The 115,343-nt window shown below is 55.8% G+C and carries 93 protein-coding genes and 1 pseudogene; 16 read left to right on the top strand and 78 right to left on the bottom strand.

The annotated features are described in order from the left end of the window. Nucleotides 1-3: 3 nt before the first annotated feature. Complete coding sequence (locus HRQ60_RS00470) at nt 4-780, bottom strand: hypothetical protein (protein ID WP_172193680.1); 777 nt, start codon at nt 778-780, stop codon at nt 4-6. 224 nt (nt 781-1,004) lie between these two features. Here HRQ60_RS00470 and hcp point away from each other — a divergent pair, with 224 nt between their 5' ends. After that, nucleotides 1,005-2,681 (top strand): hydroxylamine reductase, encoded by a 1,677-nt coding sequence (hcp, locus tag HRQ60_RS00465; protein ID WP_172193679.1) that lies wholly within the window; start codon nt 1,005-1,007, stop codon nt 2,679-2,681. Between the two features lie 234 nt (nt 2,682-2,915). Here hcp and HRQ60_RS00460 read toward each other — a convergent pair whose 3' ends face one another. From HRQ60_RS00460 to HRQ60_RS00435, 6 genes are all read right to left on the bottom strand, one after another. Further along, nucleotides 2,916-3,554 carry a hypothetical protein gene (locus tag HRQ60_RS00460; RefSeq protein ID WP_172193678.1) on the bottom strand — a complete coding sequence of 213 codons (639 nt, stop codon included), beginning with the start codon at nt 3,552-3,554 and terminating at the stop codon, nt 2,916-2,918. A 38-nt stretch (nt 3,555-3,592) separates the two neighbouring features. Beyond that, on the bottom strand, nt 3,593-4,441 hold the full coding sequence (locus tag HRQ60_RS00455; RefSeq protein ID WP_343044574.1) for an aldo/keto reductase: 849 nt from the start codon (nt 4,439-4,441) through the stop codon (nt 3,593-3,595). Between the two features lie 82 nt (nt 4,442-4,523). Further along, nucleotides 4,524-4,850 (bottom strand): ArsR/SmtB family transcription factor, encoded by a 327-nt coding sequence (locus HRQ60_RS00450; protein ID WP_172193677.1) that lies wholly within the window; start codon nt 4,848-4,850, stop codon nt 4,524-4,526. A gap of 178 nt (nt 4,851-5,028) precedes the next feature. Next, on the bottom strand, nt 5,029-6,081 hold the full coding sequence (locus HRQ60_RS00445) for a hypothetical protein (protein WP_172193676.1): 1,053 nt from the start codon (nt 6,079-6,081) through the stop codon (nt 5,029-5,031). Between the two features lie 105 nt (nt 6,082-6,186). Beyond that, on the bottom strand, nt 6,187-7,218 hold the full coding sequence (locus HRQ60_RS00440; RefSeq protein ID WP_172193675.1) for a hypothetical protein: 1,032 nt from the start codon (nt 7,216-7,218) through the stop codon (nt 6,187-6,189). A gap of 191 nt (nt 7,219-7,409) precedes the next feature. After that, entirely contained in the window at nt 7,410-8,021 is a 612-nt protein-coding gene (locus HRQ60_RS00435) for a TetR/AcrR family transcriptional regulator (protein WP_172193674.1), read from the bottom strand. 213 nt (nt 8,022-8,234) lie between these two features. On the opposite strand from HRQ60_RS00435, the gene HRQ60_RS00430 reads away from it, so the two are divergent. The 3 genes from HRQ60_RS00430 (at nt 8,235) to HRQ60_RS00420 (ending at nt 11,526) form a co-directional block, all read left to right on the top strand. Further along, nucleotides 8,235-9,572, top strand: coding sequence for an aldehyde dehydrogenase (locus tag HRQ60_RS00430; protein WP_172193673.1), 1,338 nt, complete (start codon nt 8,235-8,237; stop codon nt 9,570-9,572). A gap of 252 nt (nt 9,573-9,824) precedes the next feature. After that, nucleotides 9,825-10,358 (top strand): RNA polymerase sigma factor, encoded by a 534-nt coding sequence (locus HRQ60_RS00425; protein ID WP_246280972.1) that lies wholly within the window; start codon nt 9,825-9,827, stop codon nt 10,356-10,358. Continuing rightward, entirely contained in the window at nt 10,345-11,526 is a 1,182-nt protein-coding gene (locus HRQ60_RS00420; RefSeq protein WP_172193672.1) for a DUF4179 domain-containing protein, read from the top strand. The genes HRQ60_RS00425 and HRQ60_RS00420 overlap by 14 nt, the downstream gene beginning before the upstream one ends. A gap of 116 nt (nt 11,527-11,642) precedes the next feature. Here the strand turns inward: HRQ60_RS00420 and ric are convergent, their stop codons facing one another. From ric to HRQ60_RS00405, 3 genes are all read right to left on the bottom strand, one after another. Beyond that, complete coding sequence (gene ric / locus HRQ60_RS00415; RefSeq protein ID WP_425501613.1) at nt 11,643-12,353, bottom strand: iron-sulfur cluster repair di-iron protein; 711 nt, start codon at nt 12,351-12,353, stop codon at nt 11,643-11,645. 114 nt (nt 12,354-12,467) lie between these two features. Next, complete coding sequence (locus tag HRQ60_RS00410; protein WP_172193671.1) at nt 12,468-13,250, bottom strand: RNA ligase family protein; 783 nt, start codon at nt 13,248-13,250, stop codon at nt 12,468-12,470. An 18-nt stretch (nt 13,251-13,268) separates the two neighbouring features. After that, nucleotides 13,269-13,841 (bottom strand): TetR/AcrR family transcriptional regulator, encoded by a 573-nt coding sequence (locus HRQ60_RS00405; RefSeq protein ID WP_172193670.1) that lies wholly within the window; start codon nt 13,839-13,841, stop codon nt 13,269-13,271. Between the two features lie 277 nt (nt 13,842-14,118). Between HRQ60_RS00405 and HRQ60_RS00400 the strand changes: the two genes are divergently transcribed. After that, entirely contained in the window at nt 14,119-15,552 is a 1,434-nt protein-coding gene (locus HRQ60_RS00400) for a DHA2 family efflux MFS transporter permease subunit (RefSeq protein ID WP_172193938.1), read from the top strand. 390 nt (nt 15,553-15,942) lie between these two features. Here HRQ60_RS00400 and HRQ60_RS00395 read toward each other — a convergent pair whose 3' ends face one another. The 6 genes from HRQ60_RS00395 to HRQ60_RS00370 form a co-directional block, all read right to left on the bottom strand. Beyond that, the gene (locus HRQ60_RS00395; protein ID WP_172193669.1) at nt 15,943-16,524 is read right to left on the bottom strand and encodes a GNAT family N-acetyltransferase; all 582 of its coding nucleotides are present in this window, start codon (nt 16,522-16,524) and stop codon (nt 15,943-15,945) included. 288 nt (nt 16,525-16,812) lie between these two features. Further along, nucleotides 16,813-17,169, bottom strand: coding sequence for an MmcQ/YjbR family DNA-binding protein (locus HRQ60_RS00390; protein WP_172193668.1), 357 nt, complete (start codon nt 17,167-17,169; stop codon nt 16,813-16,815). A 12-nt stretch (nt 17,170-17,181) separates the two neighbouring features. Continuing rightward, nucleotides 17,182-17,334 (bottom strand): hypothetical protein, encoded by a 153-nt coding sequence (locus tag HRQ60_RS00385; protein WP_172193667.1) that lies wholly within the window; start codon nt 17,332-17,334, stop codon nt 17,182-17,184. 117 nt (nt 17,335-17,451) lie between these two features. Beyond that, nucleotides 17,452-18,039 carry a sugar O-acetyltransferase gene (locus tag HRQ60_RS00380; protein WP_172193937.1) on the bottom strand — a complete coding sequence of 196 codons (588 nt, stop codon included), beginning with the start codon at nt 18,037-18,039 and terminating at the stop codon, nt 17,452-17,454. Between the two features lie 30 nt (nt 18,040-18,069). After that, the gene (gene ilvD, locus HRQ60_RS00375) at nt 18,070-19,776 is read right to left on the bottom strand and encodes a dihydroxy-acid dehydratase (protein ID WP_172193666.1); all 1,707 of its coding nucleotides are present in this window, start codon (nt 19,774-19,776) and stop codon (nt 18,070-18,072) included. A gap of 28 nt (nt 19,777-19,804) precedes the next feature. Continuing rightward, nucleotides 19,805-20,470: a GntR family transcriptional regulator gene (locus HRQ60_RS00370; RefSeq protein ID WP_172193665.1), complete on the bottom strand. Its 666-nt coding sequence runs from the start codon at nt 20,468-20,470 to the stop codon at nt 19,805-19,807. Nucleotides 20,471-20,670: 200 nt separating this feature from the next. Between HRQ60_RS00370 and HRQ60_RS00365 the strand changes: the two genes are divergently transcribed. Continuing rightward, on the top strand, nt 20,671-21,099 hold the full coding sequence (locus HRQ60_RS00365; RefSeq protein ID WP_172193664.1) for a hypothetical protein: 429 nt from the start codon (nt 20,671-20,673) through the stop codon (nt 21,097-21,099). After that, nucleotides 21,096-23,555: a molybdopterin-dependent oxidoreductase gene (locus tag HRQ60_RS00360; protein ID WP_172193663.1), complete on the top strand. Its 2,460-nt coding sequence runs from the start codon at nt 21,096-21,098 to the stop codon at nt 23,553-23,555. Before HRQ60_RS00365 ends, HRQ60_RS00360 begins: the two co-directional genes overlap by 4 nt. Nucleotides 23,556-24,120: 565 nt before the next feature. Here the strand turns inward: HRQ60_RS00360 and HRQ60_RS00355 are convergent. The 11 genes from HRQ60_RS00355 to HRQ60_RS00300 all read right to left on the bottom strand — a co-directional run bounded on the left by HRQ60_RS00355 (nt 24,121) and on the right by HRQ60_RS00300 (nt 37,161). Further along, the gene (locus HRQ60_RS00355) at nt 24,121-26,931 is read right to left on the bottom strand and encodes a glycoside hydrolase family 2 TIM barrel-domain containing protein (protein ID WP_172193662.1); all 2,811 of its coding nucleotides are present in this window, start codon (nt 26,929-26,931) and stop codon (nt 24,121-24,123) included. Nucleotides 26,932-27,208: 277 nt separating this feature from the next. Then, nucleotides 27,209-28,504 (bottom strand): arsenite/antimonite efflux transporter, encoded by a 1,296-nt coding sequence (locus HRQ60_RS00350; protein WP_172193661.1) that lies wholly within the window; start codon nt 28,502-28,504, stop codon nt 27,209-27,211. Between the two features lie 445 nt (nt 28,505-28,949). Then, nucleotides 28,950-30,164 (bottom strand): MFS transporter, encoded by a 1,215-nt coding sequence (locus tag HRQ60_RS00345; RefSeq protein ID WP_172193660.1) that lies wholly within the window; start codon nt 30,162-30,164, stop codon nt 28,950-28,952. Nucleotides 30,165-30,233: 69 nt separating this feature from the next. Continuing rightward, complete coding sequence (locus HRQ60_RS00340) at nt 30,234-31,265, bottom strand: ROK family protein (RefSeq protein WP_172193659.1); 1,032 nt, start codon at nt 31,263-31,265, stop codon at nt 30,234-30,236. Between the two features lie 266 nt (nt 31,266-31,531). Next, nucleotides 31,532-33,265: an aminotransferase class I/II-fold pyridoxal phosphate-dependent enzyme gene (locus tag HRQ60_RS00335; RefSeq protein ID WP_216671435.1), complete on the bottom strand. Its 1,734-nt coding sequence runs from the start codon at nt 33,263-33,265 to the stop codon at nt 31,532-31,534. A 39-nt stretch (nt 33,266-33,304) separates the two neighbouring features. Next, nucleotides 33,305-33,688: an NUDIX hydrolase gene (locus HRQ60_RS00325; protein WP_343044584.1), complete on the bottom strand. Its 384-nt coding sequence runs from the start codon at nt 33,686-33,688 to the stop codon at nt 33,305-33,307. A gap of 62 nt (nt 33,689-33,750) precedes the next feature. Beyond that, nucleotides 33,751-34,236 (bottom strand): DMT family transporter, encoded by a 486-nt coding sequence (locus tag HRQ60_RS00320; protein ID WP_172193658.1) that lies wholly within the window; start codon nt 34,234-34,236, stop codon nt 33,751-33,753. A 52-nt stretch (nt 34,237-34,288) separates the two neighbouring features. Beyond that, nucleotides 34,289-34,990 (bottom strand): Crp/Fnr family transcriptional regulator, encoded by a 702-nt coding sequence (locus tag HRQ60_RS00315; RefSeq protein ID WP_172193657.1) that lies wholly within the window; start codon nt 34,988-34,990, stop codon nt 34,289-34,291. A gap of 44 nt (nt 34,991-35,034) precedes the next feature. Then, nucleotides 35,035-35,460: a DMT family transporter gene (locus HRQ60_RS00310; RefSeq protein ID WP_172193935.1), complete on the bottom strand. Its 426-nt coding sequence runs from the start codon at nt 35,458-35,460 to the stop codon at nt 35,035-35,037. Nucleotides 35,461-35,666: 206 nt separating this feature from the next. After that, complete coding sequence (locus tag HRQ60_RS00305; RefSeq protein WP_172193656.1) at nt 35,667-36,635, bottom strand: alpha/beta fold hydrolase; 969 nt, start codon at nt 36,633-36,635, stop codon at nt 35,667-35,669. Between the two features lie 61 nt (nt 36,636-36,696). Continuing rightward, entirely contained in the window at nt 36,697-37,161 is a 465-nt protein-coding gene (locus tag HRQ60_RS00300; protein WP_172193655.1) for a DinB family protein, read from the bottom strand. 196 nt (nt 37,162-37,357) lie between these two features. Between HRQ60_RS00300 and HRQ60_RS00295 the strand changes: the two genes are divergently transcribed. Beyond that, nucleotides 37,358-38,545, top strand: a complete 1,188-nt coding sequence (locus HRQ60_RS00295) for a cytochrome P450 family protein (RefSeq protein ID WP_172193654.1) — start codon at nt 37,358-37,360, stop codon at nt 38,543-38,545. An 89-nt stretch (nt 38,546-38,634) separates the two neighbouring features. On the opposite strand, the gene HRQ60_RS00290 is transcribed toward HRQ60_RS00295, so the two are convergent. The 9 genes from HRQ60_RS00290 to HRQ60_RS00250 form a co-directional block, all read right to left on the bottom strand. Further along, nucleotides 38,635-41,187, bottom strand: a complete 2,553-nt coding sequence (locus tag HRQ60_RS00290; RefSeq protein WP_172193653.1) for a diguanylate cyclase domain-containing protein — start codon at nt 41,185-41,187, stop codon at nt 38,635-38,637. 63 nt (nt 41,188-41,250) lie between these two features. Continuing rightward, nucleotides 41,251-41,838: a biliverdin-producing heme oxygenase gene (locus HRQ60_RS00285; protein WP_172193652.1), complete on the bottom strand. Its 588-nt coding sequence runs from the start codon at nt 41,836-41,838 to the stop codon at nt 41,251-41,253. A 246-nt stretch (nt 41,839-42,084) separates the two neighbouring features. Then, the gene (locus tag HRQ60_RS00280) at nt 42,085-42,654 is read right to left on the bottom strand and encodes a GNAT family N-acetyltransferase (protein ID WP_172193651.1); all 570 of its coding nucleotides are present in this window, start codon (nt 42,652-42,654) and stop codon (nt 42,085-42,087) included. A gap of 1,596 nt (nt 42,655-44,250) precedes the next feature. Next, nucleotides 44,251-44,703, bottom strand: a complete 453-nt coding sequence (locus tag HRQ60_RS00275; protein ID WP_172193650.1) for a chemotaxis protein CheW — start codon at nt 44,701-44,703, stop codon at nt 44,251-44,253. A gap of 126 nt (nt 44,704-44,829) precedes the next feature. Beyond that, nucleotides 44,830-45,663 (bottom strand): rhamnulose-1-phosphate aldolase, encoded by an 834-nt coding sequence (gene rhaD / locus HRQ60_RS00270; RefSeq protein WP_172193649.1) that lies wholly within the window; start codon nt 45,661-45,663, stop codon nt 44,830-44,832. Continuing rightward, complete coding sequence (gene rhaA, locus HRQ60_RS00265) at nt 45,660-46,949, bottom strand: L-rhamnose isomerase (protein WP_172193648.1); 1,290 nt, start codon at nt 46,947-46,949, stop codon at nt 45,660-45,662. Before rhaA ends, rhaD begins: the two co-directional genes overlap by 4 nt. 2 nt (nt 46,950-46,951) lie before the next feature. Then, nucleotides 46,952-48,424, bottom strand: a complete 1,473-nt coding sequence (gene rhaB, locus HRQ60_RS00260) for a rhamnulokinase (RefSeq protein WP_172193647.1) — start codon at nt 48,422-48,424, stop codon at nt 46,952-46,954. A 196-nt stretch (nt 48,425-48,620) separates the two neighbouring features. After that, nucleotides 48,621-49,343: a YebC/PmpR family DNA-binding transcriptional regulator gene (locus HRQ60_RS00255; protein ID WP_172193646.1), complete on the bottom strand. Its 723-nt coding sequence runs from the start codon at nt 49,341-49,343 to the stop codon at nt 48,621-48,623. A gap of 133 nt (nt 49,344-49,476) precedes the next feature. Continuing rightward, the gene (locus tag HRQ60_RS00250; protein ID WP_172193645.1) at nt 49,477-49,899 is read right to left on the bottom strand and encodes a hypothetical protein; all 423 of its coding nucleotides are present in this window, start codon (nt 49,897-49,899) and stop codon (nt 49,477-49,479) included. Nucleotides 49,900-50,107: 208 nt separating this feature from the next. On the opposite strand from HRQ60_RS00250, the gene HRQ60_RS00245 reads away from it, so the two are divergent. Continuing rightward, nucleotides 50,108-51,283, top strand: coding sequence for an MFS transporter (locus HRQ60_RS00245; RefSeq protein WP_246280962.1), 1,176 nt, complete (start codon nt 50,108-50,110; stop codon nt 51,281-51,283). A 108-nt stretch (nt 51,284-51,391) separates the two neighbouring features. Here the strand turns inward: HRQ60_RS00245 and HRQ60_RS00240 are convergent, their stop codons facing one another. After that, nucleotides 51,392-52,114, bottom strand: coding sequence for a general stress protein (locus tag HRQ60_RS00240; protein WP_172193643.1), 723 nt, complete (start codon nt 52,112-52,114; stop codon nt 51,392-51,394). A gap of 206 nt (nt 52,115-52,320) precedes the next feature. On the opposite strand from HRQ60_RS00240, the gene HRQ60_RS00235 reads away from it, so the two are divergent. Further along, nucleotides 52,321-53,973 (top strand): putative bifunctional diguanylate cyclase/phosphodiesterase, encoded by a 1,653-nt coding sequence (locus HRQ60_RS00235; protein ID WP_172193642.1) that lies wholly within the window; start codon nt 52,321-52,323, stop codon nt 53,971-53,973. Nucleotides 53,974-54,075: 102 nt separating this feature from the next. Here HRQ60_RS00235 and HRQ60_RS00230 read toward each other — a convergent pair whose 3' ends face one another. The 19 genes from HRQ60_RS00230 to HRQ60_RS00140 all read right to left on the bottom strand — a co-directional run bounded on the left by HRQ60_RS00230 (nt 54,076) and on the right by HRQ60_RS00140 (nt 76,633). Continuing rightward, nucleotides 54,076-54,231: a hypothetical protein gene (locus HRQ60_RS00230; RefSeq protein ID WP_172193641.1), complete on the bottom strand. Its 156-nt coding sequence runs from the start codon at nt 54,229-54,231 to the stop codon at nt 54,076-54,078. A 69-nt stretch (nt 54,232-54,300) separates the two neighbouring features. After that, complete coding sequence (locus HRQ60_RS00225) at nt 54,301-54,879, bottom strand: DNA-3-methyladenine glycosylase I (RefSeq protein ID WP_172193640.1); 579 nt, start codon at nt 54,877-54,879, stop codon at nt 54,301-54,303. 32 nt (nt 54,880-54,911) lie between these two features. Next, a complete protein-coding gene (locus HRQ60_RS00220) occupies nt 54,912-56,882 on the bottom strand; it encodes an LTA synthase family protein (RefSeq protein WP_172193639.1) in 1,971 nt (656 codons plus the stop codon). 193 nt (nt 56,883-57,075) lie between these two features. Beyond that, entirely contained in the window at nt 57,076-57,594 is a 519-nt protein-coding gene (locus tag HRQ60_RS00215; RefSeq protein WP_172193934.1) for a YfcE family phosphodiesterase, read from the bottom strand. A gap of 29 nt (nt 57,595-57,623) precedes the next feature. After that, nucleotides 57,624-58,439: a (2Fe-2S)-binding protein gene (locus tag HRQ60_RS00210; RefSeq protein WP_172193638.1), complete on the bottom strand. Its 816-nt coding sequence runs from the start codon at nt 58,437-58,439 to the stop codon at nt 57,624-57,626. 212 nt (nt 58,440-58,651) lie between these two features. Further along, nucleotides 58,652-59,419: a phosphate ABC transporter ATP-binding protein PstB gene (gene pstB / locus HRQ60_RS00205; protein WP_172193637.1), complete on the bottom strand. Its 768-nt coding sequence runs from the start codon at nt 59,417-59,419 to the stop codon at nt 58,652-58,654. A 13-nt stretch (nt 59,420-59,432) separates the two neighbouring features. Beyond that, nucleotides 59,433-60,329, bottom strand: coding sequence for a phosphate ABC transporter permease PstA (pstA, locus tag HRQ60_RS00200; protein ID WP_172193636.1), 897 nt, complete (start codon nt 60,327-60,329; stop codon nt 59,433-59,435). After that, complete coding sequence (pstC, locus tag HRQ60_RS00195) at nt 60,326-61,237, bottom strand: phosphate ABC transporter permease subunit PstC (RefSeq protein ID WP_172193635.1); 912 nt, start codon at nt 61,235-61,237, stop codon at nt 60,326-60,328. Before pstC ends, pstA begins: the two co-directional genes overlap by 4 nt. 83 nt (nt 61,238-61,320) lie before the next feature. Further along, nucleotides 61,321-62,265, bottom strand: a complete 945-nt coding sequence (locus tag HRQ60_RS00190) for a phosphate ABC transporter substrate-binding protein (RefSeq protein ID WP_172193634.1) — start codon at nt 62,263-62,265, stop codon at nt 61,321-61,323. Between the two features lie 259 nt (nt 62,266-62,524). Continuing rightward, the gene (locus HRQ60_RS00185) at nt 62,525-63,523 is read right to left on the bottom strand and encodes an endo-1,4-beta-xylanase (RefSeq protein ID WP_172193633.1); all 999 of its coding nucleotides are present in this window, start codon (nt 63,521-63,523) and stop codon (nt 62,525-62,527) included. A 45-nt stretch (nt 63,524-63,568) separates the two neighbouring features. After that, nucleotides 63,569-64,474, bottom strand: a complete 906-nt coding sequence (locus tag HRQ60_RS00180) for a carbohydrate ABC transporter permease (RefSeq protein WP_172193632.1) — start codon at nt 64,472-64,474, stop codon at nt 63,569-63,571. Between the two features lie 15 nt (nt 64,475-64,489). Next, on the bottom strand, nt 64,490-65,446 hold the full coding sequence (locus tag HRQ60_RS00175; protein WP_172193631.1) for an ABC transporter permease: 957 nt from the start codon (nt 65,444-65,446) through the stop codon (nt 64,490-64,492). A 91-nt stretch (nt 65,447-65,537) separates the two neighbouring features. Next, nucleotides 65,538-67,175, bottom strand: coding sequence for an ABC transporter substrate-binding protein (locus HRQ60_RS00170; protein ID WP_246280960.1), 1,638 nt, complete (start codon nt 67,173-67,175; stop codon nt 65,538-65,540). Between the two features lie 151 nt (nt 67,176-67,326). Further along, on the bottom strand, nt 67,327-68,886 hold the full coding sequence (locus HRQ60_RS00165) for a response regulator transcription factor (RefSeq protein WP_172193629.1): 1,560 nt from the start codon (nt 68,884-68,886) through the stop codon (nt 67,327-67,329). A 2-nt stretch (nt 68,887-68,888) separates the two neighbouring features. Then, complete coding sequence (locus tag HRQ60_RS00160; protein WP_172193628.1) at nt 68,889-70,709, bottom strand: sensor histidine kinase; 1,821 nt, start codon at nt 70,707-70,709, stop codon at nt 68,889-68,891. Next, nucleotides 70,706-72,226 carry a response regulator gene (locus tag HRQ60_RS00155; RefSeq protein WP_172193627.1) on the bottom strand — a complete coding sequence of 507 codons (1,521 nt, stop codon included), beginning with the start codon at nt 72,224-72,226 and terminating at the stop codon, nt 70,706-70,708. The genes HRQ60_RS00160 and HRQ60_RS00155 overlap by 4 nt, the downstream gene beginning before the upstream one ends. 115 nt (nt 72,227-72,341) lie before the next feature. Then, nucleotides 72,342-73,712 (bottom strand): AraC family transcriptional regulator, encoded by a 1,371-nt coding sequence (locus HRQ60_RS00150; RefSeq protein WP_172193626.1) that lies wholly within the window; start codon nt 73,710-73,712, stop codon nt 72,342-72,344. A gap of 104 nt (nt 73,713-73,816) precedes the next feature. Next, nucleotides 73,817-75,631, bottom strand: coding sequence for a glycoside hydrolase family 35 protein (locus tag HRQ60_RS00145; protein ID WP_172193625.1), 1,815 nt, complete (start codon nt 75,629-75,631; stop codon nt 73,817-73,819). A gap of 84 nt (nt 75,632-75,715) precedes the next feature. Continuing rightward, nucleotides 75,716-76,633: a LysR family transcriptional regulator gene (locus tag HRQ60_RS00140; RefSeq protein WP_172193624.1), complete on the bottom strand. Its 918-nt coding sequence runs from the start codon at nt 76,631-76,633 to the stop codon at nt 75,716-75,718. Nucleotides 76,634-76,793: 160 nt separating this feature from the next. Here HRQ60_RS00140 and HRQ60_RS00135 point away from each other — a divergent pair, with 160 nt between their 5' ends. Then, the gene (locus HRQ60_RS00135; protein WP_172193623.1) at nt 76,794-77,747 is read left to right on the top strand and encodes a DMT family transporter; all 954 of its coding nucleotides are present in this window, start codon (nt 76,794-76,796) and stop codon (nt 77,745-77,747) included. 325 nt (nt 77,748-78,072) lie between these two features. Here the strand turns inward: HRQ60_RS00135 and HRQ60_RS24065 are convergent. Together HRQ60_RS24065 and HRQ60_RS00125 are read right to left on the bottom strand one after the other, a co-directional pair. Further along, nucleotides 78,073-78,204, bottom strand: a pseudogene (locus HRQ60_RS24065) (hypothetical protein); the annotation flags it as partial. Beyond that, a complete protein-coding gene (locus HRQ60_RS00125) occupies nt 78,201-78,797 on the bottom strand; it encodes a GNAT family N-acetyltransferase (protein ID WP_172193622.1) in 597 nt (198 codons plus the stop codon). The pseudogene HRQ60_RS24065 and the gene HRQ60_RS00125, both read right to left, overlap by 4 nt. Nucleotides 78,798-78,896: 99 nt before the next feature. Between HRQ60_RS00125 and HRQ60_RS00120 the strand changes: the two genes are divergently transcribed. After that, nucleotides 78,897-80,096, top strand: coding sequence for an acyltransferase (locus tag HRQ60_RS00120; protein WP_172193621.1), 1,200 nt, complete (start codon nt 78,897-78,899; stop codon nt 80,094-80,096). Nucleotides 80,097-80,122: 26 nt separating this feature from the next. Here HRQ60_RS00120 and HRQ60_RS00115 read toward each other — a convergent pair whose 3' ends face one another. The 9 genes from HRQ60_RS00115 to dapA form a co-directional block, all read right to left on the bottom strand. Beyond that, nucleotides 80,123-82,372 (bottom strand): glycoside hydrolase family 95 protein, encoded by a 2,250-nt coding sequence (locus HRQ60_RS00115; protein ID WP_172193620.1) that lies wholly within the window; start codon nt 82,370-82,372, stop codon nt 80,123-80,125. Then, on the bottom strand, nt 82,369-84,816 hold the full coding sequence (locus tag HRQ60_RS00110) for a glycoside hydrolase family 31 protein (protein ID WP_172193619.1): 2,448 nt from the start codon (nt 84,814-84,816) through the stop codon (nt 82,369-82,371). Before HRQ60_RS00110 ends, HRQ60_RS00115 begins: the two co-directional genes overlap by 4 nt. Before the next feature lie 78 nt (nt 84,817-84,894). Then, nucleotides 84,895-85,629, bottom strand: coding sequence for a response regulator transcription factor (locus HRQ60_RS00105; RefSeq protein ID WP_172193618.1), 735 nt, complete (start codon nt 85,627-85,629; stop codon nt 84,895-84,897). Then, nucleotides 85,626-87,359 carry a sensor histidine kinase gene (locus HRQ60_RS00100; protein WP_172193617.1) on the bottom strand — a complete coding sequence of 578 codons (1,734 nt, stop codon included), beginning with the start codon at nt 87,357-87,359 and terminating at the stop codon, nt 85,626-85,628. Before HRQ60_RS00100 ends, HRQ60_RS00105 begins: the two co-directional genes overlap by 4 nt. A 75-nt stretch (nt 87,360-87,434) precedes the next feature. Next, nucleotides 87,435-88,991, bottom strand: coding sequence for an extracellular solute-binding protein (locus HRQ60_RS00095; protein WP_172193616.1), 1,557 nt, complete (start codon nt 88,989-88,991; stop codon nt 87,435-87,437). A gap of 66 nt (nt 88,992-89,057) precedes the next feature. Next, a complete protein-coding gene (locus tag HRQ60_RS00090; protein ID WP_172193615.1) occupies nt 89,058-89,939 on the bottom strand; it encodes a carbohydrate ABC transporter permease in 882 nt (293 codons plus the stop codon). A gap of 15 nt (nt 89,940-89,954) precedes the next feature. Then, entirely contained in the window at nt 89,955-90,932 is a 978-nt protein-coding gene (locus tag HRQ60_RS00085) for an ABC transporter permease (protein WP_172193614.1), read from the bottom strand. A gap of 154 nt (nt 90,933-91,086) precedes the next feature. Next, the gene (locus tag HRQ60_RS00080; protein WP_172193613.1) at nt 91,087-92,514 is read right to left on the bottom strand and encodes a family 43 glycosylhydrolase; all 1,428 of its coding nucleotides are present in this window, start codon (nt 92,512-92,514) and stop codon (nt 91,087-91,089) included. 204 nt (nt 92,515-92,718) lie between these two features. Continuing rightward, a complete protein-coding gene (gene dapA, locus HRQ60_RS00075; RefSeq protein WP_172193612.1) occupies nt 92,719-93,618 on the bottom strand; it encodes a 4-hydroxy-tetrahydrodipicolinate synthase in 900 nt (299 codons plus the stop codon). Between the two features lie 147 nt (nt 93,619-93,765). On the opposite strand from dapA, the gene HRQ60_RS00070 reads away from it, so the two are divergent. Then, complete coding sequence (locus HRQ60_RS00070) at nt 93,766-94,698, top strand: LysR family transcriptional regulator (protein WP_172193611.1); 933 nt, start codon at nt 93,766-93,768, stop codon at nt 94,696-94,698. Between the two features lie 856 nt (nt 94,699-95,554). On the opposite strand, the gene HRQ60_RS00065 is transcribed toward HRQ60_RS00070, so the two are convergent. The 7 genes from HRQ60_RS00065 to HRQ60_RS00040 all read right to left on the bottom strand — a co-directional run bounded on the left by HRQ60_RS00065 (nt 95,555) and on the right by HRQ60_RS00040 (nt 103,277). After that, nucleotides 95,555-97,900 (bottom strand): sensor histidine kinase, encoded by a 2,346-nt coding sequence (locus HRQ60_RS00065; RefSeq protein ID WP_172193610.1) that lies wholly within the window; start codon nt 97,898-97,900, stop codon nt 95,555-95,557. Further along, a complete protein-coding gene (locus tag HRQ60_RS00060; protein WP_343044583.1) occupies nt 97,887-98,594 on the bottom strand; it encodes a response regulator transcription factor in 708 nt (235 codons plus the stop codon). Before HRQ60_RS00060 ends, HRQ60_RS00065 begins: the two co-directional genes overlap by 14 nt. A 190-nt stretch (nt 98,595-98,784) precedes the next feature. Next, nucleotides 98,785-99,756: a GGDEF domain-containing protein gene (locus tag HRQ60_RS00055; RefSeq protein ID WP_246280958.1), complete on the bottom strand. Its 972-nt coding sequence runs from the start codon at nt 99,754-99,756 to the stop codon at nt 98,785-98,787. A gap of 39 nt (nt 99,757-99,795) precedes the next feature. Beyond that, a complete protein-coding gene (locus HRQ60_RS23555; RefSeq protein WP_343044571.1) occupies nt 99,796-100,461 on the bottom strand; it encodes an EAL domain-containing protein in 666 nt (221 codons plus the stop codon). 33 nt (nt 100,462-100,494) lie between these two features. Then, on the bottom strand, nt 100,495-100,725 hold the full coding sequence (locus HRQ60_RS23550; RefSeq protein WP_246280956.1) for a hypothetical protein: 231 nt from the start codon (nt 100,723-100,725) through the stop codon (nt 100,495-100,497). 306 nt (nt 100,726-101,031) lie between these two features. Beyond that, nucleotides 101,032-101,511, bottom strand: coding sequence for a CBS domain-containing protein (locus HRQ60_RS00045; RefSeq protein ID WP_172193607.1), 480 nt, complete (start codon nt 101,509-101,511; stop codon nt 101,032-101,034). 485 nt (nt 101,512-101,996) lie between these two features. Continuing rightward, nucleotides 101,997-103,277 (bottom strand): S1C family serine protease, encoded by a 1,281-nt coding sequence (locus tag HRQ60_RS00040; RefSeq protein ID WP_172193606.1) that lies wholly within the window; start codon nt 103,275-103,277, stop codon nt 101,997-101,999. Between the two features lie 186 nt (nt 103,278-103,463). Here HRQ60_RS00040 and HRQ60_RS00035 point away from each other — a divergent pair, with 186 nt between their 5' ends. Together HRQ60_RS00035 and HRQ60_RS00030 are read left to right on the top strand one after the other, a co-directional pair. Continuing rightward, nucleotides 103,464-106,661, top strand: a complete 3,198-nt coding sequence (locus HRQ60_RS00035) for a GNAT family N-acetyltransferase (RefSeq protein WP_172193605.1) — start codon at nt 103,464-103,466, stop codon at nt 106,659-106,661. Continuing rightward, the gene (locus tag HRQ60_RS00030) at nt 106,658-107,536 is read left to right on the top strand and encodes an amidohydrolase family protein (RefSeq protein ID WP_172193604.1); all 879 of its coding nucleotides are present in this window, start codon (nt 106,658-106,660) and stop codon (nt 107,534-107,536) included. The genes HRQ60_RS00035 and HRQ60_RS00030 overlap by 4 nt, the downstream gene beginning before the upstream one ends. Before the next feature lie 133 nt (nt 107,537-107,669). Here HRQ60_RS00030 and HRQ60_RS00025 read toward each other — a convergent pair whose 3' ends face one another. The 4 genes from HRQ60_RS00025 to HRQ60_RS00010 form a co-directional block, all read right to left on the bottom strand. Continuing rightward, nucleotides 107,670-110,045 (bottom strand): M56 family metallopeptidase, encoded by a 2,376-nt coding sequence (locus HRQ60_RS00025; protein WP_172193603.1) that lies wholly within the window; start codon nt 110,043-110,045, stop codon nt 107,670-107,672. A gap of 4 nt (nt 110,046-110,049) precedes the next feature. Further along, nucleotides 110,050-110,427, bottom strand: coding sequence for a BlaI/MecI/CopY family transcriptional regulator (locus HRQ60_RS00020; RefSeq protein WP_172193602.1), 378 nt, complete (start codon nt 110,425-110,427; stop codon nt 110,050-110,052). A 459-nt stretch (nt 110,428-110,886) separates the two neighbouring features. After that, nucleotides 110,887-112,641: an assimilatory sulfite reductase (NADPH) hemoprotein subunit gene (gene cysI, locus HRQ60_RS00015; RefSeq protein ID WP_172193601.1), complete on the bottom strand. Its 1,755-nt coding sequence runs from the start codon at nt 112,639-112,641 to the stop codon at nt 110,887-110,889. 65 nt (nt 112,642-112,706) lie between these two features. Then, the gene (locus HRQ60_RS00010) at nt 112,707-114,548 is read right to left on the bottom strand and encodes an assimilatory sulfite reductase (NADPH) flavoprotein subunit (protein ID WP_172193600.1); all 1,842 of its coding nucleotides are present in this window, start codon (nt 114,546-114,548) and stop codon (nt 112,707-112,709) included. A 267-nt stretch (nt 114,549-114,815) separates the two neighbouring features. On the opposite strand from HRQ60_RS00010, the gene HRQ60_RS00005 reads away from it, so the two are divergent. Beyond that, nucleotides 114,816-115,244, top strand: coding sequence for a VOC family protein (locus HRQ60_RS00005; protein ID WP_172193599.1), 429 nt, complete (start codon nt 114,816-114,818; stop codon nt 115,242-115,244). Nucleotides 115,245-115,343: the final 99 nt, after the last annotated feature.

The following is a 115,343-nucleotide window of genomic DNA, read 5'->3' as shown; positions in this document are numbered from 1 at the left end:
TGATCAAAAATTCAATACGGTGAGTCCTTCTTTATTTTCCGGAGCCGGCACTTCCCATGCTACATATTGTCCGTACCGCGCATTCAGCCAATTGACGAAATCGGAATCACCGTACTGCGCGCGGTAAGCGCGGTCCATCAATTCGCCTTCTTCCGAATACTCTTCGTACAGCTGGTGCAGCGGGCTGACGTGATCCAACTCTCCCAACCATCGGCCAAACTCCAACTGTAATTCTGGAAGCTGCCGTGCCAGATCCTGACGAAGCGCGTACGCCGAAGGAAAATCATCGAAGATCCCCAATAAAACAATCTCCGTCGGCATCGTGGGGTCCGGGTCCAACGATGCCGGTTCCGGCCATGTCCCGGAGATTTCCTCATCTTGACGCAGCTCTTCAAGCAGCCTAAGTCCCTCGGTCAGCTCGGTTACCACTCCACGATAGCGGGTCAAACGGACGATAAATTGGTTTTTCGTTTGATATTCGAGTAGTTTAGCATATCGGTCCAGCAGCTCGTCGACGCTCTCTTTGATCGGCATAGGAAAAGATTCCAACGTAAACCCTCCCGGCTCGTCGGTGTGGACAATCCGGCATCCGCGTCCGCTGAATCCGATTTCCCGAACCGTCTCGATCACCCATAGGGCCCGGCGATCCAACGAAGCAAGCCGATCTGCCGCATCATTTCTGCGCTCTCGTTCGTTCGGTCCTTCTTCCGGTTCGAGGATTTCGATGATATGCCGGATCACCGGTTCCAGTTCTTGTACCGCTTCATATCTGCCGCCCATACTCCACCGCCTATTTCTTCGAATATTGATCGATTTGTTCCTATGTGAACCTAAACGTTCCGTCTGCCGTCTTTGTTACGGAATTCGCGTTCGCAAAGTCGTCCGGTTTATTGTGCGCGGAATCACAAGCCTGCAATTTTAACCATTTACAATAAAACCATAGGCTCGTATCCAAGTAAATCGACCGAAATCCCACTTCATTCCAAACCGGAGGAGAACCATCCATGACTCTTAATTCCAGAGACAATTCCCAACCGTCCATGTTCTGCTTTCAATGCCAGGAAGCATCGAAAGGAACGGGCTGCACTATCGTAGGCGTATGCGGCAAACCGCACGACGTTGCCAATCTGATGGACCTGCTCATCTACACGCTCAAAGGCATTTCTTTTCTCAGTCTGGATCTTGATCTGACGACAGAGCTTGAACGCCGCATATCGCTGTTCATTATGGACTCGCTGTTTGCAACCATTACGAACGCGAACTTCGACCGGGACTATTTCATTGCGAAGAACCGGGAAGCCCTGGAGCTGCGCTCCGAAGTCCGGGCACTGCGCGATTCGCAGTTCCCCGATGCGTCCGGCAATCTGCCCGATGCTGCCGTATGGGAAGCCGATGAGAACGACTACGACGGCAAAGCCTGGACAGTCGGCGTTCTGCGTACGGAGAATGAAGACATCCGCTCGCTGCGCGAACTTCTCACCTACGGACTCAAAGGCATGGCGGCCTACAGTTATCATGCCGGCCAGCTGAATGAAATCGATCCGGCACTCGAAGCGTTCGTCCGGCGCGCGTTGGCCGCTACCCTCGACGATACGCTGGAAGCCGCCGATCTGGTTGCGCTCAATCTGGAAGCCGGCAAATACGGCGTCGACGCGATGGCGATGCTCGACAAAGCCAATACAGGAGCGTACGGACACCCGGAGATTACGAAAGTCAATATTGGAACCGGCAGCCGGCCTGGCATCCTGATCAGCGGCCACGATCTCAAAGACCTGGAAGAACTGCTGCAGCAGAGCGAAGGCAAAGGCATCGACATCTATACCCACAGCGAAATGCTTCCGGCGCACTATTACCCGGCGTTCAAGAAATACGAGCACTTCTACGGGAATTACGGCAATGCCTGGTGGAAGCAAAACAAAGAATTCGAATCGTTCAACGGCCCGATTCTGATGACGACCAACTGCATCGTACCGCCCAAAGACAGCTACATCGGACGTTTGTATACGACCGGCAATACGGGTTATCCGGGAGTTGCCCATATTCCGGACGGCGTGGACGGCGCAGCCAAAGACTATTCCGCGCTGATCGAACAGGCCCTGGCCTGCCCGCCGCCGACGGAGATCGAGACCGGCGAGATTACGGGAGGTTTCGCGCATCATACGGTACTCGGGGTCGCCGATCAGGTTGTCGATGCCGTCAAGACCGGCGCCATTCGCCATTTCTTCGTAATGGCCGGCTGCGACGGACGGATGAAATCGCGCAACTACTATACGGACTTCGCCCGTGAACTGCCGCAGGATACCGTCATCATGACGGCCGGCTGCGCCAAGTACAAATACAACAAGCTCGACCTCGGCGAGATTGCCGGCCTTCCGCGTGTACTTGATGCCGGACAGTGCAACGATTCCTATTCGCTCGTCGTGATTGCGATGAAGCTGCAGGAAGCCTTCGGCTTGGATGATATCAACGATCTGCCGATCTCTTACAACATCGCCTGGTACGAGCAAAAAGCCGTTATCGTTCTGCTGGCTCTGCTGCATCTGGGCGTCAAAAATATTCATCTCGGCCCGACCCTTCCGGCTTTCCTCTCTCCGAATGTCGTTCAGGTGCTGGTCGATAACTTCGGGATCGGCGGAATCACGAATGTCGAAGACGATATGAAGATGTTTCTGGAAGCTTAACGGTTAAGAGGCAGATTCGAAATCGCACGATGAAGATGAAGGAATGCTGCAAAGATATCAAGTCAAAAAGCGCATGATCGGTTTTAAACGATCAGCGCTTTTTTGCTTTTTTATGCGATAAAAAAAGGTTTAGATTGGGTTGGATTAGAGTTTGAGGGTTGGCTGTTTTTCTTTTTATTTTTTCCGGTTTTGAATTTGGTTTTATTGTTATGAATTTTTCATTATCTTAAATATTTATTTTAAAGGATACCAGACTTCCAGCTGTTCCATCTTCCTCAGCTCTTCGTTCAACACGTGATTATGATCGGCTCCGACGATGCACAGCATTTTCTTGCCCGGATGCCGCTTGATCGCATTCTTGATCCGCTGCATCATGATGATATGCCTTCCCGTCCAGCGAAACGCATGCGCTTCGGCATCCAGCCGCTCCAACCATTGATATTTAAGCCGCGTCGTTTCGTCAAAAGCTTCGCAGTTAAACGCAACGGTCCCTTTGCCTGCTGCCGCAAGCTGTTTCTCCCACCACTCGCCCGACTTCGCTTCAAGCTTGATACGGGCTTCCTCCGAGTAATGCCGCATCGGATCGAAGTCGTTCCATACATCGAGTTCCACCCAGTCGATCGGTTCGAAGGCATATCCCTTTTCTTCGCACAGCGGGAAGATCGATTCATAATACTCGCTTGCCGGTTCTCCCCAATATCCCCGATCGAGCGAATTCTGCCTGTATTTGTCCCAACTCGCCGGCAGCACTTCCCCGCAGATTACGTCCGGATCGAATTCGAGGATGAGAGCTTTGATCGTTTCAAGCGTGAGGCCATGCTGAATACGCAGTTCTTCGTTATGGACCACGCCCAGGATACCTATTTGGTTCATGTTTTTACCTCCGTCAGGTTTGTATTCGCTTATTTTCCTTACTGAAGATTTTGCACATTCAAAAAAAGTCGAGTCAGCTTCACATAAAGCGGATTTACCTGAATTCCATTGGGATTGACGGAAGACCGTCTGCCCGTATCCATTTGGGCGATTCGGTCTATCTCTTCTCCGCTCAACTCGAAATCGAAGACCTGCCGGTTTTCCTTGATCCGCTTCGGATTCGAAGATTTGGGAATAACGATGGAATTGCGATTCAAATGCCACCGCAGAATCACCTGTCCCACAGTCTTGTGGTGCCGATCTGCAATAGATCTCAGCTCTTCATGATCAAGCAGCGAAACATTTCCTTGTCCTAAAGGTCCCCACGCTTCATGCAAAATCCGATGATGCGACATATACTCGCGCAGCGGCTGCTGTTGAAATAACGGATGCGTCTCCACTTGATTGATCATAGGCGGGATCTTCGCGTGCTTCCGCAGTTGTTCGAGGTGTTCAATCTCAAAATTGGCTGCGCCGATCACTTTTACTCGCCCCTCCTCATACAACCGCTCCAAAGCTCTCCAAGCTTCGACATAACCGGGACCGGCAAAATGAATAAGATACATGTCCAGGTACGTGGTCTTCAATTTCTTGCAGCTTTGTTCAAACGCCCGCCGTGTCCGCTCCTCTCCCAAATCCGTCGTCCATACTTTGGAGGTCAGAAAAAATTCTTCCCGCGGAATGCCGCTGTTGGCGATTACCCTGCCCAGTTCCGCTTCATTGCCATAAATACGCGCCGTATCAAAATGACGATACCCCGCTTGAATGGCTTCGCGGATCGTCTGTTCAAAAAGCCCGTTTTTCCCTTTGATTTTGTAAACACCAAATCCCAGCTGCGGAATTTCCACTCCGTTCGCGGCTCTGACCGACAGACTCATCATAATCCCCCTTGTCACTCGTTCCGGCTTGCAGACAACCTCATGTTCGCTCTTATTCGCATAATGACAAGAATTCGCTCATTAAGCTTTGCAAGCCTTGTATCTTGCTTTTGGCATCCAGGCGATAATAGTTTTTGGTCCCTTCCCGATGCATATTGACGATTCCGGCCTCTTTCAGCACTTTGAGATGATGCGATATGGCGGGACGGGACAAATGCGTGTACTGACCGATTTCGCCTACCCGCATGCCAAGCGCATCCTGCGGCTGCTGTGCTAATCCCATCAGAATTCGCTGCCGCGTTTCATCGCCCAGCGCCACGAGCAGATCCTGATTCCGTTTAAACTCCTGCATGATCCAACGGTTGACATCCTGTTCCATGATAGTCTCCTTCGTTCAATGGTTTGGACCGATTAATGTAGACAGCTTATCACAAGAGGAGTTCTCCCCGGCTATTGGTAAAGAAAATAGAGACCATCCTTTTATGAGACATCCGCTTATATAAAAAAAGAAAACACCATTCGACATGGTGTTCCCAGCCTTTATGTATAGGGCTTATTTATATTTTGACGGTTTTTTCCGGCAGCTCCACGTAGTAAGACATCAGTTCTACAACAATAGTTCCTTCAAACGTTTGATCTACCGGACCGATCGAATCTACTCGACTTTTCAATCCATGAGGCCCCAATTCATGATCCGACGAAAATAACAAATAAGTTCTGCTTGTGCCCGACGATAGTAAAGGCTCAGCATCCAAGTAATCTTGGGCATAAAAATTCAATTGAAGATTGTCTTCCGATTCGTATTCGACAAGTGCCAGAACCTGATCTCTCGAACAAACCGACTCATTACTTTCCATACGCTGCTCCTTGAGCTGCTGCCATTCTTCTTCCGTAAAGCCTTCCGAGGCCGGATTGTCGAATGTCTTTTGGGTTTCTTCCCATATATCGTAGCGTGTCCAGGCCTGAACATAAAAGAAACGGTTTTTTTGATGAAAAGGATCGTAAAACGAATACTTGGTTTCGTTTTGCGAATCTCCGAATTCCAGCACGATCGGATCGGTATGTACAGGAATCGCGCAAAATGTACGATCAAACTTTAAGGCAATATCCAATTCTCGATCCAAATCGAGATCCGGAAACGGTTCAGAACTTTCCTGCTCATAACAAGTCAAACATAAACGCTCCAACTCCACTTCATCAAAGCCGGCGAGTTCCATTCCGTTTTCGATGAAATGCTGCAGCCGCATATAGAAGGTAGGGTTCTGTTCCATCCCGTAAATCGACTCCGACGAATGGAAAGTCATTGATTGGCCTTGGATAATCATCCGGGAGGTAAATTCTTGTTGATTGTTAAGAACCGTATCTTCTCTCAGATGTCGCTGCATGATTTCACGATTAGAAAAGGTTTCTTCGGATTCGTAAATGCTTTCTTCTTCGTCCGGATCCGGCGAACGTTCCGGCAGTTTGCGGAGCGTCCACAGTTTATGGGTCTGCTGCTCCGAAGTGAGCGAAATCAGCAGGACATCGTTATTGTTGATCTTGACCAGACGGTTGAGCAGGACTTCACGGTCGGGGATCAGCATCGTGTCTTTTAGTTCTTTTAATCGCATAAGGGCCTCCTTGGATAAACAAACATGACGCCGCCCCTCCTTCGCTGCTTCCTCAACAAGGCTGCTGCGATACCAGAGACGCGGCTTGTTTTCTACGTTTTCAGCTTAAAGCTTGATGGTTAATTCCGGCAGTTCCAGTGAATAAGATAGCAATTCGACAATAAAATTCCCGCTAAATGTTTTGTCTACCCAACCAATGGTGGCTGCTCGGCGTTTTAATCCGTTGTGTCCCAACCCCCGTTCGGTTTCATAAAAAACGGAAAATCCTAAGCCGCCGGTCCAAGCCCGAGGTTGTGCATCCAAATAATCTTTCGCCAAAAAATGCAGCTGCATATTGTCTTCCGCTTCGTATTCGATAACAGCCAGATCTTCTCCTTTGGAACAAGCCGATTCAAGGCCTTCAAGATATTGTTCTTTGAACTTCTGCCATTCTTCTTCCGTAGAGCTCTCAGGTTTAGGCTTTGCGAAGTTTTCTTCGACTTGCTTCCAAATATCATCCCGTGTCAATGCATGAATATAAAAGAAACGGTTTTTCTTGTTGAGAGGATCATAAAAGAAATGCTTGGTTTCTTTTTGCGAATCTCCGAATTCCAGCACGATTGGCTCGGCGTGTAGAGGAACGCTGCAAAACGTGCTATTGAATTTCAGCGTGATATCCAGCTCTTTGTCCAGATCCAAGTTCGGACAAGCCTCGGAAGGGTCCTGTTCATAAAAAGTTAGAAACAAACGGTTTAATTCAACGTCCGCAAAACTTCCCAGTTCCAGTCCTTTTTCGATAAAATGCTGCAGCTTCATATACGTTCCGTGATCCTGTTCCGTGCAGACAGTCGATTCCGAAGAATTGAAAGTCATCAGCTGTCCTTGGATAAGGATCTTCGAGATCGAATCTTCTTGACCGTTAAAAAATACCTTCTCTTGAAAACGGTCACGGATTGTAAGGGACTCTTCAGCCTTGTGAACTGTTTTTTCTTCAAACAATTGTTCGGGCAATCTCCGAAGCGTCCATAGTCTATGCTTCTGGTTCTGCGAAGTGATCGAAATCAGCAGGACATCGGTATGGTTGATCTTGACCAGACGGTTGAGCAGGACTTCGCGGTCGGGGATCAGCATCGTGTCCTTCAGTTCTTTTAGCTGCATAAGAACCTCCTTGGATCGGCGAGTGGGAAGCTTGTTTCCGAAAAAAGAACGGTATGTTCAGTGACTTGGTAGACCAAGCCGCTGTATCCTGTAATTATTGAATAAACATCCCACAAATTCAACTATTTAATTCCATTTGAAGGTTTTTTATCTGCTCGAATTCATTATTCTGATTTTCATCCTTTTACTTTCTATTGTGAATTTTTCACCGTTTGAATCGGGCCTTGAAGATTAAGCAGGATCATCTGCCGAGTCATTTCTTCCGGCGTCTGGCGCATGCCGTCGTTCAGCCAGCCGTGGATCACTCCGACGTAAGCCGAGCCGATATAGCTGGCGATGACGTCTTTTTGTACCGGCAGGCGGCTTTCGTCAAGATTCGCAAACTTATCCTCGTAAAACCGCGCGAAGTACCGCTTCATGTACTGCACGAAGTCCGTCATTGCTTTGCGTTCGAACATGACTTCGAAGAAGGCCCGGTGCTTTTTCACGTACGCGAATATGCGGCCGGCAATATAAGCCTGCTGTTCGTCGATCGACAGATCATTCGGCTGCGACTCTCTCGCCTCGCCGAACAAATCGTCCAGAATATGATCGGTTACGCTGCGCAGCAGATGATCCTTCGTCTCGTAGTGGAGATAGAACGTTTTGCGGTTGACCGTCGCCGCACCGGTGATATCCGCGATCGTGATCCGTTCGTACGGCTTTTCTTCCAGCAGTTTCAAAAAAGCGTTTTGCAGCAGCTCCCGCGTCCTTGTAACCCGCGGATCGGGACGTTTGGGCGTTTCTTGAGAAGAATCCGGCATTTTGCACACTCCTTTTCCAATTTGAATAAATTTGAATAATCATAATTGATCTATTTAAGCCGCATTTTAATCAAGAATGAGGCATAAGCCGCTGTAGTGCATAATGTGACCATTGTAGCACAGTTCAAATCGTTCTATACTGTTTATACATTGAATACAATTTAATTTATAGAAACCAAAAATATAGGCACACAGACAGGAGATTGAACGTTCATGACTACTCCATCGAATTCCGCTTCCGCAAACACTTCGATTTCCGCCCAGGATCTCGTATCGCGGCAGCGCCGCTTTTTCCGCACGGGTCAAACGAAAAACCTCGCTTACCGTATCGAGGCGCTCAAGCGCCTGCGTCAGGGTATCGAGGAGTATCAACCCCGCATTCTGGCCGCGCTGCGTGCCGATCTGAACAAATCGGAAGCCGAAGGCTTCAGCTCGGAGATCCGTCTGGTCCTCGGCGAACTGGATTATACGCTTGCCAATCTGGAAGAGTGGGCCGCTCCGCGCGTCGTTCCGACTTCGGAACAAATCGTTGGCGGCACCAGCACGATCCATCCCGAACCTTACGGCGTCACCCTTGTGATTGCCCCATGGAACTATCCGTTCCAGCTCGCTTTCTCCCCGCTTGTCGGAGCAATCTCCGCGGGCAACTGTGCGGTGCTCAAGCCGTCCGAGCTGACGCCGTCCGTCTCGAAAGTGAGCGCCGAGCTGATTCGCGACTGCTTCCCGGTCGAGTACGTTGCCGCAATGGAAGGCGAAGTACAGACAAGCACGGAGCTGCTGCGCGAGCCGTTCGACTATATCTTCTTCACCGGCAGTACGCCGGTCGGCAAAGTCGTTATGCGCGCCGCCGCCGAACATCTGACGCCGACCACGCTCGAACTGGGCGGCAAAAGTCCGGCGATCGTGCACAAAGACGCCAATTTGCAGCGCGCGGCCCAAAGCCTCGTTCGCGGCAAGTTCCTGAACGCGGGCCAGACATGCGTTGCACCGGATTATCTGCTGGTACACGAAGACGTCCGGGAAGAACTGCTGCGCGAAATCAAGCTTGAGATCGCGGACAAATACGGCGAAGACGTGACGCAGAATCCGGACTTCCCGCATATCGTCAATGAACGCAATTTCGACCGGCTGAGCCGCTTCCTCAGTGATGGCGAAGCGCTGATCGGTGGACGCACCGTGCGCGAGCAGCGCCTGATCGAACCTACGCTGCTGCACGGGATCGACTGGAACTCCCCGGTGATGCAGGAAGAAATCTTCGGTCCGATCCTGCCGGTGATGACCTATACCGACCTTGCTCCCGTGCTGGAGGAGATCGTCGACCGTCCGAAACCGCTCGCGCTGTACCTGTTCACCCGGGATCAAGAAGTACAGGATCTCGTGCTGAATACGGTCTCCTTCGGCGGCGGCTGCGTGAACGAGACGCTGCTGCATATGAGTTCGCATGAGCTGCCTTTCGGCGGCGTCGGCGCAAGCGGCATGGGTTCGTATCACGGCCGCCAGAGCTTCGAGACGTTCTCGCACCACAAATCGATGCTCGTGCGCAGCGTGTAATCCCCGCTTCTTTTTTATCCCCGCTCTATTCCTCTTTCACGAAACGCGGTTCTTCGCCAAGCAGCGAAGGAACCGCGTTTTTTTGTACTCTTCTTTTGCCTTTTCCGCTTATCTTCCGCTTGATTTGCCGGGACGCTCCTTTTCTGCCGCGTCTATTTGCTATCCGATGTAACCGAATGGCCGGCTCGTCCATCTAATGTCTATCTTCACAACCAAAAAGAACAAGAAAAGCACAGAAAGGAACGATGCCGTTTGGAAAACGAAGAGTTGATTCGGCGAGCGAGAGACGGGGACCGGGACGCTTTTGTCACCTTGATGCGGCAAAATGAAGACGCGCTGCATCATATGGCCTGGTCCATGCTGAGAAAAAACGAAGACGTGGCGGACGCCATGCAGGAAACGGTCTTGAAAGCGTACCGGTCGATCTCCTCTTTGAGGGAGCCGAATTATTTCAGGACGTGGATGTTCCGCATCCTGATCAACGAATGCAATACCCTGCTGAGAGGAAGAAAACGTACGGTTGCCGTCTCCGACTTCCCGATCGCCGCCTCCCCCGCCAACGATTATGACCGGGTGGATCTGCGCGACGCGGTCGACCGATTGGACGAGAAGCAGCGAACGGTCGTGATTCTGCATTATTTCGAAGACCTGAGCGTGGCGCAGACGGCGCAGACGCTGGAACTGACAGAGAGCGCAGTCAAGACGAGGCTGATGCGGGCACGTGCCGCTTTGATGCAAAAAATCAAATCGAATCCGAAAGGGAGTATACATTATGAATCCATCTAACACCGAGCAGCAGCTGGAGGCCGAATTGAACCGCACCGGCCGGAACCGTACCCCGATTTCCCCGCTTGTCCGTACCCGGTTGGATGAGACTTACGCGTCCCTCCCGGATTCGGCGGCGGCAAAAGAAACTTCCGCGGCCGCCGCGACGATGACCGGGCGTTCCGCCTCAAGCGGACGAATCGAAGCTGCGCATACCCGACGCCGCCTGGGCACCGGGCTGCGCCGCACGGCCGCTGTGGCCGCCTCCGCCTTCGTTCTCTCCGCCGGGCTGTTCGCTTCCGGTTTCGTCTCGCCGGCCATGGCCGATACGATCCGCGATATTCCCGTGATTGGCAGTCTCTTCAGCAAAATGGAAGGCGATGCGGGCCTGCGCACAGCCGGCGAACGCAGCCAGGGTATGCTTGTCGAGGCATCTGCGGCCGCCTCAGACGGCGTGCGCATGAACGTACGCGAGACGATCTTTGACGGGACGCGGCTCGCTTTTGCCGTCGATCTGACGGTACCGGGCATTCCGAATGCCGGCAAACTGGAAGAATACATGCAGAGCGTGAACGTAAACCTCGACGGAATCGGCGATCTGGACGGTGTGTTCTACAATACGCCGGAAGACAAAGGCGGCGATACGTACGGCGTACTGATGAATCTGCCGCTGAACGCCGATCAGATCCGGCAGCTGGGCGACCGTTTCGAAGGCAAAGTCTCGATCTCTCTGGTCGGTCAGCCGCAGCCGCTGAGTGTAACGGTTCCGTTCGAGCGAATCGACGCGGGCCGCGAACTGCATCTGAGTCCCGGACCGTCCGCAAGCGATGAGCGCTATGCGCTCATCATCGATACGCTGGATGTGACGGCTTCGACGGTGCAGCTCGGCACGTCGCTCTCGCTTAGGGACCCGGCTGCTTCGATCGCCGAACAGGAGAAATGGCTGCTTGGCAGCGCGTACGATATCGTCGACGACCAAGGCCAAGTCCTTGACGTCGTAGGCGGAGAAGGCTCGCTTGAAGACGGCGCGATGACTTATACGTCCAATTACGGCGCCGATCTGAGCCGGGCGAAGTTTATCGTCGTGAAGCCTTATATCCGGGCAGAAGGAACCGACAGCGGCGCGGAGAAAATATATTTGGAAAAACTTGCGCTCAAGATCGACCTGAAAGCTGCCGCCGGCAAGTAAACGCAGCGACTGATGCGGCTCCTGCCCAATCCCCGGTAAGACAAAAAGGCCCCGCGAGTTTGTACTCGCGGAGCCTTTTTCCGGTTTGCGGCAGCTGCCGTGCGCTTTCGCTTGGCTTAAATCGCTTTGCGCGCCTGGTCGAAGAGGATGTTGTTCTCCATATGGATATGCTCGAACGTGTCTTTTTCCAGCGCTTCGAGGCGGCTGAGTACCAGGCGATGGGTACCGCAGGCATCCATCGGCGGCACGAAATCGCCGGTGATCTCGCGCAGTTCCTTGAGCAGTTCGCCTGCTTGTTCATGCTCGCTTTCCAGCTCGCTGAGGTGAGGCGCAAGCGCCTCCGCCGTTTCCGCGGAAGGATTCTGGAAATAAGCGGCCAGCAGCGGGAATACATGCTGGTCTTCGTCCTGCGTATGTTCCAGCAGTTCTTTTTTGAGAAGGGAGAAGATCTCCTGCACCCGCAGCAGATAAGGGCGATGACCGCCGTGTACGCGGGCAAGCTTCGTCACATAAGGCGTAAGCGCCGGAAGTTCCTGACGCAGCGTCTCATGATACTTGCGCTGGATATGTGCGATCAATTCCTGCGGTTCCAGCGAATTCGGCTTCATTTCCTGATGTTGGGTCACCTGCTGACCGATCTCTTCGATCCGGCGCAGAACTTCCGCGGTGTCGAGTCCCCGTTCTTCGGCCGCCTGCTTGATCGGCATTTTGCCGCCGCAGCAGAAGTCGATCCGCAGCTCGCGGAACAGGTCGCCCGTACGCGGCTGTTGGCTGACAATGTCCGATACCCAGGTTTCTTCGTTAAATGTTTGATTCATGGTGGTCATGATTTGTGCCTCCCGTATATGAAGATGAATAAAGTGTCTGTCGTCGTTTTCTTCTTCAGTATAGGCGGGCGGAGCAGAGGACCTTGTGATTCCAAGCACTTTTTTTCACAAGACTTATTTTCTGAACGTTCGCTCGTAATCTTCAAAACGGATCTTGCGGATCCAGGTGCGGCCGACGCTCCGAACGATGAGGCCTTCCGCTCTCCCGGCGACTTCCATCCCTACCTGTGTCTGTTCGAATCCTTTCAAATAAGCAAACGTGTCGGCAAAAGAAACCGGGAATTCGCCGCGGTCGACCGTATCCAGCAGCGGAGCCGCCTGCAGATTCAGGGAGTCGACAATTCCTGCCTTGGCCTGCTCATCGTAAAAAGGCTGGTTCCCGTGGTCGCGCCACTGTGCTATTTTCTCCTGGGGCTGTGCAAGCAGAGCGTCCAGTTCTTCCCGATTCAGCGAAAAAACATCGAAGACCCGGTAGTTTTGCGTTTTGTTGTCGGAATAATTTTTGGAAGCTTTGGTCTTGCCGCCGTACGATTCCTGATAAAAAACAGTCAATGCCCAGTCAGGATGATCGGTTTGCGACAGCTCGGCGATGATGCGTTCGGCGACAGGACGCAGGAATTCAGCGATATTGCCATAGGGATTGCCGATTCGGTCTCCTTTTGCATACAACAACTCTTCCCTTGAGCCGATCAGGTAATCGATCTCTCCCGACGGGTGGGTCAGCAGGATGATTCTCGAGTTTTCTCCGTCGACTTTCTCATAGACGTACAGCTTCTCTGCGGCGCCGAATTCGGCAGGTTCGGTCAGTGCCTCGTTCAACCGCCCTCTCTCACCCAATTGATGATAGGTCAGAATACTCGGGTATTTGGTCAACGAGTTGATTTTGTTCAAGTCCATTTCGATTTCTCCTCTTCGTTAGGGGCTGACGCGGAATAACAGGGCGAACTGCTTGGCCATGAAGGACGGCGTATACGGCATATCGCTGCGCAGCCAGCCTGCGATGGTGCCGATCAGGGCGGCGGAACCGAACCAGATCGCGACATCGGGCTGAACCTGACTGTTCTTGACCGGCATTTCCTGGATACCTGTTCGGATCTTGCTGACAAATACGTTTAAGAGACGCTCATGAAAAACCGGCGTTTTCCCGGCTCCCAAGACGACTTTGTAGAAATCCGCATTGGCCGCAATATGTTCGAGCAGACCCAGCAGCATCGTCTCGTTTGTGCCGTTTCGATGCTGTTCGATCGTGCGCGTCATCACGCGCTCCACGTCCTGCGCCATCTCGTCCGCCATCGTCTCCAGCATATCGTGGATATCTTTGTAATGCAGATAAAAAGTCACCCGGTTGATCGTCGCCCGCTCCGCGATCCGGTTGACGGTAATCTTGTCCACATCCATCTCCTGCATGAGTTCAATCAAGGCGTCTTTGAGCAGTTGGCGGGTGCGCAGCACTCTGGGGTCGGTTCTTTTTTCTTTCGGTTCGCTCATGATTGCGCTTCCTTTTCATATGTTTTTATTTACACATTCGTTTGTTGTGTATATTATTCAAATTTTAAACAACACTCTGTCCCTTTTGTGCAAACTAATTTACGTTTTCGTGAAAAGTGTCGCTTGTAAGGAAGGTCTTCCCATGATTATAATCTGGTTTATGCAATGTCGATTATCCGACACGTTGTAAAAAAAGTCTAGCCCAAAATGAGAGGACGGAGAGAAATTGAGCAGTACCCCTACCATCGACACCGGATCGGCCCGAAAAGGACCGATCATGTTCATCATGATTCTGGGCGCCTTCCTGGCAACCCTCAACCAGACGCTGATGAGTGTCGCCACGCCGGAGCTGATGAAAGATTTCGATATTACCGCTGCGACGGCGCAGTGGCTGACCACCGGCTACCTGCTGGTCAACGGCGTGCTGATCCCGATCACCGCTTATCTGATGCAGAAGTTCTCGACGCGCCAGCTGTTCCAGGCTTCGATGATGATCTTCCTCGTCGGCACGGTCGTCTCGGCGCTCGCCGGCGACTTCCCGATGCTGCTGACCGGACGATTGATCCAGGCTGCCGGCGCCGGCATCATCATGCCGCTGCTGATGAATGTGATCTTGGCTCTGTTCCCGCCGGAGAAACGCGGATCGGCCATGGGCCTTGTGGGTCTGGCCATTATCGTCGCTCCGGCGATCGGACCGACGCTTGCCGGCTATACCCTGGAACATTATTCCTGGGAAACGATGTTCTACGCCATGATCCCGCTGGCCGTCATTGTCATCGTGCTCGGCTTCATCTATCTGCGTAATGTCGGCGAACGCGTAAACGTCAAGTTCGACGCTCTCAGCGTCATCTTGTCCACGATCGGTTTCGGCGCTCTGTTGTACGGCTTCAGCCGTGCGGGCAGCCTCGGTTGGTCCAGCGCCGAAGTCTTGATCATGATCGCAATCGGCGTGGTCGGACTTGTCGCTTTCTCGTGGAGACAGCTCAAGATGAAGACCCCGCTGCTCGACCTGCGCGCATTCAAGTTCAACATGTTCTCGCTGACGATCGTTATCAGCATCGCCGTAACGATGATTATGTATGCGGATATGATGCTGCTGCCGCTGTACCTGCAAAGCGCACGCGGCTATACGGCGATCGAGTCCGGCCTGCTGCTGCTGCCGGGCGCGCTGCTCATGGGCCTGCTGATGCCGATCACCGGACGCCTGTTCGACCGGTTCGGCGCCAAATGGCTGACGATTATCGGGATGGCGATCGTGATTGCCACGACGCTTGGGTTTATCAATCTGACCGATACGACCAGCTATACGTATCTGGTGCTTATGTCTACCGCCCGCCGGATCGGGATGGCCTTCATGATGATGCCGCTCCAGACGGCCGGCCTCAATCAGCTGCCTCCCCGCCTGAACGCCCACGGTACAGCAATCAGCAACACGACCCGGCAGGTAGCCGGCGCGATCGGTACCTCGCTGCTTGTCACCGTCATGTCCGATCGCGCGAAGAGCCATGCGGCCGACATGATGCAGAGCGGAGTCGATCCTGCGCAGATCGCTACGCAGGCGCAGATCTCCGGAATCAACGACGCGTATGTGGTGATCGTCGGCATCGGCGCGGTAGGTCTGCTGCTGTCGTTCTTTATCAAGAATGTGAAGCGCGGTTCGGACGAGACCGTGGTGGTGCATGCGGATAAAGGCAGAACGGCCGAGGTTTAAGATTTAAGTTAAAAGGAATTTCCCGGCGATAACCCGCCGCCTGCTTCCGTTTTGGACTTTCCCCCTCCTACAGCGAGGCAAAAAAAGAGCAGCCGTATAAATCGGCTGCTCAGATTGTCGAGAAAGTCCTATTCGTAGGAGAAGCTTGTCGGCTGCGGGAGAAATTCGTTCCGGTCGCGTGTTGAAATCGGGAAAAAGGATTAGATGTTAGCGGAATTTTCCCGATTAACGGTGCAAGTTCATATCCTGATTTTGGATGAACTTGCACCACAAAGGCGAACACTATCGTTCCTACACTGAATTTCTCCCTCCTCCTTTTCGCTTTGCTTAGAATCAAAGCTTTCTCGACACGTTGAGCAGCCGTATAAATCGGCTGCTCTTTTTTGGACTTTACCTCAGCTTACGCTCCAATTCTTTTTTTACCGTCCCCCATTCCCGATCAACGATACTGTAGAAAACGGTATCTCTCACATATCCGTCCGCCAGAATCTTATGATTCCGAAGCACGCCTTCTTTCACTGCGCCCAAACGTTCGATAGCCCGCTGGGAGCGCAGATTGCGGCTGTCCGTCTTGATCTGTACCCGAACCGCTCCGAGCGTCTCGAAACTGTATCGCAGCAGAAGATATTTGCATTCCGTATTGACCGCGGTGCGCCAGACCGATGCAGACAACCAGGTCCATCCGATCTCCAAATGCCGGTCGGGCAGCGAGATATTCAGAAAACGCGTACTGCCTACTATCCTGCCCGAACGGTGATCGAAGATGACAAACGGAAATTCGCTGCCGTTTATTTTGGCCTGCAGCGCTTTATGTACAAGCTGCTTCATCTCTTCCATCGACCGGATCTGAACAGGCATATAAGTCCAAACAGCCGGATCTTTGCCCGCCTCGAACAATTCCTCTGCATGATGCTCTTCCAAAGGCTGAATTCTGACATGCTGCCCCGTCCAACCCACAGGTGAAATTTCCATGTTCAACCTCCTTTTCGGTAAAGAGTATATAAATAAATATCGTAGGGTTGAAGAGCCAGTTTGATTCTTTTTCATAGGGACAGACTTTGGGGAAAAGCGTTCCGCTTAGCGGTCGGGTCGCTTTTTTCCAAGGTTGATTTTGATTTTTGGTTTTCTATTATGAATTTTTCATGTGATTAATTTTTATTTTATGTTCTTCTCATAAAAAAGACGCTCCTGCCGAAGCAGAAACGTCCTTGCGTCTATTCTTGGCTGCTATGCCCCTATCACTAACGCCAGCGACCTAGCTCAAAAATCCGCCGACTGCCGTTTTTTCGAAATCTTGGGCCGGGTCAGTTCGAAACTGCGGCGCACCAGGTCCAGGATATCTTCTTCGCCCAGCGCGCCGTCGAGAATCACCGTATTCCAGTGTTCTTTGTTCATATGATAGCCGGGCCGGATCTCTTCGTGCAGATCCCGCAGCATGGCGGCCCGCATCGGCTCGCACTTGAGATTGGCGCAGGCATGGCCTTCCCGCTCGTAAATAAACGCGAAGGATTTCTTGTTACCCCCGTGCCGCATCACTGTCCAAGTCTCGTCAAACGGATAATCTTCATAAGCGCCGGGAAACGCCAGACAGCGCTCAATCAGTTCCTGCTTGTTCATTGCCTTCCTCCGTCAATCGTCACCGTCGTTATCGTCGTTCGTATCGTTCATCTCTTGGTTTTCCGTATCGTTGTCCATATCGCCGTCGTCTCCGTTGTCCGCTCCGCAGCCCATCACAACCGACAGCACTCCAACCGCGAGCAGCATATTCAGCATTTTTTTCATGGCGGTTCCTCCTTTTCCGTAGGGGTAATCGTCTTCTCCCTATAAGATAACCCGCGGAGGAACCTTTTGAACGGTTTGGAAAAAGATGATTTCGGCGATTGTCCGATTGGCTTGCGGTCAGACCCGGTTGTACTTGCTGCGGTCTTCCTCGGTAATCTCGCGGATCACCCGGCACGGATTGCCCGCGGCGACCACGCCCGGCGGAATATTCCGATTGACCACGCTGCCCGCTCCGATCACGCTGCCGGCCCCGATCGTCACGCCGGGCAGCACCACGACATTCCCGCCGATCCAGACATTGTCTTCCACCGTAATCGGATACGCGTATTCCAGTCCCTGATTGCGCTGCCCGATATCGAGCGGATGCCCCGCCGTATAAAAACCGCAGTTAGGCGCGATAAAGACATTGTCTCCGAACGTGACTTTGGCCGCATCGAGAATAATCAGATTGTGGTTGGCATAAAAGTTCTGTCCGAACTCGATAAGATAGCCCAGATCGCAGTAAAAAGGCTGTTCGATCACAAATGAACTTCCCGCCCGGGCTACGATCTTGCGGATCATCGCTTCACGCTCGTCGAGCTTCAGCGGATTGAGTTGATTGTGCTCGAAGCAGAGCGATTTGCAGTAAATGCGCTCGCGGACGAGCTGCGGATCGTTGTTGTTGTCGTAGAGCAGCCCCGCGGCCGCTTTTTCTTTTTCGGTCATGTCCGGATGCCGGCTCATTCGTTAACCCCCTCAGTCTTCGAACAAATCGGTGACCGCGCCCTTGGACGCCGAAGATACCAGTCTCGCGTATTTGGCGAGCACGCCCGAAGATACTTTGTAAGGAGGCTGCACCCAGGCTTTCGCGCGGGCGGCCAGTTCCTCTTCGCCCACTTCCATCGTGACTTCCCGGCTTTCGCTGTCGAACGTCACCAGGTCGCCTGTTTGCAGCAGCGCGATCGGTCCGCCCACCTGCGCTTCCGGCGAAACGTGGCCGACGACGAAACCGTGCGAACCGCCCGAGAAACGGCCGTCTGTCATCAGTGCCACTTCGCCGCCAAGTCCCCGGCCGACGATCATCGCGGTTACGGACAGCATTTCCGGCATGCCCGGTCCGCCTTTCGGCCCGCAGTAGCGGATGACCAATACGTCGCCTTTTTGAATCTCGTCTCTTTCGATGGCTGCCGTGGCTTCGTCCTCGCTGTCGTAGACTTTGGCCGGACCCGTGAAGCGCGTTTTTTTCATGCCCGACATTTTGGCTACCGCGCCGTCCGGCGCCAGATTGCCTTTGAGTACGACCAGAGGACCGTTAGGTTTCAGCGGACGGTCGAACGGACGGATAACGTCCTGGCCTTCCTGCAGGGAAGGCATGTCGGCCAGATTCTCCGCCAGGGTCCGTCCGGTCACAGTGATGCAGTCCCCGTGCAGCAGCCCTTGTTCCAGCAGCATCTTCATGACGCCCGGCACGCCGCCGATATCGTTCAGATCCTGCATGACATGGGCGCCGCTCGGCTTCAAATCGGCCAGATGCGGCACCTGCAGACGAATGCGTTCGAAATCGTCCAGCGTCAGATCGACTTCGACCGAGTGGGCCATCGCCAGCAGATGCAGGAACGCGTTCGTTGATCCGCCGAGCGCCATCACGACCGTAATCGCGTTCTCGAACGCTTCTTTGGTCATGATGTCGCGCGGATAAATGCCTTTCTCCAGCAAGTTGATGACTGCGGCTCCGGCTTTCTCGCATTCTTCCGCTTTGCCCGGCGAAATCGCGGGCGTCGACGACGAACCCGGCAGGCTCATCCCCATCGCTTCCGCGGAAGCAGCCATCGTGTTGGCCGTGTACATGCCTCCGCACGCGCCGGGTCCCGGACAAGCGCTGCACTCGACTTTATGCAGTTCTTCGTCGCTCAGGCGTCCGTCCTGATACTGGCCGACCGCTTCAAACGCGGAGACGATATCGATTTTTTTGCCGTCCAAAATTCCCGGTTGAATCGTACCGCCGTAGACGTACACGGACGGCACATTCAAGCGTCCCATCGCCATCAGGCAGGCCGGCGTATTCTTGTCGCAGCCGCCGACGGCGACCAAGGCGTCGAAACGCTCCGCTCCGGCGACAATCTCGATCGAATCGGCGATTGCTTCGCGGCTAGGCAGCGAGAACAGCATACCTTCGTGTCCCATGGAGATGCCGTCCGACACGGTGATCGTATTGAAGACGAGCGGCGCGCCGCCGCTGTCTTTCACGCCTTTTTTGGCGCGGAAAGCCAGGTCGTTGATATGCATGTTGCACGGCGTCACTTCGCTCCACGTGCTGGCCACGCCGATCATCGGCTTTTTGAAATCCTCGTCCGTAAAACCTACCGCGCGCAGCATCGCCCGGTTCGGCATGCGGTTGGCTCCCTCGCTGATCGCTTTGCTGCGAATTCTCAAATCTTTCGAATTTCCTGTAGTTTGATCCATTATTATTCGCTCCTATCTGAATGAAGTATCAAAGCAGCCGCTGCAATTCGCGCATCGGGCGAATCAAATTGCTTCTCATCGCTTCGCGCGCCTGTTCGGCGTTCCCGCTCCGGAAAGCCTCGATAATCCGGAAATGTTCGTCGACAGAAGCCTGCGTCGAGTCGATCGGCTGCTTCAAAAAAACGTATTTGAAACGCCGGATATGCACTTGAAGCGAATCGTTGAAACTTGCGGTATACGGATTATCGGATAATTCGACGATCAGGTTGTGAAACTGCTCGTCCGCCTCCATCGCCCCATAAGGCTGGCCGCGGACGACCGCTTGTTCGAATTCGGCGTTCAGCGCGCTCAAACGTTCAATCTCTTCCGGGCGAACGAGTGGAGCCGCGACTTCCGCGGCCAGCGCATGCAGAGCCGCCAGGGTCGAATACAGCTTGAAAATGTCTTCTTTCTCGATCAGCGTCACTCGCGTCTCCCGTCCGGGGTAAGCGGCGACCAGCCCTCTCATCTCCAATAACTGAAAAGCTTCGCGAATCGGGGTCCGGCTGACGCCCAGCGATTCGCTGAGTTCGGCTTCAAGCAGTTTCTCGCCGGGCCGGATCGTGCCGTCGATAATCCAGCGTTGAATTTGATCGAATGCTCTTCCTTTCGCCGAAATTCTTGCGGGAGCCGCAAAGTCTTTGGGAATCGGCAACGGCTTACCTCCTTTTTTTCACCGCTAAACAAATTCGTTACATGCAATATATCGCATACGTATGCCGAAAGCAACGCTTAATGTGTAATCGGTCCGAACCCGCCGACTGGCCGCGCTTGTTAACGCAAAGCGGTCTGCGGGTATGTAATCTTGAGCATAGTCGCAGATTCGAACAGGCAAATCCCAAAAGGAGGAATGTTATGAATAGGCTGTATCCGCTTTTCGCGCAGGTCTATGAGGAAGTGAGATCGGTGCTGGACGAAACGGCAGACAGGTCCCATCCGCTCGTCGCCTTGTTCCGTACTTCCCTTGAAGAAGAGCGCCAAGCGCTCGAGAATCTTCTTCCGAAGCTGGAACGCGGCGACAGACTCGAAGATTTCAAAACAGATTGTTCGGTCGTCTATCTGAACGACGAGATCGTCGAATCGACGTTCCGGGCCTGGCGTCGCGCGGTGGATTGGATGGATCACGACGATTCCGAGGAAGCGGCGAAGCTTGAGAACCGTTTTCCCGGCATGAAAAGCACTTTAAAAGAAGCGGCGGCGGAAATGGAGCGGATCTACGGAGCCGAGAAGATCAAGTTCGTTATCCCCGCTCTCTATCAGCCGCAGACGGGAGGTCTTCGATGAGCTGGCAAAAAGAACGGATCGACATGAACGTCTACAGTCAGGGTGAAGTGGATCGTTGGGTGTACAGCACGTGCAATCTCTGCTCGGTCGGCTGCGGCTGCGAGATCGCGGTCAAAGACGAGCAGATCGTCGGGATCCGCGGCAACGGCAAGCATTCGATCAACCGCGGGCGCCTCGGTCCCAAAGGCGAGCACCAATGGCAGGCCAATGCAAGTCCGGACCGCCTGCTCTCCCCGCTGATTCGCAACGAACTCGGGGAACTGGTGCCGGCCTCGTGGGACGAAGCCATGAATCTGATCGTCGACAAAATGAAAAGCGCCATCTCGGAAAAAGGACCGAACAGCGTCGCGATCTATTCCACGGGACAGGCGTTTCTGGAAGACTATTATACGATTGCGAAGATCGGCCGGGCCGGCATCGGCACGCATCTGCTCGACGCCAATACGCGGCTGTGCACGGCCACGACGGAATTCTGCCTGCTGCAGTCGTTCGGCGCGGACGGCACGCCCGCTTCCTACGACGACGTGGACGAGACCGATACGCTGATGCTGTTCGGACACAACGTCGCCGAGACCGGGACCGTGCTGCATGAGCGGATCATGGACCGCAAAGCGCGTACCGGCAAGCCGTTCATCATCGCCGTCGACCCCCGCCGCACCCTGACCGTGCGCGGCGCGGACCTGCATCTGCAGCTTCGTCCGGGCACCAACGTACCGCTGCTGAACGGGCTGCTGCGGATCATGCTCGATAACGGCGCAGCCGACGAAGAATTTATCGCCGCGCATACGATCGGCTTCGAGGAGATGGCCGGCGCGCTTAGCGAATGGACGCCGGAGCGAACGTCCGAAGTGACGGGCATTCCGATCGATACGCTGCTCGAAGCGGGACGTATCCTGTCCGAGACGCCTTCGCTTGTCACGACAACGCTGCAGGGCGCTTTCCAGAGCGCGGACGCGACGACCGCCTGCGTGGCGATCAACAATCTGCATCTGGTACGCGGCTTGATCGGACGCCCCGGCTGCGGGCCGCTGCATATGGCCGGCCAGCCAAGTTCGTCGGCGAACCGTACGGCGGGCGGCGTCGGCACGTATCCGGCCAACCGCAATCCGATGAACCCGCAGCATCTGGGCGAGATGGGCCGGCTGTGGAACGTCGATCCCATGAATCTGCCCGCCGGTCCCGAGAAAGGGATCGAAGAACAGCTGGAGATGATCGAACAGGATCAGATCGACGTGTTCTGGAATATCGGCACCAATCCGCTCGTCTCCCTGCCCAACCGCAAACGCGCCAGGAAGGCTCTGGAAAAAGTGTTCGTCATCATGCAGGATCACTTCCTGACCGAGACGTCCAAAGTCGCGGACGTCGTGCTGCCGGCCGCCATGTGGGGCGAAAAAGAAGGTACGATGGAAAATGCCGACCGGCGCATCAATCTGCTGCGCAAAGCGGTCGATCCGCCCGAAGGCGTACGGACCGACCTCGATATCCTGATCGATTTTGCGTGGCGCATGGACTTCCGCGACCAAGACGGACAGCCGCTGATCGGCTATTCGACGCCCGAAGAAGCGTTCGAAGAATGGAAGACCGTCTCCGCGGGACGCCCGTGCGACATGACGGGCATGACGTACGACAAGCTGGAGCGGCATAACGGGCTGCGCTGGCCGACGACGGAGCAGAAGCCGGAAGGCACGGCGCGGCTGTACGAAGACTTGAAGTTTCCGACGCGGCCGGAATACGCGCAGAGCTATACGAAAGATCAGTTCACCGGGCGCGCGTTGACCCGGGTCGAATACGAAGCGAAGCAGCCGAACGGGCGCGCGATTCTGCATGCGACCCGCTACGACCCGCCGTCCGAACAGCCCGGCGGTGATTTCCCGATGTGGCTGACGACGGGCCGCCTCGTCTGGCATTGGCATACGCGCACCAAGACAGGGCGTTCGCCCTATCTGCAGGCCGCCGCTCCGCACGGCTACGTGGAGATCCATACCGACGATGCCCGCGAGCTGAACATCATCGAAGGCGAGGTCGTGCGCGTCGTCTCGCCGCGCGGCTGGATCGAAGTGCCGGCAAAGATCGGCGACGCCGTGCAGCGCGGTCTGCTGTTCGTACCGTTCCATTTCGGCAGCTGGGAAAGCAATCAGGCTGCGAACGATCTGACGGCGGACTTCGTCGATCCGCTGTCCAAGCAGCCGACGTTCAAGCAGTCCGCCTGCCGGATCGAGAAGCTGCGCAGGCCGCATCTCGTCGCAAGCGGCGAGACGCTCGGCTACATCGCCGAGCAGTACAACCTGAGCGTCGACGACCTGCTGAGAGTCAATCGCATGGATACGCCTTACGGCATCCAGACCGGCCAGCATCTCGAAGTGCCGATCTCGGTCATGAACGTACCGATCCAGCCTTACTCTCCGCAGCGGACGGATTTTAAGCGGACGGAGCTGGAGGAAAAGGGCAGCGATTGAGGCCCAGGCGCGGGGACACGGGCTGAGCCGCAGGATGTGCAGACAAGTGCAGCCTACGCAGGCACATGCAGCAAACGCGGGCACAAACAGCAAACAAGGCATAAAGGCATCCGGGAATTGTTGGATTCTCATTTTTCGTGTAAAGGCGGATGAAAGACGAATTTGCCCGCGGAAGCCGAACACGGTAGGATGGGCACAATAGGCCCGCCATAGTGGGTATACCAAAAAGGAGCGTCTGCCGATTGGGCAGATGCTCCTTTTTGATGATGAAACGCCGTTTTGCGCCGGAATTAAGTGCAGGTCGACACTTATTGCGCCGAAGAGTACTCTTTTTCCATCAAATAAGTGCGCTTCAACATTTAATTGGCGCTTTTGACGGCTCACAGAGCACTAAGGCTCGAAATAACTGCCGCAGCGCAGTTATTCGTACCACAGCTCCGATTCGGGCGAAAATAGCTGTCGTAGCGCAGCTATTCTCGAAGCCGTCATTTCCGTGACTGCCGCTGTGCGACTTCCGCCGCGGCAGCGGCTCGGCCGCAAATCCGGACCGGCGTATTGCGCCGATCTAGCGAATCATCGCCGCCAGCTCGTCAAGGCCGAGCTCGAACGTCGGAGCGAACGCGTCCGAACGCACGTAGTTCGCCAGGCTGTGCAGGAACTGACGACCGTCCGGCGACTGCCCGGCCGCGGCCGCGTCGACGGCGCAGACGATCAGGCTGCCGCCGCCGGTCTTGCATTCGAACAGCAGGCCAAGCTTGTGGTTGCGCTCGAAGTTGTCGATCGTCTGCACGATCGGTTCCCATTCGGACGAAGTGCCGTCGAGAATGACCGAACGCGAATTCATGACGACGTTCCACCACGCATACGTCGAATGGGTCGCCGACGGGAAGTCGCGCAGAGCCGGATGTTCGCTGCGGATCAGCAGACCGTGCGTGCCGACCGGCACTTTGCGCTCCATGCTTTCCGAGATCGAGCGGAACATCGGATAGCACCAGAAGTCCGACGCATACGTGCCTTCGATCGCGTTCTCCAGCGCAGCCGGATTCGGCATCAGCAGCACTTTGCCGCCGGCCGCAAGCACCGCTTCGGCTTCGTCCGTCAGCGTCTCGAAGACATGCCCCCCGCCGAAGTCCGCCTGAATGCCAGGCGGATAAATCCACAGTTCATACTGTTTGTACACGCTTGTGCCTTTGATGTGCAGCGACAGCTCGGCTCTCTGCATCGTCTGCACCGATGCAAGCGCAAGCTCTACGTTTCCAACTTCAAACACGTCGCCGCTTTGGGTCAATTCCGCCGACAGCGTCCCTTCGCCCAGCGTCTCTCCGCCTGCAGCCAGCTCCCAATCCACGTGGATGAGGCCCGGTGCCGCTTCGCGGTACCAGCTCAGCTCGACGGCCGCGCGGAATTCTTCGCCGCCGACCAGGTTGTACGACGGGAAGCGCGCCAGCAGCACCGCGTCGTCGCAGAACGAACGCCAGTCTTCCGGCGTAATCAGCCCTTTCGAATCCATAAAGGCGTCCAGAGCGCCGACGAGAGCCGTACCCTGCCCGCTGAAATCCTGCAGGTCAAGCAGTTGGAAGCCGGCCAGTTTGCGCGAACGCAGCGCCGCTTCCAGTTCTTCCTTGTAGCAGTCCATCGCCAGCTTGCCGGAATTTTCGAAATAGGCGCGGGCCAGATGGCCGAGACCTTTTTCCTCCAGCCGCTCGCGGAAGATCTTGAAGTTCTCCGCCTGCAGCGGTCCCGTGTATTTGTCGATTTCGTCGAAGTTCGGGAACGTGCCGTACTGCCCGATCTCGTGCGAGACGACCGGAATCGGCGAGATCCAGTCTCCGCCGTCGCCTTCGGCTTCGACCGTTTTCATCTCCATGCCGTATTGGATCTGGATCGTTTTCGCGCCGCCGTCTTCCCCGTCTGCACTCTGCAGGCGCGAAGGCGAGATCGGCTCGTCGTAATCCGTCATCGTGCCCGGAGGCGCGAGCTGCACATGGCCCTGCGGCGCGTCGCACATCGCGTACGAACCCCGGAATCTGCGTTCGCGCGAGAACCGCACGCCGCAGAAGAAATCGTCATGTTCGAGCAGTTCCGGCACCCACTGGTGATTGTTCGATCCCTGCGTATACAGCGGACGGCTGTCGAATTCTTTGTAGCCTTTGAGGATCGAATCGATCTTCGGGCGGCTGCCCCACAGCTCGTTGCCGAGCGAGAACATGACGAACGACGGATGGTTGCCGAACGCTTGGAGAATGGCATACCCTTCTTCGATCAGGTAATCCTGCTCCGCCTGGTTATGGTTCTCGTCGCCCGGCTCCGTCACCGTGCCCCAAAACGGCAGTTCCGGCTCCATGTAGATGCCCAGCAGGTCCGCCGCGACGAACGCCGCTTCCGGCGGGCAGGCCGTGTGGAAGCGATAATGGTTCATGCCGTACGATTTGGAAATGTTCAAGATCCGTACCCACTCGTCCACGTCGGTCGGCGCATAGCCGGTCAGCGGGAAAATCAGGCCGTCATGCTTGCCGCGCAGGAACGTGCGGTGTCCGTTGATCTCGAACTTGTCGCCGGCCGGGCGGAACTCGCGCAGGCCGAAGACGCTCTGCGTCACGTCGATCACGCTGCCGTCTTCGCCGAGCAGTTCCAGCTTGAGCCGGTACAGCTCCGGCGTCCATTCGCTCCACAACCGGGCGTCCGCACCCAGCGGATACTCCACGTCGAGTGTACGGCCATCCGTTTTCACGTCCAGCGTCTGCGGCGTATGTACCGTCTCGCCGTTGAAGCTGACCGCGGACAACCGCAGCCTTGACGCTTCCGCGCCTTCGATCTGCGCCGTGATGCGCACGCTGCGATCGTCGACATTCGGGTAAGTACGCAGCTGCTTCAGATAGGCCGGTCCGTAGAACTGAAGCTCGATCGCGCCCGTGATCCCGTTCCAGTTCGTCTGCGTATCCGGAGACGTCATATGGCCGCCCTTGGTCGGATAATCCGTATTGTCCACGCGGATCGTCAGCGTCGCTTTGCCGGCGCGCAGTTTGCCTGTCAAGTCGTACATATGCGGCGCGTTGAGGCTGCCTTGGCTTCCCAATTCTTCTCCGTTCAGCCACACCGTTGTAACGCGCGTACGTTCCAGGTGAAGCCAAGCAGTCTGCGGCGCCCATTCCTCCGGAATTTCGATTTCTTTTTGGAACCAGGCATACCCTTCGAACTTATAGGCATCCGTGAGCGAGCCGGTCAATTTCTCTTCGTTGCGCGGGCCTTTGCGGGCATGCGAAGTCGTGCCGGGCAGCTCGATGGTGTCGTCGAACGTCTGCGTTTGCGGCAGGCCCCGTTTCTCAGCGTCCAAAGCCAGCTTCCACGAGCCGGACAAGTCGATTCTATTCAACATGGTTCATCACTCCTATAGATGTATACGGTTTCGTTAAGATCCGGACCTCTGCTTGAGCCCGGGCAGAAGCGCCCCGTTCCGGTCTCCCCGTTTTACTATAACGTTTTCGTAAAAGTTCGGCAATTGCTTTGTGAATCGTTTTCGGTTTACCTATACGCCGGATCGATTCGAAGCGCCGCGGGTGCCGGAGTCCGGTTCGAACGGGTTCATCCTGCGACAAAAAGCTCCGAATCGCCAGGATTCGGAGCTTGCGCCGCCGCGGAAGCGGCTTTTCTTTTTATAACCAAGGCAGCCACAGATACAAGCCCAGCAGCGTAATGAACAGCGTTGGAATCGTGAGGATAACCCCGATCCGGAAATATTGTCCCCAGGTAATCCGGATGCCTTTGTTATTCAGGACATGCAGCCACAGCAGCGTCGCCAGCGAGCCGATCGGCGTCAGTTTCGGTCCAAGATCGGCTCCGATCACGTTCGCGTATACCAGCGCTTCGTGGATACGGCCGCCCATATCCGCCGAGTCGATCGCAAGCGCTCCGATCAGCAACGTCGGCAGATTGTTCATGACCGACGAGAGAACGGCGCTCAGGAAGCCCATGCCCATCGTGGCCGCAAACAATCCCAGGCTGGAGAACGCCCGAATGCCTTCCGCCAGCAGATCGGTCAGTCCCGCGTTGCGCAGACCGTACACGACCACATACATCCCGACGGAGAAAAAGACGATCGACCACGGCGATTCCTTGACCACGGCCGCCACGGAAATCGCCGGACTGCGCCGGGCCAGAACCAGGAACAAGATCGCGATCACTCCGGCAGTCAGCGACAGCGGAATACCGACCAGTTCGCCCGCGAAATATCCGCCCAGCAGCAGAACGATCACCGCCCAAGAAATACGAAACAGCTTGAGGTCGCGGATCGCCGTCGCCGGCGCTTTAAGCTGGTTATCGTCGAAGCGCCGGGGAATACTTTTGCGGAAAAAGAAGTACAGTACGCCGAGGCTCGCCCCCAAAGCGAACAGATTCGGCACCAGCATCACCTGCGCGTAGCGCATAAAGCCGATGCCGAAATAATCCGCCGATACGATATTGACCAGATTGCTGATCAGCAGCGGCAGAGAGGTCGTATCGGCGATAAAACCTCCCGCGATAATAAACGGAAACACCTGTTTCTCGTTCAGATTCAGCGCCCGCACCATGGCGAGCACGATCGGCGTCAGAATGAGCGCGGCTCCGTCATTGGCAAACAGCGCCGCGACGACCGCCCCGAGCAGAACCAGATACACGAACATGCGCGTTCCGCTGCCGCGCGAAGCTCGGGCGACATGCAGCGCCGCCCATTCGAACAGTCCGACGCGGTCCAGAACCAACGAGATCAAGATGATCGCTACAAAAGCGAGTGTCGCATTCCACACTACGTCCGTTACGTCGCGCACGTCCTGAAGATCCACCACGCCGGTCAGCAGCGCGAGCGCCGCACCTCCGCAGGCGGACCAGCCGATCGGCAGCCCCCGCGGACGCCGGATCACCAGGAACAGAGTCAAAACAAAAATCAAAGTCGGCCATAGCGCAGCGTACACACGTCATCCTCCAATAGTGTGAGATCCCTCGGAATCCCCACAAATCAATCATATAACCGTTTATATCTTAGACGCTTGGATGCGGCGAAGCAAGTTCTCCCTTCTCCGGACGGCCGAACCGACGAACAAAAGCAAAAAAGACGCCCTTGGGCGTCTTCAACGTGTCGAGAAAGGTCTGCTTCCGAGTGAAGCGAGGAGGCGGAGGGAGAAATTCAGTGGAGGAACGATAGTGTTCGCCTTTGAAATCGGGGAAATTCTACTAAATTTCAATCCTTTTCCCCGATTTCAACACGTGACCTAAAGCCCTTCGAAGAAAGGCACATCGTAAGCATCTGCTAACGAATTTCTCCCGCAGCCGACGAGCTTCTACAACGAATAGGACTTTCTCGACAGCCTGAAGACGCCCTTGGGCGTCTTCAGGCTGCCGACCGCTGCGAATCGGTCTTTAGAGCGCTTTTCTCAAAGAACGGATCACCTGCTCCGAACACAGCAGCATCATCAGCACGAAGACCAGCGTTACGATCGGGAACAGACCGATCCCCGCCTGCGAAGCCAGTACGCCGAACAGCGGCGGCAGGAAGGTCGTGCCGGTGTAGGCTACAGCCATTTGGTAGCCGATCAACTTGGCCGAATTGGCCCGCCCGAACCGCGCGGGCGTCTCATGGATAAAGCCCGGGTAGACCGGCGCGAAACCCAGTCCGATCAATACGAATCCGGTCAGCATGACGAAATCGGGCAGCGGAAGCAGCAGCATGACGGCTCCAAGCACCGAAATGAGCTGGCCGACGAGGATCAGCGTCCGGTTGCCGACTTTCAAAGTAATAAATCCGCTAATCAGGCGGCCGACGGTAATTCCCCCGTAATACAGCGAGATCCAGCCGGCTGCCGTTACGGGCGAGATCCCCCGCGAACCGACGAGGAAGCTCGCCCCCCACAGGCCGACCATCGTCTCGACGCCGCAGTAGAACAAGAAAGCGAGCAGCGTCATTTTCACGCCGGGAAGACGCAGCGGACGTTCGGCCGGCAGCGCTTCGGTTTTCTTGGACCGATCCGCGCCTGTGGCTGCCGCCTGCGCGGCTTCCTTCTCGTCCGCGAGCGTAAGCCGCTGCGCCGAGACCTTTTTCCAGAGCGGCAGCGTGACCAAGAGAACGATCACGAGTCCGAACTGGATCACGGCAACGGCCGTGTAACCGGCCCGCCACGAATCGTGTTCCTTGATGAAGTAGGACATCAGCAGCGGACTTGCCGTCGCTCCGACTCCCCAGAAACAGTGCAGCCAGCTCATATGATGCGCTTCATAATGCGTCGCCACATAATGATTCAACGCCGCATCGACCGCTCCCGCACCAAGCCCGAGCGGAATCGCCAGCAAGGCCAACCAGAACAGCGACGGGGCAAACGAGAAGCCCAGCAGCGCGGTAGCGGTCATGAGACAGCTGAGCAGGGTCAGCGGCCCCGTGCCAAGCTTGGCAATCAGCCTACCGCTGAGCAGGCTCGACACGATCGTGCCGGCCGCGACGATCATGGCCAGCAGACCCGCCGCTTCAAGCGGCGCCCCAAGATCCGGCCGCATCACCGGCCAAGCCGATCCCAGCAGCGCATCCGGCAGTCCCAAACTGATAAAAGCCAGGTAAATCACGATCAGAAACAAAGTTGCCATGCAAACCTTCCTTTCGCGCTTTGCGCGTAAATGATAACGCAGATTCCTGCCATCCGGGAAACCGGCCGGTCAGATCGGTTCGCCGGACGTTTGGCTGTAGGAAAGCTTCGGTTCCAGCGCTTGCAGGGCAAGCTTGCGCAGTCCTAGGGCAAAATGCTCCGCGAACTGCCCGGAGGCTTCGACTTCAGGCTCGGCGGGCAGTGGATAATGCCGGATAAAGTCCTGCCACGCGTCTCTCCAAGGCGAAGAGTTCAAGCGCTCTCCGTACAGCACGATCCGGTCCGGAGCCAGCACCGCACATACGGTATGCGCCAGGCGGCAGACGGTTTCTTCGAATACGTCACCTTCAAGCGGACTGTTCCAATCGATACCGAGCGGAAGATATTTGACTTCGCCCGCCATGCCTTTTCTTCCCGGGATCGTCCTGCCGCCTATCGAGATCGCCAGCCCCGGCGGATACTTGTCGGGAAAGTAGAGTCCGAGCACGATACGTTCCTCGCTGTGTCTTGGCGGCGTCTCATCGGCCAGATACCCCTGCAGCGCCGCGTTGACGTCGTTCTCCAGAAGCACGGGCAGGCCGAAGCGCTCTCCGATCAGCGCCGCGGGATTGAGACCGATCAGCCGCTTATGGCTGCTGACTTCGATTTCCCCGTCGACCGCCTGCCCGGGAATCCCCAATCCCACGATTCCGATGTTCGGATAAACCGTCAGCAGCCGCCCGATCCAATCGAGCCACGATGGACAATCCAGCTCGTCAAAAGGCAGGTCTTCGCGCGCGACCTCTTCCCCACGCAGATCGACGACCGAAGCGAACACCGTATCCAGGCTTTCGCGTTCGTACAGATGCATGACCAGCGCCAGGCTGTGCCGGTAATTGAAGCGGTACAGGGTCGCCGGTCTTCCGCCGGTAGACGGTCCCGCTTCTTCTTCCGTCAGTTCTCCGCGTTCCGCAAGTTCGCGTACCAGGGCGGCAACGGTCACCACGCTCAAGCCTGTTTCTTTGGACAGTTGGGGCTTGCTGACCGTTCCGATTCGTTTCAATGTTCGCCGCACCGTATTCAAATTGATTTCTTTCATCAAAGTCGTATCGGCCCGTTTCATGTCAACCTCCATCCACTTTATAAATATGGTTTATTAAGTCTCTGCGTTTATATTGCCTGCGAGAGTTCTTTTTGTCAACGGCCTGCGCAAAAATAGGTCAAAAGCAAAAAACGCGAAACCGGTTTTGCAGCGGGTCTCGCGCTTGGTCGAATCAAACCGGATGGACTGTAAACTGCTGCAAAGTACGGATAAGAGCTTACAGCAATTCGCCCGCCAGCTCGGAACGTTAAACGAATCCGGTACGGTCTTCCGGGTTCGGGCCTCGCTCAGCACAGGCTGCGAAGAAATCGTCCGATCCGCCGCGCCGCTTCGCGCAGCGCGTCTTCACCTTGAACAAGCGAGAAGCGTATGTAGCCTTCGCCTTCTGCGCCGAATGCGGAACCCGGAATAGAGCCGATGCCTTCGCGCAGCATCAGCTGCCGCGAGAACTCTTGGGACGTCCAGACAGAGTCTGCGCAACGCATCCGCTCGGGCAGCCGCGCCCACAGAAACATCGTGGCGCCCGGAGAACGCACCTGCCAGCCTTCCGCGGCCAGTGCTTCGACGAAGACATCGCGTCTTCGCTCGTAGAGAGGCGCAACGCCCCGGTCGCCGGGCGGCGCCTTCATGGCTTGTTCCAGAGCGAAGACGGCCGCTTCCTGAATCGGCTCGAATACGCCAAAATCGATATGCCCTTTCAGTTCGCCCAACGCTTCGACCACTTCGGCATTGCCCGCCATGTAACCGACCCGGCAGCCTGCCATATTGAAGCTTTTGGAAAACGAATGCAGTTCCACAGCGGTCTCTTTGGCACCGGGCACTTCGAAAATACTGAGCGGCCGATAACCGTCAAAGCCCATTTCGGAGTAAGCCAAATCATGAACGATCAGCACATTCCACCGTTTCGCTTTTTCCGTCAGCCGTTCAAAAAAGGCGAAATCCGCCAAAGCCGCCACCGGATTACCCGGAAAATTCAGCAGAATAAATACTGCTTGCTCCCAGATTCTATCGGGTATCGCGTCCAGGTCGGGAATAAAACCGTTCTCTTCGCGCAGCGGCATCAGCCAGGGCTCCACGCCGGCAACCGCCAGGGAACCGGCATAGATCGGATAACCGGGATCCGGCAGAATCGCCAGGTCCCCTGGGTTGCAGATCGCCTGCGCGAGATGCGCCAGCCCGTCCTGCGAGCCGAGCAGCGGCAGAATTTCCGTATCCGGATCCAGCTCGGCGCCGAAGCGGTGCTTCATCCATGCTGCGCACTGCCGCCGAAAATCGGACGTCCCTCTCGTTCCCGGATAGGTATAAGCGCTCTCGCGCAGTACGGCCAGACTAAGCGTCTGCCGAATTTCCGACGAAGGCGCTTCGTCCGGTGCCCCGATCCCGAGATTGATCACGGTTTGCCCCGCCTGTTCGGCTTGTTCTCTCCACCGTGCCGCCTCCGAAAATACGGACGAACCCATGGCATCGAGCTTCTGGGCTCTCCACGAGCGGCGCACGGGCGAAGCCGGATTCGTATCCGGGTCCGGACGAACCAGATCCAGGGTATACCAGGCATCGCACGCGAAATGTTCCGAACCTTCCAGAGGAGCAGCCAAGCTGCGGAACCCGTGCTTGCGATAAAAGCGGTTCGCCGCTTCCATATTGCTCAGCGTCTCCAGGTAACATTGTCCGTAATGCCGGCTTGCGAAATCCAGCGCCGTGCGCAGCAGCTGCCGCGCGATGCCCGTTCCCCGAGCTTCGGGGTACAGATACATTTTCTGGAGCTCGCACACTTCGCCCGATCCGGCATAAGGCGCAATACCGCAGCCGCCGATGACTCTTCCTTCGCTCAGGACTACCCAGTATGCCCGGTTCGCAGACGACTCCTGGGTACCGCCCGCGTTGTACTCCCGATACAAATCGCTCAGGCCGGGGTCCGCCCAGGCGAGTCCTTCGCGATTGCCGCCAAACTCGATGAGAGACTCCCGGATCACCGTTTCGATCGCTGCGTTGTCTTCTCTGCGTATCTGTCTAATCTCCACGTGCTGGCCCCTTTCGGCTTCTCCGGCTTTATTTTTAGGTTACTCCCGTGATTCTTCCGCAGTATTTGTTCCGTACAGCTTGTCAAAAACCAGCAGGCTTGCCGCCGAAACCCGGCCGCGGTCGCTGTTGTCCAGCCAAGCCAATTCTTCGATTTCCGCAGCCGGGGCAAGTTCCCCGTCGTAGTCGGCCGTATAGCCGATCATTCGCACCCGCACCTCTCCGCCTTTACCGTCTGCCGGCGCTTCGAACACGCCGAACCGTTTGGCGGTTTCCGGTCGGATCCGCACCGTAAGTTCTTCTTCGATTTCCCGTACCAGCGTCTCGACGTCGCTCTCGCCGCTCTCGCGCTTCCCGCCCGGGAAGTAATAGATTTCTTTGCCTTTGGAACGTGCGCTCAGTACTTTGCCGTCTTGGAACAGAATCTAGGCGACCTTATCGATCACGAGCGGCTGTTTATCCGTAGGGTTGTCCATCAGGGTTCCTCCTAGAGTGCCTTGAATGCCGAAGCCTGAAGCTCCGGCGGCTCCGTTTTCTTTTTCCCGCCAAACTTGAATACATAGATCCCCGCTACAATAATAACGACACCCGCCAGCTGTTTCCAGTCAAAAGACACCTTCTCAAGCCCCAGCCAGCCCATCGAGTCAAACAGCAGTGCAAAACCCAGCTGCGAAGTCAACGTCACCGAAACCGAGAACGTCGGCCCCAGTATTTTGACACCCAATACCAGACAGATCACGACGCCCACGCCGATCAGGCCGCTGAATGCGTACCAAAGTTTCATATTGTGCAGATCGAACGTTCTTCCGCCTTCGAAGATCAGACTGCACGCCAGCGAGGCGATAAAGCCCATACCGAGTACCCAGGTCGTGGTTGCCCACGAACCCATATGTACATCCGTGCGGTTGTTGAATATCGTTTGCAGCGCGACCATCGCTCCCGCGAACGCCGCAAGCACCAATCCGAATCCCATTCGAGTCCCTCCCCGTTTCTGCCGTTTCCCGGCCTCCGCTTTCTTGGTTGGCTTAATGCTCGTACAGATTCCGCCCCGCCAGCGCTTCCAGTCCCAGACGATCCCGTACATGCAAAAAGCCTCCGCTGCGCTCCACCAATCCGTCTTCCGACAGCTTGCGGATCACCCGGTTGAGATGCCGATAGCTGGTTCCGATCAGGTTGGCCGTATCGGTCAGCTCCGAAGTGGCCAGCCGTCCCTGGAAGCCGGCATCGCTCTCGTCGTAACAAACGGACAGCAGATAGCTCGCCAGCCGCACTTCCACCGGGTACATCAGATTGAAACTGAGAAAGTCCGACTTGATATAGAACTTTTTCGTAATGATGTCCAGCATAAAACGCAGCAGCGGCGCATGATCTTCTCCATACCGTTTGAGCATTTTCCCGGATATGCCGATCACCACCGCCGGAGAAACGGCTTCGACCGTATTGATAATGTCCAAATCGCGCAAATATTCGATATCTCCGATAACTTCCGGCGGATTTTTGAACGAAATGACCAAAGTTTTGCCTTCCGGCGACGTCGTGTAAATCTTGATCTTGCCTTTGACCAGCACGTAGAGCAGATCCGCACGTTCGCCCTGGCCGCACAGCTGCTCTCCCGGCTCGAATGCATACAAGCTCAAATACGGCCGCAGCGGTTCGTGGAACACCTTTTCGATCCCATGCTGCGCCAGATACGCTTCAAGCAGACCCGCGTCTTTGATTTCTTTCATGGACAAGAACTCCTTCGCTTCGAATCAAACAGGGCTTCCCCGCCCTACAGCTTCATGACCAGCACCCCGCCGATCATCAGTGCGAGACCGATAAACTGCGGAGCGCCCATCTTACTTTTCGGTCTTCCGAACCAGCCGAAGGTATCGATCAGGAACGTCACGCACAGCTGGGCAATCAGCAGCGCCGAGATGGTAAAGGTGACGCCGATCGTCTGAATAGCGGTGACCTCGCTGTAAATGATAACCGCGCCAAACGCGCCGCCTGCCAGATACAAAGGTTTTACTTTGCGGAACCCGCCGAGATCGCCGTCCTTCACAAAGAAATAAATAAGCAGCGCCATGACAAATCCCGTCAGTTGGGTCACCGTGGCCGCCTGCCACGTCCCGATATCTTCGCTGATTCGGGCATTGGCGACTCCCTGCAGCGTAATGCAGGCTCCGCCCAGAAAAGCGAATAGGATGCCTCTTATCAACGTATTGTCCTCCGTTTCCTTGGGGCGCGTCTTCTCCCAAAAAGGCGAGCGCGCCGATTTCCTTCCCCATTATACGGACAGGGCACCCTATCGAAGGAAGGACATATGTCCCAAATCTTGAAATCGGGACAAAAAAAGCTTTTCTCCGCCTGAAATCGGAGAAAAGCTGTTCCTGCCGGAAACTTGCCCGAAACTGTCCGCGCTCAGTCTGCCGCGGCGGGTTCGCTCAGGCGTCCCTGCAGAAATTCGGTTACTTTGCGTGTATAGGACGCTTTGTCGATCAGGAACGAATCGCCGTGTCCGGCGCCTTCGACGATCAGCAGGTCTTTCTCGGCCGGGCACGCTGCGTACAGTTCGTGCACCATCGACGTCGGAACAAACACATCGTCGGAGCCGTGGATAAACAGCATCGGTGTCCGGCTGCGCCGGACCTGATTCAGCGCGGAGGCTTCGGTGAACGAATAACCGGCTTTGATCCGGGTGAGCGCTTCGGTTGCCGGCAGCATCGGGAAAGCCGGCAGCTTGTACATGCGCTTCATCTGATGGGCCAGTTCATCGCGAACGGACGTATAACCGCAGTCTTCGACAATCGCTTTGACATGGGGAGGCAGATCTTCTCCGCTTGTCATCATGACGGTCGCACCGCCCATGGAAATCCCGTGCAGCACAATCTGCGCCTGCGGGCCGTCCTGCGCAATGATCTGGCGGATCCAGCCGAGATAATCGACCCGTTCATGCCAGCCGTAGCCGATATAAGTCCCTTCGCTGCGGCCGTGGCCGCGTGCATCCGGTACCAGAATATTCATGCCGAGATCTTCGTGGTAGAACTTGGCCACTCCGCTCATGATCGAAGCGTCGCCGGAATAACCGTGCGCCAGAATGGCGGTTCGCTTGGTCGGCTGCTTGGCGGACAGATAATACCCGTGCAGCTTCAGATTGTCGCCGGACAAAAGCGTCCGATGCTCGAACGGCTGCTCCGTCCACCAGGTGCGGCTGGACTCCGTCTCGGTCTGCACATCCGGATTGGGCTGCAGGCCGGGATCGGCGTCGAGAAACGATTTGGGTGCGCGGGCCACGGCCATACGGTAGAAATAGAAGCTGCCCGCCACAACGGCTGCAGCCGGAACTGCGGCAATTCCCAGAGCGGTCAACAAAGCTTTGGATGTTTTCACGATAATCTCTCCTTTGTCTGTGGAACTGCGGCGTATTCGAGTCCGGCGGAACGAATCCCGGTCAGGACCGGCTGATGCGAGCCAATGCGTTCATGACGCCCATATGTTGATTCATATGCGTGACGTTCAGCATCAGCAGATCCCCGAGCGTTTCCGCTTTGGCAAAATTGTCCAAGCTGGCAAGCGCCTCGCCTTGCTTGCCGGCAAAAGACTCCCGGAAACGCTGCGGAAGTCTGCGCATTTCTTCGATCAGTTCGTCCCAGGCCGGCGGTTCGCCCTGCCAGTCCGAAGGGCGGGTACCCGGCGCAAAAAAGGTCGCGTAAGCGGAAGGAAGAACCGGCTCGCGTCCGGAGAGTCCGTAGACGACGCGGTCGCTGACGGCGAGGATATGGCCCAGATTCCAATACAGATGATTATTGAACCCTTGCGGGATCACTGTTCGGGCTTCCTTGGATACACTCTCCGCATACTTCAAAATGCCTGTCTGAGCCCGGTCCATCAGTTTGAATACAAAATCGTCGGTCATTGCTGTACCTCCATGCCGTCTGGCGAAGCTCTTTGGCAAGCTTGCGCGGTGCGGCGATTTTTGAAATCCTTCACTTCCCCAGTATACAATGACGCCTTTCGGGCAGGCAACGAGGGGCGGCTTATCGGATAACGGCATAGTGGGTAATAAGTAAACGTTATCTTGTTTTTATCCGACTTTGAGAGGAGTTTTTGATTTGAATTCCAACCACTCGCCCAAAGATGTGCTGTTCACCCCGGAGTTCACCCAGGATCCTTATCCGGTCTATACCCGAATGAGAGAAGAAGAACCGATCGCAAAGCTGATGTTTCCCGACGGCCAATTCGGATGGATGATTACCCGTTACGAAGATGCCGTCGAGATTCTCAAAGACAACCGTTTTATCAAGGATATGACCAAAATTTACGGCAGCGGCAGTCAAAGTATTTTCACGAACAATATGCTTTTCGCCGATCCGCCGGATCATCGCAGACTGCGCGGGCTTGTCCAGCAGGCATTTACGCCCAAATTGATCGAAGGCATGCGCGGGCATATCCAACAGATCGCGGATCAACTGCTGGATGCCGTCGAAGGACGGGATACGATCGAATTGATCGACGATTACGCTTTCCCGCTGCCGATTATCGTCATCAGCGAAATTCTCGGGGTTCCGATCGAAGATCAGGACAAATTCCGGACCTGGTCGAATTCGATTATCGGCGCTTCGAACGCGGAAGAAGGTCCGACCGTTTATCAGCATATGCAGGAATTTACCGAGTATCTGGGCAGATGGTTCGAGAAAGTCCGGCGCGAGCCGGGCGACGATCTCATCAGCCAGCTGATCGTGGCGGAAGAAGCCGGCGAGCGCCTGTCGGAACAGGAAATCTACGGCGTGGTATCCCTGCTGATCATCGCCGGCCACGAGACGACCGTCAATCTGATCGGCAACGGTATCCTTTCGCTGCTGCAGCATCCCGAGCAGCTGCGCAAACTGCAGGAGAATCCGGAATTGATCAAAGGCGCTATCGAAGAAATGCTGCGCTACAACGGTCCCGTCGAGTTCAGCACGTCGCGCTGGGCCGGTGAAGATCTGGATTTCCGCGGACATGCGATGCAAAAAGGCGATCTGATCGTCGTGGCGCTCGATTCCGCAGACCGGGACGGCTCGCAGTTCGCCGATCCGGATCTGTTCGATATTACCCGGGAGCGGAGCCGGCATCTGGCGTTCGGACACGGCATTCATATGTGCCTGGGCGCACCGCTGGCCCGACTCGAAGGCGAGATTGCCGTAAACACGCTGATCCGGCGCTTCCCGAACCTTCGTCTGCGGCAGGATGCGGGCGAACTCGAATGGCGTCCGGGCATGATTGTACGCGGCGTCAAAGCCATCCCGCTGTCTCTGTAACACGCTTCAACCGAAAACAGGCCTCAACCGAAAGTCCCCAACGGCAAAAAGCCTTTTCCCTATCGAGGGAAAAGGCTTTTTGCTTAGGGCTATTCCATGAAGACGACGCGATTCTTGCCTTCGCGTTTGGCCTGCATCAAGGCCCGGTCCGCCTGAAGAATAAAATGGGTAAACCGGTGATCGGAAGTGGGACGCATCAAAGCGCCGCCGATGCTGACCGTTACATAATCCCAGGTACTCTCTTCATTCCGGCGAATCTGCAGATCAATGACTCCCTGGCGCAGCTGTTCCGCCAGTTCTTCCGCCTGTCCTACATAACGGCCATCCAGACGCATCATAAACGTGCCTCCGCCCGTACGGGATACGCGGGCTTCGCACTGGCGGCCGAACAGATCGAGCACCTGCGCGACATTCTGGATACACAGGTCTCCGCCCTGAAGGCCGTGGACGGCATTGTAGCTGCGGAAATCGTCGATATCGATCTCCAGCAGCGCAATCGGATGGCTATCGCTTCCGGAAGCTTCAATCCAATCTTTCTCGAGCAGCTGTTCGAACGTCCGCCGGTTTGGAAGATCCGTCAGCGGATCCGTCGTCATATAGCTGTTCAACTGATCGGTGATGCTGGTATATTCCGTCTGCTGTTCGGGCGTTTCGGCGATTTTGCGGGCAATCAGCATAACCGAAGGTCTTCCGCTGTGCGAAACGGCCGCCAGCGTGATATCGAGCAGCAGCGTTTCGCATTTGAGGTTCACGAATGCTTGACTGCCCGATACCAGCGAAGAGGCGTCCTGTTCCAACTGCTTGAGCAGAGCTCTCATCGGTTCACGGGATTCTTCCAATACGAAAGGCAGAAAATCCTGGCCGATCAACGCTTCCTTGTCGGTTTCGCCAAGCAGCGTGGTCGCCTGTTCGTTGCAGTAGACGATATGCCGGTCCGTCAGGGTAAAGAACGCTACCGGCGAGAATTCCATCAGCTGCAAATAACGCTGTTCGTTCTGCCGCAGGATCCGGGCATTCTGCAGCGCCTGTTCTTCCGCCTGCTGAAGATCGCTTTTCGTCTGATTGTCGACAACCGCACGCAGTTCGAACAAAGCGTTCAGCTCCTCGGTCTTCCAATGCAGAGCCGTCGATTGGACCACTTCCCGCCATTTCTCGAACGATTTGCGCGGCGACAAACGGAATCCGTCATTTTCCTGGATAACCGCTTTGGCCGGATCGCCCGCCCAATCGACGATCTGCAGCAGTTCCGGCCGGAACCAGATGATGTAATTTTGTTGACCCGGAGACAATGCGACATAGAGGGCCCCGGAAGCTTTTTCTTTGTAGGAAGCGGCCCTAGCAAACTCCTGACTCAATCTGGACGTGTGATACGTATAATTCTGCGATTTGCCGCCCATCCAGCCGGCCAATTCCCGGATTTCGCCCGGCGCGGGCGTATCTCCGAACGTCATCAGTTTGTCGTTATAGCTGACCGCCGCACCGGAGGCACCCATCAAATCGAGCAGTTTCCGCTCGGAGGCGTACAGATCTTCAACCACCCGGAACGGACTTGCGGTGCCGATAAAGATCTTCGCGATCCGCGAAGCTTCCGTCCGCAGACGCAGCTCCGCCTGATATTGATCCAACTGCTGGCGCTGGTACAATTCGTTGGAGAAAAAAGCGCCCAGGAAATTGCACAGATTCCGGATGCGGTGCGAAACATACTTCGGCGAATAATGATGGCACGTAATCATGCCCCAGAGTTCCCCGTCGTGGATCAGCGAAATGGTCACGGTCGCTCCGACGCCCATATTTTTCAAATATTCGATATGAAGCGGAGAAACGCTGCGCAGAACGGACAAACTCAAATTGAGCGGTTTGCCGGTCAGCGGCTGTACGGTCGGCACAATTTCGACCGGCGTATAGCTGACGTCCACAATCGTGCGCAGCCAATTGCGCAGATACAAAGCCCGGGCCTGCTTCGGAATATCCGATGCCGGATAATGATGGCCCAGGAAAGGTTCCAAATGGGATTCTCTGGCTTCCGCGACGACCTTTCCATTCCATTCCTTGTCGAATTCGTACACCATAACCCGGTCGTAGCCGAGGATTTCCTTAACCTGTTCCGCTGCTACCTGACTCGCCGTGTAACGGTCCGCACTTTGTTTGAGCTTCACAAAAAACGTGCGGATCCAGCGGAAATCTTCGATACCGTCTTCTTCCTGCTCGTCTTCAAGTTCAAGTTCCAAGATCAGCAGGCCTTCGCTTTCGTGAGCGACAGCCGTAAAGCGCACCGGCAGTCCACTGACTTCGATCAGCACTTTGAGATATTGAAGATCGGATGAAGCTTCGGCATTCAAATCGCGGTTGACCAGATCCGTCATTACATCCTGGCCGAGCAAGTCGGCCAGCGTCATGCCCAGCAGCTCTTCGGGCGAACGCCCGAGCAGTTGGGCCGAATTGCGGCTGCATTGGACAATCTTGCCCGAAGAGGTCCGCCGGGCGGCAAGCAGCACGCCGTTCGGCTGGATCATGCCCGGGATATGAATCGGTTCCTTGTCGCAGTTGGTCAGGTCGATCAGCTCGTCGGTGACGTATCCGCCGCCGGTCAGCAGCGAACGGTTAAGCGGCTCACTGTCGGGATTAGGGTTGATATTGGCCATTAAAGGAATAACCTCCTGCTGAGTTTAGGGTTGGGTCTTCTAAGATGCGTATGACAGGTAGGTTTACTCGGCGAGCCAACGCTCCAGCAGACGGAAGGTTTCGACAGCCGTCTCCGTAATTTCGCCGCAGCTCTCTTCGCGGTCTCCGGCCTGAAGCAGAAGCTCTCGGAATTCGCTCCAGCGAATACGGGTATCCGCTCCGTAAGCGTCAAAATAAGACAATCCCGCTTCAGGCGTAATCGCAAGCGTCTTCGAGAGTTTCTTCGTAATCATCTGTCCGCCCATGGTCGATCCTTCGATCACATAAAAGCAGCCCAGCAGTTTGCTTCTTGTTGACAAGTCGGGAAGCTCGCTGCAGAGCGGCAGAGCGGCGATCTGGGCAGGCGACAGCCCCAATCGTATCAAATCGCGCTCCAGCATCGGCGTCTTGCGCCGGTCCTGTAGGTTGTAGCCGGATTCGCGTAGCGCCTGCGAAGCCTCGGCCCGGCTTTCCAGCGGAGCGATAAAGCCGTAGAACAATTCCAGATATCTTCTATACTCTTCCAAACCGATCGTACCGTTCATAATGGCCGAAGCGTAAGGGTTAGCCTCTACACGATCGTGATAAGGCGCGCTTTCATTTTTCAGGCGTTCCAAAATCGTAGTGGTCATTGAGTTCATCTCTCCTTGCAGCCGCGCTGAAAAATGACGCGTCAGCCTTCCAGCCGCCGCGATCTGCACGAACTCTTGTGTAATGTCGGTACCGGTTCGCTTTCCTTTCGAAACGTTCTTTCTTTAAAACGCTTCTTATGTATAACAATACCTGATTATGCGGTCAAAAAAAAGAGCGAACGAATCGGCATTTTGCCGGATCGGTCCGCTCTTTCTCCAGAGGATCTTGCGCATCGGAAATCCGGCTTAATATTCGTGCCAGACGTCGCGATATTCCGGGTTGCGTTTGAACTGGGCGCGCACATACGAACAAACCGGGAAGATCCGTTTGTCTTCCAGCCGCGCTTCTTCCACCAATCGTTCCAGCAGCGTCTTGGCGATACTGCCTCCGCGATACTCGGGATCCACGTACGTATGATTGGCCATCCACGTATCGGGTTCGGGGCCTTCCGCATACGTGATTTCACCGATAACCTGACCGCCTTTTTTCAGCTTGAAGCCGTCGGCTTCGCGTACAAACTCCGTACCGGCAAGCAGCGAACCGGCCGGCTCGTGATCTTTGCCCGCATCTTTCACCGTCGTGACTCCCTGCTTGATCGCCGCGGCTTCCGCTTTCAAGTCGCCGATTCCCAGTTTCAAATAAGAAAGGGAAGATTTGAACTTTGCGGGTTTGTCTTTCATCTGCGTCTGCACCTGTTCCATATTTCCTTTGAGCGTGTCTACTTCCGTTTTGAGGCTGTCCATGGATGCCTTGATCCCGTCCAGCGCCTGCTTGGTATCGTTCATACTTGTTTTAATCGTTTTGAGCATGGCCATCTCCAACGCCTCCTTTGTCGCTTATTACCCACTTTCGCTCTTCATTGAGCTTGCTCACTCCCGAAAAGGCGTAAAACCTAAAAATAAAGCGTTATCTTGCGAGCTTTGCAGTCCGAATGAGCTGAGTGAACCAGATGAACTTTTACAAACATCTCGATGTTTTTACAGACGTTTTACTTTTCTGGCACCGGGGTTAATATAGAACCAACACCAGCGATACTTCAAAGCCTCACCGAAACGAAGCATCCGCCGGTGCCACTCAAGACTTTTCCATCATCCATAATAAGGAGGGACAAGTCCAATGGGCTAGGTAAGCGAAGCATATTTCAAACCTCCTGCACATGAAGAAAGACGCCCGTGAAAACGTCTTTCGGGAGAAGCGAATATGCGGGAACTCAGACACTGACCGCAGACCATTGAAGAGGACAACCGCTTTACCCAAGCACGAAGTTTGAAGCAGGACTCAAGTACGAATGAAGAACGAAGCTTTATTGTAGAAGACGGAAGAATGAAGACCGATTCGAAGCGAGATTTCCATTCTTGTTCGAAGGGAGCAGGATTCCGATGACGCAGGTTAGCGAAGCGTATCGATGACCGATTTTCACGCATGAAAAACGTACGTGAAAACGTTTTTCGTGAGATCGAGGATACGCGGGAACTCAGAAGCTTGAACTTGATACCCGGAAAAGGCCACAGCAGCGTTCTTATCTGCGAAGGGAGAAGATTCCGATGAAACAGGTCAGCGAAGCATACTGAGTGGTTTTACGCAAAGGAGGCGTACGTGACAGCACCTTCCTGTAAGATCAGGTATGTGGGAAACTCAGAGCCAACCGTCGTCAACTTTCAAACGTATCACAGCGACAATAAGCAATATGTAAGTTAAGCTTTTCAGGCACTTCCGATTGATAAAAACGAACAAGGTTAAGGTGAAAACTTGAATAAACCCTATATTTTTGTAGAAGGAAGCAGCGATTTCGAGCAGGCACAGAAGCCTTGCAACAAAGGAGCATGATTCCAATGCAATAGGTTAGGCAGGCAGTCCGTTGCCGTCGCATACTGGACACGTAAGTCCAGAAGACGCCTCATGCGAGCATTCAGGATGTCAAACCAAAGGGAAACTATTGTTCAGCGGAAGAAGCCGTTTCGAGCAGGATTAGGCCTCGCGTGGAGAGGAGCAGGATTCCGATGCAATAGCGCAAGCGAAGCATACTAGCACGATTCACACCGAGGAAAAGCGTACGTGAAAACGTTTTTCGTGGAATCGATGTATGTGGGAACTCACCCGCCAGATGCAAGAAGACATGGCACAGCCGCGAAGATGCGGCAAGCTCCGATATCACGGAGTACGGATGCAAGACCCGGGCAAAACAAAATTTAAGAATCAAACCGCTAAACGGTTGACGAAAGCTGTGAAGCATACGCCAATCGGCAAGACAGGAACACACGCAATATGTTCGCCATGTCAAGCATGTGGATTGGATCATCAGGAGGAACGAATAAAATTGAATACGGATCTTAACGAATAACCCCCCGCAGTCTTGTTAATTCAAGGATGCGGGGGTATTTGTATGCGGAGCTTTTTCGATGATGCCTCTTCTATTCCGCGTAAAGTCCTTCTTCTTCCAACATTTCCTGAAGATCGAACAGCATGACAATCCGGTCATTCGTTTTGTACATGCCATTGAAGAAACTTCCTTTTCTCTTCCCCCGGCTGCGTCCATCGCCGATCTGCGGGGCTTCCGCACCAACGGTTAGCACTTCGGTTACTTCTTCAACAATAAGGCCTACCGTCAAGCGTCCCAATTCCACCACAAGGATACGCTGCTTAGGATCGGAGAACGACTCGTCGAAACCGAAAGCGACCCGGACATCAAATATGGGCATGATCGTTCCCCGGATCTTCATCATTCCGCGTACGGCCGAATAATAGTCCGATACCGGGACATTTTCCGGCACCGTCACGATTTGTCTCACATATTCGATCGGCAGCCCGTACTCTTCTCCCTCGACTTTGAAAACCACATACTGCTCGGCGTTATCCTGGAACATCCGGCGCAGCCCCTTCCTTCGCGTGTTTGTCTTTATCTTACCTTATTCGCCCGGCCCCGCCTATAGGAACCGGACGAATAAAAGATCAAATCGGATAGGAATTCCGTATTTCCAGTCCTCTTCTTTTTATCGACTCAAAATTCCCGGACGGGGTGTCACGCCAAAAGCCGCGGCCAGATCGATTAGCTGCTGCTCCGTAATCCGCTGCTTGATCTCATGATGAGCCACGAGCATATAAATCTGGGCCGCTTTCTCGATAGTCTCGATCAAACCGAATGCTTCATCCATGGACGTACCCGTACCGAAGATCCCATGCTGGGGCCAGATCACGGCGTGATATTCTCTCATCTTCTCTGCGGTAGCCCGGCCGATCTCGCTGGAACCAGGCACCATCCAGGGAATAATCCCGATCCCGTCCGGAAAAACGACAATGCACTCGGTACACATCTCCCACAGGGTTCGGGTAAACTTCGCTTCATCCAGATCATGGATAAAGGTCATCGCAAGCACATGCGTCGCATGATTATGAATCACAACGCGATGATTCGGGTCGACTTTCAACCGCTCGATATGGCTCATAAAATGCGAAGCCAATTCACTTGTCGGTTTGGCCTCGTTCTCCAATCCCCAGAGCAGTTCGATCCGGGTTCCGTCTTGGGAAATGCGAACCAACCCCAAGTTGCCGGCAGGGTCGTCCAATACGTTTTTGAAATACTTGCCCGAACCGGTCACGATAAAGTAACGTCCTGCCAATTCGCTGACAGGAAAAGCCGGTTCTATCCAACGAAGTACGGCGTTCAGATCGAAATATTGGGCCACTTCTTGCTCATCCAACAAATAGCTGACATTCCCGCCGTTGCGCTCGTCCCATCCGTTTCGCCACATATGCTGGGTAATTTCGGACATTTCACGGATGAACGGTATTTCCAGGGCTTTTGCCGCTTTTTCGATTGTGCTCATGAATGGACTCTCCTTTGCGCAGAGGCGCCGCCGCGTTTTTGAAGAACTTCTTGCTCATGGTTCTTAACCTGGGCCAGCCATTCTTCGCGAACCGGAACACCCGCTTGTTCGCAGAAATAATCCCAGACCGCTCCGAACGGATAAGACTTGAATTCTTCGACCAGAGCCAAGCGAGACGTGTAATCACGCTCCACCTCGATCCGCTTCAGTTCTTCGATCGGTTCAAGCAGAGCGCGCAGCAGCGCTTTCTGGGTACTGCGGACTCCAATCACCCAGGCGGCGATATGATTGATACTTCCATCAAAAAAGTCCAGACCGATATGGGTGCGCGGAAGCAGGTCTCCCCTTACGAGTTCACGGGCAATTTCGAGCAGTTCATCGTCCAAAGTGACCACATGGTCGCTGTCCCAGCGTACCGGACGGCTCACATGCAGCAGCAGACGGTCCGTAAACATCAGAATGGAGGACAGCTTGTTGGAGATGACTTCCGTCGGATGAAAATGTCCCGCATCCAGACAGATCGCTTTGCCCCGGCTCATCGCGTAGCCCATATAGAATTCGTGCGAGCCGACGACATAACTTTCGGAACCCAGACCGAAAAGTTTGCTTTCGACGGCATCGATCGCATACGTCTCATCGATCTCGTCGGCAAAAATCTCGTCCAGGGAATCGCGCAGGCGGGCACGCGGCGACCAGCGGTCGACAGGCGTGTCTTTGTACCCGTCCGGCATCCAGTGATTGGTTACACAAGTCTGGCCCAGTTCGCGGCCGAATGTCTCGGCAATACGCCGGGATGCCCGGCAGTGTTCGATCCAGAAGCTGCGAATCTCCGGATCGGGATGACTGAGCGTAAAACCATCTTCCGCTTTGGGATGGGAGAACAGCGTAGGATTGAAATCGAGACCCAATCCTTTTGGCTTGGCCCAATCGATCCAGCCCTGGAAATGACGGGGTTCCAGCCGATCCAGATCCACTTCTTCGTCGGTATCGGCGTAAATGGCGTGCAAATTGACTTTGTGCTTGCCCGGGATCATGGACAGCGCCTCATCCAGGTCGGCTCTCAGCTCTTCCGGTGTCGAAGCGCGGCCCGGATAGCTGCCGGTAACCGCGATCCCTCCTTCAAGCTTCTTGTCCCGGAACAAAAACCCTTTGACATCGTCGCCCTGCCAGCAGTGCAGCGATATTTTGATCGCGGCAAGCTTGATTAGAACCTCATCCGTATCGACACCGTGTTTGGCGTATAACCGCTTGGCTTCCTGATAAGCCTGTTTCACCGTTTCGCTCATGGTCAGTTCTCCTTCACAGTCAATTGGGTTGCGGACTGCCAGCGTTCCAGCAGCTCGTCTCGATCGGGAATCGGTCTCGAACGGTACGTCTGCGGCGGGAACGAAGCGGCAATCATGCGCCTCGCTTCATTCAAATCATCCAGTTTGCCGCTTGCGATCAACTGGACCGCAATATTGCCGACAGCCGTCGCCTCGGTTGGTCCCGTGCGGACTTCGATGCCCAGCAGATCCGCCGTCAGCTGCGACAGCAGACTGTTATGGGCTCCGCCGCCTACAATATGCAGCACTTCATACCGGACATCCGTCAGCCGTTCCAGCTCCTGCATGGCGTCGAGATAGCTGAGTGCCAGACTGTCAAAAATACATCTGGCCAGCCTTCCCGGCGTATCGGGAACGGGTTGGCCGGTTTCCCGGCAGAACGCTTGAATCTCCTGCGTCATGCCGGCGGGATTCAAAAAACGTACGCTGCTGCAGGGGACAAGGCTGCGAAACCCTTCTTCGCGCCCGGCCCGTTCAACAAGTTCGGCGAAGCTGTGACGTCGGCCCTCTTCGCGGCGGACTTCCTGAAGCATCCACAACCCCATAATGTTCTTGAGAAAACGGAAGGTTTCGAATACGCCCCATTCGTTCGTATAATTGGCGGCCCGCTGCTCCGGTCCGTTCAGCGGGGCCTTAAGCTCGGTTCCGAGCAGGGACCATGTCCCGCTGCTGATATAAGCCCAGCGGCTCTCCTCGGAGGCAGGTACACCGGCCACCGCGGAAGCGGTATCATGAGTCGGCGCAGCAATGAAGGTGCATCGTGGATACAGACCGGATTCCGCAAGTTCCGGCTTCAAGGCACCCACATCCGTGCCGGGCGACGTCAATTCGGCGAACTGGCCGCGTTCCAAACCGAGCAGCCGAAGCAGATCGAGGTCGAATTCGCGGGTCTCCAGATTAAGCAGCTGGGTGGTCGAAGCGTTGGTGGCTTCGTTGATCATCCTGCCGGTCAGCCGATAATAGAGATAATCCGGAACCAGCAGAATCCGGGCGGCGCGTGCCAATTCGGTTGGATCGTGGACATACAGCTGATACAAAGTATTGAAGCTCAGTTCCTGAATGCCGGTCTTGGCGTAAATCTCTTCCCGGCCGAACGTTTCTCTGTGCAGGCGTTCCGGTACTCCGTTCGTCCGGGCATCCCGATAAGCGTAGACCTCCTGCAGCCGATCGCCGAATTCATCGAGCAGTACATAATCGACTCCCCAGGTATCGATACCTACCGTACAAGATTCGATGCCGTTTTCCCGTGCCCGCCGGAGCCCGATCAATATTTCTTCATACAGCTCGTCGATGTTCCAACAATCATGTCCGTTTCTATGCGTAAAAGCGTTATCAAAACGATGCAGCTCACGCAGCTTCAACTTGCCGCCGTCGAACGAAGCGGCGGCAAGGCGGCCGCTGGAAGCGCCGATATCGACGGCAATCGCGTATGTCATGTTTCTACCTCCGCAGAAGCATACTGGTTTTCTTCCTCATCGTACCTGTGCATTTCTTTTCAGTCAACATAAAAACCACATTTAATGTGGTTTTTATTGGTTTTAATCTGCGAAATAGACATAAATACGCAAAAAAAAGCGAGACGGCTTAAGCCGTCCCGCTTTCATTTGTCGTCCGAAGACGAGGTTCAATCGATTATTCTTCTTCCGAATCGACATTGTGGTAGACCTGCTGTACATCTTCAAGGTCTTCGAGCGCATCGATCATCTTGTCGAACAGCTTCTCGGAATCGCCGTCTAGCGATACGAAAGTCTGCGGCAGCATCGTGATTTCGGCTGCCGTGAATTCTTCGATTCCCGCACCGCGCAGCGCTTCTTGTACCGCATGGAATTGATCCGGAGCCGCGTAGATAATAACGGACTCGTCTTCGGTCACGATATCGCGCGCATCCACGTCCGCTTCCATCAGCAGCTCGAGCACCTCTTCTTCGTCTTTGCCTTCAATCCCGATTACGGCCGTCTCGTCGAACATGTAAGCGACCGATCCGCTGACGCCGAGGTTTCCGCCATTTTTACTGAAAGCGGAACGTACGTCGGAAGCAGTCCGGTTGACGTTGTTCGTCAGCGTATCCACGATCACCATCGCTCCGTTTGGACCAAAGCCTTCATACCGCAGTTCCGTGTAGGTCTCGTCGCCGCTGCCTTTGGCTTTGTCCATAGCACGGTCGATGATCGCTTTGGGAACGTTATAAGTCTTGGCGCGTTCGAGTACGACTTTCAGAGCCCGGTTCGATTCCGGATCCGGCTCGCCTTTTTTGGCCGCCACATAAATTTCAACGCCGAATTTGGCATAGACCCGGCTGGTGTTGGCATCTTTGGAAGCCTTCTTTTCCTTGATATTATTCCATTTACGACCCATATCTATCCCGCTCGCTTTCCATAAATAGGTTACGTTCTTGAATTCACACCCATATATTGTAGCCTGAAAAAGACGCCGTAACAAGTGCCGCCTGCACGTACACCCTGCCGGGCGGAAGCCCGGAGTCTATGACTCAAGCGTCCCCGCTCAATTTGTTAAAAGCCCGCCGGGCATTCTGCAAGAAAAATTCCCGCTGCTGCCGCTCTTGCGCGGACAGATCGCCTTGAAGGCGATGTTCGGCTTCGCCGATCGCCAGATGCAGACTCTCCTTGAGGGCGCTGCGTTCCGCATCGTTCAACAGCCCTTTGAGCTTATCCGTAATATTTGGCGTATACGGCATGCGGTTATACTCTTCGGCACTGATCGTTCGCACATCCAGGTAGGTGTTTTTCACTTCGATGATGGTGCTTGGCGCGCGCAGCGTTTTGTCCGTCTCCACAACGACACACTTATTGACATGATCCGGATATACATTGATTATTTTCTGCCTGATTCCCAAAATGCCGCAGATCCGACTGAATGGAATCCGGTGTTCCCGGCTGACTTCATCCGACATAGGTCTCTCCTCCGTTCCCGCATCGGTCCTCGCGAACCGGATAATTCAAGCATATCATAATCGGCCCAAAACGGCTTCATCCATTGACAAACCGTTCGATTTTTCGATATAGTTGTTTAGACAATTATTAAAAAGTTTCCTTTTCTTTTGGAAGAATAGGAAGAACGGAGTCGATATGAACCCACAATCATTATGGAGTCGTCCTTTTTTGACGATCAGTTTTAGCAGTTTTTTTATTTTTATCAATTTTTATATTTTGGCCGTGACTCTGCCGGAGTACGCTTTGGCACACCTTGGAGGAAGTCCGAACAGCATCGGTCTGGTAACGACGATCTTTGTTATTGCCGCCGTTTTGTTCCGGCCGCTGACCGGAAAATGGTTGGACGAGATCAATCGCAAAAAGCTGCTGGTAGGCTCGGTGATTATGTTTGCGACATGCAGTTTGTTCTATGTATGGATCGATAATTATGCCCTGCTGCTGGTTCTGCGGTTCGTGCACGGGATCTCTTTTGGTATTGCGGCTACGACCACTTCCACCGTTGTGTTGGATGTCATCCCGAAAGAACGCAAAGGCGAAGGAATCGGCTACTTTACTCTTTTCATGAGCCTTGCGATGGTATTCGGACCTTTCATCGGCCTATCGGTCTCCTCCGGCGCGGGTTATCCGGTCCTGTTCCTCTTGATTGTGATCTTCGGGATGCTCGCCTGTTTGTTTGGTGTCATCACTCCGATTCCCAAACGCGACATTCAACCGAGCGATCTGGGCGCCTGGCATTTCAAACGCTTCATTGAACCCCGCGCCGTTCCGATTGCAGCGGCCGGATTTCTGATCGCATTCGCTTATGGGGCGATTTCGACCTTTATTTCCGTTTATGCAAGTTCTTTGGGCCTCAAGAGCGCTGCGAGCTATTTCTTTGTCGTCTTCGCCGCGGCCGTGCTGCTGTCCCGTCCTTTTACCGGCCGGCTGTTCGACCGGCGCGGCGCCCATATGCTCGTGTATCCCGGAATTGCTTTGTTTGCAATAGGTCTGCTCGCACTCAGTCAAGCCCATTCCGCCTTATTCTTTCTGGTGACGGCCGCTGTGATCGGCCTCGGTTACGGGGCAATCATTCCAAGCTTCCAAACGCTTGCCGTACAATCCGCCCCGGCTCATCGGAGCGGACTGGCGACCGGCACCTACTTTGTCCTGTTCGATCTGGGATACGGCTTGGGCTCTTATCTGCTGGGACTGGCCGCGTCTTCGGCCGGTTACCGCGTGATGTACCTGATTGGAAGCGCTGCGGCTCTGGCTGCCCTGCTGCCCTACTACCTGCTGTACCATCGGCCGCTGCGGCGCAAACATCGGCAGAGTCCGGCTGGCACAGCCTATAAAGCTTCCTTGTAACGGACCTGTTCCTCTGGGGAAAACGGCCGTTCCGCACAGCAAAGACCGGAAGAGCGATCTTCCGGTCTTTTGGTATGTCCGATATGCGGATTTGCAGCGGCGGAAGACTTATTTGTCTTCCGTATAGGGACGATCGCTGCGGCCGATAATCAGGTTGGAAGCCTGCCTTGTCGGGTCGGTCGTATCGCACAGATCGATATCGTCTTCGCGGTCGTACACGGTATGCGCCGATGGTTCCTTCGCCGAGGCGATTCGCTGCGCATCTTGAACTCCGGCAGGCGGTACCCGTTCGTCTACCGGCATCATGCCGGAAGTAGTCGAGGTGCCGTCTTCGTCGAAATAAGACGTATTGGTCGCTCCGCTGCGCCGGAACACTTCGTAAATCCGGCTTCGCATCGCTTCGTCTTCATCGATCATAACCAGTACTTCGCCTGCCTGAACACGCTCGTCGTAATATTCGGCTTCTTTCTCGGGAATGCCCAGACCGATAAATCCGCCTGCCAATCCGCCGACTCCCGCTCCAAGCGTGGCTCCCGCCAGTGCCGCGGCGATCGGCCCGGCTGCAAGCAGCGGCCCGATTCCCGGAATCGCCAGCGCCCCCAAACTTGCAAGGATTCCGGCCGCTCCGCCAAGCGCTCCTCCTGCCAAGACGCCAGTGGTCATCCCTTCCGGTGCTTTGGTCCCGGTTTCTTGCCGGATTTCTTCCGATTCTCTGGTATGTTTGGCTACCACCGAAATATTTTCCCGGTCGAATCCGGCTTCCGTCAGTTCATGGATAGCCCGAACCGCTTCTTCTTCATGCTCGAATGTAGCCGAAATTTTCTTGTTCATGCCCATTCCTCCCCGTTTTATCGATATGCCCCTTTTTACCCGTTCCATTTTCCCGTCAAACGTTCTCCAAAATGGGAAGCCTCTTAGTCTCCTACGGAAAACCTATCCCCCTTTCTTCCCTTGGCGGTTTGGCCTACGCATAGTATGATAGGACTATACGCATCGACAGGTCGGATAAGCGCGGATTTAAGGAGGGCATTTACAAAATGAAAGAATCGGAACATCCAGATCAGATTGTCGCCCAGTTTCTTCATGCGCTTGAAGATTGTATTTACGTTATGGACTGGGACGGAGAACATTTCCGATATCGGTACGTCAATCGGGCAGCAGCGCTGCTCAGCCATCTCGGTCCGGAACATATGGGACAGACGTTCTCCGAGGTATACGGCCACGAACCCGAAATGGGCAGATATCTGCACCATAAATATATAAAAGTCGTCAATGAACGCCAAAGTATCCGTTTTGAAGACGGAACGCTTCTTCCGAGCGGCGCGCTCAGCGGCGAGAGTATCTTATCCCCGATCTTCGGCGACCGGGGCGAAGTCCAGTCCGTGGTTTGCGTAACGCGGGATATGATCCCCGTGTCCCAACGGGGAAACCAACTGCATCATTATGCGTATCACGACGAACTGACCCAGCTGTTCAACCGGCGTTTTTTGTATGAATTTATCCATGAGCCGTTCGGACTTTTTCTGATCGACCTCGATAATTTCAAAAATATCAACGATGCCCTCGGGCATGAGACCGGCGATACGCTGTTGATCGAAGTCGCCCAACGTTTCAGACAATCGTTCGGCTCGCCTTATGTGATCGCGCGTCAAGGCGCCGACGAATTCATTATTGTATGCGAGAAACCGATCCTGCGCCCGGAAGAACAGGCAAAGCGGATTCTGGAAATCCTCGACAATCCGTTTCTGCTCGGGGATCGGATGATCCGGGTCAGTGCGAGCGTCGGCATTTCTTCTTCTTCCGAGCGCAAGGATCTCTCGACCCTGCTTCGTCAGGCCGATATCGCGCTGTATTATGCCAAGAGCAAAGGGCGCAGCCGTTATCACGAATACAACGAGTCGCTGCGCTACGATCAGGTCATCAAGTTCGACTATGAGATCGCGCTCAATCAATGTATCGAACGCGAAGAACTGCTGCTGCATTACCAGCCGATCTTCGATGCTTCCCACAACAAAGTCGTGGAGGTCGAAGCGCTGCTGCGGTGGAATCTGGGTCATGCCGGCCTGGTCCCTCCTTCCGATTTCATTCCCGTCGCCGAAGAAACCGGCCTGATTGTCCCGATCGGCGAATGGGTCATTCGCCAAGCCTGCAAAGACCTGCCCAAGATCAGCCAGAAATTCGGACCCGATGTCCGGGTAGCCATCAATATTTCGCGTGCCCAGTTCGAAGCGGATCATTTTGTCGAACGGCTGAATGCCATTATCGCCGAAGAAGGCATGTCGCCGAACCGGTTTGATCTGGAAGTGACCGAGACCCTCGTGATGCGCAACCTGGAAGAGATCTGCATCCTGCTCGAACAGCTTCGCGGACAGGGCTTTATGATCTCGCTCGACGATTTCGGCACCGGCTATTCCTCTCTGGGAATCCTGGCTCAAATTCCGATCGACAAATTCAAACTGGATCGCTCTTTTATCGTTCAAATGAATCCGGCCGTGATCTCCGCTCTGCTGGCCATGGCACGCGCCATGAACCTGGACGTGGTGGCCGAAGGGGTCGAAGACGGCGAGCAGCTGATTCAGCTGATGAATATGGGCTGTCCGGGTATTCAGGGTTACCTGATCTGCCGTCCGATGAGCGTCGATGATCTGCCCCGTATTTGGTACCCCGATATCCAGTCTTCCCTGGTTTGACCGTACGGACATACACATATACAAAAAGCTGTTTCGACTGCCGCAGCAAGCGGGTCGAAACAGCTTTTTGTTGTGGCTTCTTCTGCTGCCGGCGATTATGGATTACTGGATCAACCCGACCTGCCGTGCCTGTTCTTCCGTCAGGATAAATTGTTCGGTCTCCCAATAATCTTTGTCGGGATCCAGGCCGAACATATCGATAATCTTGCTCCAGATCTTCCGCTGCATCGCTTCCTGCTGCGTAATCATGACCTTCATTGCGGTTGTCCCCTTTCGCTTATGGCCGGTTTTTGCTTTCTCTTTTATCTTTACCCGCTTCGCCGAAGCCTATACCGGTGTGCCGCCGCAATTTCGTTGGCATCCTACCAGATGGTCGTCGACCATCCCGGAAGCCTGCATCAGCGCATAACAGATGGTGCTGCCGACAAATTTGAACCCGCGTTTCTTAAGGTCTTTGCTCAAGCGATCCGACACTTCCGTTCGGACTGGTACTTCTTCGGGTAAATGGCGGTTTCCTTCAATCGTACGGCCCTCCACGAAAGACCAGATATACGTATCGAAACTTCCGAATTCGGCCTGCACACGCAGAAAAGCTTTCGCGTTGTGAACAGTCGATTCGAGCTTGAGGCGGTTGCGGATAATCCCGGCATCGCCCATCAGTTCGCCGATTTTGGCCGTATCGTACGCAGCGATGACTTCGGGATCGAAGCCGTCCATCACTTCCCGATAGCGCTCGCGCTTTTTCAGAACGGTGTACCAGCTTAGTCCCGCCTGTGCGCCTTCCAGAGTCAGCAGCTCGAACCAGGTTCGATCGTCATGCACGGGAACGCCCCATTCTTCGTCGTGATAACGGATATACAGCGGATCATCGTTAACCCAACTGCATCGGACCGGATTCTCCGGCATTTCGAATCGCTCCCCTGCTCACTTGTTTAATTTTATTTCGCACCCAAGCCCCGTTTGGGCAGTACCTTTACATAATCGTCGGACAATTTCATCAGCTGCAAAATATACTCGTAATCTTCGCGGTACGGCTCCAGATCGGTGATCGGTTCGTGCGTGTCCAGCGACACCGCTGTCCCGTCTTCGAATCCTTCTCCCGGAATATACAGAATGCCGTCCCCGACAAAAGACCCGGTAGGCAGATAATACCGGATTCCGACGACGTTGCGATCGGTGTTCAGCAGATCGCGGCCGAATACGGTATGGTTTTCTTTGGACAACGAAACGCCAAGCAGGTTCATCAGTGTCGGCACAAAGTCCATCTGCCCGCCTGCCAATTCGATCCGCTCGCCTTTTTCCAGACCCGGCACATGCACAATCAGCGGAATATTGAACCGGCTGGCATTGGCCTCATAAGAGATGCCGAGCATCGACGATACCCAGGCGGGATCGTTCTCGGCCGTAGCCAGTCCGCCGTGATCGCCGTACACGAGCAGCAGCGTATTGTCCCACAAGTCTTTGGCTTTGAGGTTCTCGATCAATTTCCCGAGTGCATAGTCCGTATAATGCTGGGCGTTCAGGTAGCTTCCGAGCTGCGTTCCCTGAAGGCGTTCCGGAATCTCAAGCTGCGGGAACTCTTTGGGCACATCAAACGGAGCATGGCTGGATGTGGTCACGAATTGGGCATAAAACGGCGAACCGTCCGCACGCATTTCGTCGATCTTCTCGAGTCCCACCCGGTACATCTCTTCGTCGGAAGCTCCAAAATTATTGAAATGATCGTTGACGTAGCTCGGCTTATCGTAAAAATTCTGGAATCCGAGCGCTGGGTACAGCTGATTCCGGTCCCAGAACGTGGCGTTGTTGATCTGGAATGTAGCGGTCTTGTAGCCTTTCTCTTCCAAGAGACGCGGCGAACTCGGAATCTCCCGGTCTCCGTAACCGGTCGACATCGCAATCGCCGCCGTCGGATAAATGGAGGTGTTCGAGATAAACTCCGCATCCGAAGTGTTGCCCGGGCCGATTTGCTGGAAAATGTTCGGGAAATAAAAACTTTGTCCAATCAATTCATTCAGATTCGGCGTCACTTCCTTGTTATCGAGCTTGTAGCCGATCGGGAAGTTCTGGAACGATTCCATCTGGACGACGATCACGTTCATGTCCTTCGCCGCTCCGAAATAAGCCGGTTTGGACGTTTTGCTGCCCGATGCTGCTCCAGCGTTCTTGTTCACATACGGAAAAGACTGCTGAAGAGCTTCCACCTGAGCCGCGACTTCTTCGGGCGAAGTGCTGGCCAGGAACTCGCGTTCTTTCTTTTTCTCGATGGCGGTACTGACCTGGTAATTCAGAAAACCGATATTTTCGGCGCGTACGATCTCATTGCTGATTGCGGAGCCCCGGCTGATCCTTACGCCGGACAGCAGCAGGCAGACAACCAACACCAACGATACCGCGATACGGCTCATACGTGTAGCCGTGCCGCTCCAGGAAGATTTCCCAGCGGAAGCGAACGAGAGCTGCCCGCGCGACCCGCGGCGCCGAATCGCACGTACGCCAAAGCGGACCAGTATGAACGCAAAGTCCGCAAAAAAGATGAAAAACGCGGGTTTGATCAATCCGCCTACCATGTTGCTCACTTCGGGCACCTGGCCGAGCGACCCCAGCACCGTGTAAGTCGGAACGGATCCGAAATAGGAATGATACACGGCAGCCGAGAAAAAGAGCAGCGACAGCAGGACATCGGCGGCCCAGGCTGTTCCCTTTTTCCAGCGTCTTGGAATGAGCAGCTCCAGCAGGCAGGTCAATCCGAGCGCCGTGGACAGATCGATAAAAACGCCGCTCAGTTCGAATTCGGAGAAGAAAAACCAGCGCAGCAGCAGCAGCTTGGCAAACAGGATACCGGAAGTGATCAAAAATGCTTTATCGGGTCCTCGGCTCGTCTGAAGCGGAGTCGGGATTAATTTCATTATTGGACACCTTCTTTGTTTACAGGATATGGATTCAACAACTCATTATAAAACACTATCTTTACACCGTCAAAACATTGCGTTAACACAAAGCCTTTTTTTCGGAAAAATCCAACAAAAAAAGACCCCGGTATCGAAATTCCCGGGGTCTGTCTGTGTATGCCGTCTGTGATCGTTCCTGTTCGCAACGGATCTAAATCTTCGAATCGTAATGGCGATGTTCGAACACGGACATCAACCCGTCCAACGTAATCAGACCGTACGAATACTGCTTCAACCGGCGTTTGTCCGTAGGCGAACCCGGATTGAACAAGGTAAGGCTCCCTTCCCGCTTGGGATTCGGGACCGTTCTGGATAACGGAATATGCGAATGTCCAAATACCACGATATCGACTTCTTCGTCTTCGAACGCGGCAAGCGCATTCGCTTCCGTACTCCCCCGGCCCAAATGTCCGTGCGTCAGTCCGATTCGCCATCCTCCGATTTCGACGATCCGGCGGTAGCCCCAGCGTTCGACGATAGCCGGTCCGTCGTTGTTGCCCGCTACGCCGTGAACGGGAGCGTATACGGCCAGCAGGTCGTACACCTCCGGAGACGTCCAGTCGCCCGCATGAAGAATCAGATCGGCCTCCGCCAGTTCTTCGACCAGCCGCGGCGGAAGAGCTTTCGCCATGCGGGGCATATGCGTATCGGAGACCACGACGATTCTGATCCTGCCGGTCGACAGCAGCGCTTCTTCGTTCATTGCGCTCGAACCCGTTCGCGGCGTTCGGCCCGATCCTGCTCGCTGATCTTCGGACAGTTGTAACAGTATTCGGCTCCCGGAAGCATATGGTACAGGCAGCAGCTTGGACGCAGTTGGATCTGCTCCGTGGGATGGGTCAGATGGGGCGTATACCGGAAACGCAGATCGAACGGATTTTTTTTGCGGCCAAAAAGATCGGGCTCCAGCGTCTTCATCTGTTCGTAAATCTTCTCCAGCCGGTCGCGGTGGGGCGCCAGCATCGGACCGAACTGCGGATGGCTCCGCCACATTTGCGCAAAATAATCCGCGCGGCCCGGCAGCTGCGCCCAGATCATGCCGATAGCAAGGCCTGACCTTGCAGCAAAGTTCTCGAACAGCGGACGGCAGGTCTGCCCGTAAAACTTAGCCAGACCTTCGCGCATCCACTCGTCGCGCTCGGCTTCGTCCGGCGGTGCCGTCTGCGCAAGGCGGCTGCCGATCACAAAGTTCAGGCTGTGCCCGTTCTCCAGGCGAAACAGCTGGACACTCAGATTGGCTGCCGAAAATTCCGGACGCAGTCCGGCGGCTGCCGGGAAGTACATCGAAGCGATGACGACCCCGCTGTACCAACTGCAAAAGTAAGTGACGGCCGCCTGAAGATCCGGAGCCTGCAGAACATCGGCGAATACACGCAGAAAAGACTCCGCGCCTTCCGGTGTGGACAGCTCGGCCAGCGAAGCCGACATCTCGGCCCCTTCAAGCGGTTCTGCGCTCATATAAAACTGCGGCAGCAGCAAATTCTTGTCGAATTCGATCATGGACGGTTCGGTCATCAAAAGATCATCCTTTCCGAATCGGGAATGTTTCTCATTTGTTTATCGTACTTGATTCCGTGCAGGGGTACAACACGAATCGTTAATGAGTTAAAAAAAAGACCGTTTCCTTCGCAAGAAGGAGACGGTCCGATACGTATCGTATGAGAGCTTGCAAAAATGGCGGCCGGATCAGACTTCCCGCATCTGCGGGGCTTGTCCGGATCGCTTCTTCAGCCAAACCGGCCCATGATATATTCCTGGGTCATTTGGTTCGAAGGGTTCGAGAACAGCTTGGTCGTATCATCGTGCTCGATCAGATTGCCCAGATAGAAATAGGCGGTCGAATCGGATACGCGTGCAGCCTGCTGCATGTTGTGCGTCACGATCACGATGCGAAGATCTTTTTTGAGTTCGATGATCAGCTCTTCGACTTTGCCGGTGGATACCGGGTCAAGTGCGGAAGCCGGTTCGTCGAGCAGCAGAATCTGCGGACTGACGGACAGGGCGCGCGCGATGCACAGACGCTGCTGCTGACCGCCGGACAGCGACAGTGCCGATTCTTTCAAACGGTCTTTGACTTCGTCCCACAAAGCGGCGCGGCGCAGACTCTGCTCGACAATCTCGTCCAGCTGCTTCTTGCCGCGTGTCCCGTGGTATCTCGGACCAAATGCGATATTTTCGTAAATCGACTTGTAGAACGGATTCGGACGCTGCCAGACCATGCCGATCTTCTGGCGCAGCGTGACCGCATCGGTGTTCTTGTCGTTCAGATCCTGCCCGTCCATCCAGATCCGTCCGGCAACGCGCGCGGACGCAATCTCGTCGTTCATCCGGTTCAGGGAGCGCAGGAAGGTCGACTTCCCGCAGCCCGACGGTCCGATCAGCGCGGTTACGCTTTTCTCGGGGAATTCCATATTGATCTTCTTGACGGCCTCGTTCGTGCCGTAAAATACACTCAGTTCTTCCGTGCCAAAGCGCGGCTGCGTACTGGTCTGCATAACGGAAGCCCTCCTATTCCATCCGCTTGGAAGCGGTAATCTTGCGGTACACGAAACGTCCGAACCAGCGTGCGACCAGATTGAACAGCAGAACCATGATCACGAGCACGGCGGAAGCGCCTGCGGCAACCTGCTTCGCATCCGGTACCACGCCTTCGCTGTTCAACTTCCAGATGTGTACGGCCAGCGTTTCCGCCGGACGCAGCGGGTTGATCGGGGAACGCGGATGCAGCGGATTCCAGTCGGTGAAATCAAGCGGCGGCGTCGTCATACCCGAGGTGAACAGCAGCGCGGCGGCTTCGCCGAATACGCGGCCGGCCGCGAGAATAGTACCGGTAATCAAACTCGGCAGCGCGACAGGCAGCAGGATCGAGGTGATGATCTTCCATTTGGACAAACCGAGTGCAAGCCCGGCTTCCTTCTGCTCTCTAGGTACGGCGCGGAACGATTGTTCCGTAATCCGAACCATCAGCGGCAGATTGAAGATCGCCAGCGCGATCGCGCCGGACAGCAGCGAATAGCCGAGATCGAAAGTGTTAACAAACAGCAGGAGACCGAACAAGCCGACAACGATCGACGGGAAAGACGACAGAACTTCGACGACCAGGCGAATGAAGGCGGTGATTTTGCCTTCGCGCGCATATTCCGCCATGTAAATGCCGCCGCCCAGACCGATCGGGATGGTGATGATCATCGTCAGGACGAGCAGGAACAGCGAGTTGAACAGCTGCGGCCCGATACCGCCGCCCGCCTTCATGTTCTGCGAAGGCGAGGTCAGGAAGTGCCAGTCGATTTGGGCGATCCCCCGGAAGAGGATAATGCCGAGCAGCCCGGCCAGAATCGCGACGATGAGAACCGCGAAAAAGACGATAATGCCGGTCGCAAGTTTGTCTGCGGTTTTTGCGTTCACAGTTTATTCCTCCTTTGGAGCAGCCGTACCGCAATGATGAACACAAAGGTCATAAAGAGCAGCATCAGCGCCATACTCCAGAGGACGTTGTTCTGTACCGTTCCGGTTACCGTGTTGCTCATGTTCAAGGTGATCACGCTGGTCAGGGTCGAAGCCGATTGAACCAGGGAAGTCGGCAGGAACGGAGCATTGCCGATAACCATCTGTACGGCAAGTGCTTCGCCGAAAGCGCGCGCGATGCCGAGGATAATACCCGTCCAGAGCGAAGGAGCCAAAGTCGGCAGCACGACGCGGTAGATCGTCTGCCAGCGCGTTGCGCCAAGCGCATACGACGCTTCACGCATGCCGCGCGGCAGCGAAGTCAGCGCGTCCGCAGCGATACTTGTAATCGTCGGCAGGATCATGATCGACAGGACAAGAGCACCCGCACCCACGCCGTAGCCTACCGAAGTCCCGCCTGTCAGCGAACTGATGAACGGAATAAGGACGGTCAGACCGATAAAGCCGTAAACGACCGACGGAATACCCGAAAGAAGTTCGATAGCCGGCTGCAGGATTCTTTTGCCTTTGCCCGGTACAATTTCGGTCATGAACAAGGCCGCGCAGATGCTGAGCGGGCCCGCGATCAGGGCAGCCAGCATCGAGACGACGAACGAACCCGCTATGAACGGAAGTGCGCCGAACGACGGCGTATCCCCGGTCGGATTCCAATTACGGCCGAACAGGAACTCGGCCAGGCTCACACCGTCTTTCGTAAAGGTGGCCAGTCCTTTGGAAGCGACGAAGTACACGATCGACACGATCACGACGATCAGCATGAGCACGCAGAGGTACGTATAAGTCTTACCGATCAGGTCTTCGCGGCGATGTCTGGCGAATCCGCGCGAAGCGGGTTTAGTATTTTCCATAAGTGGTTACCCTCTCCATTCGTTGTTAAACGCGCAAATAGAGGCGGAGAAACCGCCTCTTTTTTGCCGGTGCTGCCGAAAGATTACTGAATCGTTTTGCCTTCTGCGTCACGCTTGGTTTCCATGCTGGATACCGGGATGTAACCCAGTTCCACAACGTCCGCGTTTTGTACTTCTTCAGTCATCATGTAATCCAGGAAAGCCTTGGCTGCGCCTTCCGGCTCGCCTTTCGTGTACATGTGCTCGTAAGCCCAGATTGGGTATTTGCCACTTTGTACGTTTTCTTCTTTTGGTTCTACGCCTTCGTAGCTCAGAGCCGTAACGGTGTCGTCGAGGTACGAGAACGCCAGGTAACCTACAGCGCCTTTGGTATCGGCAACGATTTGCTTAACGGTACCCGAGGAATCCTGTTCGATAGCGCCCGGTACGTTTTCGACTTTTTCACCCAGTGCGTACTTCTCGAATGTGGCACGCGTACCCGAGCTGCTCGGGCGGTTAACGATGACGATCGCTTGATCGGAACCGCCAACGTCTTTCCAGTTTTTCACTTTGCCGCTGAATACGTCCAACAGCTGCTGTTTGCTCAGATCGGTTACGCCCGTATCTTTGTTCACGACAGTTGCCATAGCGACAACCGCGACTTGATGGTCAACCAGTTCGGCTGCCTTGTCGGCATCCAGTTTTTCTTCCGCGAATACGTCGGAGTTGCCGATGTCGGCTGCGCCTTCGGATACCTGAGTCAGGCCCGTGCCGCTGCCTCCGCCCTGTACTTGAACCGTAACTTCAGCATTCTCGGTCATGTATTTCTGACCCACTTGATCGACCAGCGGCTGCAGAGCCGTCGATCCGACTGCCAGGATGGATCCCGATACGGACTCTGCCGCCGGTGTTTCTGTAGCTGCCGGAGTTGTACCCGAACCTGCTGCCGATGTTTCCGTAGTCGCCGTTGTGCTGCCGTTACCGCAAGCGGTAAGTGCGAGCATAGCGGAAAGTGTTAAAGTGCCGAATAATGTTTTTTTCGATTTCATGTCTGGTTTGACCCTCCTAGTGGTGTTCATACGATTGCGGCCGTCTGCTCTCTATCCGAGTTGTCCGTGCCGCTTAACAGTTCCTATTGTAGAGAGCGAAAATTAACGCAAAACCATTGTTTTGTAAAAACAGTGTAAAATATTTCGTTTTGGCTTCAGAAATAAAAAAGATGCCCGCAGCGATCGCGGACATCGTATTCCATTTCTATTCGGACTCCTATTAAAATGGCTTCTTCTCTTCTACATCGCTCAGCATCTCTCAGCGCGCCGCTTCCACGATGCGCCAGAACGCCGGCTTCGCTTGAAGCTTGCGGTCAAAAGGCAGCGGCCAGTTGAGGCGGCCCCGCACCGGGAAACCGTCCAACCAGGTTCGCGTATCGGCCGCTCCCCAAAACGTAACCGAATCGATCGCCGAGCGGTACTCGCGGAACAGACGGAAGATCTCTTCGTAGCGGACCGTCAGCAGCTGCTCCATCTCCGGCGTCGGCGCGGCAAGGTCCGTTCTCCGATCTTCGAACCGGAACGCGGACAGATCCAGCTCCGTGATATGCAGCCTGACGCCAAGCGAAATGTAAAGCTCGATCGCTTCCTTAATCTCGTCGATCGGAGGACCGTACAGGTTCCAGTGTCCCTGCATCCCGATGCCATGCACCGGAGCTCCGGCCGCCTTGAGCGAACCGACAAGGCGATGGATCTTCTCCCGCTTGAGCGGATCTGTCTCGTTGTAATCGTTGTAAAACAGCAGGGCATCGGGATCGGCGCGATGCGCGATATGGAACGCCTGCTCCAGATAGTCTTCGCCGACGCAGTCCAGCCAAGGCGTTTGACGTAGATAGCCGGCCGCTCCGTCTTCGACGGCTTCATTGACGACGTCCCAGGCCCCGATCCTGCCCGCGTAGCGCCGCATAACGGTGTACGTATGCTCTTCCAAACGTTTCAGTACCTGGGTCCGAGAAGCTTGGCCCCCGTCTTCTTGGAATACCCAGGCCGGCGTCTGATTGTGCCAGACCAGCGTGTGACCCCGAACGGCCATCTTGTGCCGAACGGCGAAGTCGACGATCTCGTCGGCCGCTTCAAACGTATACCGGTCTTCTTCCGGATGGATCTCCTCGAACTTCATCTGATTCTCGGCAGTCAGGCTGTTATAGTGACGGGCTACAAATTCCTGCTCGCGCCGAAGCGTTTCCGTACTTACGGCGGCGCCTATTCGAAACAGGTCGGTATACGCCTTCTGCAGGGACGGCGTTTCTCTCTCCATCGGACTCTCTCCTTTTCATGTGCGTTTGCCGGCTTGTTCGCCGCTTTATTCCTTGACGCTGCCCAACTGCAGACCGTGTACGAAATACTTTTGCAAAAACGGATAGACAACGAGGATCGGCAGCGACGCTACGATCGTGATCGCGGCGCGGATCGATACCGGCGTCACCATATTTTGCGCGGCGGCGTTCGGATCCGCTCCACTGGACACGGCGGCGCTGCTGTTCAGGTTCATCGAAGAAGACAGCAGCTTCATCAGCTCGAACTGAAGGGTACTGAGTTCCTGCTTCGACGAAGCGTACAGGAAAGTATCGAACCAGGAGTTCCACTGCCCGACCGCCACGAACAGCGCCACGGTGGCGAGTACAGGCTGGCAGAGCGGCAGGATGATCGAGATGAAGGTCCGGAAATCGCCTGCGCCGTCGATCTTGGCCGATTCGATCAACCCTTCCGGGAGCGTCTGGATGTACGTCCGGATTACGATCATGTTAAAAGCACTGACCAGTCCGGGCACGATATAGACCAGGAAGTTGTTCAGCAGATGCAGGTCTTTCATCAGAAAATAAGTCGGAATCAGACCCGCGCTGAAGTACATCGTCAGCACGACCAGAATCGTGATCGGCTTGCGCAGGATATAATCTTTGCGGCTGAGCGTATACGCGAGCATCGAAGTCAGGAACAGACTGAGCACCGTAGCCAGCACGGTTCGGGCCACCGAGACCCAGAACGCGTTCAGAATGTTGCCGTTCGCGAACACGGCGCGGTAATTCTGATCGGTCCAGATTCTCGGCCACAGATAGATGCCTCCGCGGATCGTATCGTTGCCCGCATTCAGGGACACCGCGAACGTATTGAGAAACGGGTACAGCGTAACCACGGCCACGGCGATCATCAACAGGCCGTTCAGCGTGTGGAAAATAAACGGTTCGATCTGCGTTTTTTTGGCGTTCATCGCTTTCGTCCTCCCCTAGATCAGCCGGTCTTCGCCGAGCCGCTTCGCGATTGTATTGGCGGCAAAGATCAGCGTGATGCTGACGACCGTCTTGAATATGCCGGCCGCGGTCGCAAGCGAGTAGTTGCCGATCTGCAGGCCGTATTTCAATACGAAAATATCGATGGTCTGCGACCAGTCCACAACGACGCCGTTGCCGAGCAGGTACTGTACTTCAAAGCCCGCTTCAAGCATCCAGCCCATATTCATGATCAGCAGGATCACGACGATCGACTTGATGCCCGGCAGCGTGATATACAGCATTTTGTGATATCGGTTCGCTCCGTCGATCTCCGCGGCTTCATACTGCGAAGGATCGATCGAGGTGATGGCCGCAAGATAGATAATGGCGTTCCAGCCAAGTTCTTTCCATACATGGGAACCGCCGACGATGCCCCAGAAATACTCCGGTACGCTGAGCCACATAATCGGTTCGTTGATCAGCCCCAGGTTCATCAGCACCACGTTCACGATCCCGCCGTCGACCGACAGAGAGCTTGCCACGATGCCCGTTACGATGATCCAGGACAGAAAGTGCGGCAGATACGAGACGGTTTGAATGGTTCTTTTGAAAAAGCGTCCTTTGATTTCGTTCAGCAGCAGCGCGAACACAATTGCGGTGACAAAGCCCAGGATCATATTGATCAGACTCATCGCGACCGTGTTGCGAAGCACGCGCAGGAAAGCGTCGTCCGTAAACAGGAACGCAAAGTGTTTGAATCCGACCCATTTTTGTTCCGAGAACACTTTGGCGGGACTGTAATCCTGAAAAGCCATAACCCAACCCCAGATCGGGTAATACGAGAAGATAAGGATATAGACAACGATTGGCAGCGACATGAACATGAGCTGCTTTTGACTGCGCAGACGCTTCAATAGCGATGTTTTGGGCAAACCCGCGGATGCGGAACTGCTCGGAACGGCTTTGGCCATAATACTTTCCCCCTAACCGGCTATTCGGACTCGATTGGCGGCAAAGGACGGAAGAAGCGGCTGCCGCTCCTCCCGATCCTGCCTCCTTGGGTTACTTGTCCGTGGCCCAGTTTTTGATGCGCCATTGGATTTGTTCGTTAACGCGTTCTTCATAAGCTTTGACATTGATCTTGCCAAAAGCTTCGACATATTTGCTCCAGGCCGCCTCGAAGTTTGCGCTGTCGGCCATGACCGCCTGCGGCAGATACTTAAGCGAAGTGTCGGTCATCTGTTTGTTCGCGACGGAAGCGTCGGAACCTTCGATCAGATCGATCTGCCAAGCCGGGTAATAGACGGGATTCTCGGGAGCCGGCGAGAAGAAATCGCTCCAGGTCTTGAATCCGTAAGTATCAAGCAGTTTCTTGTCTTCGTCGCGCAGACTGGCGTAGAATTCTTCCGGTTGGTCGCCGGGGCCCGTCGCATTGCCGTCGCTGAACGTACCCTGCGTCTTCGGTACGGCTCCATAGAATCCGTCCGCGCGGTTGGCAAGTTTCCAGGCCGGATCTTCCTGCTGCTTGCGCTGTTCCGGCGTACGGTAGAACCGACCTTTGTCGTCGACCATGTAATCGACGCCTTCTTCGCCCCAGCTCAGCATCTTCTGGTAGTCCTCGCCCATCAGGGCATCTAGGAACTTGATGATGCGTACCGGATCTTCGGCGTTCTTGCTGATCCCGAAGCCGTTGTTCAAGTTAATGACCGGACGGTCGAGATAATGGTCCTTGATACTCGTATCGTAGACAAGCGGGAATCCGACATAGGTCTGATCGATTTTGTTCTGCGAGACCAGCGTATCTTCGGCCGGCTGGAAGTTCCAGTGCTGGTCGAACATGCCGAGTACGCGTCCCGACGATACTTTGGCCAGATATTGGTCGTAGTTCTGGACGAACGCTTCTTTGTCGAACAGCCCTTCGTTATACAGACCGTTCAGCGCTTGATAGTACTGTTTGGACATATCCTTGTCCGCAAAGACCGTCGCGACGTCGTTGTCGACGACGACGCCTCCGTCGTTGGGGTGCCCGGTGAGATGCTCCGGCGGATTCAGCAGCGGGAACGTTCGCCAATCCGAAGCGAGTGTCGTAAAACCGATGGTCGGCTGGCCGTCGATCGTCGGGTTCTTGGCTTCGTAGTCGCGAATCAACTTCATGTATTCGTCGAGCGTCTTGGGCGTCGGATAACCGGCGTCTTTCAAGATGGCTTTCTGAATCCAAAAAGCCGGACCCGAGTAGGAGCTGCTGTTGAACTCCCCGGAATAAGCGCCATAGTTCGGCAGCCAGTAGATATGGCCGTCACTGGAGTCTTTCATCCGGTTCCAATGTTTCTCGTAGTGCTTTTTCAGATTGGGCGCATGCTCTTCGATCAGATCTTCCAGCGGAATGACGGCTCCGGCCGCGACCAGCTTGGTATCGGCGGTAATCAGGTCCGGATAATCGCCGCCGGCGATCATGACTCCGAGTTTCTGCTGCAGATCCCCGACCAGGAATTCCATGTTCAGTTTGACCCCAAGGTCGTCCTGAATCTTTTTGTAAATCCGGTTATCGGCGGTCGGTGCCTGATTCGGTGTACTGATAAAAGCCGAGATGGTTACGACTTTCGAACCGTCCTTCGCATTTTCCGCTTCTTCGCCTCCGCACGCGCTGAGCGTCAATGCAGCCGCAAGAATCAAGGACGTCGCTCCCCACAGTTTTTTCATGTTCAACCCCCTCATATGTTGTCCTCTTTCGAGATTGGATCGTTTGTACTCTTTTATTATGATCTAATGTATACGCTTTCATAATAGGCAGACTTAAGCTTCTTCCCCCCTAAATTTAAGGCTATTTCCGTTCCTTACAAAAAAAGGACGCTCAGCATAAAGCCTGCGCCCTGTACTCCGCCGGCTTGAGGCCGGTCTTCTTCTCGAATTGTTTAAGAAAATGCGGATAGCCTTTGTATCCGACCCGCTCGGCAATCGCGCAGGAAGGCAGATCGCTCTCCAGCAGCAGCCTGCAGGCTTCCCCGATCCGCAGATCGTGTACGAACTGCGCGATCCCCATCCCGTAGCGGCGGGCAAAAGACTGTCCCAGGTAAACGGGATGCACATAGAATCGTTCCGCCAGTTCCCGGATCGTAAAACTCTCGGTGTAGCGGCTGCGCAGAAAATCCGCCACCTGCGCCTGCACCCCGCCCCCGCTCCGCTCGGCCAGCAGCGACGCTTCCGTATGGCAGTCCAGACAAAAGTCTTCCAACCGCCGCTGCGTCTCCGCAAGGTTCGGCAGCAGGGTCACCCCGCCGCAAAAAGGCGATCGGCGTATCGTTTCTTCGAAGTCGCCTCCGAGCTCCTGACAGACCGAAGCGCAGCGCAGGACAATTCGCGCCGCGAACATCTCGACCAGATCGGGAGAAGTCCTTCTGCGTTCAAATTGCAGGAACGTTTCCCGCAGAGCAAGCCGAATCTCTTCCTTGCTCCCGCTCTCGGTCAATGCCGCGATCCGGTCCGCTTCTCCAAGCTCCGCCGCATCAAAAGACAGCACGTTGGAGGCGGTGTCCGCATGAACGGCAAAATCCGATCCGCCGAAAAACAACAGCTGCGCGGCTTCCTCGGCGCTGTCGAGCGACGTACGCAGTTCTTCCAGTCGGTCCACGCTTCGTCCGGCAGCCAGGCGTACCCGTCCCCGTGCTTCACCGGGAAGCGAACGGAGCAGTTCGCCAGCAAAAAGGCGCGCTTCCTCGGTAGGGTCCCGATCCGCCGGAATACCGACCACGATCCCCGACAAGCCGCGTCCGGACTCGACCCACCGGCAGCAGCGCCTGCTCTCTTCGGCCGAACGGACAATCTCGCGCGCCGCCTGCATCCACTCGGCGTTGGCCGTCAGCCGCATATACACCCAGCTTGCGGCCGTATCGGACATCCGCTCAAGCGCCGGTTCGACCGGCCCGGAATCATCCCGGCGTTCGCCGAACAGGATCGACGAGAGTGCCCTGCGCTCTGTCAGCGCTTCGGCATGACGCGTCTGCGTAAGCAGCGCTCCTTGTTCCCCGAGCTGCCCGCTCAGACGCCTCAGCATCTCCTCGGTTTCTTCGTCCATCAGCGGCTTGGTGAGGTAATTGGATACACCCAGGCGCATAGCGCGGCGGGCATAATCGAAGTCGTCGTAACCGCTCGTAATCACAAACAAAGTAGAAAAGTCGCCCGCTTTGCGCGTTTCTTCGATCAGCTGCAGCCCGTCCATCACCGGCATGCGGATATCGGTGACGACCAGATCGGGTGCGGCGCTGCGGATATGTTGGAGAGCTTCCTCCCCGTTTTCGCAGATCCCATCGACGCGAAAACCGTATTTTTCCCAATCGATCATCCATCTCAGTCCTTCGATTGCCAGAGGCTCGTCATCGACAAGCAGCACTTTGTAGCTCTTCTCCATCTCCATCGTTACGCCTCCTTGTCCCACGGATAAGCGGCCTCTTCTTCCTCCTGGTTCAACCAGCAGGGCGGAATAACAAATCCCGCTTCGGTCCCCTGCCCGGCCCGGCTGCGAATAAGAAGTCTGACATCTCGTTGGTAAAACAGCTCCAGGCGCCTGTGCACATTGCGAAGTCCGACATTGTTCCCACCGCCCGACGGGCATTCCAGGTGCATCCGATCTTCTACCTGACGGAGCTTCTCTTCATTCATGCCGATACCGTTGTCCCGGACGAAAAGCGCAAGTCCGTCGGCACTCAAACGAACCGAAATACGGATCATACGCCCCGACTTCCGACCTTGAAGCCCGTGTTTGCAGGCATTTTCGACAAGGGGCTGGATGCTCATCCGCGGAATCCGAAGTTTCGCGGCCTCCGGCTCTACCTCGAACTCATAATCGAACCGGTCGCCGAAGCGGAATTTCTCGATTTCGAGATACATGCGGGTAAATTGAAGTTCTTCTTCCAGCGGCACCCGATCATCCGGGCGACTGAGCAGCTGCCGCATCAACAGCGACAGGTTTTTGACGATGGTCGTCACTTCGCGATAGCCGTTTCGGGTGCAGACGACCAGCACGGCGTTCAGCGTATTGAACAGGAAATGGGGATTCACCTGACTCTGCAGCATGGCCAATTCGGTTCTCACACGGTCCAGCTCCAGATTCTTTTGACGAATTTCCAGTTTGTAGACATCGTTGATCAACGAGCGGATCCGTCCGGTCATCAGATTGAAGGCATGAATCAGCCCGCCGATCTCATCCCGTCCTTCCGGAATATCGATCAGGTCGAACTTTTCGCTGCGTACCTTTTCCATATGGCGGGATAACCGTTTGATACGGGAATGATAAGAACGGAATATAAAAAAGATCAGCAGCGAAGGCACAATCGTACTGAAAATGCCCAGAACCAGAATGGAGCGCAGCGATTCGTGTCTCAGCCCGTTGATATAGCGGGTATCCGAGATTCCGACAAGCTTCCAGCCTTTGACGTAACTCAAGCTTCCAAGCGGCCTCTCCAGCGCAAAGCCCGATTCCGCTTCTTGGGAGGTCAATTTGGCATTGGCATAAAATTCGCCTTCGCCGTCCCTCCCGCCCTGTCCGTCAGCTACAACCCGGTTGCGTCCGTCTACCAACTTGAACTGGACGCTCCCGTGTTCCCGGTTCAAAATGTCCGATACCCGTCCGAGATCCAGATCGACACGCGAATATTTGGCATATCTCGCATAGGAAGGGTACACATCCATCCGGCCTACGATACTGATCCGGCGTCCGGGTTTGTACGCTTCTTCGTCCCGGTAGGCGGATACCGCCACAGCCGACGCCGAAGCGCCCAGAGGCTCCATCCATACGGGTCTGCCTTTTTCCTGCCGGATAACCCGGTAATTCGAACCTTCCTGAATGGTCCGGTTTGTCGTGTAGACGCGCACATCCAGAATATTCGCGGACATATACCGGGTAAGCTTATCCCTCAGAAAACCGTCGTACATCGTATAATAGTCCGACGGAGAATCGTAGGTGCGGTCGAGGGCTTCGTACAGCGAATCGTCGGCCGCGATCGATCGGCTCAGCGCCACGCTCTCGTCAATCATGCCAAGCAGCTCGCCGCCGGCCCGTTCGACGGATCGGCGAAGATTTTCGCGCTCGCGTATTTCGATATCCGCCGACGTCCGCGCATAGAAGAACAGGTTGATCGACATGATCGGCAGCAGCACGCACAGCAGATAGATCAGCAAAAACTTCCGTTTAAGCGGAATATCGTTGAGTTTGGGCAAAGAAAAACTTCGGCGTCTCATCGCTTTCTCCCCCGTTCTCGCGACCGGTAAAGCGAAGGCAGTTCGCCGGTAACGGCTCTGAACTTGGCGGCGAAGTATTCCGTATCGTGATAACCCAGTTCGCCGGCGATCTCGGAGATCTTCCGGTCCGTGCGACGCAGCAGCCTCTGGGCTTCTTCCGCGCGCAGGCGGTGCATATATTCGTTAAATCCGTATCCGGTCTCGCGCTTGAACTGCTGACCGAAATAAATCGGACTCAGACCGGCTTTGTCGGCCAGATCGCGCAGCTGAAGTTTGTCCCGATAATGGGTCCGGACATACTCGACCGCTTCGGCAATCGGGGCCGCCGGCGTATAACCGGCAGGATGCTTGCTCCGTACAGCCTCGGCGGCTTCGACGCAGCGGCGCTGCAGCTTCGCTTCCGCGAAGCGGTCGATACGGTCGGCACGCAGGTCCGAACAGGGCAGATCGGGCGGCGATTTCTTCTGCTCCCGGTGCAGCAGCTCTCCGTACAAATAGCGGACTACGCCTTCCGTCCAGCCGACCGGGGCAAGCAGACGTCCGAACAGACGGAACAATTCCGTTACCTCCCGGGCAGCCGCTTCGGGCTCTCCGTCTTCGACCCGCTTCAATATGGCTTCGGCCGAAGCCATACATGCCGCAAAACCTACGTTCCCGGCCGTTTGCGTATCCGCATACCGGTATACGGCCGCTTCGCGAAGAGGAGCGGCGCGTTCCCGCAGATTTATCGCCTGACCGTAGAGCAGCGGAAGCGATTCGCAGCCTCTGCCTCCTCCGCTGACATATACGGACAGACCGGAAGCCGCCGAGCGAAGCCGGGTCAGGCGGCAGTCTATTCCTTCGGGCATACAGGCCGCGAGCAGCCCGGCCCTGCCGGGTCCGTCGTCGAACGTCCAGGCCTCGGTCCCCGCTGCACGCAGGTCGTCCGCCAACTGCCTAAGGGAATCCCTCGCGGAGACTCTGCCGGAGAACGCCGGATTCTCCGCAGCTTCGCCCAGCAGCACGCAAAACGGCGTATTTGCCGCCGCTCCCGGCAGGGAAGCGCCTTCTGCCGGGCTTTCGCCGCGGAGCAGCCGAACGAGGAGCGCTTCTTCGGAAGCGTCGCGCAGCGCGGCGGCCGCTTTGCGTTGGGTGCGGCCTTGATCCAGCAGCATGAGCAGTTCTCCCAGCATCGCATGAATTTCTTCCGTTACGATCGGTTTCAGCACATAGCGGTCCGCTCCGCTCCGCAGCGCCTGCTGGGCATAACCGAACTCGGTATACCCGCTGACAATCACACTCCGCACATAAGAATCGGGGCGGCTTTTGAGCGTTTGGATCAGCTCCAGCCCGTTCAATACCGGCATCCGGATATCCGTGACAACCAGATCCGGATGGTGGACGCCAAACAGTTCCAGCGCTTCTTCTCCGTCGGATGCAGTACCGCATAATTCGTAACCGTGCCCTTCCCAATCGATCATGGTCTTCCAGCCTTCGAGCATCAGCGGCTCATCGTCCGCCACGATGACTTTGTACATGCGCTTCTCCCCCTGTGCTTCGATTTGGTTCCAGTATGTCATCAGCAGACAGGGCAGGCAATGTACACATCTACGTTTTGTTGGATAATTCTACACCCATTTGTAAGCGTATTCTTTAGTCTTCGGACGCTTTCGACCGATAAGAGGCTGGGCTGCAGCCGACAGCCGACTTGAAGCTGCGGCTGAAATAGGCCGGGTCCGCGTATCCCGTCTGGCGGGCAACCTGATGCACTTTCAGCGAGGTCTGCTGGAGCAGCAGGCAGGCCCGGTTGATCCGGATCCGGGTCAAATGCCAGGTGAACGAACGGCCCGTCTCCGCCGTAAACAGCGCACTCAGATAATTGGGTGTCAGCTTGAGCCGCAGCGCCAGCCTGTGCAGCGTAAGCTCGGGATCCGCATAGTCCGACTCGATCGCCAGCAGAGCCAACCGGACAGCCCGGTTCATAAAGTCAAAGTTCGGCAGCGGATCGAAAGGTTCGTTTAAGCCCAGGCGGCCCAGACTTTGATGATACAGACTTTTCAATTCGCCCGGCGAAGCGGCCACTCCGCCGATTCCCAGCCGAACCGTTTCGTTCAGCCGCCGCTCCAGCAGTCTTCTGCAGTCCGCCGCATATTCTTCAAGTGGAGGTACGCTGTATCCGTCCGCAAACAGCACCGCTGTCAGCAGCTGTTCGCCGGCAGCCACTACGGAAGTCCCGAATCCGGACAGCGCATCTTCGAGCAGCGTCTTGGCCAGAAAGCGGTCGGGCTTGGTCCAAAACGCCCGGTCCGGCACCATCACGGTAAACAACCCGACCCAGTTGAACGGAGGGAACAGCGAGCGGTCGCTGAGCAGATCCCCGACATAAGGATCGCCGAGGAAATCCTGCATTTTTTTCTCCAAGGCATAACGTTCCCGCAGCAGCCGCGCCGCTTCCGGCTGTGCGCCGCCCGGCGAGGAGAAATCCGTGTCCGCTTCCGGCAGGGCAAACGCATATTGGCACAGTTCGAGCAGAATCCGGAGAATCGAAGCGCGGATTGCAAAAGACTCCGAAGAAGGCTCTTCCTCTTCCCCGCCGGACAGACGCGACAAGCGTTCCAAATCGGGCTGAAGCCTCGTTGTCAGTTCCGAATCGGCGGCAAACAGACTGCTGCCCAGCGACGCAATCCGGCCGTACATGACCGCATCGTCGATATCAAAATGGATACAAAAATAGGTCATGGTATTCGATTTCCCGATCCGGCTCTCGTGTCTGCATCCGGGCGCGAGCAGCAGCAGCTCCCCCGGATGCTGGATATGGGGCTCTCCGCCGATCCGCGTGATCTGCTGCCCTTCTATTACATAATTCAGCTCGAACAGCGCATGATCATGCGGCGGATACGACCATCCCGACGCCACTTTGCGCCAATGCGCGCCGCACATTTGAAAAGAAAAACGCAGATCCGGCAGCGCATACTGCCCGAGATTGAATTCTCTTCCTCCTCCCGCTTCGGAAGTCCAGGACATCTTGTTTCCTCCTTTTTTGAAGATACGCTTATTGATGAAAAAAACGAGCCTACCTTTCGGACGAAAGGCAGGCTCGTTTCCGCTTCGGGCTTCAAATTCCGACCTCAGCCCAGGTCCGCCCGGTCCGTTAATTCGACAAACGGGGGTGAAGCCTCCTCCGCAGACTCGTTGTTCCCGACGAAGCCGTGCAGCTCGAACACCACGATCTCATTGCTGCCGCTGCGCAGCAGGGGAGCCGGCACGTAGAGCGTCCGGGTCGGGCCGGCCTGCCAGTAGCGGCCCAGCAGGAACCCGTTCACCCAGACGTTTCCTTTGCCCCAGCCGTCCGTGCGAACGAACGTATCGGCCGGTTCTTCGACCGCAAAAGTGCCGCGGTAGAACGCGGGACGCGCTCCGGCCGATTCTTCGCCCGAGAACGCCGCTTCGTTCTTCGCGCTGCTCAACGAAGCGAATTCGAGAGCCGACAAATCGTCCAGCGGCAGCGGCGTAATCTCCCACCCGTGCAGGAATTGATTGCCGACGCGCACGCCTTCGGTAATGCCTTTGCGATCGCGCATCAGCGGCCCGTAATTGATCCGGCCCATATTCTCGACCAGAATGTCGAGGCGCAGCCCGCCTTCCGGTACGCGAAGCACGGTACCTTCCTGCGGTTCCCAGCGGTTGACAAGCGCGATCTGCTTGCCGTCCGCGAAAACGATCGCCCGGTCGCGCACCTCCTGCAGGAAGAGCTTCCCTCCGTTATGTTCACTGCCGATCATGGTCGTATACAGAATGAAGCCGTAGGCCTGGCCGACTTTTTCCATCGGTTCCGGAACGGCACTGCGGATCGGATCGCCGGGCAAACGGACCGCCTGCTCGAACAACCCGGCCGACTCCCGCAGTTCGACGCGCCCGTAGGCCTGCTTGGACAGAGGGGCCGGCGGCTCCGGCGGCGTCAGTCCCAGACGCTTCGACAGCAGTTCGCGCACCGCGAAGTATGCTTCCGACGGATCTCCGCTTTCGCTCAGCAGCGCGCTGTAATCGTAGCTGGTAACGGTCGGCTCGTAATGGTTGACATGGTTCGCGCCGTTCATGAAACCGAAGTTGGTTCCGCCGTGGAACATATAGAAGTTGAACGAAGCTTCAAGATCCAGCATCTGCCCGACCTCCGTTACGATCTCGGCTGCGGAGCGTGTATGGTGAGGCCCCAACCAGCGATCGAACCAGCCGTCCCAGAATTCCATGACCATGAGCGGGCCTTCCGGCTGATGCCGGCGCAGTTCTTCGAACGCCCCGGCCGTCCCCGAACCGAAATTGACCGTCGCCAGCGTTCCGGCGAGCGAGCCGGCGCGCAGCATGGACACTTCTGGGCCGTCGGACGTGAACAGCAGCACGTCCATGCCGCGGCGGATCATCCCGTCTCGCAAATATTCCAGATATTCCGTATCCGACCCGTAGCTGCCGTATTCGTTCTCGATTTGCAGAGCGATAATCGGTCCGCCTGCGCTGCACAGCAGCGGGTGAAGACGCGGCAGCAGCTCGTCGAAGTAAGCATCCACTTTGGACAGATAAGCCGCATCCGAGCAGCGCAGACGCAGATCCCCGTCTTCGAGCAGCCAAGCCGGCAGCCCTCCGAATTCCCATTCCGCGCAGATATACGGGCTCGGACGGACGATGACATGCAGACCCAGAGAGCCGGCCAAGCGCACGAAGGCTTCGAGATCGGCGATGCCGTCGAAGACGAAATGTCCTTCCCGCGGTTCATGCAGATTCCACGGCACATACGTCTCGACCGTATTGAAGCCGCAGGCGATCAACCTGCGGAGACGGTCCTCCCAATATTCCGGCACGACGCGGAAATAATGAATCGCTCCCGAACGCAGCTGAATCGGTTCATTTTCGTAATAAAAGTGGTTTCCTCTGGTCTCGAACGTCGGCATAAGCGCCCTCCCTTATATACGGACTGCAGTTCTCCACAACCAAGCGGCCGCATACCACCGGTGCAGGCAGCGCCCTCTGGATCTCTATAGAGAGAACTTCGCGCCCAAGCCTCCCCCTTCCTGCCTCCCGTCGCAAAAAGCCGGGTAAGCCTCGACATGTTCCAGAAACCTGCGCAGGGCGGGCGAAGCGTGTTCACCGCTTTTGAGGCAGATTCCGAGCCGGCGATAGGCGGGAACGCTAAGTTCTTTTTGCACCACGCGGTACGGGGTCCGGTTCAGCACAAGTTCCGGGAGAATACTGATACCCAGGCCGCTCTCGACCATGGAGATGATCGCATAATCGTCCCGGGCGGTAAAACGCACTTTGGGATGGATACCGTGCAGCTCGAAGATATCCCGAATCTCGTTGACGGTGCCTTCTTCCAGCAGCAGAAAAGGCTCTTCGCCAAGCATCTCGACCGGGAAGCGTTCCAGGTCCGCCAGCGGATGATTCTCGGGCAGAATCACAACCAAGCGATCCTGCATCAGAAACCGGCTCTCAAAGTCCGGCCGCACGGGCAGGCGCTGGAAACCGCAGTCGGCCTGCCCGGTGTCGAGCCAATTCTCGATATCGCTGTAATGACCGTGCAGCAGTTCGAAGTCCACCCCCGGATACTGCTGCTGGAACGTCTGGATCAGTCCCGGCAGCCAGTTGACGGCGGCACTGGTAAACGTGGCGAGGCGGATCAATCCCGAACGGAGCCCGCGCAGATTCGCCGTCTCGTCGATCAGTTCCCGATGCGCCTGGACCACCTGACGGATATACGGCAGCAGACGCTGTCCGTCCGATGTCAAGCGGATGCCGGAGCGGTCCCGGATCAGCAGGGTCAGCCGCCATTCTTTTTCGAGCGCGTTCAGCATATGGCTGATACTGGACTGCGTATAACCGAGCGAGGCCGCGGCTTTGGTCAGGCTTCCGGTCTCGAGCGTTTTGAGAAAAGCTTCGTATTTGTGCGTGGACATCCTGGCCCTCTTTCCATCATTAAAATTGTTCATGTTAACCATGAAAAACATTCGCTTTGCTCATGCTTTTCTTCAACTTATACTGAGAAAGGCAAAAAATCAACGGATTTTTATGCAGGTTCCCTAAACTCTATACGACCGGAAAAGGATGACGAAAAGAATGAAGATGCACATGACGAAAAAAACGGCCGATCTGTCGATCGCCCTGGTCTCGGCGGCCTGGGGCTCGTCTTATTTGCTGATGAAATTGGGCCTCGACGGGATGGAACCGTTCATGCTGATCGCCTGGCGGTTCCTATTGGCCTTCGCGCTGACGGCGCCGCTGTTCGGGCGCCGAATACGGCTGGCCGACCTGAAGACGGTCGGCTATGCCGCGGTGCTGGGCTTCGTACTGTTCGTCATGCTGGCGCTGCTCATTACGGGACTTGAGACGACGACCGCGTCATCGGCCGGTTTCCTGACCAGCGCCATGGTCGTCTTTGTCCCGATGATCCAGCTCGCGATCACCCGCCGGCGGCCGAGTCTTGCCATGACCGCAGGCATCGTGCTGACGATGGGCGGTATCGCGCTGCTCACCCTGCAGCATTCGCTGACGTTCGAGAGCGGATCGCTGCTCTGCCTGCTCGGGGCCTTCGTCTACGCCGTGCATATCATTCTGACGAACCGGTTCGCCAAACGCGCCGACGGCCTGACGCTGGGCGTGCTTCAGCTCGGATTCACCGGATTGTTCGGATTGATGTTGGGACTGGGGTTCGAGACGCCTTCGATCCCTCAGGGCGCTTCGCAGTGGACCGCCGTCATCGGTCTTGCGGTGATCTGCAGCGCGTTCGGATTCGTGATGCAGACCGTCGCGCAGAAACATACGACGCCCGAACGAATCGGCGTGCTGTTCTCGCTGGAACCGGTCTTCGCCGCTTTGTTCGGCTTCGTGTTCCTGGGCGAGATGCTCGGCACGCAGGGGTATCTGGGTGCCCTGCTCATTCTCGGAGGCGTCATGGTGTCGGGACTCAGATCCGCTCCGGCCCGTTCGCTGCCCCGCCCGCCGCGTATTCCGGGAATCCGTTCAAGATCCCGCGCCAAAGACCGCAGTCTTCGGACGGAAGCCGGCGCGTAATCCCGGCCGTTGGGACTTCCCCCTGCTCGCTCTTTTCCGATCTCTTGCATAGAAGCATGAAAGCCCGTTCCGGCAGTTTGCCGGAACGGGCTTTTTCGTACGGACGACTTCATTTTCGCGGCTTCTGGGAATCTTTCCTTCGCGCCGCGCCTGTCCATTCCGCCTTATGCGCCGCATACCTGACTTTGAAGTGCCTATAGAACTTCAAAGTGCGTACTGTTCACGCCGTCCTTCCGGCCGCACACTGAAGCGGAAAGCAAACAGAGCCGTCACCCAAAAAGGAGCGAATATCCATGAATGTATCCAACCCTGCAGATCGAACCGGACGAATCGACCCTGCCCGCCGAACCGAAAGTCGCTTTGTCAGCAGAAACAGAATCACGGGTTTCCATTTGCCGCCGATCACTTCGAGTGTCGCTTCAACGGCCGTATTGTACACTTTGGACGGTTCGCTCACGGGTGCAGCGTCCGGCTGTCGTAATCGCTGCGCAGCATGCCGTACACCTTGGAATCGATATACTCGCCGTTGTAGGCAAATTCTTCGCGCTTGATACCTTCAAGCACGAAGCCGTTCTTGACATAGGTTCGCTCGGCTCTCGGGTTGAAGCTGTAGACCTCCAGCCCGATCCGGTGAAGATCCAATTCCTCGAAACCGTACCGTACGAACAAAGCGATCGCTTCCGAGCCGATGCCCCGCCCCTGACCCGCCGCGCCGATCAGAATTCGGAAGTTTACATTGCCCGTATTTTCATCATATTCGTTGAATACCGCTTCGCCGATCAAAGCTCCCGTTTCACGGTCCGTGATCGCCAGGTCCAGCCGGTCGTTCGACGCGTTGCGCGTGGCATACCATACCCGGATATGCTCCGCTTCTTCCAGGGTCGAAGATTTGCGCGCTTCGTCGTCGTTTGAGGCCGAACCCGTTAGACGCCGGACTTCAAGTTCTTCCAGAATCGGCACCATTTGTTCTCCGTCTCCTTCTTCAAAAGGACGCAGAATCGTTTTGACACCGTTCAGCACCGGCTTTCGTGTAAAATCCCTGTTTTTCATCTTGTACCTCCTCGGTTTGTTTCTCCCCGCATATAGAGTGAGTATAATAATAAGGCCGCTTGATTGCCAACCCATTTCAGAAAAAGGAGTGACTTTCCAATGTCCGCTATCTCTGCGCCGCTGCCTCCGGCCGAACCGCGCGTGTCGCGCGAACGTGTAGGGGAATGGGGACTGCTGCGCGGGCTGTCTTTTCTCGCGATCGCTTTGCAGCACAGCCTCGGCGAATACATTTACCGCAGCGATATTCGGTACCCGGATGCCGTAACGCTGGGTCTGCTGTACCATTTTATCCGCTATGGCACGCTCACCTTCGTTTTTCTCGCCGGCGCCATCCTTTTCTACCAATATGGACGTTCGAACAGACGATATGGTCCGGTTTTGCTCAAAAGAATCGGCGATATTTATATTCCGTTCGCCTGCTGGACGCTGCTGTATTGGATTGTCGTGAAATCCCTGTCGGGCGAAGTTTGGTTTCAAACGGGCGATCTGCCCAAGCTGCTCCAGCAGTTTATCGCGCCTACTTACGGCTATCATCTGTGGTTTGTCGTGATGATCTTCCAATTCTATCTGGTCTTCCCGCTGTTTCGCACCGCGGCGCAGAGGCTGGGCCGCTGGACGGGAGCCGGTATGACCGAAACTTCCCGCACACGCCGGATACTGCTGCTGATGCTTCTTCTGGCGCTGGCCTACGGCTGGCTCATGTACTTGTCCTATTACCGGATGCCGCTCTGGCAGACGGACGGACTATGGCACACGCTGCTTCAGTACCGCACTTACGAATTCCCGTATTATCTGTTCTATTTCGTACTTGGCGGGATCTGCGGAGCCCATATCGAACGGTTTCGTGCGCTGACGCTCAATCTTCTGCCTTGGAGCACGCTGGCTTTTATCGCGATGTACGTATGGATGAATGCCGATCTGCTGCGCTTCTCGGGTGAACAGATCAACCTCAACGTGTCCACCTATCTGAAGCCGACCAGCTTTATCGCCGTAACGGTGCAGATTCTGACGATCTACGGCTGGGCGCTGCTGCTGGACAAAAACGGCGGTTGGTGGAAAAAGATACTGCTGCTGTGCGGGAAATATTTGTTTGGCGCGTATCTGGCCCATGCGATGCTGCTGATGCTGATCGCCAATCGTACCCGGGACCTTACGCTGACCGGCTATCATCCGATCGCCGCCGTGGTCACCGCGCTGGTCGTTGCCGCCGCTTCGCTGCTGCTGTGCGCGGGACTGTCGCGCCTGCCGGGCGGGCGCTGGTTGACCGGCAGTGCCGGCAGCAAAAAGGAGAGCCGCTGATCCCGCGCGACTCTCCTTTTTCGGCTTCAGGATTCCCGGCCGAACCTGTACGTGCGCCCGGCTTCCCCTTCAAACGTCACTGCGGCAAGCCCCGGGCCTTCCAGGCGGCAGAAGCCGCCCGAGGAGCAGGTGACGGTGACTGTCGTAATTTGGCGCGCCGCCCAGACGAAATCGAGGGTATATCCGCCTCTCGCCCTCAGTCCCCGTACGCTTCCTTCGTGCCAAGCCGAAGGCAGCGCGGGGAGCAGCGCGATTTCGCCGATGCGGCTCTGCAGCAGCATCTCGGCAATTCCGGTCGCGCCTCCGAAATTCCCGTCGATCTGAAACGGAGGATGATTGTCGAACAGATTGGGCAGCGTGGACTTGGCAAGCAGAGCCCGGACGTTGGCGTAAGCCTGTTCGCCGTCACGCAGCCGGGCCCAGAAATTGACGATCCAGGCCCGGCTCCAACCGGTATGTCCGCCTCCGCCGGCGAGTCTGCGTTCGAGTGTCGTTCGGGCCGCCGCGGCAAGTTCCGGCGTGCGCTGCGCGTCGATCGCGTCTCCCGGATACAGGGCGAACAAATGGGAAATATGGCGGTGGCCCGGCTCCGCTTCTTCGTAGTCTTCCAGCCATTCCTGAATCTGCCCGTATCGGCCGATCTGCGGCTTGGGCAGCCGCGCAAGTGCCGCGGATAATTCGGCCCGGAAAGAGGCGTCGATCTCCAGCGTTTCTCCGGCTGCGAGACAGGCTTCGAACAGCGACCCGATGATTTGACTGTCCATGCTGGCGCCCGTGCACAGCACGCCGGATTCGCCGCCGGGGAGCAGGTACGTATTTTCGGGCGATACCGAAGGACACGTGACAAGTCGGCCGCTCTCGTCTTCCGTCAGATAATCCAGCAGGAAGACCGCGGCTTCCTTCAACGTTTCGTACCGCTCCGCCAGAAAATGCGCGTCCTGGCCGAAGCGATAATGTTCCCACAGATGCAGACACAACCAGGCTGCGCCAAGCGGCCAGAACGAAGCCGGCACGTACGTATCCTGGGGAGCGGTGTCCGCCCAGATATCCGTATTGTGGTGGGCGGTAAACCCCCGGCAGCCGTACATGGATTGGGCCGTAACCCGTCCGGGTTCGCGCATCCGTTCGATGAGATCGAACAGCGGCTCGTGGCATTCCGCCAGATTGCAGGTTTCGGCATGCCAATAATTCATCTGCGTATTGATGTTGATCGTAAACTTGCTGTCCCAGGCCGGACTGAAACTGTCGTTCCAGATCCCCTGCAGGTTCGCCGGCAGCGAACCCGGCCGGCTGGAAGCGATCAGCAGATACCGTCCGTACTGGAAATAATCCGCGAGCAGTCCGTGATCGTCCTGCCCTGCGCCGAACCGCTTCAGCCTTTCGTCGGTCGGCAGGTGATCCCAAGAGGAATCTTCCGGCAGCCGCAGTTCCGTACGCGCGTACAAGCTGCGGTAATCGGCCGTATGACGGGCAAGCAGCCGTGCGTAGGGAATCTGCCAGAGTTCGTCCAACCGGTCTTTGGCTTCTTGTTCCGGATCAAGATGGCGGAAAGTCGTTCCGGCGGCAAGCAGCAGCGTGACGGAGCTTGCGCCCTCCACCACCATATGCTCGCCGATCGTGCGGCATTCGCCGTCTTCGACGTTCGCCCGGAGCACGGCGGCAAACGAACGGCCTCCCTCCCCGCCGCAGTGCCCGCGCATGGCAAGTCCGCAGCTCCGCCAAGGGTCCGTCCGCTCCATCGCTCTCCAGGACCCGCGGTCGAACCGCGCTTTGAAAGACAGCGCGCCTCGCCGGCTTGCCGACAGCCGGATCACGATCGCCTGACCGGGATAGCTTGCGAAGTGCTCCCGCGTGTACTCCACCTCGCCGATCCGGTAGCGGACCCGGCATACCCCGTTTTCCAGATCCAGTTCGCGCAGATACGCTTCGACCGGTTCGTCATGGCCGCCGAACGACAGCCGCAGATCGCCAAGCGGCAGATAATGCCGCTGGGCTTCGGGCATGCCGGCCATCGACATCGAGGCCAGCTCTTCCGCTTCCCGCAGACGTCCTTCCCCGATCAACTGCCGAACGGCGGGCAGATAAGCCAAAGCATCCGGGTTGTTGCGGTCGCGCGGACCTCCGTACCAGACGGAGTCTTCGTTCAGCTGGAGCCGCTCTTCCGCGGGGCGTCCAAAAATCATGGCGCCGAGCCTGCCGCAGCCGATCGGCAGCGCTTCGTTCCATTCCTGCGCCGGCTGTGCGTACCATAGGCGCCTGCCCGCTGCATTCGTCATCGGCGCTCCTCCCCGGCGGTGCCGAGCAGTCTGTCTTGATCGGCAATCACGACAGCATCACCGGTGTAATCGACGGTTCGGGAACCGCTCCGGCCTACGATCCGTACGAGGAACGAACGGGAATCGTTCACCCCTTCATAACGTCCTACCCGCGCTCCGATCGTCAGTTGGCGCTCGGATTCGGACCATTTGAGTTCGATCTCGGCAAATTCGCCGCGCTCGTACGCATACCCGTCGCCCGCGTCTTCGTACAAGATAAAGGAAGCGTCCGTTCCGGGATAGACGTTCAGGGTCACAAGCGAATCGGTCCGGTCGTCCGCATACTGCTGATTGCTTCCGGTCGGTACGATAGAACCCGCGCGCACGAACAGCGGAAGCGTGGCCAGATCCGCGGCTGCTTCGAGGGTTCGTCCTCCTTCGATCCGTTCTTCATTCCAGTAGTCATACCATTCGCCGCGGGGCAGATAGACGCTGCGCGATTTCCTTATGCCCCGGAGTTCCATCGAATCTGGCCCATAATACATAGGCATCGTGACGGGCGCGACAAGAAAAGCGGATCCGAACATGAACTGGTCGCCAATGTTGTGTACAAGCGGATCGCTGCGGTAATCGAACACCAGCGCGCGCAGCAGCGTATACCGGCGGCGGGCGATCTGTCCGGCATGCGAATACAGGTACGGCATAAGCGTATAACGAAGTTTCAAGTATTTCGCCAAAATATCGTATACCGGTTCACCGGAGCTTCCGAACTGCCAGATTTCTCTCGGCGTGTCGGTTCCGTGCGCACGGAACATCGGCAGGAACGCGCCAAGCTGGAACCAGCGCACATACAGCTCGCGATACCCCAAGTCCTTGCTGCCCTGAGCGTAATCGCCGTTCCAGAACCAGAGCGAAGGATCATTGCGGACAAAAAAAGCACCGATATCCAGCGTCCAATAAGGCGAGCCGGTCAAGCAGAAATTGAGTCCGTCCGCGATCTGGCTGCGCAGCGTCTCCCAGTTGGCGGACGTGTCTCCGGACCACGTGATCGTGGCGTAACGATGCTGGCCGCCGTAAGCGGAGCGGGTCAGGTTCACGACCCGCTTGTCTTCGCTCTCGCCTCGCTGCCCTTCATAGATGCCTTTGGCATGCAGAAGCGAATAAGCATTGATGAACTCGGGATCGAGATACCGCTTGCTCTCCGCGGTATTGAGCCGCATGCGCTCCTCGGGTTCCGGCTTCACCGCCCCTTTCCAGTCCGCTTCGAACGGCTCCGTGCAGTCGCACCACCAGGCATCGACCCCTTGGGCGAACAGTCCTTCCCGGCTCTGCTTCCAGTACAGTCTGCGGGCTTCTTCGTCAAAAGCGTCGTAGGTCGATCCGTTCCCGAGCAAAAATCCGTTTTCGTCCATTTCCCGGTGATTGTCCCCGCCCACGCTCATATTCGGCCAGATCGAGACCATCCATTTGACGTTCATCGCATGCAGCGCCTCCGCCAATCCGGCCGGGTCCGGGAAACGTTCCGGATCCAGCGATTTTTGGCCCCATAACGAACCTGTCCACGACTGCCAATCCAGCACGATCCCGTCCAGAGGCAGCTTCCGGCTGCGATATTCCCCCGCGACAGCCAGCAGCTCCTCGGCCGACACGTAGCGTTCTTTCGACTGGATATAACCGTACGTCCACTTGGGCAGCATCGGCGCATCTCCCGTCAACCCGCGAATTTCGCCTACGATCTGATCGAACTCCGGTCCATAGATCCAATAAAACTCCATTTCGTCGTCCGTATCGGTCCATAGGTATGAACCGAACGCATCGTCGCGAAAGTTCAGATACGAATAGGAATCGACCAGAATCCCGTATCCGTGGGAAGACAGCAGCACCGGAACGACCGCTTTGAGGTTTTGTTGGTACAGATACTGGTGCTTGCCCCGCAAATTCATCATGCCTTCTTCATGTGAGCCAAGGCCGTACAGCGCTTCGCCTTCCTGCCATACAAATTCCAGCTTCGTGCGGTACGCTTTGCGGTCGAATACCTGCCCCGTTTGCTGAGCCTCGGCCCTTAAGCCGTCCGCTCCGTACCGGGTTTGCGTTTGGGCCGGATCACCGTCAAACACCGTCCGGTACACGTCGGTCTCTTCCAGCGTTTTGCCGCCGCGCGGCGGTTCCTGCGCGAGCAGCGTTCCGTCGGCCGCCCGATAGGTAAAAGCGCAGGTGGCCTTATCGATGCGGATGCTGAACTTGCCGGCCGCGACCACCACATGCGAATCCTGCTCGGACAGCGTCCAGGGTACATGCTGCTTGGGACGCTCGACAACCATCAGACTGGGCCGGTTATGGAAAGCAGCTTCCTTCGTATACCGAATTCGGACGGAGGACGGCGTGCGAAATTCGATATGCAGCTTTCCGGCCGAAGTTTCCACGAACAGGCCTTCCGGATCTCTTGCATAAGTCAAAAGTTTCAAAGCGATCACAATCCTCTCGTCTCGTTATGAACGTACCGATGCCGCGAAGAAGGGACACGTTGGCAGCCGGCGAATCGCTTAAGGCCCGTCGGCGGCGGTGCCGCTGCCTTGTTCTTCCCGGTAAGATCCCGGCGTGACACCCGCGTACTTTTTGAATACTTTATTGAAATAATGTTTGCTCTCGATGCCGACGCGGCAGCCGATTTCCTGGGTCGACAGATGCCGGTGCGTCTTCAGCAGCTTCTGCGCTTCTTTGATCCGATAGGCGTTGAGATAGTTGACGAAGGTGTCGCCGATTTCTTTTTTGAACAAACTGCTGATATATCCGGGATGCAGGTCCATCAGATCGGCCAGATGATCGAGCGACAGATCGTTCATGTAATGTTCCCGGATATACGCCAGAATACGTTTCGTATGGCGGGTTCCTTCCGTATCCGGATCGGTGGGCAGGAGGCTCTCGATATTTTTCAGGATGCCCGAAATCTCGTCCTTATCGAGCGGCTTCAGCAAATAGTCGACTACCCCGCAGCGGAGCGCCCTGCGTACGTACTCGAAATCGTCGTGTCCGGTCAGCACGATGAACCGCTCGCACAGTCCCACCTCTTTGGCTTCCCGCATCAGATCGAATCCGCTGCGTTCGGGCATATGTAGATCGGTCACCGTGACATCGGGCATATACGCTTTCATCACTTCGATCGCTTCATAGGCATTGCCGGCCGAACGCACTTCGCTTCCGATCGAAGCCGCGTCCTGAACGACTTTGACCAGGCCCCGCAGAATGATCGGTTCGTCGTCGACGATCAACAGTTTCATGGGTATTCCGCTCCTTTCTCGATTCGGAGAGTCAAGACCGTTCCTTCTCCCTGGCGGCTGTCGATCACAAGCTTCGAACGGCCGCCAAAAAACGACTTGACCCGCTCGCTGACATTGATCAGGCCGACACTTTGCTCGCTTTGCCCAGGCGGATCGGACAGGCCTGCCTGTTCCAGCGCGGTCTGCAGCCGAATCAGCCGCCCGGCTTCGATCCCGCTTCCGCTGTCCGCGATCCGGATATGGATCTCGTCTTCGACCTCCCGGACACTCAGCTGGATATGAACAGGCTTGAGCGTGGACGCCGCCCCGTGAACGATGCTGTTTTCGACGAGCGGCTGAAGGATGAAGCGGGGACAAGCGATCCGTTTCGTATCCACGTTGATGTCCATTTCGTACGTAAGCCGGTTCTGCAGCCGCATTTTATGAATATTCAGGTAAAAAACGACCGTCTCGATCTCTTGGGCGAGTACGGTTTGATCGTCTTGGGGAGACAGACTGTACCGCATCAATTTGCCGAACCAATAGGAGATATCCGCCACTTCCCGATCGTTGTTCGACTCGGCGAGCATCCGGATCGTTTCGAGCGTGTTGTACAAAAAGTGCGGTTTGATCTGGGCTTGGAGCACTTTGTAAGCGGCTTCTTTATTTCTCAGCTCGGCGCGATGCACGTTGTTGATCAGCTCGTCCATCCGTTCGATCATGGAGTTGTAGGTTACGGTCAAAAATCCGATTTCGTCCTGGGCATGCGGGGCATCGGCTGCGATGACGTACTGCTTCAGGTTGTCGTCGCTCAGCGTGCGCATATGGCTGGCCAAAGCGAGAATCCTTTTGGTGAGAGTGGAGGCCAGCATGTAATAGATCGCGGATAATCCGGCAAGCAGGAACCCGATCAGCGACAGAAGCACGAATTCCTGCCTTTTGACCGAACGGAACACTTGATCGACCTGCCCGGTCACGACCAACCGGACTCCCCATTCTTCAAGCTTCACCTGATTCACAATCGTTTTTCCGTCTATAAAAAAAGCGTTCCCTTCGCCGGCCAGCCGCTGCGCGATCTTCGGATCAAGGTTCTCCGCTTCGCTTGCGAACTCACCGTCCCCGGACAGCAAAACCGCTTTCCAATCCCCGTCGATCCCCGCCGCTTCCTGAAATCGTTTAAACAAGGTCCCGTTTGTCCGAAGTTCCAGCAGACCGATCCGTTCCGTATATTGGGCATTGTACAGGTATTGATAATAGTTCCACACCGGAACTTCGGGTTCAGATTCGCGCCGGATCCAGATCCCCGTGCCCGGCTTGAGCGCCTGCACCTGCGCCGCAATGCCGGGATTCAGCTCGGCGATGTCCAGAAAATAATCGCTTATGGTGAACACGCCCTGCTTCATTTTGTAGACGGCAAGCGACTGGATCGCCGGATCGGCAAAATACGACTGGGCATAGACGGGACGTATGTACCGGATAAACGAATAGATGCTTTCCCCTTCTACCGGGTAGGCTCCGTCCAGATAATCGGTCAGGTACGGGTTGTACTGCATCATGCGATGCACCGATTGAATCCGGGCAAAGTCCGTTTTCAGGTTGGAATACGCCTGCTCCAGCACTTTCTGGCGGCTTTCCACGAATTGCCCGGTCAAATTCCGATACGTCTGCGCATAGTACAGATACCCGAATCCGATGACCGGAATAAAAATAAGGAGCATGTACCCAAGAATCATCTTGCGCATGATACTCATGGGCCGCTCTCCTCTCGCTCGCCGGGCTTCTTCAACCGCAAAGTCCGGCAGGGAGTTCTCCCTGCCGGCCCTACCCTATTCGAACAGTGTTTTTTTATCCTGATAAATCCGGTTCGCCCAATCGACCAGCTTATTCAATCCGATCGATTCGGCGGTTTCGATCATTTTCTCGTAATTGGCAACCGCCTCTTCTTCGGAAGCGGCCAGATAGATTTTCACTTTTTCGTTTTTGATCATTTCGTCGATTTTGGTCTTGGTCGTCTTCTCTCCCGAATCGGGCTGCGTCTGGATCAGACCGAGTTCCGGCTTGTACTCCGTAATCTCTTTTCTTTGCATCAGCGCTTGGGTCTTCTGCGTGCCTTCCACGTAACCCTGCAGCCCTTCCATCACGCCGTCGTTGTACAGGTACCACCACTTGATTCCGTTTTTGTTGATGAAATCGGAGTCGGACGGATCGTATTTCAAATCGGGGTATCCTTTTTCATTCCAGGTCCAGTGCTCGCCTTCCACGCCGAACATCGTCAGCTTTTTGCCTTCGTCACTCGCCAGATACTGCAGGAACTTGATCGAAGCTTCGGGATCCGCGTTTTTCTTCGTAATAAACGTTCCGGCAAATCCAAGTCCTGTGCTGACGATCTTCGTCTTTTCGGAAAGTGCGCTCGGCAGCATGGTGAAACGGTAGGACTGGCCGGCTTTTTCAAGCTTGATATTGTCCGTATCGGCCGTACTGACGGTATGGCTGTGCGCGAACGCTTTGCCGCTTGTTGCATATTGGTCGTCGATCTGATCGTTGGTGTAGGCGAAGTTCTCTCCCAGCACGTATCCGTTTCGATACAGCTCATTCATGAATTTGAAGAACTCGAGCATCTCCGGCTGCCGGATCGCGTAATCGACTTGGCCGCCCTGTTCGTACCAACCGTCAAGCAGCGCTTCCACGCCGAACTGCTGCAAAAAATACTGTTCCAGCCAATCTTTGTCCATAATCAGCGGAACCATATCCGGGTACTTCGACTTCACCATGCCCAACACCTTCATAAAATCGTCGGTCGATTTGATCGGAGGATTGCCGAGTTCTTGCATGATGTCTTCCCGAACGGCGATACCGGGATTGCCGTCGCTGCCGATCGCGTATTTGTTGGCGGCCATCTCTTCCTGCGTCGCAAACGAATTGCGCACCGTGTAGAAGTTCCCGTCGTCCATCGTATGGATCGCGATCCGGGTCGGATCGATCTTGAAATCGGGCGCGTACTGGCCGATCAGTTCGTTCCAGGGATAGGACAGCTTGGAATCCGACATCCGGTCGATATTCGAGTTGGTAAACACGAGGTCCGGAAGATCCCCCGAGGAGATCATCAGCGGAAGCTGCTTATCGTCCGTGGCGACGGTGACTTTCAGCTTGACGCCTGTTTTTTCCGTAATCTTGTCGGCAACGGGGCCTTTCCATTCTTTGACCGGATACCAAGGCGCATCGATAAACAGCGTCAGTTCTTTGACTCCGTCCGCATCGGCCTGCGCTTGGGGAGCCGCTTCGTTCTTCTGCGTACCCCCTCCGCCGCAGGCCGATAACGGAGCAAGCAGCAGCAGACCCGACAGCGATAACAACAGCGATTTTTTGCAGCGTTTCATGTCCATTTTCTTAACCCCTCCATTGTATAGAAATGACTCTCGCCTTTGATACCGCAGGCGCCGTGTGCCCGATCAGCCTTTGACCGAGCCGAGCATGATACCCTGAATGAAATACTTTTGCAGAAAAGGATAGACGCAGACGATCGGAGCAACGGAGATCACCATGGCCGCAACCTGCAGCGAATAGCTGGTCACGCCTGCCGAAGCGCTGTTGGCGGCCGCGACCGCGTCCATCGGCGCATTGCTTCTATTAATGACTTCCATCATACGAAAAGCAAGCGTTCTCAATTCTTCCGATTGGACAAAGTAGGCGGAGTCGAGCCAGGAATTCCATTGACCGACGCCGACGAACAGCCCCATCGTCGCAATCAGCGGCATCGAAACCGGCAGGATAATGCGATAAAACACGACCAGTTCGCGCGCTCCGTCCATATGGGCGGATTCTTTGAGTTCAACGGGGATGTCCCGGAAAAACGAAATGGCGATCAGCAGAAAAAACGTATTAAGCATCGAAGGAATAATGTATACGCCGAAGGTGTTCAGCAGACCGATCGAACGCAGCACCACGTAGTAGGGAATAAGGCCGCCCGAGAAATACATGGCGAAAATGATGATCGTAAAATATGTTTTGTGAAACAGCAGATCGCGGTGCGATAGTCCGTAAGCGACGAGGCACGTGAACAGAACGCCGAGTACCGTGCCGCTGACCGTTCTGGCCACCGTAACCAGGAACGCTTTGTACCAGGCGGGATCGCTTAGAAACTGGGAGTAATTCTCAAACGTAAAGCTTCGGGGCCAGAAGTACATGCTGCCCAGCAGCGAATCGGTCCCTTTATTGAACGACAGAATCAGAATGTAATAAAACGGATACAGCATGGACACCAGGATCAGAAACAAAGCGACGTTGACGAGCGTGTCCATGATCCGGTCTTTTTGCCGCTGCTCGAGATTCATGGTCCTCCCTCCTTTCTAGAATAGGCTCGAGCCGGAAGCCCGCTTGGCGATGTAATTGCTGGAGAAGATCAGCACGACCGAAATGACGGACTGGATCAGGTCGATCGCGGCCGCGTAGGAGAATCTGCCGTCTTTGAGACCGACTTTGAACGCGTAGGTCTGCACGATCTCGGAAGTCGGATTGTTGATGCTGTTGCCGAAAAGGAAAGCCTGCTCGAAATTCGAACCGACCATGCCGCCTCCGAGAATGCTGCCGATCGTCAGGATCAGCACGACGACGATCGTTCCTTTCATGCCGGGCAGCGTAATGTGCCGGATGCGGGACAATCGTCCCGCCCCGTCGATCTGCGCCGCCTCGTACAGCGAAGGATTGATGCCCGCGATCGAAGCCAGGAAGATGATCGTCCACCATCCGACTTCTTTCCACACCGCGCTGCCGACCGCCAATCCCCAGAAATAATTCGGGTTGGTCAGTATGTCCAGCGGCTTGTCGATCCAGCCCAGGCCCATCAGCAGCTTGTTGACCATGCCGATATCGGTGGACAGCAGCGAGAAGGCGAGCCCGACCACGACGACCCACGAAATAAAATGCGGGAGATAGCTGACCGTCTGGACGATCCGTTTGAAGCCGTTATTTTTCGCTTCGTTCAGCAGGATCGCCAGCAGGATCGGAGCCGGGAAAGTGAACAGCACTTTGAGCAGGCTCAGAATCAGCGTGTTGCGGACGATGGTCACGAATTGGTAATCGTGCACGAATTCGTCGAAATGGCGAAATCCCACCCACTCGCTTGTAAAAATGCCTCCGATGCCGTCCGAGATCGAATAATCTTTGAACGCCATCAGAATGCCGAACATGGGCGTATAAGCGAAAATCAATAAAAAGAAAAGGCCGAGTCCGACGAACAGGTGCAGGGTTCCCTGCTTTTTAAATAGCTTCCAGTACTTCGTTTTCGGTTTGTCGATCGAGTGCTGACGTTCCGCATGCGTGTTCAAATCCGCGTGCCCCCTTTCTTGTATTCAGCTTACTCCCGCGTAGGAAGACGACGTAAGCCGACATATTCAAGAAAGCGTTATCATTTTTGCATATCCGGCCTCTTTCTCAGCAAAAAGCTCCTTCCCGCGAACGGAAAGGAGCCGGAATTCGTACCTATTCCAACGTGAACGAAGCGAGAGCCGCACTGCCGCTGCCCCGGTAAGTCAGATACAAAGCCTGCACGCCGTCGGGAACAGCCACTTCCGTTTCATACTCCGTCCAGACATTCGTAAAGCCTACCGGGATTTGACCGAGAACGGGACCGTCCCACGATGTCCGAATCTCAAAAAGTCCCTGGCAGTAGCCTCTGACTCTGATTTTGACTTTGCCGATGCCTGCGCAGTCGAAATACTTGAACCCGGCGGAAGCTGATTCCGTCATATTCGCGATGTACCCGACTTCTTCGTCACCGTCTCTGCCGTCCTGCGTAATCTTCGGAAAGCGGCTGTCCATCCAGGCGCCGTGGCGGCCGAACCCTCCGCTGTACCTTTCGTCTTCCCCGGTAAACAAATGGCAGGCCAGGTAGGCCGGATATTCGCCGCGGCCTTCGAGCGGTCCGCCGTTCGCTCCGCAGGACGTGATCTCCGCCTGCACGATTTGTCCATCCGGCCCGAATTCCAGAGGTTCGATACAGCCCTGACGGGAAAAAGCCGTTCCGTTCGTATGCCGATGGTAAAAGACGTACCAGCGGCCGATAATCTCGATCATGCTGCCGTGGTTGTTGCCTCCGTAATACATCGGCTTGCCGGCCGGCTTGTACGTATCGATATGCAGATCGCAGTTGCTGACCACAACCCCGCCGTACTCGAATCCTTCGAGGGGACTTCGGCTGGTCGCATAGCACAGTTCGTGCATCGAGACCGACGAATAGATCAGATAATACGTATCGCCTTTTTTTCGGATCGAAGGCGCTTCAAAAAATTCGTACCGCTCAAAGCCGCTTCCTTCGCCGTACGGCTGGCTGGGAATCACGAAAGACGGCTCCCGCACGACGGTCAGCATATCCGGTGCAAGCCCCGTCGCCATGGCGCCGTGCCTCGAAGCATCGCCCGGCGCGCAAAATCCGGTATACAAATAGACGCGGTCGCCTTCGGTCAGTACGGCGGGGTCGAACTGCGGTTCGTCTCCTTCCCGTTCCCCGAGCCGCGTACCGTCCGGGTAGCTCACGTACCCGTAGAAGCGGTAGCGGCCTGCGGGCGTATCGCATACGGCAACCGATACGACAGGAACTTTATCGAGCACGTAATACAGATAATACCGTCCGTCGATGCCGCGGGTCACGTCCGGCGCGTACAGACACATCCGGCCTTCGGGGTCGAGCGGATCGTCCGTGCTTCGGTAGATCGTTCCTTCGCAGCGCCAATCGGTCAGATCTTGTTCCGGTGCCGACCAGCAGACGTAATCGTTCAGGCAAAAAGCATGTCCGTTGAACCGGTCGTGCGAACCGTAGACATACACTCTTCCTTCGAAAACGTAAGGTTCTCCGTCCGGCACATATTCCCAGGAAGGCAGATACGGATTGAATCCCTGCTTTTGCGTCATGTCGAGTTCATTCCCGTCTATATTGGATTGGTTGGATACGGAACCCGCCGGGTAAGCGTTCTCATTTGGAGTTCATGGTTTCCGCTTTCAAAGAATAAAGACGATTCGGCGGTTTTGTCAATGCAAAAAGACAGCCCGGTACATATCGATATGCACCGGACTGTCTATTCCAAAAGGCAATGCCTGTGATCCAAAAATCTTATCTTACATCGCGAGCGCATCGCCCGGAAGGACGCCTGCGTGCAGCAGCTTGCGCTGCAGCTCTTCGCCGATTGGGACCATCGGCAGCCGCAGCGTGCCGTGTGCGATCTGTCCGAGCTCGGCCAGCATCCATTTGATCGGCGCCGGGTTCGGCTCTTCGAACAGCAGACCGATCAGCGGCAGCAGTTGTTCGAATCCTACGCGCGCTTCGTCCAGCCGGCCCGACCGGAAGTTCTGGTACAGGTTCAGGAACGCTTCCGGGCGAACATGCGCCGAAGCGGACATCCCGCCCGCCGCTCCGGCTTCGAGGAACTCCAGCAGCCGGGCGTCGTCGCCGCACAGGAACGGCTTGACGGGACCGGAAGCCCGCAGCGTTCGCAGCAGGTCCGTGCTGCCGGAGCAGTCTTTCAATGCCGCGACGTTGTCCATGTCCAGAATCGTGCGTACCGTATCGGTCTCCATCCGCACGCCGGTGCGAGCCGGAATTTCGTAGACGATGACCGGCAGCCCGACTTCCGCGATCTTGCGGAAATGCTCGATGATGCCGCGCTGCGAAGGCTTGTTATAGTAAGGAACGACGGCCAGCACGGCATCGGCGCCCAATTTGCCGGCGAGTTCGGTCTTCTTGACCGAAGCACGCGTATCGTTCGTTCCCGTCCCGAGTACGAGCGGAATTTTCGCCGCGCCAATCGCGGACTTGGCGGCAGCGGACAGCAGGCTCAGTTCTTCCGGGCTTACGGTCGGCGATTCGCCGGTCGTGCCGTTCACGACCAGACCGTGCATGCCCTGCGCGACGAGAGACGAAGACAATTTGTGGAACGATTCGAGATCGAGTTCCCCATTTGGCAAGAAAGGCGTGATGATCGGCATATAGATGCCGTGCAGCTGTTGTTCGGTTAACATTGTATTTCCTCCCAGCAGGCTTTTGTTAATTCTACTGTAGCATGGAAAGATTCATCGACGTTAGCTATAATAAGTGATGGGAAGTATCAATTATTTTGATGAATAACCATAACTCACACAGAGGTACGATAAAAAGGAGCGAAACCCATGGAATTGACCTATCTCCGGACTTTTCGGGAAGTGGCTCGGCGCCAGAGCTTTACCCGCGCGGCCGAAGAACTCGGTTATGCCCAATCCAGCGTCACCATGCAGATGCAAAAACTGGAACGCGAGTACGGCGTGACGCTGTTCGAACGCTACGGACGCCAACTCCGGCTGACGCAGCCGGGCGAAGCGCTGCTCAAGCTGGCCGTGCAAATGCTGGAATTGTACGACGAATCCAAGGAAGCGATCGGCAATCAGCTGGACGGCGCGGTCACCATCGGCACCATCGATTCGCTGGCCGCCTATTATCTGCCGCCGCATCTGCAGCAGCTTCGGCTCAAGCATCCCGGGATCGCCATTCAGATGCTGCCCGACAGCGAGAGCAATCTGATCAACAAGCTGAAAGAAGGCGAATACGATCTGGTTCTGCTGCTCGATCGCAAACCCGCCGATCCTTCGCTGCGCTGCCTCACCGTGCGCGAAGAACCGCTTGTGCTCGTCGCGCCGCCCGGGCATCCGCTGACCGCGACCGGAAGTGCGGAGAGCATTCGCTTGAACGATCTGGGCGGATGCGAGCTGATCGTCTCCGAAGGCAGCTGCCTGTACCGCAGCACATTCGAGAAAGTGCTGCGCGAACACGGTGTCGCCTACCGGATCGGCTTCGAACTCGGCAGCCTCGAAGCGATCAAACACTGCGTCATGAACGGTCTCGGCATCGCGCTGCTTCCGCAGATCGCCGTCGAAGAAGAACTGCGCCGCGGCACGCTCGCCAGCATCCCGTTCGTGCATCCCGACCTGCGCTTCCACCTGCAAATCCTGCTGCATCCCAAAAAGTGGATGTCCCAGATGCTCCTGACCCTGATCGGGCTGATGACCGGCGAAGACGCGGACCGGGTAAACGAACGGCTGAACGGGGCGGACGTATCGGTGAAGTGAGCGGGTAAACGAACGGCTGTACAGGGCGGGCGTAGCGGTGAAGTGAGCGGGTAAACGAACGGCTGTACAGGGCGAGCGTAGCGGTGAAGTGAGCGGCAGCCTGTTGGCAGACCGGCGGATCTGGAGCGGCCGGAGGTCGGCGAGCTTTTGGCGGAAGAAGATGCAAAAAGGCGGCCCAAAGGCCGCCAACGTGTCGAGAAAGTCTGAATCCAAGTGAAGCGAGGAGGCGGAGGGATAAATTCAGTGAAGGAACGATAGTGTTCGCCTTTGAAATCGGGAAAATTCCGCTAAAATCCAATCCTTTTTCCCGATTTCAACACGCGACCGGAACGAATTTCTCCCGCAGCCGACGAGCTTACTAAACGAATAGGACTTTCTCGACAGCCTGACGGCCCAAAGGCCGCCTTTAGCTTATCGAGAACCCCAACACCAGCAGGAAGCCCAACTTCCCAAGAGGAACGTTGGGCTTCTTTTCATTCCCTCTTTTACGCGCCATATTCTATCTGTAACGAATCCTCGTATCGCTATTTGCCGATATTCAGCTTTTTGTAATATCTAACGAATCGTCATATTCTTATTGTTGCGATTATGCCGGTTTTAAGCGACTTTGGAGCAAATAGCGTGATGAGGATTCGTTAGAATGCGAAAAATTGCGCTGGCGAGCAAATAGCGTGATCAGGATTCGTTAGCGTGTTTAAGCGACATAGGTTCGCTTGGATACGCGAAGATGATCCGCAGGTATCCCATACTTCTACTTCTACTTCTACTTCTACTTCTACTTCTACTTCTACTTCTACTTCTACTTCTACTTCTACTTCCCCCTGCTTCTCCCCTGACCCGCCACCTCTCCTTCAACTTAGCCGACCGTCCCCGTATTCTCTTTCGAGCCGGTTTTGGGCCATACGATCATCGCTTTGAACAAATCGCCGTCCAGCTCGATATCGAATGTGCCGCCCTGCAGTTCGACCAGGCTTTTTACAATGGCAAGTCCCAGGCCCGACCCCTCCGCGCTGCGCGCACGGTCTCCCCGCACGAACCGTTCCATGATCTCGTCGGGCTTGAAATCCAGTTCGGCGGCCGATACATTTTTGAAGTGGATGCTCACTATTTCTGCATTCTCTATCAGCTCAACGTAGGCGCGGGAACCGGGCATCGCATATTTGGCGATATTCAGATAAAGGTTCTCGAAAATACGGAACGTCTTCTCGCTGTCGAGCGGAAGCACGGCTTTGCGTTCCGGCAGATTGAAGCGCAGCTGCACCCCGGATTCGGCCAGACGCTCACTTAACTCGATTTGTGCCTGCTTGAGCATTTCCACCAGATCCACATCGACCGGTGTCATCTCGGTATTCCCGCTCGAAGCCCGCGTGTACTCGAACAGATCTTCGATCAGCCGGTTCAGGCGCTGCGACTTGCCGCTCAGCACCTCGATATAAGACCGGTGTTCCTCCTCCGTCAGATTCGCCTGCTGAAGCAGATTGATATACGTCACGATCGCGGTCAGCGGCGTTTTGAGATCGTGCGAGACGTTCGTCACCAGCTCGCTTTTCATCTTTTGACTCTTGGTTTCTTCCTCGACGGCATGCTTGAATCCTTCGCGGATACGCTGCAGTTCGATTTTCATAGGGTCGAATACGCCCAGATTCCCATCGATCCGCAGATCAAGATCGCCGCGCGCCATGCCCTGGACGGAAGCATAGAGTTGGTCGTAATCGCGAAGGATCCGGTCTTTGTCCGCCTTTATTCGGTAAGAAAAGGCAAGCAGATACAGAACCAGCAGAATCAGCGCATAATAGTCGATGTATATGGCCAATATCGCGGTGGCGATCACGACAAAAGCGTGCATCAGCAGGACTTGGATCAGCGAACGATCACTCCGGTCCGCAGGATCAAATGTATGCAGCCAGACGCACAGGCGGACAATCAGACTGCCTTGGGTAAAAGTTCGTCCGACCCCATCCCTTACAGCCGTCATCAGAAACCAACCCAATCCGCACCAAAAGGTCAAGATTAGGAGCCAGCTTCCATAGATCAAAGCCTGCGCCATCCATTCCGGCAGTCGATTTTCATTCTGCCAAAGGGTATACGACCCGATTGAAAATTCCCGGTGCATAATCAAGGGTACCGCCGCACCTATCAGCCAAAATTCTAGCGGCAGCCTCGGTACGCGAACGCTTTCGAACCGCCGTACTTTTTCCCGGTCTACGCTCTGGGCATGCCGTGTCCGGCGTACAGATTCCAAAGGCAGCATACCTGTCAGTAAAGCCGCGCCCACTGCCAGCAGCGCCATCTGCCAAAGCCCAGATTCCTGGATACCCCCGAAATAAAAAGGCTCGATTCTCGGCAGGTTGCCGTACTCATTCCGGGGCAAAGCATAGACGATTGTAAACGCCGAAGGCTGCTGGATTCGCTCCAAAGAAGGATTCAACTCGGAAATATCCGGCAGTGGAGGCGGCATGTTCTCGATCTCCGAAATGACAATACGATGATGAAGTTGATTAAACAACAGCCGGTCCCGCCACTCGGTCCCCATGCCGTACCAAACCGGAATCGACATCGTGCCTGCAGCATCAAACTTCACGACCGCATAGAAAGCATATTTCCGCATCAACGATGAGTCCTCGGCCGGAGAGTCCGAGAATCCCAAATTATAAAGCGCTTCGGAACTGCCGGTCGAATTCAACTGCGGCCCCAAATGAATCACTTCGTAATCCATTTGAAAACCATGGTTGCCCTCTGCAAACTGGCTCTGCCAGCTTTCAATCAGAGTGTTGAATCGGTTCTTGAAGCTCTGCGGAAAAGCCACAGCAGATGTACGGGAATTATAAGCATTCCAGTCTCCCGGCAGGAACAAGTCCGAGGGATCGAGCTTCGTTTGCTGTTTCGGCAGATTTTGCTGGGCAAGCGTAAGCGGCAGAGCATAATTCATTTTTTCCATATAATCTGTCCATTGGCTGGGAATCAGGCCGCTTCCCATCGAAATATCGGATGTTTCCTGTTTAATCCAATGATCTACCCGGCTCTCTACAGCTGGATACTGCAGCAGGACAAACCAAGCGATCAGACCCAGCAGCACCATGCGTATATACACGGGCCGGATACCCGGTATCCTGCGCTTCGAGCGTTTGGTCTTGGAGGACGTCGGCTTCTTCTCTTCCAGTTCTTCCAATTTGTCTGCAGCGGATTCTTTATTGTTTCTCAATTTTATAGCCAACCCCCCATACGACTTTCAGATACTTCGGATGCTTGGGATTGATCTCGATCTTCTCCCGGATATTGCGGATGTGGACCATAATCGTCTCTGTGGAGACGGCGCGGTCGTTCCAGATCCGTTCATAGATTTCGTCCGCCGGAAACACGCGCCCCGGATGCCGGATCAGCAGCGCCAGAATCTTGAATTCGAGCGGCGTCAGACGAACGGGAATACCGTCCACGCACACATCCACCGCTTCTTCGTCCAGTTCCAGTCCTCCCACCGCGTGCCGGGTGCTTTTTCCCGCTCCGGTCGACAGCACGGACAAATACCGCGCATACCGGCGCAGCTGCGAATGGATCCGGGCCATTAGCTCCATCGGAGCGAAAGGCTTGGCGACGTAATCGTCTCCTCCGATATGGAGCCCGGCGATTTTGTCGATTTCTTCCGATTTGGCACTGAGAAAAATAACCGGGAAATCGTATTTCTCGCGCAGCTTCATCGTCATCGCGATCCCGTCCATGCGCGGCATCATGACGTCCACGACCGCCAGATGAACCTCGTCCGCGTCCTCGAGCCGGGCCAATCCTTCCAGACCGTCGGCGGCCTGCAGAACTTCATAGCCCTGATTCCTTAAATAAATGGATACCCCCTCCAGAATTTCTTTGTCGTCTTCCACTACGAGTATCCGATACGCCATGATGTCTCCTTTCTTTTGTTCCTTTTTCTTATCGACGCTCCAATCGTACCAAACGTTTCCTTATGACTTGCCGGGAGAAAACGAAAGAAATTCGAAAGAAACGTCTCTTTTTGCCGAAAATTCAAAAAAAAGCCACTCCTCAAAAGAGGCGGCTTGTTCGCTCATGCAAGAATCGGGCGGGTCCGGCGTACGCTCAGAATCCGGAACTTGCTGCCGTCTGTCCGTCCGCGAAAACGATACTTCCCTGAACGGATTTGCAGCGTTTCTTGATCCGGGCCGACTCTTCCACGATCTCTTCGATATTGTCGTACGCGCGGCTGCGGTTCGTCACTACGGCAATCGACAGCGAGACGAGCGGAATCAATCCCCGGCTGCCGAAGCGGTTTTCTCCCGTGACCGATCCGCGCAGCAGATCCTCGCTCCGGTAGAAGTTCCGTTTCAGCAGCTCGAATTCGTCGATCGCGCGGCTGCAGGTCTCCTCGTACTCGTGATGGTGCAAGATGGCGATGTAGTCGTCTCCGCCGATATGTCCAAAAAAGCTGTCCGGCTGCGCGAAGACTTCGCTGAGCAGATTGGCCGTCGCCTGCAGCAGCAGATCGCCCTGCTTGAAGCCGTACCCGTCATTGTAGGATTTGAATTGATCCAGATCGATATACAGCACACTGAAAGTTTCCAGTCCCAGCGTCTGCTGGAGCCGGTCTTCGATAATCCGGTTGCCGGGCAGTCCCGTGAGCGGATTCATGAAGGTCGCGATCTGCGTGCGCACATCCGCGACCGACAGCAGCAGCAGACGTACGCTGACCGCTCCGCGCAGACTGCCTCCGCCGCTGACCAGGACCAGGTCGTACAGTTCTTCTTCCGGACGGTTCATGGCCCGGATACTGACATCCGTAATCAATTCGCTCTCATCGACCAGAAGCGGACGGGAATTGGACAGTACCCCGACCGGACGGTTCATGAACAGGGTGTACCCGTAGCGGGTGCCGATCTGCTGATAGAACTGGACCCGCATCATCAAGGCGTTCGTGCCGTCCTCGCAGGCGATCGCCAGTCCTTCAAGCTTGGGATTTCGTTTGAACAGTTCGTCTACCGCTTCGCACTTCGTACGGGCTTCGACGACCGGAATCGCTTCCGCGATCTCTCCGATTTTTGTAAGCAACCCCATCGTCTCCTTTCTCGCTCATGCCAAGATCCTACCTCCGCTTCAAGCAAAGCGGCCCGGGGGTTTGATCTCGGCGGCCGGTACCGGATTCTTGACCGCAGGTGTAGGCAGGAACGTCTCTTCGACAGGAAAACGGCCCGGTTGGAGCTTGAGATCCGGTCGTCCGAGCGCATAGCCCTGTCCGAATTGAATGCCTTCCTGTCTGAGGAACTCGGCTTCCGCACAGGTCTCAATGCCTTCGGCAATAATCGAAGTACCCGAGCCCTGCGCGAACTCCTGCAGCAGCTTCACCATTCGCTGACGGTCCGGGTGCCGATGCAGATCGCGGATAAGCGACTTGTCGAGTTTGATAAATTCGGGCTTCAAACTGACAATCGTCTGCAGACTGCTGTAGCCGGAACCCGCGTCGTCCACAGCGATCCGAAAGCCCTGCGAGCGATAATGCGATAGTACCCGTTCAAATTCGGCATGGTCGCCGACGGACTGCTTCTCCGTCAGTTCGAACACGATCCGCTCCGGCGGAAGTCCGAGCCGTTCGAGCAGACGGGCCGTTTCTCCGCTGCAATAAGCCGCGTCCGTCAGAATCAGGGGATGCACATTGATGAATACGACTTCTCCCGACTGTTCATCCGGTGTCGACAAGCTTTGGTGCGCCGCCTCGAACCGCTCCAGCGACGTTTCCCGGCAGTAGCGTTCGAATTCGAACACGCGGCTGCTTCGGCCGATATAGTCATAGAACGTTTAGGTGTCGGGGAACGACTTCGAGAGCGGCGGACGATTGAGCACCTCGTAGCCGAGACAGCTGCCATCCTGCAGATTCAGGATCGGTTGAAAAAAGGTAGACAGCCTGCGCCCTTGGACGATCCGGTGCAGTTCTCTGGATTGACTGTAGATCCGCGCCGAAAACCGGACCGTGTCCAACAAATCGTGCCAGGCCGAGATCGGACCGGATGCAAAAAGCGGGAATTTCATGTTCACTCACCTTAATATGCGTAGAATCGAGATTAAAACGGGCTTCGGACATCTCTATGCGTCTATCGTAACACCCGGATACCAAGCAAGCGTCAACGGAATGTAAAACCTGTGTCAACGAAACGATTCTCCGGGTCCAGCGACCCTGCAGGCATAATCGATTCCCGGGATTTCTTCGCGTATTTGCCCGCACCGGGCTTCTCTTGGCCCATACAAAAGACCCGCACGATTTCTTCGGTCGAAACGAAGAATCGTGCGGGCCCTGCGGACTGCGCGGTATGGAGCCGAAGTGCGCACAGACGGGGCTCAGCTGCCTACCGGATTCGTATTCAGTTCGTTCAGGCGAATCGCGATTTGCTTGAGCAGATCGCCGCGGCTGATCACGCCGACGACCTGCTTCTTGTCATTGACGACAGGAAGCTTCTTGAAATGATGTCTGGCGAGAATGCCCAAAGCTTCTTCCAGATCCTGATCCGGCGAAACGAACTGCGCGTTTTTTTTCATAATTTTGCGTGCCGGCGTACCTGCCTTGTAGGACAGCGCTTCGGCCAGCTCTTCCGGCTGATTCACGAAAACATAACTGAACATATCGTAGACGGTCTGCCGGCTCGGGTTGATGTAGCGCAAAATGTCGCCGTCGCTGACCATTCCGGTCAAACGGCCTTCCGCATCGACAACCGGAGCTCCATTGATCCGTTTCGAGACGAACAGCTGCAAAATGTCGGACACCGGCAAATCCTGATCGACGGTGTGCACATCCTTGATCATAAAATCCCGTACTTTCATTGGATTCTCCCTCTTTCCGTATGAGGATGAACAGACAGCCCTTGGCGGGGTATACCTTGATTTTACTCCTCTCCACGGATATAGTAAACGCTTTCTTTTGGTGAAAAAGAAGAAGAAGCCGCGTAGGTACGCGGCTTCAGGCTGTCGAGAAAGTCCTATTCGTTTAGTAAGCTCGTCGGCTGCGGGAGAAATTCGTTAGCGTATGCTTCCGATGTGCCTTTCTCCGAAAGGCTTTAGGTCGCGTGTTGAAATCGGGAAAAAGGATTGGATTTTAGCGGAATTTTCCCGATTAACGGTGCAAGTTCATATCCTGATTTTGGATGAACTTGCACCACAAAGGCGAACACTATCGTTCCTTCACTGAACTTCTCCCTCCGCCTCCTCACTTTGTTTGGAATACAACTTTCTCGACACTTTGAAGCCGCGTAGGTACGCGGCTTCTTCCGGACGATTTTAAATGATGCGCAAACCCTGCCGGGATAAGGTCAGATTTGCAGATTATCCGTCAGCGACAGCGTCACCTGCTGCTGCTGTCCTCCGCGGTAGAAGGTCACTTCCATCTGGTCCCCGACTTTCTTCTGCGTAAAGAGATGCTGCCGGAGATCGCCGGAGCTTCGGATATTCTGCCCGTCGACCTTCGTGATCACGTCAAGCTGGCGAAGTCCCGCCTGCGAAGCCGCCGAGTTGGGCAGTACGCGCTGCACCACGGCCCCGGCCGTTACATCCGCCGGCAGGTTCAGGTCCGATTGATAATAGGCGGACGGGATCGAAGCCAGATCGACCGTGGTCACGCCCATCGTCGGCCGCTGCACTTCGCCGTTTGCTTCGAGCTGCTCGATGATCGGCACGGCGATATCGATCGGAATGGCCAGGCCAATCCCTTCCACGGTCTCTACGCTGATCTTGGCCGAGTTGATCCCGATCAGTTTGCCGGAAGCATCAAGCAGTGCGCCCCCGCTGTTGCCCGGATTGATCGCGGCATCCGTCTGGATCGCTTCGGATTGGAAATCCGGCTGTCCGTCTTCGTTCACATCGACAGGCACTACGCGCTCAAGCCCGGATACGACTCCCGTCGTCACCGAACCGGCAAATTCCAGTCCCAGCGGATTGCCGATCGCGATGACCGGCTGACCGGCTCTCAGCGCCGAGGAATCCCCGAATTCGACAAGGGTATCCGCCGCCGAAGCATCCATGGTCACGACGGCCAGATCGGTCCAGACGTCGGTGCCGACAAGCGTCCCTTCAACATCCGTTCCGTCCGCCAGCGTGACTTCAAGCTGGTTGGAACCGGCAACCACGTGATTGTTCGTCACGATATACGCCAGGTCGCCTTCTTTCTTGTAAATAACGCCCGAACCGGTGCCGACCGGTACCCCGGCTGCGTCTTCCTGCATCCCGAACATCCCGCCACCGCCGCCGCGGCTCTGGATGTTGGTGATCCCTACAATAGCGCCTCCGATACGCTCCACGACGCCCGGCACATCCGTGCCTTCGGCCAGAGTCAGAGAAGCGGGCTGCGCTTCCTCCTCTTCCGGCGTATCCACCGGGCTGGACATCGGCTGCGCCGACGTTTGCTGCTCTGCGGCCGGCTGTGCTTCCGTGTTCGCGGACGATCCGCTGTCCATCAGCCCGGTACGGGGCAGAATCAGCGCCACGAGCAGCGCTCCGACAATCAATCCGATCAGGCTGGACAGGAAATAGCCCCATCGGCTTCCTTTTGAGCGGCGCGGAGGGCTTCCTTCGGGCCCACTGCTGCGATATTCCATTGGCCTCCGTCCTTTCGAATAAGATTTGGGGTCTAGACGTCTGGGATAGTCTTTCCTAATGTCTCATACCCGGAGACGCGCAAGCGTAAACGCCCTCAAACCGGGCTTTTCTGGAATCGCAGCCAGTTTCCGCTTATACTAACAGGGTATAATAAATCCAATCGGAGTCAGGCAAGGAGGCCGAACATGAGCTTTGCGGAAACAGGAACGATCCGGATCGTCGAATACGAACCCAAGCACGCGGCATCGCTGGCGGAGATGTGGAATCGCAGCAGCGAGAGCTGGGGCGGGGACAGCTACGTACATACGGAAGAAGAAACGCGGGAGAAACAGGAACGCAGCACCGACCTGCAGACCTTCCTCGCGCTCGACGGCGAGACCGTCGTCGGCTTCTGCAGCTTTTCCTATTATCAGGAAGACGAAGGAGCCTTGTATATCCCGCTCCTGAATGTGCGTCCCGATTACCACGGACAAAAAGTCGGCAAGGCGCTGGTACTCAATGCCGTGCGGCGCACGATCGAAATGGGCTGGCCGAGGCTTGATCTCTATACGTGGGCCGGCAATACCAAAGCCGTTCCCGCGTACAAAAAATGCGGATTTTTCTGGGAAAAACGCGACGATACCACGCATTTGATGAACTTTATCCCTAGCGTGCTGAATACGGAAGCGGTCGCGCCGTTCTTCGAGACGGCGGACTGGTACGCGGACGGCAGACGCGATCTGTCGGTCTATCCCGACGGCGAACGCGAGAACGGGTTCGACTTTTTCACCTATACCTGGGAAAAAGACGGGCGCAATCTGACTATGCAGTTCGAACGTACGGGGCGCGGGCTGCGCAGAATCGAAACGGACGACTACGCCGTCGAAGCCGTTATCGGGCGGCACCGTCTGCCGTTCGGACGCAAATATCCGGTCACGTACCGGATTGTCAACAAAAGCGGCGCGCCGCTGGAAGTGAAGATCGCGGGCAGAAACGGCAAAGGCGTAGCGTTCGATCTGAACGCATCGGCGACTCTGCCGGAAGCGGGCAGTGTGCGCGAAATCGAAGGCATGTTCGAACTCAAGGAAATGCCGGAAGAGCCGAGTCCGCAGCGAACACATCCCGGCGTGGAAGCGGAACTGACCATCAATGGGCGCAAAGCGGTATTCAAGACCGGTATCGCGCCGGTATTCCCGATCAAGCTGACGGCGGTCACGGCTTCCGCGCTTGCTTATCCGGGCGGCGAGAGCGAAATCCAGCTCGGATTCGAGAGCCGCTTCGCGGAAGACGCCGAGATCGAAGTGAAGCTGCCGGAATCGGAAGACGTTTCGTTTCGTCCTTCGACGCTCGCGCTGCATCTACCCGCAGGCGGGCGGACTTCCGCTTCGCTTGCCGCGCTTGTGCGCCGGCCCGGCATCGCGGCTTCGGATGTACGGATTGCCGTGACATCGGGCGGCGAGACCTTCGAGGTCCGAAGCGAATTGGAAGCGGTCTTCCCTGCCCGAACCGGATTTTTCCAGGGAGAAACGCCGCGCGAATGGATCATCGGTAACGGTCCGGTTACGGTTCGTTTGCAAAAATCCAACAATCAGCTTAGTCTGCGAACCGCCGGGCAGGAGGGAGCGCCTTTTGGGTTCGATCTGCCGAAGCTCGGTCCTCCGTACAGCGACCGCTTTATCGAACAGAAGCCTTCGGATGTCCGTTTCAAGACGCATGGCGAACGCCTCGTACTCGAAGCGGATTACGAGTGGGAAGAACCTGCCGGCATTCGGATGACGCTGGTAGCGGAACTCGCTTCCGATGGATTCCTGAAGCTGTCGCACCGGCTTCTCCGCCTGGACGGCGAGCCTCTTCCCGAAGACCTGAAACTCAAACTCCAGCTTCCGGTCTCGTTCCGCGAAGCCGTTCTGCCTTATGACGGACATTTCCTGGATTTGGGAACCGGAGCGGATTCGATGAACAGGGATTATTGGAAGCCGGAACGGCTGACCGAGAACTGGATGTTTTTCCGTTGGCCGTCTGCGGCCTGCGGAATCGTCTGGCCCAAGCCGCTCCGCCCTGTTCGCAGCGGTTGGCGTTACGCGTTCGAAAAGCCGCTCGGGGCCCTGAATTCGGGCGATTCGTTCACGACCGCCCCGCTGAGTCTGTTCATTGGCACATTCGGCGATTGGCGGGAGCTGCGCGCCCATGCGCTGGAGAGCGGAGGATTGTCTCCGCACCAGGCTTGGCCTCCCTCCATGGAAGATCATCGGACTCATCGCCCTTCTTACAAAAACGAACATCTCGAAGCTTCACTGCATGCAGGCAATCCGTTTCTGCCTAGCGCTTTCGAAGCCGAACTGCTTGAACGCAAAGACATAAATCTGAACGGCACACTGCGGCTGTCTTCCGAACGCGGATCGATTGCGGCGGACGAACTGCAGGCCGATCCTGCGCTCGAACTGCGCAGAGTCTCGGCGAAGATGGAACTTGTCCGGCGGCCGGAAGCCGATATCGTGACATTCGATTTCGATATGGACGCATTCTCGCTGAGCCGCCGCCAACTGGTATTCCCCGCCGCCGCAGGCGGCGAGCAGCCTATCCGTACACGGAAACTGACGGATCAGGGGTTGGACGCATTCGAAGCCGATAACGGGCTTTTGACGCTTCGGGTTTCTCCGGCTTTTGGACCGGCTCTCTATTCTCTTCAGTATCAGGGCCGCGAATGGCTGGACACTTCATTCCCGCAGGCCGGACCCAAATCGTTCTGGAATCCGTGGTTCGGTGGGATCTGCGCCGTGCCGTCCGGGCTCACGCTGCGTTCGGTGCAGGAAGAGCGGATTGAAGCGGACTTTGCGGAACTAACGGATACGCTGGGCAATCTCTGGTCGGGCATCCGGGTTACGGTACGGATCGAACAAAACGAACTGCTCAAAGGTCTGACTTATCATCAATATTTCCTGCTGCGTCCCGGTTCGCCGGTCATGGCTTATACGACCCGCATCGAACAGCATACCGGTCTGCCGATCGCAAATGCCGTTCTGAGCAAAAGCGCGTTCTACTCCAGTTCGGCCGATCTAAAAGACGGGCGGTTCGCAGTACGCGATAGCCGCGGAGATCAGATCGTATACAAAACCGGCAAATACGATATCGACCTGGAATTCGAAGGCGTACTGCGTCTGTTCTCCGCCGAGCGCGAAGAACGGCTGATCGTCGTTCCCGGCCTTGAAGGTGCTCTGCGCCAATATGCCGTGCTGCTGAACGAACTGACCGGTATTGCTTACGACGACCGTTTCGACGGACGCAGCGGTGCGCGCAGCTTCGCCGGCTCTTACTTTTATGTACTGACCGATCTCGATCCGCAGGACGACGAACTGCTGGCCCTGCGCCGCATTTCTTTTGAACAGGAGGAACCTTCATCATGAAAATCATCGATGCCCATATCCATTATTCCGAAATCGAGAGTTTCCACCAGACAGCGGACGAAGTCTCGCGCCTCAGCTATACGCCGGAAGGGCTGGCGGAAGAATTCCGCCGGGCCGGCGTCGTGGCTGCGGTCGGCATGGGCGTGACCGAGACGACTCCGGGAGGCTTCCCCGACCATGCGTCGGCCAATCCGATGGGATTGGACCTTGGAGGCGGTACGCTCGATACGCTGCCGGCGAACGTATTCGAATGTGCCGGCATCAATCCGCATACCCTGCACGAACCCGGGCAGCTCGAAGCGCTGGAACGTTCGCTTCAGCATCCGAAGACAGTCGGCATCAAGCTGTACGCGGGCTATTACCATTTTGCCGTCAACGACCCGATCTACGATCCGGTCTACGTTCTGGCGTCCCGCTACAAACTTCCGATCGTCATTCATGGCGGCCTTACCTATTCCGACCGCGGACTGCTGAAATATTCGCATCCGCTGTCGATGGAAGAAGCGCTGCTTGCGCACCGGGACATCACCTTCATGATCTGCCATCTCGGCGATCCGTGGGTGATGGACACGGCCGCCATGCTGGAGAAAAACCCGAATCTGTACGCGGACCTGTCCGGCTGGTTTGTCGGCGACGACGACAAGATCACCCGCATGCTGACCGAGCCGACCTACGTTGACCATTTCAAACGGGCGATCGTGTTCGCGGAGCGGTACGACCGGCTCGTCTTCGGTACGGATTGGCCGCTGATTCCGATCGATTCGTATATCCGGTTCGTGAAGCATCTGATTCCGGAGAACTATTGGCATCATGTATTCTACCAAAACGCGCTGGATGTATTCCCGAAGCTCAAAGAGCAGCTTCCGCGGGATTGACTTCACCGTACTGAAAAACCCCCGATTTCCGCTTGATTGCGGAGGTCGGGGGTTTTTTCTGATATTTGGGTTAGACATCGCTCCACATAAGGCTGGAACCCCGTATTCGACTGTACCTGCGTATTCGAGCCGTTTACTGCGTTTCCGACCACAGGCCGGTAAATACATCCACTTTCACGAGAATCCGATCGCCTTTCCATTCGACGCGGCACAGCACGTTCCCGTTGCCGTCAAATCCATTTAACCAATCATCCCCGATGGGTGTCCACCCCGCATTCTTTGCCAGAAAGCGAAGGCGTTTGTCCAGTGCCGCAAGGTAAACGGTACCGTTGGAAGACAGCAGTCCTTCCGTATCGATCTTGCTTTCTTCTCCGGATATTCGGGCGAGCGTCATAATCGGTGCGCCCGACGTGCCGTCGAATACGGTACCGGTCCGCGTATTGGCTCCGTAGGAGGCGCCTTGACCGGAAGATCCGGTGCTGCCGGGAACCTCGATACGGTATACGTGATTGTCCCAGCGGATCCTCCATCCTTCACTCGCTTTGGGATCTACGATGCCCATCCGATCCAAGATCGCCGCAGGGAGTTCGCTATCCGTATAAGCCAGACCTCCGTTCACACTCATTTGCGTGTCGGCAATCGACAGGTCTTGGTCATAGGTCGCAGTGACCGTCAACGGAAATTCAGTCACCGACGCCCGCCCTTCGAGCCTGGCCGTCAACGTATTTCCAGCCAGGGTATAATAGACGATCGCACCGAAGCCGACTTGATCGAATAACCAGCCGCTTTGAACTGGAGCTTCATAGCGTTTGGTGACATAAGCCCCGTTCAATTCCGCATTCAGAATCGCTTCACCATCCTGCTGTACAATCGAAGACTTCATCGTTTGCTGCAGATAGGCAACCGGATCTTCGATCGGAATCTCGTTCAGCGTCTCGCCATCGAGCACATGTGCTTCCTGCAGACTCAACTCGGTTCCGCTCCCGGTCGGCACAAGCAGAACAATGTCTTCCTTCTTGTCCCCGTTCATGTCCGTCCGGGAGATCAGCACGGAATGGGTTCCTCCGTTAGACGCATAATTCCATAGATAGGCTGCCGCCCGGCCTTCTTCTTGGCGGATTGTAAATCGCGACAACAGCGGATGATCGGGATCATTGTGCGCAGACATATAGACCGAAAGGTCGTCATAAGCCGATAATTTATATCCTTCGCCGCCTTCAGCGGGTACTTCAACCCTTTCGTTTACCCGTTTGCTCGAAGGAGACTCCGCCGATCCTCCGCCTGAAGCTTCCGCGGTAGTCTCGTCCACGCTCCGATTGGCGGCCTGGAGATCATCCGGATCTGAGCCTGCGACCTTCGACGGAGTTCCGGCGAGCGCACAACCTCCCAGAAGCAGGATGGCAAGAGCACCTGCAATCATGCTTTTCCATGTGTTTTTGCGATACTTTGCGATCATAACCATTCTCCTCTTGATGTCCTTCTTGCCGCTCCATAACCCCGAAGCGCCCGGCAGTCTGAGCGGAGCCGCCCCTCGTTCCAACAACGCGATCAAGGTCAAGCCGTACTCCCGCCGCTCCGCTTCCGGAAGAAGACCGAGAGCCTTCGCGTCGCAGGCCGCTTCCTGGTCTTGCCTCAATTTGCGAACCGCGATCGCAACCAGTGGATTAAACCAATGCAGAGCCGTCAGCAGCGCCGCGAGCAGGTTCACCGCGATATCTAGGCGCTTGATATGCGCCAGCTCATGCATGACGATATGCCGCAGCCGCGATTCCGCCAGAGTGGAAGGAAGTTCGGCGGGCAGCAGCAGCCGGGGCTTCCATACGCCGAATACGGTCGGAACCGACAGCCGAGCCGTTACGATCAGGTCCGGACTTCGACGAAGCTTCAGTTCCGAGGCGCAGCTGCCGATCAGTGCCTCTATGCGCTCCCGTTCCGGCACGACATTCGAAGCATCGTACCGAATCCGTCGGCCGAACCGGACAGCCGAGACGGTACCTGTCCCCAACAGTATGAACACACCCGTTATCCACAGCAGCGAAGCGGCTCCAAGCCAACTAAACTCAAAGGAAGCGGCCGCCGATTCGCCTTGCTCCATTCCTTCGTCGACCCGGATTAGCGGACCGCCGCCGGCTGTCGTCTGCAGTCCGGCGAGCCCGGCAGTTCCCTCTCCCAAGCCATTCGGTAAGATAAGATCGCCGCCCGTTTGTCCGGCAGACCGCTCCGGAATCTGCTGCGACGGCAAAGCTTGTTCTCCCGTATTCCGGCTGCTCCATGATTCGGGCATCCAGGCGTACAGACTCACCGGGCTCTCCGGGGACCATGGAATCAGCAATCTTGCGAGCAGCGGCAGCCAGAGCAGGTAAATCCATACCGGTCTCAAGCTTGTACGAAGCATTCTCCGCAGCACCAGGATAATCGGTACCAGGATGCTTCCCATTATCGATAACAGCAGAATTTGCCGAAAAAAGGTCTCGAGCAGAACGGACAGGGTATGCAAAATACTGCTCATAAACTCAGTCCTTTCGCTCGTCCAGTATTTTGCGCAGCTCGTCGATCTCTTCCTTCGTCAGCTTCTCGTCGCGCAGGAAATGCGCCAGCATAGGACGCATCGTTCCTCCGTAGACGCGCTGGAGAAACGAACTCGTCTCGGACCGGACGCACTCTTCTTCCTGCACCTTCGGATAGTAGGCATAGATACGCCCTTCCTGCGTGTATCCGACGGCTTCTTTCTCGTTCAGGCGCTTGATCAAGGTACGGACCGTCTTGGGATTCCAATTCCGGCTTCCTTCCAGCTCCCGAATAATATCGTTTGCCGTTCGGGGCGAGCCGGCCCACAGCACTTTCATCACTTCCCACTCCGCATCCGAAATACGGGGAATCGATCGATCCATCATGCGCCTCCGTTCTTTTTCGAATATTCGACTACAATCGTAATCCTTGAAAGGAATATTACACTTGTAATCCAATAAGGTCAAGAGTCCGATTACGAACGCCTGCCTTTCTGCATGCTGACAAATTCAACCTCTTTGGGTTCTGCGTTAACGCACTGTCAACGTCAGCCGCCGAAAAAACAAAAAAGCCGTTCCCCGATGGGAAACGGCTTCAACGTGTCGAGAAAGTCTGAATCCAAGTGAAGCAAGGAGGCGAAGGGAGAAATTCAGTGTAGGAGCGCCAGTGTTCGCCTTTGAAATCGGGGAAATTCCGCTAAATTTCAATCCTTTTCCCCGATTTCAACACGCGACCGGAACGAATTTCTCCCGCAGCCGACGAGCTTCTACAACGAATAGGACTTTCTCGACAACCTGACGAAAAGCAGAAAGCCGGTAGGCTTTGCTTTTCGTCTTTTTCCGTTAAGCGTTTTGGGCGTGAAACTGTCTTCCGTCATGTACCGCTTCCACGTAGCCGGCGCGAACGGTGAAGTCGCCGAAATGCTCGCCGTCCAGCCGTTCTTTCGCGTAGCGTCCGATGATCGGCTTCAGTGAAGCGAGAATCTCTTCTTCGCCGATGTTTTCCTTGTACATCTTGTTGAGTCTTGCCCCGTCGTGCGCACCGCCGAGATACATATTGTATTTCCCCGGTCCCTTGCCGATAAAAGCCAGTTCCGCCAGCATCGGGCGGGCGCAGCCGTTCGGGCAGCCGGTCATCCGGATCACGATTTCTTTGTCGCGCAGTCCTTCTTCTTCCAGCATCGCTTCCAGCTTGTCGATCAGGCCCGGCAGATACCGTTCCGATTCCGCCATCGCCAGTCCGCAGGTCGGCAGCGACACGCAGGCCATCGAGCTGCGGCGCAGCGCGGAATAATGGGCGCCGTCCGTCAGATTGTACTGGGCGATCAGGCGATCGATCTTGCGCTTTTTCTGCGGGCTGACATTGCCGATGATCAGGTTCTGATTCGCCGTCAACCGGAAATCGCCGTCGTGTTCTTTGGCGATCTCGCGCAGGCCGGTCATCAGCGGATAGCCTTCGAAATCCGCGATCCGTCCGTTTTGGACAAACAATGTAAAATGCCATTTGCCGTTGCTGCCTTTGATCCAGCCGTAACGGTCTCCGTTATGGTCGAAGCCGAACTCTCGCGCCGGCTCCAGTTCCCAGCCGAGGCGGCTGTGCAGTTCGTTCACGAACCAGTCCAGCCCGCGATCGTCGATCGTGTACTTGAAGCGGGCATGCTTGCGCACCGCACGGTCGCCGTAATCGCGCTGAATCGTCACGACTTTTTCCGCCAGGTCGATCGACTGCTCAGGCGTGATAAAGCCGATCAGCTTGCCGAGCTGCGGATAGGTCTTCACGTCGCCGTGTGACATCCCCATACCGCCGCCGACCGTCACGTTGAATCCGGCAAGCTTGCCGTGTTCGATAATGGCGATCAGGCCGAGATCCTGCGAGAACACGTCGACATCGTTGGATGGAGGCACCGCAATGCCGATCTTGAATTTGCGCGGGAGATAGACGGGACCGTAGATCGGTTCCTGCTCGACCTCGGCGTCGCGGCTGTCCACGACCTTCTCTTCGTCAAGCCAAATCTCGTGATAGGCACGGGTATGCGGATCGAGATGCCGGCTGACTTTGTCGGCCCACTCGTACACTTCCGAATGGATCTCGGACTGGTACGGATTCGGATTGCACATCACGTTCCGGTTGACGTCGCCGCAGGCGGCAAGCGTGCTGAGCAGCGCCTCGTTGACTTCGCGGATCGTATTCTTGAGATTCCACTTGAGCACGCCGTGCAGCTGGAACGACTGGCGCGTCGTCAGGCGGATCGTTTCGTTGCCGTACTTATGCGAGATGCGGTCCATCATCAGCCATTGTTCGGGCGTGACTACACCGCCGGAAGCGCGCACCCGGAGCATGAACTGGTAAGCCGGCTCAAGCTTCGATTTGCTGCGTTCGCCCCGCAGATCGCGGTCGTCCTGCATATAGCTGCCGTGATGCTTCATCAGCCGGTTGTCGTCCTCCGGGATCGAGCCGGTCAGCGGGTCTTTGAGCGTCTCTACGAGGCTTCCCCGCAGATAAGCGCTGTTTCGTTTGATATCCTCCACGTCGCTGTGCGGTCTGTCGTGCGGCGGGAACTTTTTCCATTCTGGTGCTTGCGTTGGTTGCTGCGTCATGATCAAGCCTCTCCTTCCCCGTTCAAACGGACCGTTTCCCTGTCGCGAAATCGCGATTTATCGGATCAATACACATCGCGCTGATAGCGTTTCTCCTGCTGCATCCGCAGCAGATATTCGGACGCCTGCTCGGGACTGAGTCCTCCGCCCTGCGCGATAATCGTCTCCAGTGCCGAATGCACATCGTGTGCCATATGCTTCTCGTCGCCACATACGTAGACTGCCGCGCCGCCGTCGATCCATTCATACAGTTCTTTGCTTTTATCGAGCATCCGGTGCTGCACATAGACCTTCTGATCCGTATCGCGGGAAAAAGCCACATCCATCCGGGTCAATATGCCGTCTTTGATCCAGCGCTGCCATTCGACCTGATACAGGAAGTCGGTCGAGAAATGCTGGTCGCCGTAGAACAGCCAGCTTTTGCCGCGTGAACCGGTCTCTTCGCGCTCGGCCAGGAAAGACCGGAAAGGAGCGACGCCCGTACCCGGTCCGATCAGGATAATCGGCGTATCGGGATTCTGCGGCAGCTTGAAGTTCGGATTGTGCTGGATAAATACCGGCAGGCGGTCACCCGGCTCGAGGCGTTCGGCCATCTGCACGGAGCAGACGCCGTAGCGGTCGCGGCCTCCGCAGGCGTAGCGTACGGTCCGCACGGTCAAATGCACCTCGTCCGGCGTCGCCTGGGGACTGCTGGCGATCGAGTACAGCCGGGCCGGCATTTTGCGCAGGATTCCGGTCAGTTCGGCGGCCGATTTGCCGTGCAGTTTGAAGTCGCGAATCAGGTCGAGCAGATCGTGATTCCCAAGATACGCACGCAGCTCGTCGGCGGCTTCCGGCGAAGTCAGACGGGCAAGCGTATCGCTTCCGGTCAGCTTCGCGGCCTGCTCCAGCAGCGGCTTGGTCAGCACGGTAATCTCATAATGGCGATGCAGCGCTTCGCGCAGCGCAGCCGCTCCGTTCTTGCCGATTGCCACATTTTCCTGCGGGTCCCAGCCCATCTCCGCGATGATCTCGTCCACAAGGCGCGGATGGTTCTCCGGGTAGACGCCGAGACTGTCGCCCGGTTCGTAAGTCAGGCCCGACCCTTCCAGCGACAGCTCCAGATGGCGCGTCTCGCGGGCGGACCCGCGGCCGTTCAGGTTCAGGTTCTCCAGCACTTCCGCCTGGAACGGATGGCTGCGCGAGTATTCGGATTCCGAGTCGGAGCTGAGCGGAGCCGCCGAATCGGCGGCGGAAGCCGCGGCCGCCGGAGTGGCGCTGAGCGCTTCCGTCACCGCTTTCATCCATTCGCCGGCCGTCTCGTCGAAGTCCACGTCGCAGTCGGCCCGTTCGGCCAGACGCGAAGCGCCGAGTTCCGCCAGGCGCGTATCGAAATCTTTGCCGGTCTGACAAAAGAATTCATAGGAGGTATCGCCGAGCGCCAGCACGGAATAATTCAGGCTGTCCAGTTTCGGCGCGCGTTTGCTGTACAGAAATTCGTGGAAAGAAATCGCGTTATCCGGCGGTTCGCCTTCGCCGTGCGTACTGACGATAATCAGCAGGTTCGCGATTTTCTTCAGATTGTTCGGCTTGAAGTCGGCCATCGACAGTACTTCCGTCTTGACCTGCTGTTCTTCGAGGCGCTTTGCCAACTTCTTGGCCAAGCCGCTGCCGTTGCCGGTCTGCGAACCGTACAGCAGCGTAACTTCGCGCGGTGCTGCCGGAGCTTCGGGGGTCTGCGGTGCACTTTCCGCCTGCGGCACTGCAGGTACGACCGTGCCGCCCGGCGTCTGCACGCCGGCGGCTGCCTGGGCCGACAAGTATCCGGTGAGCCAGATCTGCTGGTGTCCGTTCAAAGTAGGAAGCAGACGGTTCAGCAGCTCCGTCTGCTGTTCATTAAAAGGGCTGTTCGTTACATTCAATACCAAATCGTCCACCTCGCACGGCATCATTTCCGCTTGAACCGAAATCCAAGTCGGGTAGTCATTTCTTGTTAATTCCCAGTTAATCGATCAGAATTTATTTTGCTCTCTTGACCCTATCATACGGACAAAATAGGGTCAATTCGATTCGGTTTATGAGAATCATCAGATTTTCTGATAATGGGTTAACAAAAAAGAATTCACAAACACAGGTTCCCCTTGTATTATGAAGTGGAACGTATCCTTTCATTTGAAAAAAGGAGTTGGACTGCCATGAGTACACGTTGGGTTCCCTATCTGGTTATGGACGGAAATGCGGGAGAAGCGGCAGACTTTTATGCCAAAGCGCTTGGAGGCGAAGTCGTCGGCCGGATGACATTCGGAGATATGCCGGAAGGTCCGCAGGGCCCCGTTCCGGAAGAGATCAAGTCTCGAATCACCCATGTGCGCGTCGTATCGGGCTCGCAGGAACTTATGCTATCGGACACGTTCCCGGGCATGCCGTATCGGATCGGCAATCATATCACGATCTCGATCGGTCTCGACGATGCGGCTCGGGCGCGGGAAATTTACGAAGCGCTGGCCGAAGGCGGAACGATCGACATGCCGCTGCAGGAGACGTTCTTCAGCCCCGCTTACGGGCAGGTGACGGACAAGTTCGGCGTGCCTTTCCAGATCAATACGGCTCCGGCGTCCCTTTAGACTCTTCTCCTTTTATATAAAAGACGGATTGTCAATCCAAGTGCAACACTTCGTCCTGAAACGATTCGTGTGTAGACTTCCAGCCTAGACATTTGCGGG

The sequence above is a fragment of the Saccharibacillus qingshengii genome (assembly GCF_013185195.1).
GTDB lineage: Bacteria > Bacillota > Bacilli > Paenibacillales > Paenibacillaceae > Saccharibacillus > Saccharibacillus qingshengii.
The sequence above is the reverse complement of the archived record's forward strand: the minus strand, read 5'-3'. Positions and strand labels throughout refer to the sequence as shown.

What these genes read in the sequence shown, in the direction of transcription:
- HRQ60_RS00105 (WP_172193618.1), bottom strand. Translation starts at nt 85,629, where the DNA reads ATGAAACTGTTGATCGTCGACGACGAACCGATCATTCTGCGGGGCCTG.
- HRQ60_RS00135 (WP_172193623.1), top strand. Translation starts at nt 76,794, where the DNA reads ATGAAGATGCACATGACGAAAAAAACGGCCGATCTGTCGATCGCCCTG.
- HRQ60_RS00100 (WP_172193617.1), bottom strand. Translation starts at nt 87,359, where the DNA reads ATGAGTATCATGCGCAAGATGATTCTTGGGTACATGCTCCTTATTTTT.
- HRQ60_RS00020 (WP_172193602.1), bottom strand. Translation starts at nt 110,427, where the DNA reads ATGGATCGATCGATTCCCCGTATTTCGGATGCGGAGTGGGAAGTGATG.
- HRQ60_RS00120 (WP_172193621.1), top strand. Translation starts at nt 78,897, where the DNA reads ATGTCCGCTATCTCTGCGCCGCTGCCTCCGGCCGAACCGCGCGTGTCG.
- HRQ60_RS00045 (WP_172193607.1), bottom strand. Translation starts at nt 101,511, where the DNA reads ATGAAAGTACGGGATTTTATGATCAAGGATGTGCACACCGTCGATCAG.
- HRQ60_RS00070 (WP_172193611.1), top strand. Translation starts at nt 93,766, where the DNA reads ATGGAATTGACCTATCTCCGGACTTTTCGGGAAGTGGCTCGGCGCCAG.
- HRQ60_RS00005 (WP_172193599.1), top strand. Translation starts at nt 114,816, where the DNA reads ATGAGTACACGTTGGGTTCCCTATCTGGTTATGGACGGAAATGCGGGA.
- HRQ60_RS00180 (WP_172193632.1), bottom strand. Translation starts at nt 64,474, where the DNA reads ATGAACGCCAAAAAAACGCAGATCGAACCGTTTATTTTCCACACGCTG.
- HRQ60_RS00420 (WP_172193672.1), top strand. Translation starts at nt 10,345, where the DNA reads ATGAATCCATCTAACACCGAGCAGCAGCTGGAGGCCGAATTGAACCGC.
- HRQ60_RS00410 (WP_172193671.1), bottom strand. Translation starts at nt 13,250, where the DNA reads ATGGACTTGAACAAAATCAACTCGTTGACCAAATACCCGAGTATTCTG.
- HRQ60_RS00040 (WP_172193606.1), bottom strand. Translation starts at nt 103,277, where the DNA reads ATGGAATATCGCAGCAGTGGGCCCGAAGGAAGCCCTCCGCGCCGCTCA.
- HRQ60_RS00150 (WP_172193626.1), bottom strand. Translation starts at nt 73,712, where the DNA reads ATGTCCTGGACTTCCGAAGCGGGAGGAGGAAGAGAATTCAATCTCGGG.
- HRQ60_RS00030 (WP_172193604.1), top strand. Translation starts at nt 106,658, where the DNA reads ATGAAAATCATCGATGCCCATATCCATTATTCCGAAATCGAGAGTTTC.
- HRQ60_RS00035 (WP_172193605.1), top strand. Translation starts at nt 103,464, where the DNA reads ATGAGCTTTGCGGAAACAGGAACGATCCGGATCGTCGAATACGAACCC.
- HRQ60_RS00255 (WP_172193646.1), bottom strand. Translation starts at nt 49,343, where the DNA reads ATGGGTCGTAAATGGAATAATATCAAGGAAAAGAAGGCTTCCAAAGAT.
- HRQ60_RS00175 (WP_172193631.1), bottom strand. Translation starts at nt 65,446, where the DNA reads ATGGCCAAAGCCGTTCCGAGCAGTTCCGCATCCGCGGGTTTGCCCAAA.
- HRQ60_RS00280 (WP_172193651.1), bottom strand. Translation starts at nt 42,654, where the DNA reads ATGGCCATGCTCAAAACGATTAAAACAAGTATGAACGATACCAAGCAG.
- HRQ60_RS00345 (WP_172193660.1), bottom strand. Translation starts at nt 30,164, where the DNA reads ATGGCAACTTTGTTTCTGATCGTGATTTACCTGGCTTTTATCAGTTTG.
- HRQ60_RS00470 (WP_172193680.1), bottom strand. Translation starts at nt 780, where the DNA reads ATGGGCGGCAGATATGAAGCGGTACAAGAACTGGAACCGGTGATCCGG.
- HRQ60_RS00095 (WP_172193616.1), bottom strand. Translation starts at nt 88,991, where the DNA reads ATGGACATGAAACGCTGCAAAAAATCGCTGTTGTTATCGCTGTCGGGT.
- HRQ60_RS00395 (WP_172193669.1), bottom strand. Translation starts at nt 16,524, where the DNA reads ATGGAAATTTCACCTGTGGGTTGGACGGGGCAGCATGTCAGAATTCAG.
- HRQ60_RS00360 (WP_172193663.1), top strand. Translation starts at nt 21,096, where the DNA reads ATGAGCTGGCAAAAAGAACGGATCGACATGAACGTCTACAGTCAGGGT.
- HRQ60_RS23550 (WP_246280956.1), bottom strand. Translation starts at nt 100,725, where the DNA reads ATGAAATTCCCGCTTTTTGCATCCGGTCCGATCTCGGCCTGGCACGAT.
- cysI (WP_172193601.1), bottom strand. Translation starts at nt 112,641, where the DNA reads ATGACGCAGCAACCAACGCAAGCACCAGAATGGAAAAAGTTCCCGCCG.
- dapA (WP_172193612.1), bottom strand. Translation starts at nt 93,618, where the DNA reads ATGTTAACCGAACAACAGCTGCACGGCATCTATATGCCGATCATCACG.
- HRQ60_RS00125 (WP_172193622.1), bottom strand. Translation starts at nt 78,797, where the DNA reads ATGAAAAACAGGGATTTTACACGAAAGCCGGTGCTGAACGGTGTCAAA.
- HRQ60_RS00385 (WP_172193667.1), bottom strand. Translation starts at nt 17,334, where the DNA reads ATGAAAAAAATGCTGAATATGCTGCTCGCGGTTGGAGTGCTGTCGGTT.
- HRQ60_RS00240 (WP_172193643.1), bottom strand. Translation starts at nt 52,114, where the DNA reads ATGAACAAGAAAATTTCGGCTACATTCGAGCATGAAGAAGAAGCGGTT.
- HRQ60_RS00340 (WP_172193659.1), bottom strand. Translation starts at nt 31,265, where the DNA reads ATGAAACGGGCCGATACGACTTTGATGAAAGAAATCAATTTGAATACG.
- HRQ60_RS00250 (WP_172193645.1), bottom strand. Translation starts at nt 49,899, where the DNA reads ATGTCGGATGAAGTCAGCCGGGAACACCGGATTCCATTCAGTCGGATC.
- ric (WP_425501613.1), bottom strand. Translation starts at nt 12,353, where the DNA reads ATGACCACCATGAATCAAACATTTAACGAAGAAACCTGGGTATCGGAC.
- HRQ60_RS00220 (WP_172193639.1), bottom strand. Translation starts at nt 56,882, where the DNA reads ATGAAATTAATCCCGACTCCGCTTCAGACGAGCCGAGGACCCGATAAA.
- HRQ60_RS00320 (WP_172193658.1), bottom strand. Translation starts at nt 34,236, where the DNA reads ATGGGATTCGGATTGGTGCTTGCGGCGTTCGCGGGAGCGATGGTCGCG.
- rhaA (WP_172193648.1), bottom strand. Translation starts at nt 46,949, where the DNA reads ATGAGCGAAACGGTGAAACAGGCTTATCAGGAAGCCAAGCGGTTATAC.
- HRQ60_RS00440 (WP_172193675.1), bottom strand. Translation starts at nt 7,218, where the DNA reads ATGCAGCTAAAAGAACTGAAGGACACGATGCTGATCCCCGACCGCGAA.
- HRQ60_RS00230 (WP_172193641.1), bottom strand. Translation starts at nt 54,231, where the DNA reads ATGAAGGTCATGATTACGCAGCAGGAAGCGATGCAGCGGAAGATCTGG.
- HRQ60_RS00290 (WP_172193653.1), bottom strand. Translation starts at nt 41,187, where the DNA reads ATGGCCAATATCAACCCTAATCCCGACAGTGAGCCGCTTAACCGTTCG.
- HRQ60_RS00145 (WP_172193625.1), bottom strand. Translation starts at nt 75,631, where the DNA reads ATGCCGACGTTCGAGACCAGAGGAAACCACTTTTATTACGAAAATGAA.
- HRQ60_RS00190 (WP_172193634.1), bottom strand. Translation starts at nt 62,265, where the DNA reads ATGAAATCGAAAAAAACATTATTCGGCACTTTAACACTTTCCGCTATG.
- HRQ60_RS00185 (WP_172193633.1), bottom strand. Translation starts at nt 63,523, where the DNA reads ATGGAGAGAGAAACGCCGTCCCTGCAGAAGGCGTATACCGACCTGTTT.
- HRQ60_RS00390 (WP_172193668.1), bottom strand. Translation starts at nt 17,169, where the DNA reads ATGAACAAGCAGGAACTGATTGAGCGCTGTCTGGCGTTTCCCGGCGCT.
- HRQ60_RS00275 (WP_172193650.1), bottom strand. Translation starts at nt 44,703, where the DNA reads ATGTTCCAGGATAACGCCGAGCAGTATGTGGTTTTCAAAGTCGAGGGA.
- HRQ60_RS00025 (WP_172193603.1), bottom strand. Translation starts at nt 110,045, where the DNA reads ATGAGCAGTATTTTGCATACCCTGTCCGTTCTGCTCGAGACCTTTTTT.
- HRQ60_RS00435 (WP_172193674.1), bottom strand. Translation starts at nt 8,021, where the DNA reads ATGCCGGATTCTTCTCAAGAAACGCCCAAACGTCCCGATCCGCGGGTT.
- HRQ60_RS00140 (WP_172193624.1), bottom strand. Translation starts at nt 76,633, where the DNA reads ATGTCCACGCACAAATACGAAGCTTTTCTCAAAACGCTCGAGACCGGA.
- HRQ60_RS00400 (WP_172193938.1), top strand. Translation starts at nt 14,119, where the DNA reads ATGTTCATCATGATTCTGGGCGCCTTCCTGGCAACCCTCAACCAGACG.
- HRQ60_RS00445 (WP_172193676.1), bottom strand. Translation starts at nt 6,081, where the DNA reads ATGCGATTAAAAGAACTAAAAGACACGATGCTGATCCCCGACCGTGAA.
- HRQ60_RS00090 (WP_172193615.1), bottom strand. Translation starts at nt 89,939, where the DNA reads ATGAATCTCGAGCAGCGGCAAAAAGACCGGATCATGGACACGCTCGTC.
- HRQ60_RS00315 (WP_172193657.1), bottom strand. Translation starts at nt 34,990, where the DNA reads ATGAAAGAAATCAAAGACGCGGGTCTGCTTGAAGCGTATCTGGCGCAG.
- HRQ60_RS00160 (WP_172193628.1), bottom strand. Translation starts at nt 70,709, where the DNA reads ATGAGACGCCGAAGTTTTTCTTTGCCCAAACTCAACGATATTCCGCTT.
- HRQ60_RS00225 (WP_172193640.1), bottom strand. Translation starts at nt 54,879, where the DNA reads ATGCCGGAGAATCCGGTCCGATGCAGTTGGGTTAACGATGATCCGCTG.
- HRQ60_RS00405 (WP_172193670.1), bottom strand. Translation starts at nt 13,841, where the DNA reads ATGAGCGAACCGAAAGAAAAAAGAACCGACCCCAGAGTGCTGCGCACC.
- HRQ60_RS00285 (WP_172193652.1), bottom strand. Translation starts at nt 41,838, where the DNA reads ATGACCACTACGATTTTGGAACGCCTGAAAAATGAAAGCGCGCCTTAT.
- HRQ60_RS00170 (WP_246280960.1), bottom strand. Translation starts at nt 67,175, where the DNA reads ATGAAAAAACTGTGGGGAGCGACGTCCTTGATTCTTGCGGCTGCATTG.
- HRQ60_RS00080 (WP_172193613.1), bottom strand. Translation starts at nt 92,514, where the DNA reads ATGACGCAAAAGCAGGGATTCAATCCGTATCTGCCTTCCTGGGAATAT.
- HRQ60_RS00210 (WP_172193638.1), bottom strand. Translation starts at nt 58,439, where the DNA reads ATGACCGAACCGTCCATGATCGAATTCGACAAGAATTTGCTGCTGCCG.
- hcp (WP_172193679.1), top strand. Translation starts at nt 1,005, where the DNA reads ATGACTCTTAATTCCAGAGACAATTCCCAACCGTCCATGTTCTGCTTT.
- rhaD (WP_172193649.1), bottom strand. Translation starts at nt 45,663, where the DNA reads ATGAGCACAATCGAAAAAGCGGCAAAAGCCCTGGAAATACCGTTCATC.
- HRQ60_RS00300 (WP_172193655.1), bottom strand. Translation starts at nt 37,161, where the DNA reads ATGACCGACGATTTTGTATTCAAACTGATGGACCGGGCTCAGACAGGC.
- HRQ60_RS00365 (WP_172193664.1), top strand. Translation starts at nt 20,671, where the DNA reads ATGAATAGGCTGTATCCGCTTTTCGCGCAGGTCTATGAGGAAGTGAGA.
- HRQ60_RS00165 (WP_172193629.1), bottom strand. Translation starts at nt 68,886, where the DNA reads ATGGAGATGGAGAAGAGCTACAAAGTGCTGCTTGTCGATGACGAGCCT.
- HRQ60_RS00115 (WP_172193620.1), bottom strand. Translation starts at nt 82,372, where the DNA reads ATGACGAATGCAGCGGGCAGGCGCCTATGGTACGCACAGCCGGCGCAG.
- HRQ60_RS00235 (WP_172193642.1), top strand. Translation starts at nt 52,321, where the DNA reads ATGAAAGAATCGGAACATCCAGATCAGATTGTCGCCCAGTTTCTTCAT.
- HRQ60_RS00430 (WP_172193673.1), top strand. Translation starts at nt 8,235, where the DNA reads ATGACTACTCCATCGAATTCCGCTTCCGCAAACACTTCGATTTCCGCC.
- HRQ60_RS00450 (WP_172193677.1), bottom strand. Translation starts at nt 4,850, where the DNA reads ATGGAACAGGATGTCAACCGTTGGATCATGCAGGAGTTTAAACGGAAT.
- HRQ60_RS00380 (WP_172193937.1), bottom strand. Translation starts at nt 18,039, where the DNA reads ATGACCGAAAAAGAAAAAGCGGCCGCGGGGCTGCTCTACGACAACAAC.
- pstC (WP_172193635.1), bottom strand. Translation starts at nt 61,237, where the DNA reads ATGGAAAATACTAAACCCGCTTCGCGCGGATTCGCCAGACATCGCCGC.
- HRQ60_RS00055 (WP_246280958.1), bottom strand. Translation starts at nt 99,756, where the DNA reads ATGGGGTTGCTTACAAAAATCGGAGAGATCGCGGAAGCGATTCCGGTC.
- pstB (WP_172193637.1), bottom strand. Translation starts at nt 59,419, where the DNA reads ATGCAGACCAGTACGCAGCCGCGCTTTGGCACGGAAGAACTGAGTGTA.
- HRQ60_RS00355 (WP_172193662.1), bottom strand. Translation starts at nt 26,931, where the DNA reads ATGTTGAATAGAATCGACTTGTCCGGCTCGTGGAAGCTGGCTTTGGAC.
- HRQ60_RS00460 (WP_172193678.1), bottom strand. Translation starts at nt 3,554, where the DNA reads ATGAACCAAATAGGTATCCTGGGCGTGGTCCATAACGAAGAACTGCGT.
- HRQ60_RS00155 (WP_172193627.1), bottom strand. Translation starts at nt 72,226, where the DNA reads ATGTACAAAGTCATCGTGGCGGACGATGAGCCGCTGATGCTCGAAGGC.
- rhaB (WP_172193647.1), bottom strand. Translation starts at nt 48,424, where the DNA reads ATGACATACGCGATTGCCGTCGATATCGGCGCTTCCAGCGGCCGCCTT.
- ilvD (WP_172193666.1), bottom strand. Translation starts at nt 19,776, where the DNA reads ATGGATCAAACTACAGGAAATTCGAAAGATTTGAGAATTCGCAGCAAA.